The sequence below is a fragment of the Streptomyces sp. NPDC001507 genome, from assembly GCF_042894765.1.
GTDB lineage: Bacteria > Actinomycetota > Actinomycetes > Streptomycetales > Streptomycetaceae > Streptomyces.
Window position 1 is genome coordinate 1 of sequence record NZ_JBIAVV010000015.1, and the last position, 113,187, is coordinate 113,187.

General features: G+C 71.7%; 99 protein-coding genes, 1 tRNA gene and 3 pseudogenes (1 of these 103 only partly in view). 47 read left to right on the top strand and 56 right to left on the bottom strand.

Features of this window, described 5'->3' with window-relative positions; genetic code table 11:
• Positions 1-109: pseudogene (locus ACFY0K_RS39560) on the bottom strand (esterase); the annotation flags it as partial.
• A 572-nt stretch (positions 110-681) separates the two neighbouring features.
• Here ACFY0K_RS39560 and ACFY0K_RS39565 point away from each other — a divergent pair.
• Complete coding sequence (locus ACFY0K_RS39565; protein ID WP_390643920.1) at positions 682-1,179, top strand: winged helix-turn-helix domain-containing protein; 498 nt, start codon at positions 682-684, stop codon at positions 1,177-1,179.
• Positions 1,180-1,327: 148 nt separating this feature from the next.
• Complete coding sequence (locus ACFY0K_RS39570; protein WP_390643921.1) at positions 1,328-1,975, top strand: response regulator transcription factor; 648 nt, start codon at positions 1,328-1,330, stop codon at positions 1,973-1,975.
• 143 nt (positions 1,976-2,118) lie between these two features.
• Here ACFY0K_RS39570 and ACFY0K_RS39575 read toward each other — a convergent pair whose 3' ends face one another.
• The 5 genes from ACFY0K_RS39575 to ACFY0K_RS39595 all read right to left on the bottom strand — a co-directional run bounded on the left by ACFY0K_RS39575 (position 2,119) and on the right by ACFY0K_RS39595 (position 7,188).
• Positions 2,119-3,549 carry an amidase gene (locus ACFY0K_RS39575; protein WP_390643922.1) on the bottom strand — a complete coding sequence of 477 codons (1,431 nt, stop codon included), beginning with the start codon at positions 3,547-3,549 and terminating at the stop codon, positions 2,119-2,121.
• 4 nt (positions 3,550-3,553) lie between these two features.
• Positions 3,554-4,498, bottom strand: a complete 945-nt coding sequence (locus tag ACFY0K_RS39580; RefSeq protein ID WP_390643923.1) for a HesA/MoeB/ThiF family protein — start codon at positions 4,496-4,498, stop codon at positions 3,554-3,556.
• A complete protein-coding gene (locus ACFY0K_RS39585; protein WP_390643924.1) occupies positions 4,499-5,419 on the bottom strand; it encodes a hypothetical protein in 921 nt (306 codons plus the stop codon).
• Entirely contained in the window at positions 5,416-6,627 is a 1,212-nt protein-coding gene (locus ACFY0K_RS39590) for an acyl-CoA dehydrogenase family protein (protein WP_390643925.1), read from the bottom strand. The genes ACFY0K_RS39585 and ACFY0K_RS39590 overlap by 4 nt, the downstream gene beginning before the upstream one ends.
• 168 nt (positions 6,628-6,795) lie before the next feature.
• Entirely contained in the window at positions 6,796-7,188 is a 393-nt protein-coding gene (locus ACFY0K_RS39595; protein WP_390643926.1) for an SCP2 sterol-binding domain-containing protein, read from the bottom strand.
• A 261-nt stretch (positions 7,189-7,449) separates the two neighbouring features.
• On the opposite strand from ACFY0K_RS39595, the gene ACFY0K_RS39600 reads away from it, so the two are divergent.
• The 7 genes from ACFY0K_RS39600 (at position 7,450) to ACFY0K_RS39630 (ending at position 15,725) form a co-directional block, all read left to right on the top strand.
• A complete protein-coding gene (locus ACFY0K_RS39600; protein ID WP_390643927.1) occupies positions 7,450-7,842 on the top strand; it encodes a BlaI/MecI/CopY family transcriptional regulator in 393 nt (130 codons plus the stop codon).
• 154 nt (positions 7,843-7,996) lie between these two features.
• The gene (locus tag ACFY0K_RS39605) at positions 7,997-9,619 is read left to right on the top strand and encodes an MFS transporter (RefSeq protein WP_390643928.1); all 1,623 of its coding nucleotides are present in this window, start codon (positions 7,997-7,999) and stop codon (positions 9,617-9,619) included.
• A 551-nt stretch (positions 9,620-10,170) separates the two neighbouring features.
• Entirely contained in the window at positions 10,171-12,039 is a 1,869-nt protein-coding gene (locus tag ACFY0K_RS39610) for an amidohydrolase (RefSeq protein WP_390644116.1), read from the top strand.
• Between the two features lie 112 nt (positions 12,040-12,151).
• Positions 12,152-12,814, top strand: coding sequence for a hydrolase (locus ACFY0K_RS39615; RefSeq protein ID WP_390643929.1), 663 nt, complete (start codon positions 12,152-12,154; stop codon positions 12,812-12,814).
• 49 nt (positions 12,815-12,863) lie between these two features.
• On the top strand, positions 12,864-13,394 hold the full coding sequence (locus ACFY0K_RS39620) for a DoxX family protein (RefSeq protein ID WP_390643930.1): 531 nt from the start codon (positions 12,864-12,866) through the stop codon (positions 13,392-13,394).
• Positions 13,375-14,115, top strand: coding sequence for a YoaK family protein (locus tag ACFY0K_RS39625; protein WP_390643931.1), 741 nt, complete (start codon positions 13,375-13,377; stop codon positions 14,113-14,115). The genes ACFY0K_RS39620 and ACFY0K_RS39625 overlap by 20 nt, the downstream gene beginning before the upstream one ends.
• Complete coding sequence (locus ACFY0K_RS39630; protein WP_390643932.1) at positions 14,112-15,725, top strand: MFS transporter; 1,614 nt, start codon at positions 14,112-14,114, stop codon at positions 15,723-15,725. Before ACFY0K_RS39625 ends, ACFY0K_RS39630 begins: the two co-directional genes overlap by 4 nt.
• 4 nt (positions 15,726-15,729) lie before the next feature.
• On the opposite strand, the gene ACFY0K_RS39635 is transcribed toward ACFY0K_RS39630, so the two are convergent.
• Together ACFY0K_RS39635 and ACFY0K_RS39640 are read right to left on the bottom strand one after the other, a co-directional pair.
• Positions 15,730-17,472 (bottom strand): pyruvate dehydrogenase, encoded by a 1,743-nt coding sequence (locus tag ACFY0K_RS39635; RefSeq protein ID WP_390643933.1) that lies wholly within the window; start codon positions 17,470-17,472, stop codon positions 15,730-15,732.
• 116 nt (positions 17,473-17,588) lie between these two features.
• A complete protein-coding gene (locus ACFY0K_RS39640; RefSeq protein ID WP_390643934.1) occupies positions 17,589-17,933 on the bottom strand; it encodes a GNAT family N-acetyltransferase in 345 nt (114 codons plus the stop codon).
• Between the two features lie 176 nt (positions 17,934-18,109).
• Between ACFY0K_RS39640 and ACFY0K_RS39645 the strand changes: the two genes are divergently transcribed.
• Positions 18,110-19,336 (top strand): MFS transporter, encoded by a 1,227-nt coding sequence (locus tag ACFY0K_RS39645; RefSeq protein ID WP_390644117.1) that lies wholly within the window; start codon positions 18,110-18,112, stop codon positions 19,334-19,336.
• Here the strand turns inward: ACFY0K_RS39645 and ACFY0K_RS39650 are convergent.
• On the bottom strand, positions 19,328-20,689 hold the full coding sequence (locus ACFY0K_RS39650) for a dihydrolipoyl dehydrogenase family protein (protein ID WP_390643935.1): 1,362 nt from the start codon (positions 20,687-20,689) through the stop codon (positions 19,328-19,330). The genes ACFY0K_RS39645 and ACFY0K_RS39650 overlap by 9 nt on opposite strands.
• A 211-nt stretch (positions 20,690-20,900) precedes the next feature.
• On the opposite strand from ACFY0K_RS39650, the gene ACFY0K_RS39655 reads away from it, so the two are divergent.
• From ACFY0K_RS39655 to ACFY0K_RS39665, 3 genes are all read left to right on the top strand, one after another.
• On the top strand, positions 20,901-21,488 hold the full coding sequence (locus ACFY0K_RS39655; protein WP_382725120.1) for a Dps family protein: 588 nt from the start codon (positions 20,901-20,903) through the stop codon (positions 21,486-21,488).
• 88 nt (positions 21,489-21,576) lie between these two features.
• Positions 21,577-22,446: a LysR family transcriptional regulator gene (locus ACFY0K_RS39660; protein WP_390643936.1), complete on the top strand. Its 870-nt coding sequence runs from the start codon at positions 21,577-21,579 to the stop codon at positions 22,444-22,446.
• 185 nt (positions 22,447-22,631) lie between these two features.
• Positions 22,632-23,129, top strand: a complete 498-nt coding sequence (locus ACFY0K_RS39665; protein ID WP_390643937.1) for a MaoC family dehydratase — start codon at positions 22,632-22,634, stop codon at positions 23,127-23,129.
• A gap of 62 nt (positions 23,130-23,191) precedes the next feature.
• On the opposite strand, the gene ACFY0K_RS39670 is transcribed toward ACFY0K_RS39665, so the two are convergent.
• The 10 genes from ACFY0K_RS39670 to ACFY0K_RS39715 all read right to left on the bottom strand — a co-directional run bounded on the left by ACFY0K_RS39670 (position 23,192) and on the right by ACFY0K_RS39715 (position 36,386).
• Positions 23,192-23,656: a DUF5709 domain-containing protein gene (locus ACFY0K_RS39670; RefSeq protein ID WP_390643938.1), complete on the bottom strand. Its 465-nt coding sequence runs from the start codon at positions 23,654-23,656 to the stop codon at positions 23,192-23,194.
• The gene (locus ACFY0K_RS39675; protein WP_390643939.1) at positions 23,653-25,149 is read right to left on the bottom strand and encodes an ATP-binding cassette domain-containing protein; all 1,497 of its coding nucleotides are present in this window, start codon (positions 25,147-25,149) and stop codon (positions 23,653-23,655) included. Before ACFY0K_RS39675 ends, ACFY0K_RS39670 begins: the two co-directional genes overlap by 4 nt.
• Positions 25,146-26,867: an ATP-binding cassette domain-containing protein gene (locus tag ACFY0K_RS39680; protein ID WP_390643940.1), complete on the bottom strand. Its 1,722-nt coding sequence runs from the start codon at positions 26,865-26,867 to the stop codon at positions 25,146-25,148. The genes ACFY0K_RS39675 and ACFY0K_RS39680 overlap by 4 nt, the downstream gene beginning before the upstream one ends.
• Positions 26,864-28,162, bottom strand: coding sequence for a cytochrome d ubiquinol oxidase subunit II (locus ACFY0K_RS39685; RefSeq protein WP_390643941.1), 1,299 nt, complete (start codon positions 28,160-28,162; stop codon positions 26,864-26,866). Before ACFY0K_RS39685 ends, ACFY0K_RS39680 begins: the two co-directional genes overlap by 4 nt.
• Entirely contained in the window at positions 28,155-29,516 is a 1,362-nt protein-coding gene (locus ACFY0K_RS39690; RefSeq protein ID WP_390643942.1) for a cytochrome ubiquinol oxidase subunit I, read from the bottom strand. The genes ACFY0K_RS39685 and ACFY0K_RS39690 overlap by 8 nt, the downstream gene beginning before the upstream one ends.
• A gap of 21 nt (positions 29,517-29,537) precedes the next feature.
• Positions 29,538-30,461 carry a glyoxalase gene (locus ACFY0K_RS39695; RefSeq protein ID WP_390643943.1) on the bottom strand — a complete coding sequence of 308 codons (924 nt, stop codon included), beginning with the start codon at positions 30,459-30,461 and terminating at the stop codon, positions 29,538-29,540.
• Positions 30,462-30,571: 110 nt separating this feature from the next.
• Positions 30,572-31,528: a helix-turn-helix domain-containing protein gene (locus ACFY0K_RS39700; RefSeq protein WP_390643944.1), complete on the bottom strand. Its 957-nt coding sequence runs from the start codon at positions 31,526-31,528 to the stop codon at positions 30,572-30,574.
• Positions 31,522-32,550: a helix-turn-helix domain-containing protein gene (locus ACFY0K_RS39705; protein ID WP_390643945.1), complete on the bottom strand. Its 1,029-nt coding sequence runs from the start codon at positions 32,548-32,550 to the stop codon at positions 31,522-31,524. Before ACFY0K_RS39705 ends, ACFY0K_RS39700 begins: the two co-directional genes overlap by 7 nt.
• A gap of 73 nt (positions 32,551-32,623) precedes the next feature.
• Positions 32,624-33,589, bottom strand: a complete 966-nt coding sequence (locus ACFY0K_RS39710; RefSeq protein ID WP_390643946.1) for an alpha/beta hydrolase — start codon at positions 33,587-33,589, stop codon at positions 32,624-32,626.
• Positions 33,590-33,620: 31 nt separating this feature from the next.
• Positions 33,621-36,386 (bottom strand): LuxR C-terminal-related transcriptional regulator, encoded by a 2,766-nt coding sequence (locus tag ACFY0K_RS39715; protein ID WP_390643947.1) that lies wholly within the window; start codon positions 36,384-36,386, stop codon positions 33,621-33,623.
• A gap of 202 nt (positions 36,387-36,588) precedes the next feature.
• On the opposite strand from ACFY0K_RS39715, the gene ACFY0K_RS39720 reads away from it, so the two are divergent.
• Complete coding sequence (locus ACFY0K_RS39720) at positions 36,589-39,360, top strand: ATP-binding protein (protein ID WP_390643948.1); 2,772 nt, start codon at positions 36,589-36,591, stop codon at positions 39,358-39,360.
• Position 39,361: 1 nt separating this feature from the next.
• Here the strand turns inward: ACFY0K_RS39720 and ACFY0K_RS39725 are convergent, their stop codons facing one another.
• Positions 39,362-40,606: a serine hydrolase domain-containing protein gene (locus ACFY0K_RS39725; RefSeq protein WP_390643949.1), complete on the bottom strand. Its 1,245-nt coding sequence runs from the start codon at positions 40,604-40,606 to the stop codon at positions 39,362-39,364.
• 243 nt (positions 40,607-40,849) lie between these two features.
• Between ACFY0K_RS39725 and ACFY0K_RS39730 the strand changes: the two genes are divergently transcribed.
• Positions 40,850-42,136 (top strand): prolyl oligopeptidase family serine peptidase, encoded by a 1,287-nt coding sequence (locus ACFY0K_RS39730; RefSeq protein WP_390643950.1) that lies wholly within the window; start codon positions 40,850-40,852, stop codon positions 42,134-42,136.
• Between the two features lie 101 nt (positions 42,137-42,237).
• Here the strand turns inward: ACFY0K_RS39730 and ACFY0K_RS39735 are convergent, their stop codons facing one another.
• On the bottom strand, positions 42,238-42,636 hold the full coding sequence (locus tag ACFY0K_RS39735; RefSeq protein WP_390643951.1) for a VOC family protein: 399 nt from the start codon (positions 42,634-42,636) through the stop codon (positions 42,238-42,240).
• A 53-nt stretch (positions 42,637-42,689) separates the two neighbouring features.
• Between ACFY0K_RS39735 and ACFY0K_RS39740 the strand changes: the two are divergent.
• A pseudogene (locus ACFY0K_RS39740) lies at positions 42,690-42,989 on the top strand (SDR family oxidoreductase); the annotation flags it as partial.
• 105 nt (positions 42,990-43,094) lie between these two features.
• Here the strand turns inward: ACFY0K_RS39740 and ACFY0K_RS39745 are convergent.
• Positions 43,095-43,493 (bottom strand): nuclear transport factor 2 family protein, encoded by a 399-nt coding sequence (locus tag ACFY0K_RS39745; RefSeq protein WP_390643952.1) that lies wholly within the window; start codon positions 43,491-43,493, stop codon positions 43,095-43,097.
• A gap of 220 nt (positions 43,494-43,713) precedes the next feature.
• On the opposite strand from ACFY0K_RS39745, the gene ACFY0K_RS39750 reads away from it, so the two are divergent.
• Entirely contained in the window at positions 43,714-44,367 is a 654-nt protein-coding gene (locus ACFY0K_RS39750) for a class I SAM-dependent methyltransferase (protein ID WP_390643953.1), read from the top strand.
• A gap of 41 nt (positions 44,368-44,408) precedes the next feature.
• Here ACFY0K_RS39750 and ACFY0K_RS39755 read toward each other — a convergent pair whose 3' ends face one another.
• The 10 genes and pseudogenes from ACFY0K_RS39755 to ACFY0K_RS39800 form a co-directional block, all read right to left on the bottom strand.
• Positions 44,409-46,730, bottom strand: coding sequence for a SpoIIE family protein phosphatase (locus tag ACFY0K_RS39755; RefSeq protein ID WP_390643954.1), 2,322 nt, complete (start codon positions 46,728-46,730; stop codon positions 44,409-44,411).
• 184 nt (positions 46,731-46,914) lie between these two features.
• Complete coding sequence (locus ACFY0K_RS39760; protein WP_390643955.1) at positions 46,915-47,754, bottom strand: SpoIIE family protein phosphatase; 840 nt, start codon at positions 47,752-47,754, stop codon at positions 46,915-46,917.
• Between the two features lie 85 nt (positions 47,755-47,839).
• Positions 47,840-49,573, bottom strand: a pseudogene (locus ACFY0K_RS39765) (PAS domain-containing protein); the annotation flags it as partial.
• Positions 49,574-49,689: 116 nt separating this feature from the next.
• Positions 49,690-50,586 (bottom strand): diacylglycerol/lipid kinase family protein, encoded by an 897-nt coding sequence (locus ACFY0K_RS39770; protein ID WP_390643956.1) that lies wholly within the window; start codon positions 50,584-50,586, stop codon positions 49,690-49,692.
• Positions 50,587-50,915: 329 nt separating this feature from the next.
• Positions 50,916-51,593 (bottom strand): HdeD family acid-resistance protein, encoded by a 678-nt coding sequence (locus ACFY0K_RS39775; protein ID WP_390643957.1) that lies wholly within the window; start codon positions 51,591-51,593, stop codon positions 50,916-50,918.
• A 201-nt stretch (positions 51,594-51,794) separates the two neighbouring features.
• Entirely contained in the window at positions 51,795-52,838 is a 1,044-nt protein-coding gene (locus ACFY0K_RS39780; protein WP_390643958.1) for an NAD(P)-dependent alcohol dehydrogenase, read from the bottom strand.
• Positions 52,839-52,863: 25 nt separating this feature from the next.
• A complete protein-coding gene (locus ACFY0K_RS39785; protein WP_390643959.1) occupies positions 52,864-54,144 on the bottom strand; it encodes a cytochrome P450 in 1,281 nt (426 codons plus the stop codon).
• Positions 54,145-54,206: 62 nt separating this feature from the next.
• Entirely contained in the window at positions 54,207-55,610 is a 1,404-nt protein-coding gene (locus ACFY0K_RS39790; protein ID WP_390643960.1) for an NAD(P)/FAD-dependent oxidoreductase, read from the bottom strand.
• Positions 55,607-55,825, bottom strand: a complete 219-nt coding sequence (locus ACFY0K_RS39795; RefSeq protein ID WP_390643961.1) for a ferredoxin — start codon at positions 55,823-55,825, stop codon at positions 55,607-55,609. The genes ACFY0K_RS39790 and ACFY0K_RS39795 overlap by 4 nt, the downstream gene beginning before the upstream one ends.
• Positions 55,826-56,494: 669 nt before the next feature.
• Positions 56,495-57,115 (bottom strand): TetR/AcrR family transcriptional regulator, encoded by a 621-nt coding sequence (locus ACFY0K_RS39800; RefSeq protein ID WP_390643962.1) that lies wholly within the window; start codon positions 57,113-57,115, stop codon positions 56,495-56,497.
• A 245-nt stretch (positions 57,116-57,360) separates the two neighbouring features.
• On the opposite strand from ACFY0K_RS39800, the gene ACFY0K_RS39805 reads away from it, so the two are divergent.
• The 3 genes from ACFY0K_RS39805 (at position 57,361) to ACFY0K_RS39815 (ending at position 62,553) form a co-directional block, all read left to right on the top strand.
• Positions 57,361-60,582 (top strand): bifunctional cytochrome P450/NADPH--P450 reductase, encoded by a 3,222-nt coding sequence (locus ACFY0K_RS39805; RefSeq protein ID WP_390643963.1) that lies wholly within the window; start codon positions 57,361-57,363, stop codon positions 60,580-60,582.
• A 160-nt stretch (positions 60,583-60,742) separates the two neighbouring features.
• The gene (locus ACFY0K_RS39810; RefSeq protein ID WP_390643964.1) at positions 60,743-61,789 is read left to right on the top strand and encodes a zinc-binding dehydrogenase; all 1,047 of its coding nucleotides are present in this window, start codon (positions 60,743-60,745) and stop codon (positions 61,787-61,789) included.
• Positions 61,790-61,902: 113 nt separating this feature from the next.
• Positions 61,903-62,553: a TetR/AcrR family transcriptional regulator gene (locus ACFY0K_RS39815; RefSeq protein ID WP_390643965.1), complete on the top strand. Its 651-nt coding sequence runs from the start codon at positions 61,903-61,905 to the stop codon at positions 62,551-62,553.
• Between the two features lie 45 nt (positions 62,554-62,598).
• Here ACFY0K_RS39815 and ACFY0K_RS39820 read toward each other — a convergent pair whose 3' ends face one another.
• Positions 62,599-63,234: a TetR family transcriptional regulator gene (locus ACFY0K_RS39820; RefSeq protein WP_351960134.1), complete on the bottom strand. Its 636-nt coding sequence runs from the start codon at positions 63,232-63,234 to the stop codon at positions 62,599-62,601.
• Positions 63,235-63,371: 137 nt separating this feature from the next.
• On the opposite strand from ACFY0K_RS39820, the gene ACFY0K_RS39825 reads away from it, so the two are divergent.
• The 7 genes from ACFY0K_RS39825 to ACFY0K_RS39855 all read left to right on the top strand — a co-directional run bounded on the left by ACFY0K_RS39825 (position 63,372) and on the right by ACFY0K_RS39855 (position 71,095).
• Positions 63,372-64,517 carry a VOC family protein gene (locus tag ACFY0K_RS39825; RefSeq protein ID WP_390643966.1) on the top strand — a complete coding sequence of 382 codons (1,146 nt, stop codon included), beginning with the start codon at positions 63,372-63,374 and terminating at the stop codon, positions 64,515-64,517.
• Positions 64,514-65,452, top strand: coding sequence for a fumarylacetoacetate hydrolase family protein (locus ACFY0K_RS39830; protein ID WP_390643967.1), 939 nt, complete (start codon positions 64,514-64,516; stop codon positions 65,450-65,452). Before ACFY0K_RS39825 ends, ACFY0K_RS39830 begins: the two co-directional genes overlap by 4 nt.
• Positions 65,449-67,062 (top strand): bifunctional 3-(3-hydroxy-phenyl)propionate/3-hydroxycinnamic acid hydroxylase, encoded by a 1,614-nt coding sequence (locus ACFY0K_RS39835; protein WP_390643968.1) that lies wholly within the window; start codon positions 65,449-65,451, stop codon positions 67,060-67,062. Before ACFY0K_RS39830 ends, ACFY0K_RS39835 begins: the two co-directional genes overlap by 4 nt.
• A 16-nt stretch (positions 67,063-67,078) precedes the next feature.
• Positions 67,079-69,139, top strand: a complete 2,061-nt coding sequence (locus tag ACFY0K_RS39840) for an acetoacetate--CoA ligase (protein WP_390643969.1) — start codon at positions 67,079-67,081, stop codon at positions 69,137-69,139.
• A gap of 107 nt (positions 69,140-69,246) precedes the next feature.
• The gene (locus tag ACFY0K_RS39845; RefSeq protein WP_390643970.1) at positions 69,247-69,948 is read left to right on the top strand and encodes a hypothetical protein; all 702 of its coding nucleotides are present in this window, start codon (positions 69,247-69,249) and stop codon (positions 69,946-69,948) included.
• Between the two features lie 251 nt (positions 69,949-70,199).
• On the top strand, positions 70,200-70,547 hold the full coding sequence (locus ACFY0K_RS39850; protein ID WP_390643971.1) for an STAS domain-containing protein: 348 nt from the start codon (positions 70,200-70,202) through the stop codon (positions 70,545-70,547).
• A gap of 98 nt (positions 70,548-70,645) precedes the next feature.
• A complete protein-coding gene (locus ACFY0K_RS39855; protein ID WP_390643972.1) occupies positions 70,646-71,095 on the top strand; it encodes an ATP-binding protein in 450 nt (149 codons plus the stop codon).
• Positions 71,096-71,164: 69 nt separating this feature from the next.
• On the opposite strand, the gene ACFY0K_RS39860 is transcribed toward ACFY0K_RS39855, so the two are convergent.
• The 3 genes from ACFY0K_RS39860 to ACFY0K_RS39870 are packed head-to-tail and all read right to left on the bottom strand — an operon-like array spanning position 71,165 to position 74,318.
• Positions 71,165-71,563 carry an STAS domain-containing protein gene (locus tag ACFY0K_RS39860; protein WP_390643973.1) on the bottom strand — a complete coding sequence of 133 codons (399 nt, stop codon included), beginning with the start codon at positions 71,561-71,563 and terminating at the stop codon, positions 71,165-71,167.
• Entirely contained in the window at positions 71,560-72,654 is a 1,095-nt protein-coding gene (locus tag ACFY0K_RS39865) for a B12-binding domain-containing protein (protein ID WP_390643974.1), read from the bottom strand. The genes ACFY0K_RS39860 and ACFY0K_RS39865 overlap by 4 nt, the downstream gene beginning before the upstream one ends.
• Positions 72,651-74,318, bottom strand: coding sequence for a PP2C family protein-serine/threonine phosphatase (locus tag ACFY0K_RS39870; protein WP_390643975.1), 1,668 nt, complete (start codon positions 74,316-74,318; stop codon positions 72,651-72,653). The genes ACFY0K_RS39865 and ACFY0K_RS39870 overlap by 4 nt, the downstream gene beginning before the upstream one ends.
• Positions 74,319-74,536: 218 nt before the next feature.
• Between ACFY0K_RS39870 and ACFY0K_RS39875 the strand changes: the two genes are divergently transcribed.
• Both ACFY0K_RS39875 and ACFY0K_RS39880 read left to right on the top strand, forming a co-directional pair.
• A complete protein-coding gene (locus ACFY0K_RS39875; RefSeq protein WP_390643976.1) occupies positions 74,537-74,872 on the top strand; it encodes an STAS domain-containing protein in 336 nt (111 codons plus the stop codon).
• A 135-nt stretch (positions 74,873-75,007) separates the two neighbouring features.
• Complete coding sequence (locus tag ACFY0K_RS39880; protein ID WP_390643977.1) at positions 75,008-75,871, top strand: YihY/virulence factor BrkB family protein; 864 nt, start codon at positions 75,008-75,010, stop codon at positions 75,869-75,871.
• Between the two features lie 48 nt (positions 75,872-75,919).
• Here ACFY0K_RS39880 and ACFY0K_RS39885 read toward each other — a convergent pair whose 3' ends face one another.
• Positions 75,920-77,131, bottom strand: coding sequence for a PP2C family protein-serine/threonine phosphatase (locus ACFY0K_RS39885; RefSeq protein ID WP_390643978.1), 1,212 nt, complete (start codon positions 77,129-77,131; stop codon positions 75,920-75,922).
• Positions 77,128-78,705: an ATP-binding protein gene (locus ACFY0K_RS39890; RefSeq protein ID WP_390643979.1), complete on the bottom strand. Its 1,578-nt coding sequence runs from the start codon at positions 78,703-78,705 to the stop codon at positions 77,128-77,130. Before ACFY0K_RS39890 ends, ACFY0K_RS39885 begins: the two co-directional genes overlap by 4 nt.
• A gap of 127 nt (positions 78,706-78,832) precedes the next feature.
• Between ACFY0K_RS39890 and ACFY0K_RS39895 the strand changes: the two genes are divergently transcribed.
• Both ACFY0K_RS39895 and ACFY0K_RS39900 read left to right on the top strand, forming a co-directional pair.
• Positions 78,833-79,201, top strand: a complete 369-nt coding sequence (locus ACFY0K_RS39895; RefSeq protein ID WP_390643980.1) for a hypothetical protein — start codon at positions 78,833-78,835, stop codon at positions 79,199-79,201.
• Positions 79,202-79,204: 3 nt separating this feature from the next.
• A complete protein-coding gene (locus ACFY0K_RS39900; protein WP_390643981.1) occupies positions 79,205-79,636 on the top strand; it encodes a response regulator in 432 nt (143 codons plus the stop codon).
• A 32-nt stretch (positions 79,637-79,668) separates the two neighbouring features.
• Here the strand turns inward: ACFY0K_RS39900 and ACFY0K_RS39905 are convergent, their stop codons facing one another.
• The 3 genes from ACFY0K_RS39905 to ACFY0K_RS39915 all read right to left on the bottom strand — a co-directional run bounded on the left by ACFY0K_RS39905 (position 79,669) and on the right by ACFY0K_RS39915 (position 84,337).
• On the bottom strand, positions 79,669-79,968 hold the full coding sequence (locus tag ACFY0K_RS39905) for an STAS domain-containing protein (RefSeq protein ID WP_390643982.1): 300 nt from the start codon (positions 79,966-79,968) through the stop codon (positions 79,669-79,671).
• The gene (locus ACFY0K_RS39910) at positions 79,965-84,083 is read right to left on the bottom strand and encodes a SpoIIE family protein phosphatase (RefSeq protein WP_390644118.1); all 4,119 of its coding nucleotides are present in this window, start codon (positions 84,081-84,083) and stop codon (positions 79,965-79,967) included. The genes ACFY0K_RS39905 and ACFY0K_RS39910 overlap by 4 nt, the downstream gene beginning before the upstream one ends.
• Before the next feature lie 89 nt (positions 84,084-84,172).
• Complete coding sequence (locus ACFY0K_RS39915; RefSeq protein WP_390643983.1) at positions 84,173-84,337, bottom strand: hypothetical protein; 165 nt, start codon at positions 84,335-84,337, stop codon at positions 84,173-84,175.
• 73 nt (positions 84,338-84,410) lie between these two features.
• Here ACFY0K_RS39915 and dps point away from each other — a divergent pair, with 73 nt between their 5' ends.
• Entirely contained in the window at positions 84,411-84,974 is a 564-nt protein-coding gene (dps, locus tag ACFY0K_RS39920) for a DNA starvation/stationary phase protection protein Dps (RefSeq protein ID WP_390643984.1), read from the top strand.
• A 196-nt stretch (positions 84,975-85,170) separates the two neighbouring features.
• Here the strand turns inward: dps and ACFY0K_RS39925 are convergent, their stop codons facing one another.
• Both ACFY0K_RS39925 and ACFY0K_RS39930 read right to left on the bottom strand, forming a co-directional pair.
• Positions 85,171-86,514 (bottom strand): PP2C family protein-serine/threonine phosphatase, encoded by a 1,344-nt coding sequence (locus ACFY0K_RS39925; protein ID WP_390643985.1) that lies wholly within the window; start codon positions 86,512-86,514, stop codon positions 85,171-85,173.
• A gap of 317 nt (positions 86,515-86,831) precedes the next feature.
• Positions 86,832-87,770, bottom strand: coding sequence for an alpha/beta fold hydrolase (locus ACFY0K_RS39930; RefSeq protein WP_390643986.1), 939 nt, complete (start codon positions 87,768-87,770; stop codon positions 86,832-86,834).
• 275 nt (positions 87,771-88,045) lie between these two features.
• Here ACFY0K_RS39930 and ACFY0K_RS39935 point away from each other — a divergent pair, with 275 nt between their 5' ends.
• The 3 genes from ACFY0K_RS39935 to ACFY0K_RS39945 all read left to right on the top strand — a co-directional run bounded on the left by ACFY0K_RS39935 (position 88,046) and on the right by ACFY0K_RS39945 (position 90,387).
• Entirely contained in the window at positions 88,046-88,636 is a 591-nt protein-coding gene (locus ACFY0K_RS39935) for a TetR/AcrR family transcriptional regulator (protein ID WP_390643987.1), read from the top strand.
• Positions 88,637-88,955: 319 nt separating this feature from the next.
• On the top strand, positions 88,956-89,972 hold the full coding sequence (locus ACFY0K_RS39940) for an SDR family NAD(P)-dependent oxidoreductase (protein WP_390643988.1): 1,017 nt from the start codon (positions 88,956-88,958) through the stop codon (positions 89,970-89,972).
• Between the two features lie 136 nt (positions 89,973-90,108).
• Positions 90,109-90,387, top strand: coding sequence for a GlsB/YeaQ/YmgE family stress response membrane protein (locus ACFY0K_RS39945; RefSeq protein ID WP_046731373.1), 279 nt, complete (start codon positions 90,109-90,111; stop codon positions 90,385-90,387).
• A 190-nt stretch (positions 90,388-90,577) separates the two neighbouring features.
• Here the strand turns inward: ACFY0K_RS39945 and ACFY0K_RS39950 are convergent, their stop codons facing one another.
• Positions 90,578-90,991: an ATP-binding protein gene (locus ACFY0K_RS39950; protein ID WP_390643989.1), complete on the bottom strand. Its 414-nt coding sequence runs from the start codon at positions 90,989-90,991 to the stop codon at positions 90,578-90,580.
• Positions 90,992-91,198: 207 nt separating this feature from the next.
• Here ACFY0K_RS39950 and ACFY0K_RS39955 point away from each other — a divergent pair, with 207 nt between their 5' ends.
• Positions 91,199-91,633: an STAS domain-containing protein gene (locus ACFY0K_RS39955; RefSeq protein ID WP_390643990.1), complete on the top strand. Its 435-nt coding sequence runs from the start codon at positions 91,199-91,201 to the stop codon at positions 91,631-91,633.
• A gap of 4 nt (positions 91,634-91,637) precedes the next feature.
• On the opposite strand, the gene ACFY0K_RS39960 is transcribed toward ACFY0K_RS39955, so the two are convergent.
• Positions 91,638-92,480 (bottom strand): RNA polymerase sigma factor SigF, encoded by an 843-nt coding sequence (locus tag ACFY0K_RS39960; protein WP_390643991.1) that lies wholly within the window; start codon positions 92,478-92,480, stop codon positions 91,638-91,640.
• A gap of 298 nt (positions 92,481-92,778) precedes the next feature.
• On the opposite strand from ACFY0K_RS39960, the gene ACFY0K_RS39965 reads away from it, so the two are divergent.
• Together ACFY0K_RS39965 and ACFY0K_RS39970 are read left to right on the top strand one after the other, a co-directional pair.
• Positions 92,779-92,973 carry a hypothetical protein gene (locus ACFY0K_RS39965; RefSeq protein ID WP_390643992.1) on the top strand — a complete coding sequence of 65 codons (195 nt, stop codon included), beginning with the start codon at positions 92,779-92,781 and terminating at the stop codon, positions 92,971-92,973.
• Positions 92,970-94,247, top strand: coding sequence for an MFS transporter (locus ACFY0K_RS39970; protein ID WP_390643993.1), 1,278 nt, complete (start codon positions 92,970-92,972; stop codon positions 94,245-94,247). The genes ACFY0K_RS39965 and ACFY0K_RS39970 overlap by 4 nt, the downstream gene beginning before the upstream one ends.
• 309 nt (positions 94,248-94,556) lie before the next feature.
• Here ACFY0K_RS39970 and ACFY0K_RS39975 read toward each other — a convergent pair whose 3' ends face one another.
• From ACFY0K_RS39975 to ACFY0K_RS39985, 3 genes are all read right to left on the bottom strand, one after another.
• On the bottom strand, positions 94,557-94,898 hold the full coding sequence (locus tag ACFY0K_RS39975; protein WP_390643994.1) for an ANTAR domain-containing protein: 342 nt from the start codon (positions 94,896-94,898) through the stop codon (positions 94,557-94,559).
• 168 nt (positions 94,899-95,066) lie between these two features.
• Positions 95,067-95,501 (bottom strand): DUF2267 domain-containing protein, encoded by a 435-nt coding sequence (locus ACFY0K_RS39980; protein WP_390643995.1) that lies wholly within the window; start codon positions 95,499-95,501, stop codon positions 95,067-95,069.
• 322 nt (positions 95,502-95,823) lie between these two features.
• A complete protein-coding gene (locus tag ACFY0K_RS39985) occupies positions 95,824-96,261 on the bottom strand; it encodes an Hsp20/alpha crystallin family protein (protein ID WP_390643996.1) in 438 nt (145 codons plus the stop codon).
• A gap of 127 nt (positions 96,262-96,388) precedes the next feature.
• On the opposite strand from ACFY0K_RS39985, the gene ACFY0K_RS39990 reads away from it, so the two are divergent.
• Complete coding sequence (locus ACFY0K_RS39990; RefSeq protein ID WP_390643997.1) at positions 96,389-97,021, top strand: type III effector protein; 633 nt, start codon at positions 96,389-96,391, stop codon at positions 97,019-97,021.
• A 527-nt stretch (positions 97,022-97,548) separates the two neighbouring features.
• Here the strand turns inward: ACFY0K_RS39990 and ACFY0K_RS39995 are convergent.
• On the bottom strand, positions 97,549-97,719 hold the full coding sequence (locus ACFY0K_RS39995; protein ID WP_093498613.1) for a hydrophobic protein: 171 nt from the start codon (positions 97,717-97,719) through the stop codon (positions 97,549-97,551).
• Positions 97,720-97,818: 99 nt separating this feature from the next.
• Positions 97,819-98,721 carry a helix-turn-helix transcriptional regulator gene (locus ACFY0K_RS40000; protein ID WP_390643998.1) on the bottom strand — a complete coding sequence of 301 codons (903 nt, stop codon included), beginning with the start codon at positions 98,719-98,721 and terminating at the stop codon, positions 97,819-97,821.
• A gap of 222 nt (positions 98,722-98,943) precedes the next feature.
• On the opposite strand from ACFY0K_RS40000, the gene ACFY0K_RS40005 reads away from it, so the two are divergent.
• The 4 genes from ACFY0K_RS40005 (at position 98,944) to ACFY0K_RS40020 (ending at position 101,127) form a co-directional block, all read left to right on the top strand.
• Positions 98,944-99,204 (top strand): carboxymuconolactone decarboxylase family protein, encoded by a 261-nt coding sequence (locus ACFY0K_RS40005; protein WP_390643999.1) that lies wholly within the window; start codon positions 98,944-98,946, stop codon positions 99,202-99,204.
• 97 nt (positions 99,205-99,301) lie between these two features.
• Positions 99,302-99,709: a cupin domain-containing protein gene (locus ACFY0K_RS40010; RefSeq protein ID WP_390644000.1), complete on the top strand. Its 408-nt coding sequence runs from the start codon at positions 99,302-99,304 to the stop codon at positions 99,707-99,709.
• 88 nt (positions 99,710-99,797) lie between these two features.
• Positions 99,798-100,820, top strand: coding sequence for a zinc-dependent alcohol dehydrogenase family protein (locus tag ACFY0K_RS40015; RefSeq protein WP_390644001.1), 1,023 nt, complete (start codon positions 99,798-99,800; stop codon positions 100,818-100,820).
• A 229-nt stretch (positions 100,821-101,049) separates the two neighbouring features.
• Positions 101,050-101,127, top strand: a tRNA-Met gene (locus ACFY0K_RS40020).
• A 147-nt stretch (positions 101,128-101,274) separates the two neighbouring features.
• Here the strand turns inward: ACFY0K_RS40020 and ACFY0K_RS40025 are convergent.
• A complete protein-coding gene (locus tag ACFY0K_RS40025; protein ID WP_390644002.1) occupies positions 101,275-102,090 on the bottom strand; it encodes an SAM-dependent methyltransferase in 816 nt (271 codons plus the stop codon).
• A gap of 368 nt (positions 102,091-102,458) precedes the next feature.
• The gene (locus tag ACFY0K_RS40030) at positions 102,459-102,803 is read right to left on the bottom strand and encodes a MerR family transcriptional regulator (protein WP_390644003.1); all 345 of its coding nucleotides are present in this window, start codon (positions 102,801-102,803) and stop codon (positions 102,459-102,461) included.
• A 1,497-nt stretch (positions 102,804-104,300) separates the two neighbouring features.
• Between ACFY0K_RS40030 and ACFY0K_RS40035 the strand changes: the two genes are divergently transcribed.
• A complete protein-coding gene (locus ACFY0K_RS40035; RefSeq protein WP_351960172.1) occupies positions 104,301-104,657 on the top strand; it encodes a hypothetical protein in 357 nt (118 codons plus the stop codon).
• A 492-nt stretch (positions 104,658-105,149) separates the two neighbouring features.
• Here the strand turns inward: ACFY0K_RS40035 and ACFY0K_RS40040 are convergent, their stop codons facing one another.
• Both ACFY0K_RS40040 and ACFY0K_RS40045 read right to left on the bottom strand, forming a co-directional pair.
• The gene (locus tag ACFY0K_RS40040) at positions 105,150-105,353 is read right to left on the bottom strand and encodes a cold-shock protein (protein ID WP_004986771.1); all 204 of its coding nucleotides are present in this window, start codon (positions 105,351-105,353) and stop codon (positions 105,150-105,152) included.
• A gap of 613 nt (positions 105,354-105,966) precedes the next feature.
• Positions 105,967-106,812 carry a helix-turn-helix domain-containing protein gene (locus ACFY0K_RS40045; RefSeq protein WP_390644004.1) on the bottom strand — a complete coding sequence of 282 codons (846 nt, stop codon included), beginning with the start codon at positions 106,810-106,812 and terminating at the stop codon, positions 105,967-105,969.
• A gap of 93 nt (positions 106,813-106,905) precedes the next feature.
• Here ACFY0K_RS40045 and ACFY0K_RS40050 point away from each other — a divergent pair, with 93 nt between their 5' ends.
• Complete coding sequence (locus ACFY0K_RS40050; RefSeq protein ID WP_390644005.1) at positions 106,906-107,682, top strand: alpha/beta fold hydrolase; 777 nt, start codon at positions 106,906-106,908, stop codon at positions 107,680-107,682.
• Positions 107,683-108,337: 655 nt separating this feature from the next.
• Here the strand turns inward: ACFY0K_RS40050 and ACFY0K_RS40055 are convergent.
• Both ACFY0K_RS40055 and ACFY0K_RS40060 read right to left on the bottom strand, forming a co-directional pair.
• Positions 108,338-109,666, bottom strand: coding sequence for a class I SAM-dependent RNA methyltransferase (locus ACFY0K_RS40055; RefSeq protein ID WP_390644006.1), 1,329 nt, complete (start codon positions 109,664-109,666; stop codon positions 108,338-108,340).
• Positions 109,667-109,817: 151 nt separating this feature from the next.
• Positions 109,818-111,863 (bottom strand): APC family permease, encoded by a 2,046-nt coding sequence (locus tag ACFY0K_RS40060; protein ID WP_382729579.1) that lies wholly within the window; start codon positions 111,861-111,863, stop codon positions 109,818-109,820.
• A 363-nt stretch (positions 111,864-112,226) separates the two neighbouring features.
• On the opposite strand from ACFY0K_RS40060, the gene ACFY0K_RS40065 reads away from it, so the two are divergent.
• Complete coding sequence (locus ACFY0K_RS40065) at positions 112,227-112,898, top strand: TrkA family potassium uptake protein (protein WP_293992737.1); 672 nt, start codon at positions 112,227-112,229, stop codon at positions 112,896-112,898.
• A protein-coding gene (locus tag ACFY0K_RS40070) for a TrkA family potassium uptake protein (protein WP_351491936.1) crosses the window boundary here: on the top strand, positions 112,898-113,187 show its 5' end (the start). 382 nt of this gene lie beyond the right edge of the window; 290 of the gene's 672 nt are visible here — the first part of the coding sequence; it begins with the start codon at positions 112,898-112,900; its stop codon lies beyond the right edge, outside the window. The genes ACFY0K_RS40065 and ACFY0K_RS40070 overlap by 1 nt, the downstream gene beginning before the upstream one ends.

Sequence of the window (113,187 nt, forward strand, 5' to 3'; positions counted from 1 at the left end):
CCTCGGCGGGAGCGAGGTCGAAGAGGTAGGGCGGGTTGGCGGTGGCCTCGACGAAGGCCTGGGCGGCGGGTTCGAGAACCGGAGTGACGGGCGTGAAGGCTTCGGACATGCGAGTCTCCTGGGATTGCGTGTGGCACACCGGACGTTCCGGCGCCGCCGCGGTTCACGGTAGGAGCGGTGTCCGCCGGGCAGTTGCCCCCGAGCGCACGCCCATCCACCCCGCAGCGCACGCACGGACCGCTCCCGGCCCGCGCCTCTGCCGCGGAAGGCGCTTATGTTCGCCCGGGCAATGGCCGGCGAAACACCGTCCGCCGAGCACAGCACGCATTAGCAGCGCACGGTTTCCCCGACGAAAATATTTCCCGTCGCGCCGCTTTGACTTTCACTCAGCAGCACGTCAGGCGCCGGACCGGCATACGGCACGACCACACCGCACCGGCCTGCACGATGGTGCAAGATTTTTTCACTCCCGCCTCGGCATGATTGGCACTCCGGCCGGGCAGGACAGGGAGGCGATAACCTTCAAATGGAAATTCCCGTACCCTCCGACGAATAGACAACCGCTCCATTACCGAGGAATGCGCGACAATTAACCTCATCGCCATCCGAAGTTCATTGACAGTGAGGTTCCGGAGTCAATTCCAGCCCCGCGGCACGATAGGAATGGGCACATTGGAAGACATGAAGAGGCCGGATGTGAAAATCGTCCGCTGGCCGGCCGAGTCGGGCAAACTGACACGTTTCCGCATGCAGGGGCTGCCCTGCCTCATCGTGGTGGCGCGGGGCGCACAGGTACCGGAACTGACGGGCACCCACGAGGACTGGGTACGACACCCTGCGGAAACATGGGAACTGCAGGCGAGGGTGGCATCCTTACGCAACAAGGCCATGTCCCGCAGCACCGCTCCCGTGGTGGACGAGGACGGGCTGCTGCGCTACGGAAGTGAGATCCTGCCGCTCACGGTGTCCGAGGCGGAAGTGTTCCGCGGACTCCTGCACCGCCGGCCGGGCATCGCCAGCAGGACCGAACTCGCGGAACGGCTCCTGTACGCCAACCGCTCGGCCAGCCAGAACGCCCTCGATCTGCACATCATGCGGCTCAGGCGAAAAGTGCATTCCATAGGGCTGACCATAGAGACAGTACGGGGGCGCGGTTTCCTGCTGAAGGCCCGCGCCTGAACAGCGGTCCCAGGAATCCGGTGCGCCTGATGACAGGCCCCAGCGGAAGACGCACTCAGCGCCATTCATCGTGGCGGAATCCGGAATTTCCGCGACGCCAAAAGGAGGACGCTCCTGTGACGCCAGGTGCCGGAAGCGGGCGGCCGCGATGAGCGACAGCACGGACGTCCCGATCTTCGTTGCCCTGAGGGCGAGTGAGCCACTGCTCGAACACGCCGTCAGGGCGTATCTCGAGTCCTGTCCGCACTTCAAGCTCGTACCCAAGGAGGTACTGCCCGGTGCTGACGTGTCCGTCCTGCTGGTGGACATGATGGACGACGACTGGCTGAAGGTGCTCAGGCACGACGCCCAGCGCACCGCCGATGTGCCCGTGCCCCTTGTGGTGATGGCCGATCAGATCACCGAGACACAGCTCATGCTGGCCGTCGAGTACGGGCTGACCCGGTTCGTCCACCGGAGCAGTTCGAGCCTGGAGGAACTGGTGGAGGCGATCGTCGAGGCGAGCGCCGGGAACTGCCATGTCCCGGATGATCTCGTGAGCCATCTCATCAGCGAACTCGGGCGGCTGAAGCGGCGGCAAAACGTGACAACGTCAGCCCGTGAGACGGGTACGTCGGTGCGGGAGACGGAGGTGCTGCGCATGTTGGCCGAGGGCATGAACAGCGTCGAGATAGCCCAGGCCATGAGCTACTCCGAGCGTACCGTCAAAGGGGTGATCCAGGACGTGATGAAGCGCTGGAAGGTCCGGAACCGCACAGAGGCCGTGGCCTACGCGATCAGGGCGGGCATCATCTGAACCGCGGCACCGGAGCGGCCGCCCGGCCCGCCTGGTGGGCGAGGCCGGACGGCGCGGGGCCGACGAGCGTCTTGTGGAGCGCCCGGCCGGCCTTGGCTGCTCGCACCGCCGGGTGGGCGACATCGAGCGGTCCGGAGGCGACGTCAGTGCGTCGTTGACGTCGTGGACGTGGTGCCGGGCCGGTGCAGCTGGGCGGCGAGAGAGACCAGGAGCGCCTCGTCCGCGTAGCGGCCGCCCAGCAGCACGCCGATCGGCAGCCCCTCCGCGTTCCGGGTCAGCGGGACCGTGATCGAGGGCATGCCGGTGAGGTTGTAGACCGTGGTGTACGGCATGAACGCGGTCATCCGGGCGAACTCGGCCGCAGGGTCCTCGTCGTTGCGCAACTCCCCGATGAGCGCCGGTGGTTCGGCCAGTGCCGGGGACAGGATCACGTCGTAGGCGGCGAAGAGCAGGTCGGTGAGCATCTGCCCGAGACCCCGGAAGGTGGAAAGCGCCGTGGCGTACTCCCGCGCCGACACCCCGGCCGCGGTCCGCCGGAGCCAGGCCGTGAAGGGCATCAGTTCGCCCTCGCGCCCGGGCTCCACCTCGTACGAGGCCGCCTCCACCGACCAGACCCGGGTGAACGCCGCCACGATGTCCGGGTCGGGGGGCATCTCCACGGCCTCGACCTCATGGCCGAGCGCGGCGAGGGCCGCCGTGGCGCTGTCGAGGGCGGCCGCGCAGTCGGGGTGCAGCACCGCGTCGGGCACCATCGGGTCCCTCAGCACCACGCACCGCAGCGGCCGGGGGTCACGGCGGGCGTGCTCGAGCAGCGTCACGCCGTCCGGATGCGGCGGCGCGGTGTACACGTCGCCCGGCATCCGTCCCGCCATCACGTCGACCAGCGCCGCCGCGTCGGCCACCGTACGGGCCAGGGCGCCGTGCACCGAGAGGCCGGTCACGTCGGGGCGCAGCGGACCGTTGCTGATCCGGCCCCGGCTCGGCTTCAGTCCCACCAGGCCGCAGACGGAGGACGGGATACGGACCGAGCCGCCGGCGTCGGTGCCGTGCGCGAGCGGGGCGAGGCCGGCCGCGACGGCCGCCGCCGCGCCCCCGCTGGAGCCGCCGGGCGAGTGCCCGGGACTCAGCGGATGACGGGTCGGCGGCCCGAGGCGGTTCTCGGTGTAGCAGGGCAGCCCGAACTCGGCGGTGTTGGTCTTGCCGAGCATGACCGTGCCGGCCTCCCGCAGCCGGGTGACGACATGGTCGTCGGCGTCGCTGACATGGTCCGCGAACACCGCCGAGCCCCAGGTGCAGCGGACGTCCTCGACCTGGGCGAGGTCCTTGACCGGGACCGGCACACCGTGCAGCACGCTCAGCCGGGTGCCGTCCCGGCGTGCCGCCACGGCCTCCCGCTCGGCCCGCCGCGCCTGGGACCGGGCGAGTTCCGCCGTGACGGTGAGGTAGGCGCCCAGTTCGCCGTCCAGTTCGGCGATCCGGCCGAGGTAGTGGTCGGCCAGCTCCACGGGCGACAGCTCGCCCCGGGCGACGGCGCCCGCTTGCGCGAGCGCCGTCATCTCATGCAGGTCGGACATCGCGTCAGGCCCCCTTGGCGCCACGGGCCAGCCTGAGCAGACCCGGCGCCAGGGCGGCCAGCGCGGCGGCCCTGCGCACCCGGGTGAGCAGCTGCTGCCCGGGCGAGCGGACCTGCTGGTGCACGTCGATGAAGACCTCCGGGCGGACGGTCTCCCCGGCGAGCAGCTTCACCACCATGTGGGAGGTGAGCGCGCCGAACATCATGGCGACATAGGTGACCTGGGGGAAACTGTAGTCCGGCCGTCCCAGGTTGGCCCGGACCTCGACGAGCATCTCCACCGGCACGTAGCGCAGCGGCACGGCCCGCAGCAGCAGCTGCCAGGAGGTGAGTCGGTCCAGGTCGGCCTCGGCGATGGCGCCGTCGAACGGCTCCCTGACGTGCCGGTAGTCGTAGCAGCGAACGTACTGGGCGCCGGCGATGTCCCAGCCCGTGACGAGCGGCAGCCGTCGCTCGGCGGCGAGCCGGTGGAGCAGGTGCTTGGCCCGCCAGCCGTCCATGGTGGTCACGTCGACGCCGTCCACGATGACGTCGCACTCCTCGACCAGCGTCCGCGCCGTGTCCTCGGTGACGCCCTCCGGGAAGACCTTGACCCTGGCGTACGGGTTGATGGCCGCCACCCGCTCACCGGCGACCGTGGCCTTGTTGCGGTCGACGTCGGTGACCGCCGCGCTCTGCCGGTTGAGGTTGTTCACCTCGTACGTGCCCGGGTCGGCCAGCACGAAGGAGAGCACCCCCAGCCGGGCGAGCGGCTCGACGGCGGCCCCGCCGATCGACCCGCAGCCGGCGACGAGCACGGTCGAGCCGCGCAGCACGGCCTGCTCGGCGGGGCCGACCACTCCCCTGTTGCGGGTGGTCAGTTCGGCGTAGAAGTCCGCCGCCTCGGGGATCGTGCCGGCCCGTCCCGCCGCCTCGGCCGCTTCGGCCGCTTCGGCCTCGAGTCCGCTCATCTACGACGCCTCCTTCATCCGTCGTGCTCCCGACCGGCGGGCGGTCATGGCCGCCACCAGCTGCGGGAGGGTCATCGCGTCCGGGCCGCCGGCCAGGTAGCCGTCGATGAGGGCCACATAGTCGGCGAGGTCGTCGTGGACCGGTGCCACGAAGGGCACGGCGTTGACGTCCTGCTGGTAGATCGGGGCCATGAGGTCCGTCTCGGGCAGCCGGGGCGAGGTGCCCCGCAGGACCTGGAGCGGGAAGCCCATGAGCCGGAAGTGCCGGACCGCCACCTTCTCCTTGGCGTCGCCGAGCAGGACACGCATCCGGTTCGCGGACGCGGCCTCGGCGACGACCGTGCCGAGGCTCGCCAGCAGCCGCCAGGAGACCCGTTCGGTCCGGGGCTCGGGCGGCAGGTCGAGGTTGCGCAGGAACCGCTTGATCTCGAAAGCCTGGTGGGTGCCCAGGCCGTCACCGGCGAACTGGCCGAGCAGGTCGATCCCGTGGGCCACCTCGGTGGAGAACCGGCGGCGGCCGGGGTCGTCCAGCGGCCGGGAGACCTGGTCCTGGGAGCAGCCCAGGCTGATGTAGCCGTCGATCCGGCCGGTGCGGGTGCACAGGCTGACGGTGTGGATGTTCTGCACCCCTTCCGGGTGCCGGACCGTCTCCCGGAAGACCGCGCGCTCGTACATGAGGCTCGGGGACATCCAGCCCAGCCTCAGGTACTGCACGAGCCGGAAGCCCATGATCCCGTTGAGGTAGCGCACCGGGAGCTGGTCGTCCGTGACGCTGAGAGTGATCAGCTCGTCCACCGGGTCGTGGGCGACGTGGAGCGGTTCGCCGACGATGTGCTCGGGCAGGCCCCGGTAGTCCAGGGAGGAGTGGAGGCGGCAGATGTCCGAGACGTACCGTTCCCGTGCCTGTACCTGGTCCGTCACGTCCGGTCCTCGTCGTAGAGGCTCTCGGTGACGGCGAGGGCGAGCACCTCCGGCGTGCCCTCGTAGATCCGCGCCCCGTAGGCGTCGCGCAGCCGCTTCTCCATGCCGAACGAGCGGACGTACCCGCGGGCACCCGTGAGCGACATGGCGAGGTCGGCGACGTCGATCGCGACCCGGTCGGCGAAGAGCTTGGCGGCGGCCGGCTCGTACTGCGGGGCGGGCAGTTCGTTGTCCACCTTGTGGGCGGCCTTCAGGTACAGCAGCCGGGCCGCGTCGATCTTCGCGGCCATCTCGGCGAGCTTGGCCGCGGTGAACTGGTGCTCGCGCAGCGGCCGTCCGCCCTGGACCCGGGTGTCGCACCACTCCAGCGCCTGCTCGAAGGCGCCCCGGGCGACACCGACCGAGATGCCGGCGACGGAGGCGCGGGCCATGTTGGACTGCGCCATGTTGATGGCCATGCCGTCGCCCTCCTCGCCGATCATGTTCTCGGCGGGGATCCGGACGTCGCGGAACTCCAGTTCGCTGCCCAGGCAGAGCCGGTAGCCCATCTTGTCGGCCACCGGTCCGCGGACCACGCCGGGCAGGTCGAGCGGGACCATGAAGGAGGTCAGGCCGGTGGCGCCGGGTTCGCCCTCCATGTTGGCGAACACCGAGGCGAACGTGGCGACCTGAGCGTTGGTGATGAAGCGCTTCTTGCCGTTGAGGACGTAGTGGTCGCCGTCACGGCGGGCGGTCATCACGTCGCGGGCGTGGACGGCGTTGGCGGGGATGATGAGGTCGCAGCCCGCCTCCTCCTCGGTGACCGCGTTGCAGGCGAGGACCGGGGAGTCCCCGGAGAACATGGGCAGGAAGCGGGCCTGGAGCCGCGGGTCGCCGGAGAGCAGCACCGGGCACTGGCCGAGCATGGCGGCACCGAAGATCAGGGCGGTGCCGGCGCAGACGGACGCCACCTCCTCCAGGGCGACCGCGCAGCCGATCATGCCGAGTCCGAGACCGCCGTAGTCCTTGGGCACGGCGACCCGGGTGAGGCCGAGGGCGTGGCCCTGGGCCACCATGTCCCAGTCGAAGTCGTCGGCGGGGGCCGCGTCGAGGTCGGTCACGCGGGGCGCGACGACCTCGCGGGCGAATTCCCGTACCTGGAGGCGGAGTTTCTCCACCTCGCCGGGAAGGACGTCGAAATTGAGCTCGATCGCGTCGTGGTTCGTCATGTCTCTCCGAAACTCCGAAATCCCGAAACCCGGAAGGAAATACCCGGGGGTACGTACCAGGGGAACACCGAAGCGCCACGGCCCGCGGCCCTGGGGCCGTGCGGCTCTTCGGGTGATGCGGTTTTTCGCTCCTGCCGCCCCGCGGTCGTGCGGACCGTCAGCGGGTCGTCAGACCGGAAGTCCCTCTTTGGCGGCCAGCTCCGGGTAGCGGTCGAAGGCGGGCCGCAGGATCGGGACGAGCTCCAGCACCCGGGCGACCTTGCCGCGGATGCGCACCCGGCCGGTGGCGATGGCGGTCGGCATCATGAGCTTGCCGAGCCACAGCTGGTGGGCGGTGTCGCTGGACATCTTGATCCGAATCGTGGCCTCTTCGGGGGCCTCGGCCCCGAGCCGCAGCGCGTCCGCGGAGACGTGCACGACGCATTCCGGGTTGGCCTGCGTGATCAGAATGGACATGTCGCCGGCGCGCAGCTGCGAAGTGAACTGCTCGTCCTTGAGCAGGATCTCGAAGAGGGTGCCGAACACCCGCTCGGCGGCCTCGGTCGACTCGAATACGGCCATGATTTCCTCTCCCGAAACAATGCCCTGCGGTGGTTCACCGCAAGGGCGTTGACCGCATCCTAGGAATTCTGGACAACTGCCCGGGGCGTATCGACAGGGCGGTAAAAGGGAGCGGAAGGACGCCTGAAAGAAAGTTGTCCTGTCATTTCGCGGACCAGCACCTCAACGGCCGTTCCCGGCTGCCGGGTTGCGGTGGACTCCCGGCCCGGGGCCTCCGGCCACTGCTGGGCGTCGGGCGCGCGGGTGTCGTAGATTGGGTGAATGGCAGGCGACCGTTCCCGTCCCTCCCAGGAGTGTCTCGTCTTCGGCCCGCTGGAGAATGAGATCATGGAGGTGCTCTGGCAGGCTCGCGGACCGATGACGGTCCGCGAGGTACTCGGCACGCTCAACACCGGCCGCTCGACGCCGCTGGCGTACACCACGGTCATGACCGTGCTGAGCCGTCTCACCGAGAAGGGCGCGGCCGATCGAGCCAAGGCGGGCCGGGGGTACGCGTACTGTCCCGTCGTCACGGACGAGGCGGCGATGGCCGTCCGCGAGGTCATCCGCGACTTCGGGGTGAGCGCGGTGGGCCACTTCCTCGACGAGATCCGAAGCGTCCCCGATCTGCGCGAACGCTTCGAGAAGCTGATGCAGGAGGGCCCCGGCCGCTGAGCCGGCCGTCCCGGCCGCGTCACGTCAACGCGCCGTCTTTCAGAACCACTTCACGTGCCCCGGCCTCTTCAGTGCCGCGAACTACTATGCTGGCGTAGTAGATTCAGGGGCGACGCCGAGCGGTGCGTCATGCCCCTTCGAGCAGGAGGTGCGCATGAACGCGGCATTGCCCGCAGGGGGTCCGGTACCCCGCCGTGGACTGATCATGACGGTCCTCGGCTGCTGTTTCCTGATGGTGATGATGGACAACACCATCCTGAACGTCGCCCTCCAGACGATCCAGGAGGACGTCGGCGCCACCAACGCCGAACTCCAGTGGGCGCTCGACTCCTACATCCTGTTCTACGCGGCCCTCATGTTCTCCTCGGGCATCCTCGCGGACGCCTTCGGCCGTCGCCGGGTGCTGGTGATCGGGCTGGTCGCCTTCGCCGTGGCCTCCGCGCTGGCCGGCTTCGCCGACAGCGCCCAGGAACTCATCTTCTGGCGTGCGGTGATGGGTGTGGCGGGCTCGGTCGTGCCACCGGCCACACTCGCGGTGATCAACGACATCTTCGCCCCGGAGGAGCGTGGCAAGGCGATCGGCATCTGGTCGGCGCTGGGCGGCACGTCCATCGCCTTCGGCCCGATCGCCGGCGGCTTCCTCCTCGAACACTTCTGGTGGGGCTCGGTCTTCCTGATCAACGTGCCCATCGCCGCCGTCTGCGCCGTGCTCCTCCTGCTCGTCCTCGCCGAGTCCCGGGCCGCGAACCGGCCACGGATCGACATCGTCGGCGTCCTGCTGTCCGTCGCGGGCATCGGCGCCCTGGTCTACGGCGTGATCCGGGGCGGTGAGACGAACCGGTGGACCAGCGCCGAGGTACTGGGCACGCTGGCCGGCGGAGTGCTCCTGCTCGCGCTGCTCGTCGTGTTCGAGAGCCGGACCACCGCGCCGGCGCTGGACGTGAAGCTGTTCCGGAACAAGAACTTCGCCGCCGGCACCGCGAGTCTCGCCCTGTCCTTCTTCGCCCTGACCGGCGGCACCTTCCTGATGGTCTTCTACGTCCAGGCCATCCGCGGTCACAGTCCGCTCGGGCTGGGCGTCATCCTGCTCCCGGTGGCCGTGGGCGCCGTGGTCTCGGGCGTCCTGAGCAACCCGATGGCCATGCGGTTCGGCCCGAAGGCCGTGGTGACGACGGGACTTGTGCTGCTCGCCCTCTCCTTCACCGGCCAGGCGGGCATCGGCGCCGACACGGCGATGTGGTGGTACGAGATCCTGCTGGGCGTCTCCGGCTTCGGCCTCGGCCTGGTCATGGGGACGACGACCACCACCACGATGGCCGTGGTCGCACCGGACCAGGCCGCCATCGGCGCGGGCGTCAACAACACACTGCGGCAGATCGGAGCGGCACTCGGCGTGGCCGTCCTCGGTTCGGTGCTGTCCGTCCAGTACCGCAACGAACTGGGCTCGGCCGTCGACGTGCTCCCGGCGCCCGTACGGGACGCCGCCTCGGAGTCCCTGGGCGGCACCGCGGCCGCGGTCCGCGAACTCCAGAGCTCCGGCACACTGCCCGCCGACGCCCGGCAGCAGCTCCCCGGCCTGCTCGCCAAGGCGCAGGACGCGTATCTCTCGGCCATGCATGTGAGCTTCGCGGTGGGCGCGGGGGCGCTGGTGGTGGCCGCGGTGGTGGCGCTGGTGTGGCTGCCCGCGCGCATCGGGCCCGCCAAGGAGAGGGGCGCGGAGAGGGAGGCAGCGGCGCGGCGGGACGCGACGGACACCTCCGTCGAACCGGCGCGCTAGGCGCTTCGGGCACCACGGGCCTCGGAGAGACCGGCGAGTCACCGTGGGCGGTGCGGCCCGTTGCCGGGTGCTGCACCGTCGAGGCTGGTCGCGCAGTTCCTCCCCCGGCCTTCGGCCGGGGGTACCCCCAGCGCCCCTTCGAGGGCGCTGGGGCGCCGCCGCGGCCGCGACGGAGTCCCCCGGGTTCTCGGTTTCACTCGAACCCGGGGGACTCCGTCGTTTCGCCCGAAGCCGGGGGACTCCGTCGTGGCGGAGCCGCACACGGACACATCGCCGTGCCCGAGGCTCCGCACCGGCCGGCTCGCGGAGGGCACGGAGCCGCTGACCTGCCCGGCGGTGATCTTCGGTGCACAGGATGCGGGCGGTGCCGGCGAGGCGTGGACGGCCGTGCGCTGCGGGGCCGGTGCGAGTGCGCGCACGGGACACACCGCGGCCGGGAGCGGACCTAGCGTGACGGCTCGGTGGTCACGCTTCGCCTCTGATTCGACGGTGGACACGGACCCCGGCATCGCAATTCCCATCCCGGAAGGTGTCCCGCAAGCGTGTCCTCCATGCCGGTCGGCGGTCTGGTTCCCCAGGCCGTCGACGATCCCGCGGAGCTCGTCGTCCGCAACGCGAAAATCCACACCGGTGACCCGAGCCGTCCGCATGCGGGCGCGATCGCCGTCCGGGACGGCGTGGTCGCGGTCGTCGGCGACGACAGGGACGTGGCCCCGCACATCGGCCCGGCCACCAAGGTCGTGGACGCGCTCGGGCGGCGGGTGATCCCGGGCCTCAACGACGCCCACCTGCACGTGATCCGCGGCGGCCTCAACTACGTGCTGGAGCTGCGCTGGGACGGGGTGCCCACGCTGCGCCAGGGCCTGGCGATGCTCCGCGAGCAGGCCGCCCGGACCCCGAAGGGCCAGTGGGTGCGGGTGGTGGGCGGCTGGTCGGCGGAGCAGTTCGCGGAACGGCGGCTGCCGACCGTCGCCGAGCTGAACGCGGCCGCCCCGGACACCCCGGTCTTCGTGCTGCACCTGTACCAGTCGGCGGTCCTCAACCGGGCGGCGCTGAAGGCCGCCGGTTTCGACAAGGACACCCCCGACCCGCGGGGCGGCCAGATCGTGCGCGGCCGGGACGGGGAGCCGACGGGCATGCTGCTGGCCGCGCCCAGCGCCCTCGTCCTCTACTCGACGCTGGCCAAGGCGCCGGTGCTGGACGAGGCGCACCGGAAGTCCTCGACCCGGCATTTCCTGCGCGAGCTGAACCGGTTCGGTCTGACGTCGGCGATCGACGCCGCCGGCGGCTTCCAGAGCTTCCCCGAGAACTACAGCACGGTCATCGAGCTGGCCGAGGCCGGTGAGCTGTCGCTGCGGATCGCCTACCACCTCTTCCCGCAGACCGCGGGCCAGGAGGTGGCCGACCTCACCCGCTGGATCGAGATGGCGGACTACGGCGACGGCGACGAGTGGCTGCGTCTCAACGGCGCGGGCGAGAACCTCACCTGGGCGGCAGCCGACTTCGAGAACTTCAGCCAGCCGCGCCCCGAACACGAGGGCTATGAGCAGGAGTTCGAGAAGGCGGTGCGTCTTCTCATGGAGAACGGCTGGGGGTTCCGGCTGCACGCCACGTACGACGAGACGATCCGCCGGGATCTCGCGGTCTTCGAGAAGCTGGCCGCCGAGGGTCTCTTCCCGGCCGGGAACCGGTGGTTGTTCGACCACGCGGAGACTGTGTCGGCCGAGAGCCTGGACCGCGTGGCCGCGCTCGGCGGGGCGATGTCCGTGCAGAACCGGCTGTCCTTCCAGGGCGAGGCCTTCCTGCGCCGCTACGGCCCCGGTGCCGCGGCCGACGCCCCGCCGATCCGGGAGATGCTGGACCGCGGGCTGACCGTGGCCGCCGGCACCGACGCCACCCGGGTCTCCACCTACAACCCGTGGGTCGCCCTGCACTGGCTGATCAGCGGCCGCAACGTCGGCGGCCTCGTGCTCCGTCCCCCGTCCAACCGGGTCGACCGGCAGACCGCCCTGCGCATGTTCACCCTGGCCGGCGCCGAGCTGACGGGCGAGGAGGAGGTCAAGGGCGTCCTGCGCCCGGGCTGCTACGCGGACCTCGCGATCCTCTCCGACGACTTCTTCACCGTGCCCGAACCGGAGATCGCCCGCATCGAGTCGCTGCTCACGGTCACCGGCGGCCGGATCGTCTACGCCGCCGGCGATTACGAGGGCCTCGACGAGGAGCTGCCGCCCGTCGCCCCCGACTGGAGCCCGGTGGCGCACTTCGGCGGCTACCAGCCCACGGGCGTACGCCAGGCCCACGCCCTGACCGAGGCAGCAGCAGAGTCCGGCCTCCACCGCGAGTGGCGAATACGCCGCGGCCTACTACAGGAAACCGACGGCCCCTTCCCGACAGACCCCTGCTTCGGAGCGCCCCTTTAGGGGCGCGAGGAACTGCGCGACCAGCCCACACACACCCGCGCCCGTCCGACACCCCTTCCCGCCACCCCACTGGGCACTTTCACCCCCGTGACCACAAAGGAAAGGCACCCAAATGCCCGACACCACCACCGTCACCGCCACCCCCGGCCCCGACCTCCTCACCCCCGACAACTGCGCGGTCCTGTTCGTGGACCACCAGCCGCAGATGTTCTTCGGCACCGGCAGCGGCGACCGCACCGCAATCGTCAACTCCACCCTGGGCCTCGCCAAGGCCGCCAATGCGTTCGGCGTACCGGTCGTGCTGAGCACGGTCGCCGCCGAGTCGTTCTCCGGCCCGATCATGCCGCAGCTCGCGGACGTCTTCCCGGACCAGAAGATCATCGACCGCTCCACGATGAACGCCTGGGAGGACGAGGCGTTCGTCGAGGCCGTCAAGGCGACCGGCCGCAAGAAGCTCGTCATAGCCGGTCTGTGGACCGAGGTGTGCGTGGTCCTGCCGGCGCTCTCCGCGATCGCCCAGGGGTACGAGGTCTACGTGGTCGCCGACGCGTCCGGCGGTGTCACCCCGCAGGCCCACGAGCACGCCGTGCAGCGCATGGTCCAGGCCGGCGCCGCGCCGGTCACCTGGGTCCAGGTGCTCCTGGAGCTCCAGCGCGACTGGGCCCGTACCGAGACGTACGAGGCGGTCACGGATGTGGTGAAGGAGCACGGCGGTGCCTACGGCCTCGGCCTGGTCTACGCCCAGTCCATGATCGGCGCGCACGCGGCCGGCTGACCGGGCGTCACTCACCAAGTCACGAACAGGCGGGAACGGGCAGGAAGACATGGATGATGCTGGGCTGCTGATCCTCCGGCTGCTGGCGGGGCTCCTCATCGCCGGCCACGGAGTGCAGAAGGTGAGCTTCCACCTCGGAGGCAAGGGCTTGGCGGGCGGGACGGAGGAGTTCCGGCACGACGGCTTCCGCGGCGGCCTGCTCACCGCGGTCGTCGCGGGCGGCAGCCAGATCGGCGCCGGCCTGTTCCTGGCCGCCGGGCTGCTCACCCCGCTGGCCGCGATGGCCGCGATGGGCGTGATGACGGTCGCCGGGACGGTCAAGTGGCCCAAGGGCCTGTGGGTGCAGAACGACGGGTACGAGTATCCCCTGGTCCTCGTCGTCATCTCGGTGGCCCTGTCCCTCACCGGGCCCGGCCGGTGGTCCGTCGACCACGCACTGGGCCTCACCCCGTGGCCGCTGTGGCTCGTCGTCGCGGCGATCGTGACCGGCCCCACGAGCGGCCTGCTCACCCGTGCGGTGCTGCATCGCACCCCTACCGTCGCAGTGGAAGGAGCATCCCGTGCGCAGGCTGCTGACTGACGCGCTCCACACCCTGGTACCGCCCCGGGACGACCGGCACGGCCCGCTGCCTCCCCTGCTGCTGACGCTGACGGTGGTCACCGGGCTGGTGGACGCGGTGAGTTACCTGTCCCTCGGGCACGTCTTCGTCGCCAACATGACCGGCAACGTGGTGTTCCTCGGCTTCGCGCTGGCGGGCGCCGCGAACCTGTCCGCGCTCGCCTCGGTCGTCGCGCTGGCCGCGTTCCTGGCCGGGGCGCTGGCCGGCGGGCGGCTGGGCACCCGGTTCGCCGCCCACCGCGGGAACCTGCTGAAGACGGCGACGGCCGTGCAGAGCGTGCTGGTCGCCGCCACGGTGGTGGCCGCCGCGGTCGGCGGCGGCCGGGTCGGCACCGGGGTGCAGTACACGCTGATCGTGTTCCTCGGGCTCGCCATGGGCCTGCAGAACGCGGTCGCCCGGCGCCTCGGCGTCCCCGACATGACCACGACCGTGCTGACGCTGACCCTGACGGGCCTGGCCGCGGACTCCGGTCCGGCGGGCGGTGCCGCACCCCGGCCCGGCCGGCGGGTCCTGTCCGTCCTGGCCATGCTGCTCGGCGCGCTCGTGGGAACCGCGCTCCTGCTCCACGGCCATCTGGTGCTCACCCTGGGCCTCGCCCTGCTGCTCCTGTTCGTCACCTCCCTGACGACGCACCGCCTGGCCGGCGGCGACCCCGCCTGGACCCGGTCGGGAGCGGCATGACGACCGACACGGCCGCCGAGTCGCCGTGGGCGCCCCTCGCGGCCCGGGTGTTCCGGGCGCTGTGGATCGCCCAGCTGGTCTCCAACGTCGGCAGCTGGATGCAGACGGTCGGCGCCCAGTGGCTGCTGGTCGGGGACAGCGCCGCGCTGGTGACCCTCGTACAGACCGCGTCCAGCCTGCCCGTCGTCCTGCTCGCGCTGCCCTCCGGGGTGGTCGCCGACCGGTTCGACCGGCGGGCGGTGCTGGTGACCGCGCAGTTCGCGATGCTCGCGGTGTCCGGGGCGCTGGCGGTGCTCGCGTTCCTGGACGCGCTGTCGCCGACTGCCCTGCTGCTCCTGACCTTCCTGCTGGGCTGCGGCACCGCGCTGATGGGCCCGGCCTGGCAGGCGATCCAGCCGGAGCTGGTGGAGCGGGAGCGGCTCGGTCAGGCGGCGGCGCTGGGCGCGGTGAACATGAACCTGGCCCGTGCCGTCGGTCCGGCGCTCGGCGGCGCGGTGGTCGCGGCGGCGGGCGCGGGCTGGGTCTTCGCCTTCAACGCGGCGTCCTACCTGGGCATCGCGGCCGTCCTGCTGCTGTGGCGGCGCCCGGCCGCGGCCGCCGTCCCGCCCGCCGGGAACGAAGGGCTGCTGGCTGCCCTGTACGCCGGCCGCCGCTACGTCTGGAACGCGCCCGGCGTCCGCCGGATCCTGCTGCGCACGCTCCTGTTCATCCCGGGCGGCGCCGCCCTGTGGGCCCTGCTGCCGCTGACCGCCAGCCGCTCCCTGGGCCTCGGTTCGGGCGGTTACGGACTGCTCCTCGGGGCGGTGGGCGGCGGCGCGGTCGGCGGCGCCTTCCTCCTCCCCCGGGCCCGTCGCCTGCTCGGCGCCAACGGCACCCTCGCGGCCGGCGCCCTGGTGTTCGCCGCGGTGCTCGCGGTGCTGGCCGTGGTCCACGTGCCGTGGCTGGTCGCGCTCGCCCTGCTGCCCGCGGGCCTCGCCTGGATCGCCGTACTCTCCACGCTCAACGCGGCTGTGCAGACCCGGCTGCCGGGCTGGGTCAGGGCCCGCGGCCTCGCCGTGTACCTCCTGGTCTTCCAGGGCGGGCAGGCGCTGGCGGCGCCCCTGTGGGGTGCGGTGGCCGACTGGCTCGGGCTGAGCGCCTGCCTGCTGCTCGCCGGCGGCGCGATGCTGCTGAGCGCGGCCAGCGTCCGGCGATGGCCGCTGCGGGACGCCGAGGGCATCGACCCGGCGCCCTCCGACCACTGGCCGGCGCCTCCCCTGGTGTTCGAACCCGGGGAGGCCGACGGCCCGGTCCTGGTCTCCGTCGCCTACCGGGTCCCGGCGGAGCGGCGGGCCGATTTCACGGACCGGATGCACCGGGTGGCCCGTTCCCGGCGCCGTACCGGGGCCCTGTCCTGGGGCCTCTACCAGGACGGCCACGACCCGGAGCGCTTCGTCGAGAACTACCTGGTCTCCTCCTGGGCGGAGCACCAGGCCCAGCACCACGTGCGGCTGACGGCCACCGACCGCCGGTTCGAGAAGGAGGCCCGCGCGCTGCTCACCCCGGGCACCGCGCCCGAGGTGACCCATGCGTTCGACACCTCGGGCGGACCGGCGGTGCTGCCGGGCTGATCCCTCAGGGGCGGGGGATGTTGCGGAGGTTGGCCCGCGCGAGGTGGGCCATGCGGCCGACTCCGCCGCTCAGCACCGTCCGGCTCGCGGAGAGCGCGAAGCCGCTGATCTGCTCGGCGGTGATCTTCGGCGGGACGGCCAGGGCGGCGGGGTCGGTGACGACGTCGACGAGCGCGGGCCCGTCATGGGCGAAGGCCTCGCGGAGTGCGCCGCGCACGTCGGCGGGCTTCTCGACCCGGATGCCCCGCGCTCCGGCGGCGGTGGCGATGGCCGCGTAGTCGGTGTGCGGGTAGCTCGTGGCGTGCGGGGGCAGGCCGTCGACCATCATCTCCAGGTCGACCATGCCGAGCGAGGAGTTGTTGAAGACGACGACCTTCACCGGCAGTCCGTACTGCACGAGGGTGAGGAAGTCGCCCATCAGCATGGAGAATCCGCCGTCGCCGGAGAGCGAGACGACCTGCCGGCCGCGGTCCAGGAACTGGGCGCCGATCGCCTGCGGCAGCGCGTTGGCCATCGAGCCGTGCACGAACGAGCCGAGAATGCGGCGGCGGCCGTTCGGCGTCAGGTAACGCGCCGCCCACACACAGCACATGCCGGTGTCCACGGTGAACACGGCGTCGTCGGCGGCCTCTTCGTCGAGGACCGCGGCCACGTACTCGGGGTGGATCGGGGTCTGCTTCTCGACGTCGCGGGTGTAGGCGTTCACGGCGCCTTCGAGGGCGTGGGCGTGCCGCTCCAGCATCCGGTCGAGGAACCGGCGCGAGGTCTTCTCCCGCACCGCGGGCGTCAGGCACCGCAGGGTCTCGCCCACGTCGCCCCAGACCGCGAGGTCGAGCTGGGTGCGGCGGCCGAGCCGCTCAGGCTGGACGTCGACCTGGACCGTGCGGACATGGCGGGGCAGGAACTCGGTGTACGGGAAGTCCGTGCCGAGGAGGACCAGCAGGTCGGCCTCGTGCATCGCCTCGTGGGCGGCGCCGTAGCCGAGCAGTCCGCTCATACCGACGTCGTAGGGGTTGTCGTACTGGATGTGCTCCTTGCCGCGCAGCGCGTGCCCGACCGGGGCCTTGACCTTCTCCGCGAAGGCCATCACCTCGGCGTGGGAGCCGGCGACGCCCCGGCCGCAGAAGACCGTCACGCGTTCCGCGGCGTCCACGAGCTCGGTGAGCCGGGCGAGTTCGCGGTCGCCCGGGCGGATGGCGGGCAGGTCCAGGGGCAGGGTGAGTTCGGGGGCCGCGTCCGGGGTGGCCTCGGCGGCGGTGTCGCCGGAGAGGGCCACGACCGAGACGCCGCGGCGGCCGACGGCGTGCTGGATCGCCGTCTGGACCACGCGGGGCATCTGGTGCGGGGAGGAGATCAGCTCCGAGTAGTGGCTGCACTCGGCGAACAGCCGGTCGGGGTGGGTCTCCTGGAAGTAGCCGGTGCCGATCTGCCCGCTGGGTATCTGGGCGGCGAGCGCGAGCACCGGCGCCATCGAGCGGTGGGCGTCGTAGAGGCCGTTGATCAGGTGCAGGTTGCCGGGGCCGCAGGAGCCGGCGCAGGCGGCGAGGCGGCCGGTGAGCTGGGCCTCCGCGCCGGCCGCGAACGCCGCGACCTCCTCGTGGCGGACCTGGATCCACTCCACCGCGTCATGCCGTCTGACCGCGTCGACGACCGGGTTCAGACTGTCCCCGACCACCCCGTAGATACGGCGCACGCCCGCGCGCGCCAGGAGGTCGACGTACTGTTCCGCGATGGTCTGCCTGGCCATGCCACTCCTTCGCCGTCGGCGGCACGGCGGGGGCCGCCGCGCCGCCGGTCACGGTAACGGCCCGGAGCGAACCGGAGTTGACCATCAGCGCACCGGATCGTCTCCGGCAGCGCATGTCACGGCCGGTCGAGCTCGCCGCGCAGCCAGTGCAGTACGTCGGGGGTCACCGGGTCGGCGAGGTCGGCGAATTCCTCGTGCCTCTGGAGGAACTTGGCCACGTACTTGCACACCGGGACGACGCGTTTCCCGCCGGCCCGGACGTCGGTGAGCGCCTCCTCGACCAGCCGGCCAGCCAGGCCCTGTCCCGCGAAGGTGTCGTCGACCTCGGTGTGGTAGAAGACCCGCTGGTCACCGTGGTCGCGGTAGGCGGTGAGGCCGGCGCGCCCGCCGTCGACCAGGATCTCGTAGCGATGGTGTGCGTCGTCGTGCACGACGACCGGGGCGGCCGGGGGCCGGCTCATCGGGTTCCTTTCGGTGGGGTGTGACGATACCGGTGGGAAGGGGACGGCGACGGCGATCTCCCGTCGAGATGACTGACATCCCGAACCATCGCCGGGACAGGGGAAGCATGACGGGTCCCGGAGCGCTTGTGCATGACGAGAGCAACACCTCCGGTGAGGAAGGTCCCGTGTCCCAGATGTCGTCGTCCGAAATACGCTCCCCGCGCCGGGAGGCCGCCGCCGACGCCGCCCACGGGGTGCCCGGCTGGCTGATCGCGCTGTTCGCCGTCGCCTCCGGCATGACGGTCGCGAACCTGTACTACGCCCAGCCCCTGCTGTCCGAGCTGCGCGGCGTCTTCCACATCAGCGAGGCCACCGCCGGTCTGCTGATCACGCTCACCCAGGTCGGCTACGTGATCGGCATGATCTTCCTGGTGCCGCTCGGCGACCGGCTGGAGAAGCGGAGCCTGATCACCGCGCTCCTGACGGTCACCACGCTCGCCCTGGTGGCGGCCGGTCTCGCGACCGGGTTCCCGATGCTGCTGGTCGCCTCGCTGGTCAGCGGGGCCACCTCCGTGGTGGCGCAGATCCTCGTCCCGTTCGCCGCGAGCCTGGCGCCCGACCACGCCCGGGGCCGGGTGGTGGGCCGGGTGATGAGCGGCCTGCTCACCGGCATCCTGCTGTCGCGGACGCTCAGCAGCCTGGTCTCCAGTGTGGCCGGCTGGCGGGTCGTCTACCTCGGCTCGGCCGTCCTGATGGCCCTGCTGGGCGTGGCCCTGCGGCTGGCCCTCCCCCAGCACGCGCCGACCACCTCCCAGCCGTACCGCCACGTGCTGCGCTCCACGGCGGCGCTGGTGCGCACGCACCCGGCGCTGGTGCGCCGGGGCCTCTACCAGGCCGCGATGTTCGGTGCCTTCAGCGCTTTCTGGACCACCGTCTCCTACGTCCTGACCGGGCCCGGCTTCCGCTACTCGGCCGTCGGGGTCGGGGTGTTCGCGCTGGTCGGTGCGGCCGGTGCGGCCGTCGCCCCGTTCGCCGGGCACTGGGCCGACCGCGGGCTGACCCGCCGGATGACCGGTGCCGCGTTCGGCCTCGCCGCGGTGGCCTTCGCGATCGCCGGGTTCGGACAGCACAGCGTCGTCCTGATCGGGCTCGCGGCCGTCGCCCTCGACATGGCCGTGCAGACCAGCCTGATCCTCGGCCAGCACACCGTCTACCAACTCGATCCCCTCGCCCGGGCGCGCCTGAACAGCGCCTTCATCGCGATCTTCTTCATCGGCGGCGCCCTCGGCTCCCAGCTCGGCTCGATCGCCTACCGGTCCGGCGGCTGGAGCGCGGTCAGCGTGTTCGGGGCCGTCCTGCCGGTGCTGGGCCTGCTGTACTGGCTCACCGAACGCCGGACCGGCGCGGTGCGCTCAGCGTAGGGCGCCGAGGGCCGCTTCCATCGCGCGGTGGAAGGTCGGGTACGTGTAGATCATGTGGCGCAGCCGCTCGACCGGGACCTCGGCGTGGACGGCGACGTTGAGCCCGTACAGCAGCTCGCCGCCGGCCGGTCCCGCCGAGGTCGCGCCGACCAGGACACCCCGGTCGGCGTCCTCGACCAGCTTGAGGAAACCCTCGCCTCCCGGCCCGTGGATCCAGCCGCGGGTCGAGGAGGCGTTCGGCAGTACGGCGGTCCGCACCCGCAGCCCCCCGTCGCGGGCCTGCCGCTCGGTCAGCCCCACGGCCGCGATCTCGGGGTCGGTGAAGGTGACCCGGGGCAGCGCCCGGTAGTCGGCGTCGGGGCCGGGCCTGCCGAGGATGTCCTGGACGGCGATCTGCGCCTGGTACATGGACACGTGGGTGAAGGCGCCCCGGCCGGTGATGTCGCCGACCGCCCACAGACCGTCCGCGGCCCGCATCTGCCCGTCGGTGGGGACGGCGCGGGCGGTGGGGTCGAGCCCGGCCTCCTCGACGCCCAGTCCGGCGAGGTCGCTGTACCGTCCGGTGGCCACGAGCAGCCGCTCGGCCCGGCGCGGCTCGGCCTCGCCCTCCAGCCACACGGTGAACGCGTTGCCGTCATGAACGACCCGGCCGGCCCGCGCTCCCGTGAGGACGGTCACCCCGTCGGCGCGCAAGGCCTCGGCGGCGAGCTCTCCCGCCTCCGGTTCCTCCTGGGCCAGCAGCCGCGCCTGCCCCTCGACGACGGTGACCCGGCAGCCGAACCGGGCGAAGACCTGGGCGACCTCGGCGCCGATCGCGCCGCCGCCCAGCACCAGCATCGACGCCGGTAGCTCCTTGGCGGACATGGCGTCGCGGTTGGTCCAGTAGGGCGTGCCCGCGAGACCCGGCACCGGGGGTATGCGGGGACGGCTGCCGGTGGCCAGCACGACACCCCGGCGGGCCTCGAACTCCCGTCCGTCGACGGTCACCCGGCGCGGCCCCGTGAGCCGGCCCCGGCCGCGGACCAGGCGACCGCCCTTGGCCGCGAGCCGGTCGGCGGCGACCCTGTCGTTCCAGTCGTCGGTTGCCTCGTGCCGGATCCGCCCGGCGACCGGCCCCCAGTCCGCGGCCACCTCGGCCCGCCCGGCCAGGGCGGACACGCGCCGGGCCTCGGCAAGGGCGTTCCCGGCCCGGATCATCATCTTGCTGGGCACGCACCCCCAGTACGGGCACTCGCCGCCGACCAGCTCCGCCTCGACGCCGACCACGTCGAGTCCCGCCTCGGCGAGTGTGCCCGCCAGGTACTCCCCGCCCGGTCCGAGGCCGACGACGACCACGTCCACCTGCTCGTTCATGTGCCCCTCGCTCCCTACGACTGCCGGTCTCCGACGGTAGGGCGCCGCGGCCGCCGGTCCGCGTCCGTGCGTGCACGGCGGCCGGTCCCTGAGCGCACCGGGTGCGCTCAGGGGTGGCGGTCCGGGCGCTCCGGGGCAACGCCTCCCCCGCCGCCGCGCCTAGCGTCGCTCGTGTATCCAGCCGCACCGGACATCCGCCAGGAGGCGCACCGTGACCACCAGCTCCGAGCCCGGGAAGACCCTGCAGCACAGTCAGCCGTGGCTGCACCAGAAGGGCGAGGTCATCCAGGAGTTCGGGACCGTCAAGCAGTTCCCGCTCGGCCTCTCGTACGAGGCGCGCATGTACTCCTGCCAGCGCCTGAACCGGGTCCTGGCGGACACGCAGATCCTGTACGGCCTCTACAAGAAGCACCACTGGCTGCTGCGCGGCGCGACCTTCTACCAGCTGCACCTGCTGCTGGACAAGCACGCGGGCGAACAGCTGGCCCTCGTGGACACGCTCGCCGAGCGGGTGCAGACCCTGGGCGGGGTCGCGGTGGGCGACCCGCGGCACGTCGCCGAGATCACCTCCGTCCCGCGTCCGCCGGACGGCGTCGAGGAGGTCCCGGCGATGCTCTCGCGGCTTCTGGCGGCCCACGAGACGATCCTGGTCGACGCGCACGACGCGGCCGCCCGGGCCGCCGGTTCGGGCGACGACGGCACCAACGACCTGCTGGTCTCGCAGGTGATCCGCACCGGGGAGCTGCAGGCCTGGTTCCTGGCGGAACACCTGGTCGACACTCCCCTGGTCCGCGCCTGAGAGAGCCCGGGAGCAGCGGAGGCCTGCCTAGGATGCGGCGGAGATCCCCGCCGTACCGAGGCGGGCGCCGTGCCACCGGGAGCGGATCATGGACCTGCGGCAGATGGAAGTCGTGGTCGCCGTGGCGGACGCGGGCGGGTTCACGGCGGCCGCGCGGCGGCTGCACGTGGTCCAGTCCGCCGTCTCCGGCACGGTCCGCGCCCTGGAGCGCGAGCTGGGCACCCCGCTGTTCACCCGGACCACGCACCGCGTCGGGCTCACCCCGGCCGGCGAGGCGTTCGTCCCGGCGGCCCGGCAGGCCCTGCGCGCCGCCGAGCTGGCCCGCGAGGCGGTCGACGCGGCGAAGGGCGAGCTGCGCGGCCGGGTGACGGTCGGCACCATGCAGGGGGTCTGGGCGAACCTGCACCACGCGCTGACCGCGCTGCGGGCCGAACATCCGCGGGTGGTGGTCCAGTTGCGGCAGGCGGCGGTCACCGACATCCGGCAGGCGCTGCGCGAGGGCACGGTGGACCTGGCGGTGGTGGCGCTGGACCGCCAGCAGCAGCGCGGTCTGGTGACCAGGCTGCTGGCCCGCGAGGAGATGGTCCTGGTGGCCTCGCCCCGCCGCAGTCTCACCACGAACGGCGCCGAGGGCACGGTTCACCTGGCCGACATCGCCGAGCTGCCGCAGGTGGAGTTCACCCCCGGCTGGGCGATCCGGGACGCGGCCGACCGCGCGTTCCGGGCGGCTGGCGTCGAACGCGCCACGACCTTCGAGGTCAACGACATCGTGGCCGCCTCCGAACTGGTCCGGGCCGACCTCGGCGTCTGCATCATGCCACCGACCATCGCCCACCGTTTCCCGGACCTGACCACCTACCGGTTCGCCCGGCACGCGCCGAGCTGGAAGGTGATGGTGGTACGGCCACCGGGCGAGCCCCCGGCGGCCGTCGCGGCGCTGCTGCGCCACATCACCTGACCGAGCCCCACGGCCGAACCGCGGACCGGGCAGCCGCCGTTCGCCCTGGCGCTCTGCGGCGCGACGCCGTGCGCCACGTGGCATCTGCCCGGGGCGGTGGGTGCCTACGGTCGGGGCCGCGCGGCTTCGCGGCGTCCCCGACGCCGCCCGTCGTCCCGCTGACCCGACCCGATCGAGGACATCCCATGAGCTCCCCCCAGGCACCTTCCAGCGAGACCGCGTTCGACCCCGAGCGGTTCCTCGTCGTCCCCGCCCGGACCTTCGACGACCTGGTCGTCGGCGAGGTGTTCCGCGCCCCCGGCCGGACTCTGACCGACGCCCACGCGGCGGCGTTCCAGACCGTGTCCGCCGACAACCACCCGGTCCACTACGACGCCGAGTGGGCCCGGCGGCACGGCCACAGTGCCCCCGTGGTGCACGGCCTGCAGGTCCTCGCCTTCACCGCACCGGGCGCGACCCTGTTCCCGCACGTCATCGGTGAGGTGTTCGTCAGGTTCACGGAGCTGTCCTGCACCTTCACCGGCGAGGTCCACTCGGGCGACACCCTCTATCCCGCCCTGACCGTCACCGCGCTCGAACCCGCCGGGGACGGCACCGGGGTCGTCACCACGGCGGCCACCGTCCACAACCAGCGGGGCGAACTCGTCCTGTCCGGGCAGCACAAGTACCTGCTGCGCCGGTAGGGCCCCGGAACAGGCGTGGGCGCGGGGACGGAAACCGTCCCCGCGCCCACGTGCAGGTCGCCTCAGAAGTCCTCGGAGTCGGGGATCACGTGCATCGCGGCCTCCTCCGCCGACGCCCCGGCGCCGTCCAGGCCCCGGTCGGAGGCGAACAGGTCGGAGTCGGTGACCTCGTGCGCGCCCTCGTCGGGTGCGAGGAGCCGTCCGGCGCGGTCGTCGCCGACCTCGTCGTCGAGGAGTTCACCGTCCGTGTCCCAGGCGTCGCCGAGGTCGTCGCCGTCCGGGACACCGAGGTCCGGCACCTCCTCGGCGAGGCGCTCGTCCAGGGTCTCCCCGCGCTGCCCCTCCGCCGCCGTCACCCCGGTGTGCTCGACGGCCCAGGGCCGCTCCGGCGGCGAGTAGCCCTCGTCCAGGGCCTCCTCGCCGGCCCGGTAGTCCAGGGTGTCCGAGGCGTCCAGCAGACCGGCGTCGTCCTGCACCTCCGAACCGTCCGGCTGGTAGACCTCGTCACCCATCGCCTCGTCGGTCATACGCGCTCCATCGTCACTCGGGCCGTCAGTTCGATCCGGCCGTCAACCGGAAAGGGTAGGAGGTCGTGGTCGCGGTCGGGCAGCGCGATCACGAAAGCGGCGGCCGGAAGGGCCGCGCGGACGGCGCCCAGGACCCGGCGGGCGGTGGCCCGGTCGAGTCCCGCGGTCGGCTCGTCCAGCAGCAGGACCGGCGGATCCCGCAGCACGGCCCGCGCGAGGGCGAGCCGACGGCGCTGGCCCTGGGAGAGCCGGCCGCCGTTCGGGCCCACCGGGAGGTCCGGCGGGATGTCGTCCAGGGCGACCAGGGCCAGCACCTCGGCGAGCCGTTCCGGGTCCGCGTCCGGGTCGGCCAGCCGCAGGTTCTCGGCGACGGTCGCGTCGGCGAGCCAGTCCTCGGCCTCGACGAGGGTCAGCTCCCGCGGGGTCGCGCGGCCCGCCAGACGGCCCAGAAGCGTGGTCTTTCCGCTGCCGTTGGGGCCGGTCACCAGGGTGGTGGTGCCCGGCTCGGTCTCGAAGGCCGCGGCTGTCCCGTCGGCATCCGGGGCGGGCACGGCGTCCAGCGGGGCCAGCCGCCGGGCCGCGGCACCCGCCCGGCCGTACGCCGGCAGGATCCTCGGCAGCTGCTCGACGAGCTCGAATCCGGCGGCGACCAGCAGGACCTCACCGATCGCGGCGGACACGGACTGCGCCGTCGCCGCGAGGTCCAGGGCGAGGACCAGGACGAGGCACTGGCCGAGCGCGCCCAGCAGACGGAGCGCCGACTGCCCCGTGCGCAGGACCCGTCGGGTGTCCTCGTCGGCACGGTGGGCCCGCTCCAGCGCCGCCGCGATCCGGGCCCTGGCCGGTGTCACGGCGTCCAGGCAGATCAGTTCGGGCAACGCGTCCCGAGCGCCGAGGAGTTCGGTCCGTACGACCGCCTGTTCGCGCGCCGACCGCCGTACCGCGTCCTGCGCGCGCCGGTGTGTGGCCACGGCGGTCACGGCGGCGAGCAGGAACACGAGGAGTTCCGCCGCGCCCAGCCGGGCATCGGCGTGCCACAGCAGCCCGGTCACGACCGCCGCCGTCACCGCGGTGCTCGCCAGCGGGGCGAGGACGTCGGCGGGGAGCGCGCCGACGGTCGTGACGTCGTCCGTGAGGCGGCTCAGCAGGGCCCCGTCCCGCAGGGCGCGCAGCCGCCGCGCCGGCAGGGCCGCGGCGCCGCGCACCAGCCGGGCCCGGAGCGCCACCGTGGCGTCGAGCAGGACCCGGTGGCTGACCAGGCGCTCCGCGTAGCGCAGCCCGGTGCGGGAGAGGGCGAGAACGCGGACGGCGCCGGACGGGTACAGCCACGACCAGGTGGTGTCGGCCCGTACCGTGACCAGGGCGCAGGCCGTGAGGAACCAGCCGGACACGCCGAGCAGGGTCGCGGCGGACAGTTCGGCCGCCGCGGCGAGGAGCAGTCCGCACAGCAGGTCTCGCCGTCGGACCGCCCTTCTCAGCAGTCGCAGGGTCATACCAACCTTCCCTGGTCCAGGGTGAGCACGCGGTCCCCGAGGGGGAGCAGGACCGGACTGTGGGTGGCCAGCAGGACGGTCCGGTGCCGGGCCAGGCGGCTCAGCGCGTCCGCGACGGCCGCCTCGGCACCGGGGTCGAGATGAGCCGTCGGTTCGTCCAGGAAGAGCAGCGGCGCGTCCCGCAACAGGGCGCGTACGAAGACCAGTTGCTGCGCCTGGCCGGAGGAGAGCCCGAAGCCGCGGTCGCCGACGGGGGTGTCGAGTCCGTCGGGCAGTGCGGTGAGCAGGCCGGCAAAGCCCAACTCCGTGAAAGCGGCCACGAGTTCCGGGTCATCGGCGGCCGGGCGGGCGAGCCGGAGGTTCTCACGGACGGTCCCGGGGAGCAGGAAACCCGGCTGGCCGACCCAGGCCACGTGCGCGGGAGCCGCCGGGTCGGGCCCGTGCAGGGCACTGCCCAGGTCGGGCACCAGCAGGCCCGCGGCAACGGACAGCAGTGTGGACTTCCCGGCGCCGCTGGGGCCGGTCAGCACGACGAACTCTCCGGCCCGGACGTCGAGTTCGACCCGGTCCAGCGCGGGCCGCGCCCGTCCGGCATGGACCACGGACACCTCGCACAGGCGGACGGGCAGCGGCGCGGCACCGCGGGCGGCCGGCCGGCGCCGGGAGTCGGGGACCGCACCCCGCATGGCCCCGGCGATCAGGTCGGCCGCGGCCGCCGCCTGGGCGCGGGCGTGGTAGCCGCGGGCCAGTTCGCGGGCGGGCGCGAAGTAGGCGGGGGTGAGGGTGAGGACGAACAGGGCGGTGGCCAGGCTCATGTGGTCGGGTACGCCGGGCAGCCGCAGGTAGTCCAGGAGCACCAGGCCGCAGTAGGTGGCGACGACCGCGAGGGTGCCCGTGACGAGCAGCTCCACCCAGGCGGTGGAGAGGAACGCCACCCGCAGCACGAGGGTGGTGCGGCGGGCGAGTTCCTCGTCGTCCCGGCGCAGGGCCCGCGCCGCCTCCTCCTGCGCGCCGAGCCCGACCAGGGTGGGCAGTCCGCGCAGCTGGTCGAGGAGCCGGGCGTGCAGGGTGCGGACGGCACCGAGCTGGGCCTGTACGGCCGCCTTCGTGCCCATCCCGACGACCTTGAGGTTGGCCGGCAGCAGTGGGGTGGCCAGCACCAGCAGGAGGGCCACGAACCAGCTGCGCAGGGCGATGGCGGCGAGGACGGCACCGCTGCCGATCAGCATGGCGCGGCGGGCCGGGACGTAGTCGGTGAGCCAGTCGTCGAGGCGGGCCACCTCGGCGTCGAGGGCCTCGGCGTAGGCGACATCGGCCAGTCCGCCGCGCGGCGCCCGCCCCGGCAGGGCCGCACGCAGGACGCGGGCGCGCAGCGCGGACCGGACCCGGGCGGCGCCCGTCGCCGCCGCTCGGTCGGCCGCGGCCAGCAGCGCGGCGCGCAGCGCCAGGCCGCCGGCCACGACCCCAGCGGCCGGTGCGACGGCCGCCGGGGCGGTGTGCAGGTGCTGGGCGGCGAGCCCCCGCCCGGCGGCCCAGCCGAGGCCGGCCGCCCAGGTGACGGTGCCGAGCTGGGCGAGGCCGCGCAGGGTGCCCGCCCGGCGCAGCTCCGGTTCGCCGATCCGCGCCCAGGCCCGCAGCCGGCGCGTCGAGGCCCGCTCGCCGGTGCCGTGGCCGTCCTCGTCGGCGAGCGCCGCCACCAGGGCCGCGGTGTCGCTCACGGGCGCTCGCCGCCGGGCAGGGCGCCCGGCAGGTCACCGGGAGGACGGCCGGGCAGGTCGTACTCCCCCAGCCGCCCGGCCCGGCGGTCGCCGAGGATCCAGGCGACGAGCGCGGTACCGGACAGCAGGGCGACGCCGAGCGGATCGACCCACGTGGACTCGCCGCCGAAGATGTCCTGGGAGACCGCCGCCAGCAGGACGCCGAGCAGGGTCAGCAGTGTCCGGCGGACGAGGACGACGACCCTGGACTCGGGCCGGGGCGGGAAGGGCTCGGCCGTTCCGTCGTCCGGCAGGGCCGCGGCCGGCGCCTGCCGCGCGGGCTCCCGGAACTTCCCCCGGAAGACCCACCAGGCGTAGATGTTGTAGGCCAGTACGAACGGCATGCACAGCCCGACCCCGACCACCAGGAACACCTGCGAGCCGTGCGGGCTGGACGCCTCGTGCAGGGTCAGGGACGGCGGTACGACGACCGGTACGGTCGCCGCCACCAGCGCCAGCAGTCCCGCGGCCTCGGCGCCCAGCACCGCCGCGAACGGCCGCCAGTCCGGCCGCCGTCCGAAGCCGTACCAGGCGACCGCGCCGCAGCCCGCGGCGGCGGCCGCGGCGAGCCAGAAGAGCGTGGCGCGCAGGGGCTGTTCGAAGTGGAAGTGCTGCGGGTCGGCCACCTCCAGGCCGAAGCCGAGGAACAGCGCGGCCACGACGGTCGCGCCGAGCAGCGGACGGCCGAGCCGCCCCGCCCACGCATGCGCCGTGCCCTCCGTCTTGTCCTGGAGCCAGGCGGCGCCCGCCAGCAGGTACACGCAGACCAGGCCGAGGGCGCACAGCACGCTGTAGGGGGTGAGCCAGGCGAGCGCGTCGCCGGTGAAGTGGCCGTCTCGCTGCGGGAGTCCGGACAGGACCGCGCCGATCACCAGGCCCTGGCAGAGGGTCACGGCGAGGGAGGCCCCGCCGAAGAGGAGTCCCCAGCCGTGCCGGTAGGTGCCGGACGCGCTCTGGAACTCCAGGCCCATGCCGCGCAGGATCACCGCGAAGAGCATGGCGATCAGCGGCGGGTACACCCCGGGCAGGACGGTCGCGTACGCCCCGGGCAGCCCGGCCCACAGGGTCACGCCGGCCAGGATGAGCCAGCTCTCGTTGGCGTCCCAGGCGGTGGCGATGAGTTCGTTGTACTCGCGGCGGCGCCGCTCGTCGCGGTCGAGGAGGCTCAGCATGCCGACGCCGAGGTCGTAGCCGTCCAGGACGACGTAGGCCCCGAGCGAGAGCAGGACCAGGGCGTAGGTCAGGTACTCAGGCAACGGAGGCCTCCGGAGCGGGGGTGCGCAGGTCCGTGACCGGTTCCGGACCGGCCTTGACGGTGCGGACGATGTAGCGGATCCAGATGGTGAGCAGGGTCGCGTAGAGGAGGACGAACCCGGTGAGGCTGAGGGCCGCCTCGGTGAGGCTCAGGTGGGAGACGGCTTCGGCGGTGCGCAGCTTGCCGTAGACCACCCAGGGCTGGCGGCCGGTCTCGGCGGTGATCCAGCCGCCGGTGATGGCGATGACCCCGGCGGGGGTCATCCACACCAGCCAGCGCAGGAAGCGCGGCGAGCTGAACAGGCGGCCGCGCAGGCGCAGCACGAGCCCGGCGAAGGCGGTGGCGAACATGGCGAGGGCGGTGAAGTACATGGCCCGGAAGCCGTAGAAGGCGCTCCACATGTTGGGGCGTTCGTCGGGCGGGGTCTGCAGCAGCCCCGGCACCTTGGCCTGGCCGGTCAGGTCGTGGCCGATGACGGCGCCGAGGTGGGGTATCTCGATGCGGAAGTCGTTCTTCCCCTTGTCGGTGTCGGGGATGACGACGAGGTTGTAGCCGTTGTTGTCGGTCTTCCAGTTGCCCTCGAACGCCTGGAGCTTGGCGGGCTGGTGGCCGCCCATGAAGACGGCGGTGGCGTCACCGACGTACAGCTGGACGGGCATCAGGATCGAGAGGACGCCCAGGACCACGGACAGGGTGCGGCGGGCGAACGGCAGCGCGGACGCCCGGCGTTTGACCAGGTACCAGGCGCTGATGCCGGCGACGAACCAGGAGGCGGAGATCAGGACGGCGATCAGCATGTGCGGGAAGCGGTAGCTGAAGGCCGGGTTGAGGAGCACCTGCCACCAGTCGGTGACGTGGAACTGCCCGTCCGCCTCGGTGTAGCCGGCCGGGTCCTGCATCCAGCTGTTGGCGGAGAGGATCCAGGTGGTGGAGAGCAGGGTGCCCGCGGCGACCATCCAGGAGGCCAGCGCCATGGTGCGGGGCTTCACCCGCCCGTCGCCGTACAGCATGATCCCGATGAAACCGGCCTCCAGGAAGAAGGCGGTGATCACCTCCATGCCGATGGTGACGCCGATGACCGGTCCGACGGCGTGGGCGTAGATGCCCCAGTTGAGGCCGAACTCGAAGGTCATCACGGTGCCGGCGACCACGCCGAGGCCGAAGCCGACGGCGAAGATCTTCTTCCAGAAGCGGAAGATCTGCAGGTAGAGCGGGTTGCCGGTGCGGACGTACACGGTGTACGCGACCGCGAGCAGCAGGGACAGCCCGACGGTGAGCGCCGGGAACGTCATGTGGAAGATCGCCGTGATCGCGAACTGCCAGCGCGACAGCTCCACGACGGAGGACGAGGCCATGAGGGGTCTCCAGGGATTCGGTCAGCGGGTGCTGCTGCCCTGGTGCAGTTCGGCGACGTAACCGCCGGGGAACTGCACCATCGCGGTGTCACGGCCCTTGCCGTCGTACGGGCCCCACAGGACCCGCGCGCCCGCCGCCTCGGCCTTGTGCAGGGTGGCCGTGAGGTCCTCGACCGCGTAGCCGGTGGTCTCCCGTCCGAACGGGTAGGGCAGATGGCCGTCGGTGACGCTGACGACCGTGTTGCCGAACGGGGAGGTGAGGGCGATCCGGCGGTAGGCCTTCCCGGGCAGGCCGAGGTCGCCGCCGTCCGCCGTACGGTCGTCGGCGACGATCCGGCCGCCGGTGAACCGCAGGTAGGAGCGGAGGAAGGCGGACGCCGAGTCCGGCGTGAGGTAGACGCGGTTGTCGGGCACGGACTTCAGGGCCGGGTACGACGGGGCCTTGGTGTGCCAGTAGAGCTGGGCGTTGATCCCGCCCGGGAACTGGACGACCGCGTCCTTCCCGATCGGGTCGTCGAACGGCGCCACGACGACGTTCGCGCCGCTCTGCCGGGCCAGCCGGACGCCCCGGTCGAAGTCGCTCATGAGCCAGCCGGTGCGTTCGCTGCCGAACGGGTACGGCACCGGGGTCCTGAAGTCGAATACGGACAGGGTGCCGACGGGCGAGAGCACCAGTTCCGACTCGGTCTCGCTGGGGGTCGGGGTGACGTCCGTGACGACCTTCGTGGTGTGGGTGCCGCCGAAGGTGGCCACCCAGCTGTCGACGAACGCGTCCTCCTGGCCGGGGGTGACGTACACGTGGGTGGTGTCGTACTGGGGGCCGACCGCGGTGGTCGAGGCCCGGACCGCGGTGCCGCTCCGGGCCGAGGACGGGGCACCGGACCCCACCACGCTCAGCGCCACCAGCAGCGCGGGGAGAGTCCATGCCATCGCTTTGCGCTTCATGCGTGTTTCCTTTCTGCCGAAACCCGGTGCTCCGGACGGTAGGCGGGGAGGACGGGGGCGACCGTTCCGAGAGCGCCCGGGGTGCGGTCCCTCAGGGAACAGCCGCGGTGTCAGTCCGCCTGGACCGCGCCCGCCGCCCGCCGCCACTGCGCCGGCGACATCCCGTACCTCTCGCGGAACGCCCGGCTGAAGTGGGAGGGGCTGGTGAAGCCCCAGCGGGCGGCCACCGCGGCGATCGACCGGTGGGCGGCGCCGGGCAGGGCCAGCTCCGCGTGGGCCGCTTCGAGGCGGCGGGCCCGGATCCAGGCACCCACGGTGGTGCCCTGGCGCTGGAAGAGCCGGTGCAGGTAGCGCAGGGAGATGGCGTGCTGGTCGGCGATGTCCTGCGGGGCGAGTCCGGGTTCGCCGAGCCGGTCCCGGACGGACGCGGTGATCCGCTCCCACAGGGCCGATTCGGGCGGCCCGCCGATCCGCTCCAGGGCCACGGTCGCGAGGATCTCCACGACGGTCCGGGCGAGTTGCTCGCGCCGGGCCGCGGTCACCCGGGTGACCTCGTCGACGAGTCCGTCGAGCAGCGGCAGCAGCAGGGCCGCCGCGCCCCCTTCGGCCTCGTCCACCGTCGTGGCCGTCAGGGCGTGCAGCTGCCGTTCCTCCAGGCGCAGCAGGGCGCGGGGCACCATGAGGATCCGGGCCCGCTGCGGCTCGGGGAGCACGATCCGGAACGGCCGCCGCGCGTCGTGGAAGGCCAGGCCGCCGGGGTGGAGTTCGGCCGTGCGGCCGTCCTGGAGCAGCAGGGCGGTACCGGCCAGCTGGCGGCGGACCAGGACGTGGGTGCGGGGATCGGCGGCGGCCGTACGGGCGCCGCGCAGGATCGTGCCGGGGCCGAAGTCCTCGGTGGCGATCTGGAGGGCGCCGAGCCGTTCGGCGGCCAGTTCGCCGGTCCACGGGCGATCCCGGTCGACGGTGACCTCGACGTCCACGAAGGTCCGGGACAGGACGCGCTGCCAGGCGTCGAGGCGGTCGCCGGGGGCCAGGTCACGGGTGGTGCAGGACACGGCCGTCAGCACGGCGGGCCGTCCGTCCGCACCAGGTCCAGCCAGTCCGTCGGGGACAGCCCGAAGGAGCTGCGGAAGGCCTTGCCGAACCCGGCCGCGCTGGTGAACCCCCAGCGCCGGGCGACCTGGCCCAGGCTGACCGAACCCGCCGGGCGCGCGGCGAGTTCCCGGCGGCACTCGCGCAGCCGCTGGTCGCGGATCCACTGGCAGACGGTGGTGCCCTCGGCCTGGAAGAGCCGGTGCAGGTAGCGCACCGAGATGCCGTGCACGCGGGCGATGACGGCCGGGGTCAGCGTGGGGTCCGACAGGTGCCAGCGGATGTACGTCCTGATGCGCAGCAGCAGCACGCCGTCTGCGCCGGGCAGGTCGTCGGGGTCCGCCCCGAGCCGGTCCGCCGCCGTGGCCGCCACCAGGTCGACGACGCTCTCGGCCAGCCTCTCGGCCGTCGGCGTCGAGTACGAGGCCGAGGTGTCCGCCAGCCGTTCCAGCAGCGGCCCGAGCAGCGCGGGGAGTCCCTCGCGCGGATGGATCGCGCGGCCGGTGAGCTGTCGTACGTCGGCCTCCGCGAGCTCCAGCAGCGGACGCGGCACTGCGAAGATCTTGAGCCGGAAGCGGTCCGGGAAGGTGGTGCGGAACGGGCGCAGGGTCTCGAAGAAGGCGAGGTCGCCGGAGCGCAACTCGGTGGTGCGGCCGTCCTGTTCGACCCGGGCGCGGCCGGTGCTCTGGACGGCCACGAAGATCTCCCGGCCGTCGCCGCGGGCGATGAAGCGCGGCGCCCGGTGGACCCGGCCGGGGTCGGCCTCCACCGTGGTGATCCGCAGGTCCCCGAGGCGGTCGGTGCGCAGGGTGGCGTCGTAGGTGCCGCCCTCGGTGGCGATGTCCATCCCCACCAGGGTGTCGAACACGGCGTCGTGCCAGTACTCCAGGCTCTCCTCCGGGGGAACCGAGCGCGTGGTGAGCACTCTGCCCCGTTCACTCGTCGCGCCGGTCGGAAGCCGGCGTCTCTCCTCGCTGGAGCCGATCGCGGTTGCCATGCCGTCAGCCTCGCCGGGCGACCGGTACCGGCGCATCAGTCGGCCGACTGGTCGTCGCCCGGTGCGGGGTCCGTCACCGCAGACGGGCACGCAGAAAGGCACAACCGGTCAGCAACGCCGCCCGGGTGGGCGCGCTGCCGGCGAGGGCGTGCAGCGCCACGAAGTCGTGGATGGTCCCGAGGAACCGCACGGACAGGGCGTCGACGCCCGCCGCGGACAGCCGGCGTGCGTACTGCTCGCCCTCGTCCCGGGCCACGTCCGCCTCCGCGGTGACGACCAGGGCCGGCGGCAGCCCGGCCAGTTCGTCCGGGCGCGCCCGCAGCGGAGCGGCGGTGGGCTCGCGCCGGTGCGCCGGGTTGGGGACGTACCGCTGCCAGTAGGCGCGCAGCGCGCGGCGGGTGAGCAGGTAGCCGGTGGCGAACCGGTGCTGCGAGGGGCTGTCGCAGCGGTCGTCGGTGAGCGGGTAGTAGAGCAGCTGCGCGCTGATCCGCGGCCCGTGCCTGGTCTTCGCCAGCATGGTCACGGCGGCCGCCAGCGTGGCACCCGCGCAGTCGCCGGCCACCGCCAGCCGGCCGGGGTCCAGTGCGAGCGCGTCGGCCTGGGTGGCCGCCCAGGTCAGCAGGGCGTAGCACTCCTCCAGCGCCACCGGGTAGCGGGCCTCGGGGGCGCGGCTGTACTCGGGGACGAGGGCGCACACACCGGCGCCGGTGACGAGTTCGCTGATGAGCCGGGCGTGGGTCTGGGCGTCGCCGAGCGCCCACCGGCCGCCGTGCAGGTACAGCAGAGCCGGGAGCGGGCCCCGGGCCCCGGCCGGGCGTACGGTCCAGAAGCCGAGCAGCCGCGCCGGGCCGACGGGCGCCACGTGGAAGACCGCGTCCACGGCGAAGTCCTCGAACCGGTCGGCCTGGGTCTCCCGCAGCGCCTGCCGTGCCGCGTCCGGGCCGAGGTCGTCGAGGGCGGGCGGCACGGCGGCGGCGGTGACCAGGCGCTGCACCACGGGGTCGAGGACGACGGCGGTCCCCGGTCCTGCGGATGTCATGGGCGTTCCTCCGGACGGCCCTCGGGTGCCCTCACCGGCCCTGTACCAGGTCACGGAGCTGATGGCGGCTGCTGATGCCGAGCTTGGGATACACGTTGTACAGGTGCGAGCCGACGGTACGCGGCGACAGGAAGAGCCGCTCGCCGATCTCACGGTTCGACAGGCCGCGCGCGGCCAGCTGGGCGATCTGCCGCTGCTGTGCGGTCAGTTGCTCCAGCAGACCCGCGTCCGCGGGGGCGGGGGCCGCGCCGCTCGCGCGCAGTTCGCTGCCGGCGGCGGCCGCGAGGGCGCCGGCGCCGAGGCGTTCGGCGGTCTCCAGGACCGTGGTCAGCTGCTGGCGCGCCTCCAGGGTACGACGGCAACGGCGCAGCCAGATCGCGTAGTTGAGGCGGACGTGGGCGCACTCCCAGGGCCAGCGGTTCGCCCCGTGGTTGACGAGCGCGAGCTGGAAGTGCTGCTCGGTCTCGCAGTCCCGGCCGACCAGGGCGGTGGCGTGGTGCAGGAGCAGCGTCATCCTGGTGCTCGGGCGGTCCCCCTGCTCGGCCCTGACCCGTTCCAGGACCGGCAGTGCCTCCGCCGACCGTCCGGTGCGCTGGGCGCTGACGGCGAGTTCGGCGACGGCCCGCGCGGACAGGAAGGGGTGCAGGGACGAGCCGTCGGCGGTGAACAGGCCCCTGAACTGGCGCCAGGCGTCCTCCATGTCGCCGCGCGTGACGGAGGCGAGTCCGCGGGCGCGCAGCAGCCGGGCATGGGTGGCCCGGTTCTCGTCCAGGCAGACGGCCCGCCACACGGAGGGGGTGAACCAGGGCTCCGGCGGGAGGCTGCCACGCAGCGCCCGTACGGTCAGCGCCTGGGTCTCCAGGTCGGCCCGCAGGCGCGGCAGGCGCAGCACCGCGGCCTCCGTGAGGGCGTCCTCGACCACGCTCCCGGCCTCGGCGAGCCGCCCGGTGGCCAGCAGGGTGTCCACCAGCGGGAGCACCGACCAGCCGCGCAGCCCGAAGGCGCGGGCGCCGCGCAGCCGCTCGTCGGCCGTCCGCGACTGTCCCAGGTCCACGTCCGCCTCGTCGGCCTGGTGGGCGACGGCGGCGAGGACCGTGTGCGCGGCCGGGGCGTCGGGCGGCGCACTGTGCGTCGCGCCGCGGCTCGCCGGTGCGCCGGTGGCGGAGCGCGGCCGGGCGACCGCGGTGACCAGCGCGGCCATGGCCTGCCGGGTGTGCGGGGTGTCCAGCCGGGCCAGCGGCCCGGTCGTCGCGGGGCGCCACCGCCCTGATGCCCGGGCCCGCCGGGCCCGGTCGAGCAGCGCGGGCAGGGCCGCCGTGTGCTCCGGCAGCCCGGACTGGGCGGCGATGCCCGCCGCCAGCCCGGCGAGGGCGAGCGCGAGGGACCGGTCGACGGCGGGAAAGTGCTCCGAGGCGTCGGCCAGCAGCTCGAAGGCCTCGCGCTGGGCCGACTCGTGGGAGAGCGCGGAGGCCAGCGCGCCGGCCGCGGCGCAGCCGAACTCCGGCCCGGCCCCTTCCTGGACGAGCCGTTCGTACAGCTCGCGGACCCAGCCGGGGTCGCCCGCCACGTGGGCCGCGGTCAGGGCCTCGGCCAGCCGGCGGGCGCGTTCCGGCGCCCGTGGGCTGAGCCGGGCCGCCTGTTCCAGGGCGCGGGCGGCCTCCACCGCGTCCCCGCGTCGCCAGGCGGAGACCTCCAGGGAGGCGGCGACGAACGCGTTGGCGCCCACGGTGGCGGCGGCCAGGTGCCAAGCCCTGACCTCGGGTTGCGCGGCGACCCTGGCGAGCTGCCGGTGAGCCTGCTGACGCTCTCCGGCCGGGCGCAGGACGTAGGCGGCCGAGCGGGCCAGCGGATGCCCGAAGTCGAACCGGTCCTCGGCCAGCGCGATCAGCCCGGCCGCCTCCGCAGGCGCCCACACCGCCAGGTCTCCGGTGCCGAGGGCCGCCATGACCGCGGCAACGGTCCCGCCGGGGCCCGCGGCCGCCGCGTACAGCAGGGCCCGTCGGGTCTCGGCGGGCAGCGCGTCGACCCGTGCGCCGAAGACGTGCGTGTGCCGCACCGAGGTGGCGGGTCCCGGCGCACCGCGGCCCAGTTCCACGAGGGCCAGCGGGTTGCCCTCGGCCTCGGCGAGGATCTCCAGCCGGTGCCGGCCGTTGGGCGCCGCCGGCTGCCGGTCGAGCAGGGCCGCGGCCGACATGGCGTCGAGCGGGCCCAGCCACAGGCGTTCGGTGCCGGGCGGCGGAGCGGGCAGGGCCGCCTCGTGGCGTGCGGCGAGCAGCACCGTCAGCGCGCGGCCGGCCAGCTGCCGGACCGCGGCGAACAGCGCCTCCGGGAAGGCGCGGCCGCACAGGTCGGCGTCGTCCACGCACACCAGCACCGGACCGGCACCGGCGAGCCGGTCCAGCAGGGCGGTCAGCGCCGCGTGCAGCTCGGCCTCGTCCGCCGCCGGATCGTCCGCGTGCGGTACGGCCGTCAGCAGCCGTTGCCGAGCGGCGGGCAGCGCGGTCAGTTCGTCGCGCACGGACGGCGTCAGCAACTGGTGCAGGCAGGCGTGCGCGTGCCGCGGGTCCTCGGCCCAGCCCTGCGCGGCCAGCACCAGCACGCCCTCGGCGGTGGCCCGGTCCCGGACCTGCCGGAGCAGTGCCGTTCGCCCGGACCCCTCCGCGCCGAGGAGCAGCAGGGTCTGCGGCGTGCCGGGCTCGCGCGTCGCGCACCGCAGGATCCGCGCGGTCTCACCGTCCCGGCCCAGTACGGCGCTCTCGTCGCCGGTCGTGGACCGCTGGGGTGGGTGGACCGTCATGCACGTACTCCCCGGATGGTGCGCGTTCTCCCTGGCCGGAGCCATCGTCGCGGAGAGCGGGCAGGCGCGCTTCTGTCACCTGACCAGTCATCGGCGTCCGCGTCCGGCCGGTGCGCGCGAGCCCGTGGTTCCCGCCCTGCCGCCGGCCGCTGGCAGGATTGCCGTACCAGCGCCTCGGCGACCTCGATGACAAGGACGGTTCATGCACGCCGGTACCGACCACCCCTTTGACCAGGACATCCTGGGCCGGGCCGCCGAGCTGGGCCGTATCGACCGGCTGCTGGAGGCGGTGGACGGCGGCGGCTCGCAGGTGCTGGTGCTGACCGGGGAGCCGGGGGCGGGCAAGAGCACCCTCGTGGACCGGGCGGCCGAGCGGGGCCGGGACCGGGGCCTCGGGATCCTGCGGGTACGCGGCAGCGAGGGCGAGGCGGGTCTCGGTCTGTCGGGCGTGCACCAGCTGCTGCATCCGCTGCTGCCCGGCGAGGGTCTGCCCGCGGCGCACCGGGAGGTGCTGGACCGCGCCTTCGGGCCGGAGGCGGCGGAGTACCAGCTGAAACTCGATCAGCTGTCCCTGTGCGTCGGCGTGCTCGGGCTCATCACCGAGGCCGCCGCGCGCCGGCCGCTGCTCCTGCTGGTGGACGACGCCCAGTGGCTGGACCTCGGCTCGGTGGACGTCCTGGCCTTCCTCGCCCGGCGGCTGGAGGGCAGGCCGGTGGTGCTGCTGCTCGCCGCCCGCGAGAACGGCGTACCGGCCCGCTTCGACCGGGCCTTCCCGCAGATCACGCTGGGCCCGCTGAGCCGTTCCGCGGCCGGGCAGTTGCTGGACGCGCAGCCGGATCCGCCGCGCGGCAAGGCACGGGCCGAGATCCTCCGGCAGGCGGGCGGCAACCCGCTGGCCCTGATCGAGCTGCCCCGCGCGCTGGCCCGGGGCCGGACCGGGGACACGGGGGCCGGCGGGGCCGGGGGCGCCACGCTGCCGCTCACCGCGCGCCTGGAGAACCTGTTCGCCGCCGACCTGCCCGGCCTGCCCGAGCCCACCCGGGCGGCCCTGCTCCTGGTGGCCGCGGCCGGCCCGGCCCGGCTGACGGACCTCATGCGGGCCGCCCCCGGGCTGGACGTCGTGGCGGCGCTGGACCCCGCGGAGCGGGCCGGGCTGGTGCGGGTGGCGGACGGCGCGGTGCTGCCGCGGCACCCGCTGGTGCGCTCGGCCGTCTACCACGCGGCCTCCTTCCAGGAGCGCCGGCAGGCCCATCTCGCCCTCGCCGCCGCGCTGGCCGGGGAGCCGGACCGCCGGGCCTGGCAGCTGGCCGCCGCGGCGACGGGCCAGGACGCGGAGGTCGCCGACGCCCTGGCGGAGACCGCCGAGCGGGCCCGGGGCCGGGGCGGCTACGCGGCGGCCGCGACCGCGCTGGAACGCGCCGCGGAGCTGACCCCGGCGCCCGACCTGCGGGCCCGGCGCCTGCTGGCGGCCGCGCAGGCGGCGATGTTCGCCGGTCATCCGCAGTGGGTCGGCGAGCTGAGCGGCCGGGTCGGCGGGCTGACCGGGGATCCGCGACTGCGTGCCGAGGCCTCGCTGCTGGGCGGCTGGGCCCTCGGGGTGACCCTCCGTCACGAGGACGCGCTGGCACTTCTGTTGGGGGTCGCCGAGGCCACCGCCGCCTCGGCTCCGGACCTGGCACTCGGCGCGCTGAGCACCGCCGCCACCTCCGTCTACAACTCCGGCGCGCCCCGTCATCGCGCCGAACTGGAGCGGATCAGCAACCTGATCGACGGGGACGACGACCCGGCCGGCCGCCTCTGGACCCTGGCGGTCGTCGACCCCGTTCACGAACGGCCGCTGCTGGCACGGCACCTGGCGGCGGGGCTGACCGCCCTGGCGCGGGAGGAGTCGCTCGGCAACCTCACGGCGCTGGGCGGCGCGACCTGGATCCTGGACGAGACCGAGCAGGCCGTCCGCGTCCTCGGACTGACCATGGACCTCCTGCGGCGGGCCGGCAGCGCGGGCACCAACGCGACCGTGACCCAGGCGCTCGCCCTCGCCCTGTTCGAGAACGGCTCGTGGGCGGCGGCCGAGGACGCGGCGCACGAGGCGTTCTGGATGGCGACGGAGGCGGGGGCGGACAACGTGACCGTGGGCTCCGGCCTCCTGCGGGCCACCCTGCGCGCGCTCCGGGGCGACCCCGCGGCCGCCAGGTCCGAGGCGGCGCTGGCCGTACGGGGGGTGGACCTGCGCAGGTCGCTCAGTCTTCAGGTCCGCCACCGGCACGCCATGGGCATGGCGGCGTTCGCCGCCGGCGACCACGCGGACGCCTACGAGCAGTTGCGGGCGACCTTCACCCGGGACTTCCGGCCGGCCCCCGTCCACTACCACGCCTCGCTCTACTACCTGGGCGACCTGGCGGCCGCGGCGGTGCGCGCGGGGCGGGCGGACGACGCGCGCACGGTGGCCGACGCCGTGCGGCAGGACCTGAAACCCGACCCGTCCCCGCGGCTGGCCGCCGTACTGCACCGGGCCACCGCCCTGCTGACCGACACCGACGACGCCGAACAGCACTTCCGCGCCGCCCTCGACGACCCGGCCACCGACTGCTGGCCGTTCGAGAAGGCCCTCGCCCATCTCGACTTCGGTGAGTGGCTGCGCCGGCGCCGGCGCAGCGCCGAGGGCCGCCCGCACCTGAGCGCGGCCCTGGAGTGCTTCCAGCGCCTGGACGCCCGCCCGTGGACCGAGCGCGCGACGGCGGAGCTCCGGGCGGCCGGCGCGGCGACCGGCCCTGCCCCCGTCGGTGAACTCACCCCGCAGGAACGCCAGATCGCCGAACTGGCCGCCCAGGGCCTGACCAACCGCGACATCGCGGCCCGCCTCTACCTCTCCCCCCGTACGGTCGGCTACCACCTGCACAAGATCTTCCCCAAGCTCGGCATCACGGCCAGGGCCCAGCTCCGGGACGCCCTCACGCAGGAGGACCAGGGCTGACCTACCGCTTCCGGGAACCCGCGGAGGGCCGGTCGCACAGGGCGTCGTCGATGAGTGCGCCCGTGGCGCGGTTGAGGACGGCGAGGTCCGGGGGCGCGGTCGTGGTGGTGAGGGAGACGGTCACCGCGCGCCTGCCGTCGGCGCTCACCGCGGGGCGGGTGTTGACGCCCGCCCCGTCGCCCTCGTGGGTGTAGTAGTAACCGCCGCAGGAGAGCGGGATCCTGCGCAGCCCGAGGCCGTAGGTGCCCGCGGGCACCTCGGCGACGTCCTCCGGGTCGTCGGTCCGCTCGACGGTCTGCCGCATCTCGCGCCACTGCCCGGCGGGGAGCAGCCGGCCACCGGCCAGGGCGCGGAAGAAGGTGTTCAGGTCGGCGGCGGTGCTCACCACGCCGGAGTCGGCGGTGTGCTGGAAGCTGTGCTCGGTGACGTCGAGGCGCCCGCCGTCCGCGGTGGTCAGGTACGCACGCACGTAGGGCTCCGGCAGATACGGGTCGAGTCCGGGGACGGAGGTGTTCCGCAGTCCCAGCTTCGCGATCACCCGGTGCGCGACCAGGTCCTGCCAGCTCGCGCCGCCGGCCTTCTCGGCGATCATTCCGGCGACCAGGTAGTTGGTGTTGGAGTACGCCCACCGGGTGGCCCCGCCGGGCCGCGGCACGAACAGCGGCCGGTGCCTCATCGCCACCGCCACCAGGTCGGCGGCCGGGGTGGTGTCGTAGCGGTCCTCGTCGAAGTGGTTGATCAGCCGGTCCTGGATCTCGGGGTCGTCGACGTAGTCGTACAGGCCGCTGGTCTGGCGGAGCAGGTCGCGGACGGTGATGCGGCTGCCGTCGTTGCCGTTGCCGTCGACCACCCCCGGCAGCCAGTGCTCGACGGTGTCGTCCAGCGACAACCGCTTCTCCGCGGCGAGTTGGAGGACCACGGTGGCCGTGAACGTCTTCGTCGTGCTCGCGACGCGGAAGTGCGCGTTCCACGGGACCGGTTGCGAGGAGCCGGCGGCCCGGGTGCCGATGCGCGCCATGAGCGGCGGCCCGTCCGCCCGGTCGACCCTGGCGAGCACGTTCACGTCTCCTCCCCCGGCCTGCCGTACGGCCGCGAGGTCCTGCCGGAGGGCGGCCACGCCGTAGGGGTGCGGCGCGGCCGGGTGGTGTCCGGCGGATCGGGCGGTCGCGGTCATGGGTGAGGCCAGGGCGAGCAGCGCTGCGGCGGGCAGGGCGGCCGCGGCCCTCTTCGACGACGGCATCTGCATGTTCGAATCCCCCGTTGCTTCTGGTGTCCCGGTCGGTGACGACCACCAGCCAACCGGAACGGGGAGCGCGGGGGGATGGGACCTCCCACCGGATGAGGGGTGTACGTAACCCCCCTGCCGAGCAGGGGCACCGAACCGGAGAAAGCTTCTCCACTTCATGCTACGGTGAGCGCACGGCGAAACGGAGATTCAATCTCCGTATCATTCGCCATTCGAGATCGCCGACCGGCGGGAGAAGGCACGATGCATGGACACGATGTGACCGCGGACCACGGCCGGGGAGAGCGGCGGCGGCCACGGCGCCCGGGGCGGACCGCCGCCCTGGCGGTGGTCGCCCTCATGGCCGGAGCCGGTCTGGCCGGCTGCGGGAACGACGGCTCCTCGGCCGCCTCGTCCCCCACGCCGGCATCGGCTTCGGCCTCCGCCTGCCCGACATCCACGTCCTCCGCGGCGGGAGCGGGAGCGGGCCAGGGCGGCGGCACGACGTCGGGACAGCCGGGGGGCGGTACCACGAAACTCGTCCAGGCAACGACGATCAAGAAGACCGACAACAGCACCAGCACGGTCATCGACCCGGCCGGCCCGGCGATCACCTGTGACACGTCGGCGGTCACCACCACCGACGACATCACCTACTCCTCACCCACCACGCACGGCGTCAGGACCGACCTGAAGCTGGACATCCAGGTGCCGAAGACCTCGGGCAAGAAGCCCCTGGTCGTCTATGTCACCGGCGGCGGCTGGGTGCTGGCGGACCGCACCGGCAACCTGGACCAGCGCACGTACGTCGCCGACCAGGGCTACGTGGTCGCCAGTGTCCAGTACCGCACCACGACCGGCGGCGCCACCTACAAGGACGCCCTCGCCGACGTGAAGTCCGCCATCCGGTACCTGCGGGCAAACGCCGACACCTATGGCATCGACACCGACCGCGTCTTCGTGTGGGGCCAGTCGGCGGGCGGATACCTGGCCGCCATGACCGGCGTCACCAGCGGCGACAAGGCGTACGACGTCGGCGACCACCTCGACCGGAGCAGCGCGGTACAGGGTGTCGTGGACGAGTTCGGCCCCGCCGACCTCTCCCGGCTGGCCGCCGACTACGACCAGGCCGCCAAGGACTTCAACTACGCCGCGGGCAACGCCGCCGCGCAGTGGGTCTACGGCCCCGGAACCACCAGGTCCGTCGCGCAGTACACCGGCCAGGTGGCCGCCGCCGACCCGGCCACCCACATCACCTCCGCGACACCGCCCTTCCTCCTGATGCACGGCACGGCCGACCCGTTGGTCTCCCCCAGCCAGACGCTGAACCTCTTCACCGCCCTCAGGAAGAAGGGCGTCGACGCCGAACGCGTGGTGCTCACCGGAGCCGGCCACGGGGACCTCAGCGTCGCGGGCCTCACCGGTTCCTCGCCGGGCGCCGCGTCCAGCACCTCGCCGGGCGCCTCCGCACCCGACAGCGCCTCGAAGCCCTGGTCCACCGAGAAGACGATGAGCCGCATCACCGGCTTCCTGCCAGGCCACAGCTCCTGACCCTCGCGCCAACCCGACGCCCTCGGCTCGGACGTCACGCGTCGTGCCCCTCCTTAGGGCCTTGTACCTCAGGGCTCTCCCGCGAGCGGCTGTGCGTGGCGTCAGCGTGCGAACTTTTCGATGGCCGCCGGGGTGACGGGGGTGAAGAAGTTGACGAGGTTGCCGTCGGGGTCACGGAAGAGCAGCGCACGGTTGCCCCAGGGCATCGTGGTGGGCTTGGTGACGAAGTCGGTGACGAAGCCGGTCAGTCTGTCGTAGACGCTGTCCACGTCGTCGACGAGGAACTCGGTGATCACGCTGTGGTTGTCCGCCGGGCGGGCAGAACCCGGGGCGAACAGCGGGACGGTGCGGGTGCTGCCGATCGCGAGGGTGGCGCCCGCGGTCTTGAGTTCGGCGAAGTCTTCGTTGGCCCACGTCGCCTGCGCCCCTGTGGCGCGCTCGTAGAACTCGACGAGGCGCGCTACGTCGCCGGTGATGATGCGGATCGAGATGAAATCCATGGGAATCTCCTTGGGCTGCGCCGGGGTGGATACGTCGCAGGTTAGAAGAGATAGTGGACAGAATTGGTCCTGTATTCGCCCCAGGTTGCGAACGTTGCGCGGCCAAGGCGGGGCTGCTCTCCTACACGCGTGGGCTGACCTACGAGCTGAAGAACCGGGGCATCCGCGTCAACGGGCTGAGCCCGGGTCCGACCGTCACCAACGCGTTCGCCCCCCTCGGCCTCGAACGCCAGGCCGCCCTCTACGAGGATCTCCGGCGGACCGTGCCTCTCCACCGCCTGGGAACCGCCACGGAGTTGGCGAAGGCGGCCGTGTACCTCGCCTCGGATGAGTCTGCTTACACCGCGGGCACGATGCTGCGGGTTCGCGGTGCGCCTGCTGAACGCCACCGACGGGCTCGCCCCTGCCTCACCCAGGCCTGGGACGGATCCGCCGCCTACAGCCGTCGGTGCGTGGCGTCACATCACCGCGTCTGTCTCCAGCGGCCCGGCGGTGATGCGCAGTGTCCGGATGCGAACCGGTTCTTCCTGGTCGAGGTAGAAGATGTGCATGAACGGGGCGCGCACCACCTGGTCCGGTTGGGACTTCCTGGCCATGGTCGCTTCGCCGCGCAGCAGGCGCACTCCGTCGCCCGCGGTCCAGAACTCCACGACCTCGTGGCTGATGTTCAGTGGCGCGTCGATCTTGACGAAGAATTCCTTGATGGCCTCGACGCCGTGGATGTGCGCGGTGCCGAAGAACATGTCCGTGTCCTCGGTCAGGGGCGCGAAGCCCTCAGCGAACTCCAGGGTGTCGATGGCGTCCATGAACTTCAGGACCCAGCCGGGCACGGCCGTCGCTTGTGCTGTGTCTGCCATGGTGATGTTCTCCTGATCAGGCTGCGGCGGGCGGGGCGGCGAGGTGGGCCGTGTGCTGGAGCACACGGAAGGTGCTCCCCTCGATGGTGGTCTCGAATTGAAAGTAGTCGGAACAGCCCCGTACGGGTGATCCGCCGGGCACGCTGCCCAGCCCGCGGGGCGGCCCGTCGCCAGTCAAGTGGTTGAGGCTTCCGCCGTACCCCGCAGGGAGGCACCCTCGATGTCCGGCTTCGACAGCCAGGTTCCCTACTGGGATGCCGCGGCGGCCACGAAGACGTTCACCCACCCGCTCCATGTGCCCTGGCTCGACGGGCTCGGCAGGCACGCGGCGATCCTCGACTACGGATGCGGCTACGGCCGCGTCGTGGAGGAGCTCGCACAGCTCGGCTTCGACGGCCTCACGGGCGCCGACATCTCGCCGGAGATGATCAAGCGGGCCCGCCGCCTGCATCCCTCCATGCGCTTCGCGGCCCTGGAGGCACCACCGCACTCGCCCTACCCGGACGCGGGCTTCGACGCGGTCCTGCTCTTCGCCGTCCTGACCTGCGTCCCCGGCGACGAAGCCCAACGCCGGTTGATCGCCGAGCTGAACCGTGTCCTGAAGCCCGGCGGGATCCTCTACATCAGCGACCTGCTGCTGCAGGACGACGAACGCAACCGCGCCCGCTACCGCCGCTGTGCCCATCAGCACGGCGCCTACGGCGTGTTCCAAACCGCCGACGGCGCCATCTGCCGCCATCACTCCCGCGAGTGGCTCACCACCCTGCTGGCCGGGTTCGAGCCCCTCGCCACCCGGACCATCACGGTGGCCACCATGAACGGGCATGAATCAACGGCAATCCAGATACTCACCCGCAAGCCCACCGCGGCATGAGCGGTCCGCAACGGCCCACGTGTGATGGCCGCAGGGCGTGATCAGTGAGCGGGCGCGATGGGCTGTTCGGACCAGATGGTCTTGTGGTTCTGGCCGTGGCGGCAGCCCCAGCGCTCGGCGAGCTGGGCGACGAGGAACAGGCCGCGTCCACCCTCGTCGGTGGTGCGTGCGCGGCGCAGACGGGGCCCGGCGCTGCTGGAGTCGGTGACCTCGCAGACCAGAACGTGGTGGCGGATCAGCCGCAGCTCGGCCGGCGGACGACCGTAGCGGATCGCGTTGGTGACCAGTTCGCTGACGATGAGTTCGGTGGGAAAGAGAAGGTCGTCCAACCCCCACGCGGTGAGTTGGCGGGCCGCCCATGCCCGCGCGCCCGAGACGGCGGCCGGATCAGCCGGTATCTGCCGGCGAGCGGTGTCCTTGGCCGGTACGGCGCGGGTACGTGCAAGCAGCAGGGTCGCGTCGTCACGCGGCGCCTCGTCCACCAGCTTGGCGAGGATGGCCCTGCCGGTTACGTCCAGAGCGCGGTCCGGACGGCAGGAGGTGGCGAGCGCATCGGTCAGCAGCTGAAGCCCGTCGCCGCGGTCGTGCGCGCCTTGGTGGACCAGGCCGTCGGTGTAGAGCGCGAGGACGCTGCCCGGTTCGAGGTCGATGGTGGTTGTCTCGTACGGCATGCCGCAGACCGCGAGGGGTGGCCCCGGCATGATGTCGACGCCTTCGGCCCGTCCGTCGGGCCGTACGAGCACGGGCGGCGGGTGCCCGGCACTGGCCATGGCGCAGCGTCGTGTGACCGGGTCGTAGACCGCGTACAGGCAGGTGGCGCCCATGACGTCGTGGTCGCCTGGCGGTGCCTCCGCCGCGAGGCGCTGAACCAGGTCGGCGATCCGGGTGAGCAACTCGTCCGGCTCCAGTTCCAGGTCGGCGAGGGTCTGGATGGCGGCGCGCAGACGGCCCATGGTGGCACTGGCGGGGATACCGTGGCCGATCACGTCTCCGGCGACGAGGGCCAGGCGGAGCGAGGGCAGCGGTATGGCGTCGTACCAGTCACCCCTGGTGCCGGCTCCACGGCCTGTGGGCAGGTAGGTGCCGGCGGTCTCGGCTGCCGGCGTGTCGGTCGTGGCCGGCGGAAGGAGTCTTTGCTGCAGGGCCATGGCCGCTCTGTGCTCGCGCATGTGGCGGCGGGCGTTGTCGATGGCGAGTGCTCCCCGTGAGGCGATCTGCCTCATGAGGTCGACCTCGTCGGCGGTGAACGGTTCGGACGGGCCGGTGCGCCAGACCACGATCGCGCCGAGGGTGAGACCGCGGGCGTGCAGCGGTGCCACCATCACCGCGCGGGTGTCGTGCGGGAGGAGTTGCCCGGCCGGCTGCGGGCCCCCGAGCAGGGTGATGAAGTCGTCCCGGCTGTAGACGACCGTCTCGCCGTGCTGGAAGCGGCGCAGCAGGGGGTGGTCGGTCAGGGGTGGGACGGGGTTGCCGCGCCGGATACCGGGCGGCCAGACCGCGGTGGCCGGCGCCAGGGCCGCGTTGCTCAGATGCAGGTCTCCTCCGCCCAGCCGTGCGACGGGTTCGTCACCGTCGAGGACCGCCTGCGCGAGGTCTACCGCGGCGCAGTCCCCGAAGGCCGGCAGGAGGACGTCCGCGAGCTCCTGCGCGGTCCGCACGACGTCCAGGGAGCCTCCCACGCGTTCGGCGACCTCACGGGAAAGGTCCAGCTGCCGACGGGCACGCAGTTGGTCGGTGTCGTCCGTGTAGAGGGCTGCGACCCCCGCGGGACGTCCTCGGGCGTCCTGCAGTCGGAACGCGGACAGCGACAGCGCGTGTCGTGGTACCGGATGGTGCCGCCAACTCACGTGCATGTTCCTGCCGAGCACCGGGACGCCTGTTTCGAGGACGTGGCGCAGGACCGCCTCGATGCTCTCGGCGTCCTCGGCGCGCAGCACGTCGGCCAGCCGGGTTCCCGGCTGCACGGGACGGCCTTCGAGCGCGTTCGGCGTGGCGTTCGTCTGCACGGTGGTGAGCTCCGTGTCGTGCAGAGCGAGCGTGATCCGGTTCTGTGCGTACAGGGCGCGCAGGAGCGCAGCGCCGTGCTGGTGGTCGACGAGGTGAGGGACGGGGGTCGCGAGCACGAGGAAGTCCGCCGAGCCGCTCACCCGCGTGGTCCGGAACGCGACGTCGATCGTGGTGCCGCACCGGTGACGCAGCCGTACCCGGCCGGTCGCCGGCACCTGTGCGGCCGCGAGCGGGTCGTGCGGTGGATCGGCCACGAGCTCCTGCACGGGGCGGCCGTGGACCTCGTCGGCGCAGAACCCGGTCAGCTCCTGTGCCGTGCCGGTCCACCCCACCACGGTGCCTCGAGCGTCGAGCACGGCTGCGGCCGGACCGTCGAAGGCGGGCGGTCGGCCGCACTGGCCGGCGCCGCAGATACTCATCCCCCCTCGGGAGGTGGCTGCCGGGCAGGCGTCTTCCATATGTGATACGTCCATGTATTCCGGTTCCAATACGAGGGTCCGCGGCTATGGGCGAGGGGGATCCTGGTGCGGCTGCCGGCGCTCAGAGAGCGCCGGCTGCGGATGGCAGGTCCTGTTCGGCCCAGACGACCTTGCCGTCCGCTGCCGAGCGGGAGCCCCACCTGCGCGACAGCCGCGCGACCAGGTAGAGGCCACGGCCGCGCTCGTCGAGCGTGCGGGGATGGCGTGGGCGTGGCTGCCCGGTGCTGGTGTCGGAGACTTCGCATGTCAGCACCCGGTGCTGGATGAGCCGTAGGCGGCTCGGGCCGTCTCCGTGGCGGATCGCGTTGGCGACCAGTTCGCTGACGATCGACTCCACGGGCGTCACGAGCGGCTCCAGCCCCCACTCTCTGAGCTGACGGGCGGCCAGGCGCCGGGCTGTCGGGACGGTGACGAGTTCCTTCGGCAGGTCCCAGGAGGCGACCTGGACGGGTTGCAGTGCGCGCGTGCGCGCAAGGAGCAAGGTGACGTCGTCGGCCGCTGTCTGAGTCGGCAAGGTCCTCATCGCCCGCGAGCACAGGTCCTCCAGGGAGGCACCGGGCTGTGCCAGGGCGGCACCCAGGCGCCGCAGGCCGACGTCGATGTCCTCGTCGCGGGACTCCACCAGACCGTCGGAGAAGAAGGCGAGGACACTTCCCTCGGCCAGTTCCAGTTCCACGGACTCGAACGGCACGAGGCCGAGACCGAGTCCGAGCGGGGCTCCCGCGGGCAGGTCGGGAACGGTGACCTTGCCCTGCGCGTCGACGATCAGGGGCGGGGGATGCCCGGCCCGCGCCATCGTGCACCGTCGGGTGACCGGGTCGTAGACGGCGTACAGACAGGTGGCACCCACTACTGCGGGCACCGGGTCGGAAACGTCGGCGTCGTCGTCGTTCAGTCGCACGACCGTGTCGTCGAGGTGCGCCAGCAGTTCGTCGGGGGGGCAGGTCGAGGTCCGCGAGCGTGCGCACGGCGGTGCGCAGCCTGCCCATGGTCGCCGCGGCATTGATGCCGTGTCCCACCACGTCGCCGACGACGAGCGCGACCCGGGCGCCGGACAGTTCGATCACGTCGAACCAGTCACCCCCCACGCCGTGGTCCATGTCGGCCGGCACATAACGCGAGGCGACCTCGACGGCAGCACCGCCCCGCACCCCATGAGGGAGCAGGTCGCGTTGCAGAGTGAGGGCGGCGGTGCGCTCGCGCGCGTACTGCAGCGCGTTGTCCAGGCACAGCGCGGCCCGGGTGACCAGTTCCTCGGCGAGGAGCAGGTCGTCCTCCTGGAACGGCGTCTGTTCCAGAGAGCGGCCGAACAGCGCCAGTCCCAGGACGCAGCGCCGCGCGCGGATGGGGACGACCATCAGGGAGTGGACGCCGCTGTCGCGTACCTTCTGCGCCCGCACCGGATCGTGGTCGACCCAGGGGCCCGCACGGGTGTCCAGCACCGGCTCCAGGTACGACCGGCCCGTGCGAATGGCGGCGGCGAACGGAGACTCCGGGTGGGGGTGGACCACCTCTTCGCGCACCCACGGCAACTCCAGGAGACCCAGGTCGACGGAGGCCAGACCGGCGCGGCGCAGCAGCTGCGGGCGGCCGCTGGTCGGACCGGTCCGTGCCGACGGCTCGACGATGAACGGAACCGACTCCACCAGATCGACGAGGGCGTGGTCGGCCAGCAGGGGCACCGCGAGCTCTGCCAGTTCCTGCCCGGTCCTCATCACGTCGAGGGTGCTTCCGATGTGCGTGCCGGCCTCGCTGAGGATGGCGAGGCGCTCCCGCGCCCGCCGGTTCCCGGTGACGTCCACGGTCATGGAGCACACGCCCAGTGGCGTGCCGTCAGCGCCCTGGAGGCAGAAGAACGAGGCCGAGAACGCGTGCTCACGGGGCCGGTCCGCAGACGGCCACGCACGGTACTCGTGCACCGTGGTGGTGCCGCTCTCCAGAACCTGCCGCATCACCACTTCGAGCGCTTCGGCCTCGACGGCGGGCAGCGAGCCCTTCAGACCGCGCCCGAAGCGTCGGTGACGAGGAACGCCGTCGTGACGCTCCATGGCGTCGTTCACCCACACACAGCGCAACTGCGGGTCATAGACGACGATGCCGATCGGCGCACGGGCAAGGAGCGACTCCCTCACCGGTCCGCTGCTGGTTGCCCCCGAGGACAGGGAGCCTATGTCGGTCACGGACACCAGCCACCGGGTGCCGGCGTCCTGCCCCCGCAGCAGCGAGACCCGCAGCGTCATCCGGAGCGTGTGGCCGTCGCGGTGGCGTATCGCCGCGGTGCCGGACCAGCCACCCCGCGCACGGCACTGCTCGGCGAACGCCGAAGCCCTCCGGGCGTCCTCGGGAGGCGGCAGCACGTGTGCGGCGGACCGGCCCACCACCTCCCCGGCCGGGTAGCCGACGAGCTGCTGGGCGGCATGCGTCCACCCCACCACGGTGCCCTCGGCATCGAGCATCGCTATCGCGGCGTCGGGCATCTCGCGGGGGCTCACCTGCTCGGCGAGGAGGGTGTGATCAGTGTCGGTCATCGCGGTCCGTCCCATCGGTGCGGAGGTAGGAGACATCGGCGCTTCGGCCGTGCGGCCCTGTGTGCAGCCGTGGTGAACGGCGATGTCCCGGTGAGCGGCACACGGTGCGGTATGTGTCAGGATTAGAGCGATATGTCCACTTCTGATGAAATCATCAGATGTAATGGCTTGGACGTCAAGACCCTCATACATGACTAAATAATCAGAACCGCTGACTGCAGTTCACGGGGCTTCGGCGGTCGGCGAGACGGGCGCCGAGCGGTCCGGGGGGAACTCGGTGTGGCGGCCGGGAACGGCTCGCCCGAGGCTCAGACCCCCCGCCGGACGGTCCGGCCCGGCGGTCGTCCGGCGGGCCCGGCGCCGCGACCACGTCGGGGGACCCACACCCGCAGTGCCCGAGGACTGATGCGGCACCGCACGGGAGTAGGCAGGCCGACGGCTTCGCCGTCCAGCCCGGCGGGGAGGGCCGGGACGTCGGCGTGGACGACGACGTCGTCGGGCGTGGCGAGGCGGGTGAAGCCGTGCGGTTGCCCGCTGCGCAGCCTCGTGGCCGTCTCGGCGGGTGTCTCCGCCCTGACGGCCAGTACTCCCAGGAGACCCGAGTCGAGGCGCGCCCGTCTGCCCGGCCCGGCCGGGTCGTCCACTTGGTAGGGGTTGTTGCTCACCAGCACGGCATCCGGCCCGTCAACGGTGAGCAGCCCGGTGCGGACCACCAGCTCGGGGCCCTCGTGGCGGGCCAGGAACTCCGGAAGGATGCGCACCGCCGTGCCGAGCTTGTCGTCCCGATAAGCCGGGTCCTGCACCAGGGCGGCATAGGCACCGAACGAGACGTTGTTGACGAACGCCCGCTCGCCTGCGTATCCCAGATCCACCCACAGCTCGACGCCGTCCGTGAGGGCCTCCAGCGCGGCCGAAGGGTCCTCACGGTCCAGGCCGAGATCCATGGCGAAGTGGTTGCGGGTACCCGCCGGAATGACCAGAAAGGGCAGAGCGCTGTCCGCGGCCACCTCGGCGACGAGCGCCTGTGTACCGTCTCCGCCGGCCACGCCCAGCAGATCCGCACCCTCGTCCACCGCGCGTCGGGCGATCGTCGCCAGGTCCTGGGTCAGGGAATGATCGATCAGGAACACCTGGGCTCCGAGCGCGCGGGCGCGTTCCGCGATCCCGAACCGGCTCGCCTTCCCTCCCCCCGAACGTGGATTCACGATCAGAAAGGGCCGCCGCGCGCCGGTCGTCGGCCGCGGCGCGTTCTCGCTCACGGCGCGCGCCCGGAAGCCGCATGCACCAGCCGAGCGCATCTCACCGGCGACAGCGGGCCTGCCGCGTTCACGGCCGCCGCCGAGGGCTCCGTCCCCCACCTGGCCGACGGTCCCGCGATTGCGCCGGCGGTCACCGCCACCATGACACTTCCTTCGACAGTTACGGCCTACGGCCTACGGCCTCCGCTTGCGGCTCGGCCTGGGGATCCGCACCTTGGGACACGGCGGTGCCAGGCACGAGCCACGCAAGCGCGCTCACGATCCGGCTCCGCCGGTCAGTGCTGAGGGTGCGGACGAGCGTGGAACAGGGAACGCCGCTGGGGGACCGCGCCGGCAGCCAGATGGCCGATCTCGACGCGTGTCCTGATGGCACGGACGACTTCGGTCAGGCCGACGACGATGGCCATGACGCCCACCACGAGCGTGAGGGTCGCGACGGAGGCGAACGGCATGACGATCATCACGATGCCGGCCATGGTGCCGATGATGCCGAAGGCCACGTGCCAGCCGCGCGCCGGCATCGTCTCGTCGGAGGCCGCCGCGACCGTCTCCAAGGTGCCCCGAAGCAGCCAGCTGAAGCCGATCCACAGGGCGAGCAGAAAGATCGACTCCAGGGGGCCCCGGAAGCAGACCAGTCCCAACAGGACGGAGGCCGCGCCGGTGATGAAGTGGAGTACGCGAAGATGCCGGGCGACGTGGGTGCCGAAGGCTGCGGCGAGTTGGAAGACACCGGTGGCCAGCAGGTAGACACCGAAGAGAATGCCGACGACGCGCAGCGTCTCGCCCGGCCAGACCAGGGCGATCACGCCCAGGGCGACGGTGGCGAGGCCCATGGTGAGCAGGATCTGCCAGCCCGCGTTCGCCAGGGCGGCGATGCCTTCGGCCGCTGGACCCTCTCGTGGCTCGGTGCCACGTGGCGGAACGGAACCGGTGGAATCCGAAGGAGATGTCATGGCACCTACCTCCTTCTGTGAGCAGCGTGGTCACGTCACTACATGTCCATCGTCACCCGATCGGCCGCATGTCGCTCGCCGGAGAGGACAGGGAGCCGTGGCGCTGAGGTGTTCCGGGAGCCGAGGTGCGTCTCCGCAGGACCGCACGTTGCCGGTGGTCCAGGCCCCGTCGTGGTGGTCCGTTCGGGTTGACGACGGCATTCACGCATGAGGGGTGATGACGGCGCGTCCTTGGATCCTGCCGTCGTGCAGGAGCTGGTATGCCTCGTTGGCGCGTTGCAGGGGGAAGTGCTCGACCAGCATCCTGATTTTGCCCTGCTGGGCGAGGGTGATCACTTCCATCAGTTCGGTGAGGGAGCCCCAGTAGGGGGAGGCGACCGAGCACTCGTGCGGGGGGCTGGAGAAGTCGACGGGCAGGGCTCCGCCGCCGAGGCCGACGATGGTCAGGTGGCCGAGCACCCTGGCCACCTGCGCAGCCATCCGCAGGGTCGGGTCCGCGCCGACCATGTCCAGCACGAGCTGGGCGCCCTGCCGCGCCGTCATGTCCTGGATGCGGGTGATCGCCTCGTCGCCCGAGAGCAGGGCCTCGTCGGCGCCCATGCGCTTGGCGGTCTCCAGCTTGCCGGCGTCGGTGTCCACGGCGACGACGGTGGTCGCCGCGCTGAGCGCGCGCAGGATCTGGATGGTCATCTGGCCCAGGCCGCCCGCCCCGATCACGACGGCGGTCGAGCCAGGTCCCAGCAGGTGCAGCGACCGTTTGACGGCGTGATAGCTGGTCAGTCCGGCGTCGCTGAGCGGGGCGGCCTGGCGGGGATCGAGGGCGCCGAGCGGAATCAGGTAGCGTGCCGCCGGGACCAGCAGGTACTCGGCCATGCCGCCGTCGTGACCACCGCCCAGGCCCGGTCCCTGACCACGGAGGTTCTGGCAGTAGTTCTCCTGGCCCTGACGGCAGTTGGCGCAGCTGCCGCAGCCCCAGGAGCCGTAGACGATCACCGGGTCTCCAGGCTGGACTCCGCTGACGCCCGGCCCCAGCCGTTCCACCCATCCCGCGTTCTCATGGCCGAGCGTGAAGGGCGGGTTCGAAAAGCCGGGCAGCGGTGCGGGGGACTGCATGATGTGCAGATCGGAGTGGCAGGCACCGGCACCCGCGACCTTGAGCAGGATCTGCCCCGGTCCGGGCTCGGGTACCGGCACCTCGCGCAGCTCGGGCGGCTGCCGCCAGTCGACGAGTTGAAAAGCTCGCACAGCGATCCCCTCAGGCACGCACTGGTCAGTCGCGGATGCCGTCGACGTCGACGAGGACGTGGCGCGGGCCGCGGAAGATCTGGTTGTGCCGGTACGGCGGCGGGTCCTCGACCAGCCGGGGGTTCTGCACCCGGCGGACGAACTCGCCCACCGCGACCTGGACCTCGAGCCGCGCGAGCGGAGCGCCGAAGCAGAAGTGGATGCCCTGACTGAACCCGAGGTGCTGGTTGTCGCGACGCTCGAGATCGAGTTCGTCGGGGTCGGCGAACCGCTCCGGGTCGCGGTTCGCCGAGCCGTAGGCCAGGAAGATCGGCGCCCCCTTCGGGATGGTGGTGCCGGCGATGTCGATGTCCTCCACGGCGGATCGGGTGTGCCAGAACTGGACCGACGACTCGAAGCGCAGCAGTTCCTCCACCGCGGGCACGATCAGCTCGGGCCTGCGGCGCAGCTTTTCCAGCGCGTCGGGGTGCCGCAGCAGGGTGAGCACGCTGTGGGCGATGAGATTGACCGTGGTTTCGTGTCCCGCGAAGATCAGGAGCAGGGCGTTGCTCGTGAGGACGCCCTTGGACATCGGTCCTTCCGGGCTGTCGTCGTGCACCATGGCCGAGAGCATGCCGGGGCCGGGCTCCCGCGCGTACCGGTCGAGCAGATCGGCTGCGAACTGCCCGAATTCCTGCACGGCCCGCCGTCCCCCGGCCTGTCGGCTCTGGATCTCCTCGGAGCCGGCCTCGGGACCGAAGTCCAGGGCGTCCAGGGCCGTTTCGACCCAGTGGTGGAAGCGCGGCTCGTCCTCCAGCGGCACGCCCAGCACCTTGCAGATCACCGTGACCGGCAGGGGGTAGGCGAAGTCGTCGACGGCGTCGATCCGGTTCTTGCCCCTCATGTCGTCCAGCAGTCCGTCGACGATGCGGCGGATGTCGGGCTGCAGGTCGGTGATCAGGTGAGGCGCGTGGGGCGGGCCGACGAAGTGCGGCATCATCAGCCGGCGGTCCCGGTCGTGCTCGGGGGGATCACAGGTGATGATGTTCGGCTCGGTCAGCACCGCCCTGATCGGTTCGGCCGCCGGATCCGCCGAGCCCTCCGCCGAGCCCTCTTCCAAGGCCGCGGCCGGGCCGGGACGCTTGCGCGGGTCCGAACTGACCCGGGGGTCGTGCAGCAGCGCGACGATCTCCCGGTAGGTGCTGACGACATAGGTGCCGTCCGGCTGCCGCGCGACCGGTTCCTTGCGCAGTTCCTCGTAGAAGGGGTACGGATCGGCGCGGTTGGCATAACGGAGGGCCTGCTGCCAGGGGGTTTCCTCGACCACGAGGCTCCCCTCCTTCTTCCTGTCGGTGCTGTCAGCCCGCGCACGTGACCCGGCGGGCCGGGTCAGTGGTGCCGCGGCCGGAACTCGGCCGTGCGCTCGCTCGGGGCGTGGCCGGTCAGAACGACGTCCGGGATCGCCGTCGGGACCCTCGGGTCCGGGAACTCCGCCGGCACCGGCTTCGTGTCGGGCGGCTGGTCCCAGCCGGGCGGCGGAGGCGGGAACGGACCGGACCGTTCGATCAGCTTCCCGTAGTACTCCAGCCACTTGCCGTGATCGAAGGTCACGGCCGCGACGATGCGCCCCCGGTGACCGTAGGCCGCGGCGAAGCGGCGATCGGCGACGGACCCCTGCGTGATGACGATCTCGTCACCGAAAGGCGGCACACCGACGGACTTGATGTTGACGCCGAACTGACCGGACCAGAAGCCGGGCAGCAGCAGATGCGGGTGGTAGTGGGGCTCCAGGTTGACCATGTTGTGGGCCGCGACCTCGGCGCCCAGCACGGCGTTGTCCCAGTGCTCCATCGCCAGGAACTGGTACTCGTACAGCACATGCGGCGCGCGTGCCACGTCGCCGGCCACGAAGACGCTGTCGGTGACCACGCCGTTGATGTCGAAGGCACGGCCGCCCGCGTCGCACCCGACGCCCCAGAAACCGGCGGCCAGCCCCGAGCCCGCCAGCCATTCCACGTTGCGGATCGACCCGAGCGAGGCCACCACCACGTCGGCGTCGACGACGGCGCCGTCGGACAGCCGCGCACGCCGCACATGCCCTCCGGAGTCACCTTCCAGCGCCGACACGCCCAGGCCGCAGCGCAAATCCACGCCGTGATCGCGCTGCATCTGCGCGGCGATCTCCCCGATGACCCCGCCGAGCGCACCGACCAGCGGCGCCGCACCCCGCTCGACGACGGTCACCGGGATGCCCAGCTCGCGGCAGACGGAGGCCACTTCCGAGCCGATGAACCCGGCGCCGATGACCAGGACCCGCGACGGCGACTCGGCCAGCGCCTTCTGCAGCCGGGCGGCGTCGTCCCGGGAGCGAATCGTGCAGACGCCCTCCAGGGCGGCCTCGTCCGGGTTCGGCCACTGTCGCGCGCGGGTGCCCGTGGCGATCAGCAACCGGTCGTACGGGACCTGCTCGCCGTCGGCCAGGCGCACCTGCTTGGTGACCCGGTCCAGCCCGGTGGCGGCCACCCCGAGCCGCCAGTCCGCATCCACTTCTCGCATGCGGGGCAGCTTGGTGTGGTCGGCCGGCACCCAGCCTTTGAGTACCTGCTTGGACAGCGGGGGACGGTCGTAGGGCTCGTACGGCTCGTCCCCGATGATGGTCAGAGAACCGGTGAAGCCCTCCTCGCGCAGCGCCTCCGCGGCCCGCAGCCCGGCCAGTGAAGCACCCACGATGACGATCCGGCCGCCGGCCCGGAACTCGCGCACCAGCTCCGCGACCGTCGCCCGCAGCGTCATGACGTCTCGCCCCCCTCGGCCCCGTCCAGCCGATCGATCGCGATCGCCTGCACCGGGCACGCCGCAGCCGCCCGCTCGACCTGAAGGCGCCTCCCGTCGTCGGGGTTCGGCTCATAGGTCAGCGCCTCCTGACCGTTCAACCTGAAGACCTCGTGCGCCAGATACACGCACTGCGCATATCCCTGGCAGCGATTCAGGTCCACGACGATGCGCATGGGCAGACTCCTTCCGTTCTGCCTCCCGCCCACGGCGGCCATCGACCCGGGCAGGCCGTTCGGCCCTGTTCGCTGCGCCGCGGACTTTACGGTGACGCCCGCTCGGCCGTGCGCGGCACAGCCGGCAGAGCGCGATACGTCGACGGCGTCGGCATCAGGGTGGGCCCTGGTCGCCCCTGCCCTAAGAGAATGGTCATCCCGCCTTCCGGCGATCGCAAACCCGCCACTGCGAGCAAGCCGCCTCAGGGCGTATCCAGTGCCGCAAGATCCGCGCTGGTCACCTCGGGTGGGCTGCACGGCGCCGGTGGCACCGCTTCTGCCGCACCCAGGTGCACGGCCGGCACCCGGGACCACGACACCGACTCACCCCGGCACGACTGCGACGGTCTCTTCTGCCGTGACGGCCACTTCCGGGAGGGCTAGGGACACCGGGGCAGGGACCACGACGACCTGAGCCGCGACGACCGGTGAGACGGGCGACGGTCGAGGCCCGTGGGACCGATGCCGTTCCCCTCGGCCCGATTCCGCCGGTGGCAGGGACGAACGCGGTGACCGACGGCCGACGTCCCCGGCGGCCGGCCGACCGCCACTCGTCGTGCGATGTGCCGGTACCGCCCGGCACCCGCGACCCGTCGTACCGCCTCGGCCCCCACCGCCCCGGCCGCGGACTCAACGGCGGCCGGCGGCGAGTCGGCCCTCCAGTCCCGTGATGAGTGTGTCGATCACCAGCCGGAACATGTGGTCCCGATCAGGACCTGACCGGTCCGCGTCTGCGTCCGTGGCCTCGTCCGCGTCGGCAGCGGCACCGGGCGGCTCGAGGCTGGCCCACTGCTGGAGCGAGCCGTTGAGTTCGGCGGCGAGGACGCCGATGACGACGGCGACGATGAGAGCGGCCGTCTCCGAAACCTCCGGGTGCGGCACCCCGGCAGCGGCCACGATGGCGGTGAGCGCGGTCCAGAACGGGTCGTCGGGCTGGATGAAGTCCGGCTGGTGGCTGAACGAGTAGGCCAGCAGCTCGGGGTGACGGTGCGCCAGGGTCCGGAAGTCCGTGGCGAGCAGGCGCATGCGCTCCTGCCAAGGGGCGTTCTCGAGTGTCACGGTGCGGAACTGGGATCCGACCATTCTCGTCACGCCGCGCAGCACGGCTTCCTTGTTGGGCACGTGGTGGTAGAGCGACATCGGGTTCGCGTCGAGCTCGGCGGCGAGTTTGCGCATGGTGAGCGCCTCGACGCCGTCCGCGTCGACGAGCCGCAGGGCGGCAGCGTAGATCCCGGCCTCGGTCAGAGGCACGTCTCTCTTCCTGGTTCCCCGTGGGGGACGCCTCACCGGTTTTTCCATACCACGTACGGTACCAGTTTCGTACGCCGTATGGAAATGACTTGAATCACGGCACCGGCCTGCACGTCACGGGGTTGCGCCAGATTTCCATACGCCGTACGGTTCTAATTCCATACGACGTATGTTTCTGTCCGGCGCCATGGCATCGACCTGCGCAGCGCGCCCTTGCCCATCCCCTCCACGCAGAGGAGCCAGCCATGACCACGCACTCCGCGAACGACCTTCGCCCCATCCGGTCCCCGCGCGGGATCCCCCTGCTCGGCCACACACCGCAGATCCCCGACACCAACCCGGTGGAGTACTTCAACGAACTGTCCAAGCAGTTCCCCGAGGGCATCTACGGCATGGACATCGCCGGCATCGAGCAGGTCTTCGTCTACGACCCGGACCTGGTGGCCGAGGTGTGCGACGAGACGCGGTTCTTCAAGCAGATCGAGAAGACGCCGCTGAGCCACGTGCGGGACTTCACGGGGGCGGGCCTGTTCACGGCGCACCAGCACGAAGAGGAATGGGCCATGGCCCACCGGATCCTGCTGCCGGCCTTCAGCCAGCGGGCCATGAGGAACTACTTCGGGCAGATGCTGGAGATCGCCCAGAACCTGGTCGGCAAGTGGGAATGCCGGGAGGGCCGGCCGGTCAACATCACCGACGACTACACCCGGCTCACCCTCGACACCATCGCCCTGTCGGGGTTCGGCTACCGGTTCGACTCCTTCGCCGAGGAAGAACTGCACCCGTTCCTCAACGCGCTGCTGGGTGCGCTGGTGGAGTCGCTTCGGCGCTCGCAGGAGCTGCCGGTGATGACGAAGCTCCGCAAGGCGGACGACAGGAAGTACCGCGACAACATCCGGCTGATGCAGAACCTGGTCGAGACCGTGATCAAGGAGCGCCGCGAGGGGAAGGGCACCGGTGAGGAGGACCTGCTGGGCCTGATGCTGGAGGCCACCGACCCGGAGACCGGCATGCTGCTGGCGGACGACAACGTCCGCGACCAGGTGGTGACGTTCCTGATCGCCGGTCACGAGACCACCAGCGGCCTGCTGTCGTTCGCGACGTACTCGCTGATGCGCAACCCCCATGTGCTGGCCCAGGCGTACGCCGAGGTCGACCGGCTGATGCCCGGCGACACGATCCCGGACTACGACACGATCATGCAGCTGGACGTGATCCCGCGGATCCTGGAGGAGACCCTGCGCCTGTGGGCTCCCATCCCGATGATCTCCAAGGCGCCTCTCGACGACACCGTCATCGGCGACCGGTACGCGCTGCGGAAGGGCACCAGGGCCAACCTCCTCATGGGCGCTCTGCACTCCCACCCCAAGGCGTGGGAACGGCCGGAGGAGTTCGACATCGACCGGTGGCTGCCGGAGAACCGCGCCGCGCAGCACCCGCACGCCTACAAGCCGTTCGGCAACGGTGTGCGTGCCTGCATCGGCCGGCAGTTCGCGCTCACCGAGGCCCGCCTGGCGCTTGCGCTGGTGCTGCAGAAGTTCCGGTTCGCCGACACCGGCGACTACAAGATGGACGTACGGGAGGCGCTGACGCGCAAGCCCGGCAACTTCGAGCTGATCGTCCGCCGTCGTCAGGAGCACCAGCGGACCGTCTTCGGCGCCGCGGACCTGCAGACCGGCGACACGCGGGCGCAGACAGCGGTCAGCGGTGTCGGTGTGGACCTCACCGTCGCCTACGGCTCCAGCCTCGGCTCCTGCGAGGACCTGGCGCGCGCCCTCGCCGACCGCGGTGAGCGCTCCGGGTTCGGCACGACGCTGGTGAGCCTGGACGAGCTGGGCGACAACCTGCCCACCGAGGGCCTGCTCGTCGTCGTGGCCGCCAGCTACAACGGCAAGGCCCCGGACAACGCGCAGCGCTTCGACGACCTGCTGGCCGCCGGGCTGCCGGACGGTTCGCTGTCGAACGTGCGGTTCGCGCTGCTGGGCGCAGGCAACACCCAGTGGGTGGCCACCTACCAGGCCTTCCCCAAGCGGATCGAGGAAGGTCTGCTGGCCGCCGGCGCCACCCCCATCGTCGAGCGCGGCACCGCGGACGCCGCCGGTGACTTCGACGGCATGGCCACGCGGTGGACGGACAACCTGTGGGCCACTCTGGCCGAGGAGTACGCCGCCGACACCTCCCGGGCGAGCGGCCCGCGCTACCAGGTCCAGCTGCTCACCGAGTCCGACGTGCGCCCCGCCATCGTCTCCGAGCAGGCGTACCCGCTCACCGTGGTCGCCAACGAAGAGCTCGTGGCCGACGCGACCGGCCTGTGGGACTTCGCCATCGAGCCACCGCGCCCGTCCGCGAAGTCCGTCACCTTCGAGCTGCCCGACGGCGTCACCTACGACACCGGCAACCACCTGGCCGTCTTCGCCAGGAACGAGCCCGCCCTGGTGAACCGCGCGCTGAGGCGACTCGGCGTCGACCACGACCAGGTGCTCCGGCTCGACCAGCCCGCCGGCGGCCGCACCCACCTGCCGGTCGGCACCCCGGTCACCGCCGGCATCCTGCTCACCGACTTCCTGGAACTGCAGGACGTGGCGACCCGCTCCCAGATCCAGGCCCTGGCCGAGCACACCCAGTGCCCGTGGACCCGGCCGCAGCTCCAGGCGTACACCGCGGACACGCAGGAGGCCGAGGAGCGCTACAGCAAGGAGATCCTCGGCAAGCGGGTCTCGGTGCTGGGCCTGCTGGAGCGCTTCGAGGCGGTCGAGCTGCCGCTGGCGGACTTCCTGGAGATGACGGGCCCGATCCGCCCGCGTTTCTACTCCATCTCCTCCGCCCCGTCGGCCAACCCGCGCCATGTGCGCCTGACCGTCGGCCTGCTGGAGGGCCCGGCGCTGTCCGGTGACGGCCAGTACCGCGGCACCTGCTCCTCCTACATCGCGGCCCTGGAACCCGGAGACGTCGTGTACGGCTACGTCCGCGTCCCCTCCCCGACGTTCGCCCCGCCCGCCGACCCCGCCACGCCGCTGATCCTCATCGGCCCCGGCACCGGCATCGCGCCGCTGCGCGGCTTCCTGGAGGAGCGGGCCTGGCAGCACGGGCACGGCACGCAGGTCGGCCTGTCGCAGGTCTTCGTCGGCTGCCGCCACCCGGAGCACGACTACTTCTACCGCCAGGAGATGCAGGACTGGGAGCGGGCCGGGATCGCCCAGGTGCACACCGCCTTCTCCGCGGTGACCGGCCACCCGGCGCGCTTCGTGCAGAACGCGATCGCCCGGGCGGCGGACACGGTGTGGCAGGCCCTCGAGGACGGCGCGTACGTCTACGTCTGCGGCGACGGCCGCCGCATGGCACCCGCCGTCCGCGAGGCACTCGCCGCCATCCACCGCCAGAAGACCGGCAGCGACGACGAGGCCGCCCAGCGGTGGCTCGCCCAGCTGGAGGCGGACGAGCGCTACCAGCAGGACGTCTTCGCCTGACCGTCGCACGCCGCCGAGGCGTGTGCCCCCCAGCCGCCGGGAGGCGTGCGGCACCCCCGCTGCCGGCCGTACGCCTCCCGGCCACCACCAGCCATCCGGACACCACATGGCACCCGCCCCACAGCCGGCGGCCGGTGCCGCTCACCGAAAGCAGATCCTCATGGACACCATGCTCGCCGGACGCTTCCACCTGGACAGCAAGAAGTTCGCCGTGGAAGAGGTCCCCGTCCCGGTACCCGGCCCGGGCGAGGTCCTCATCGAGGTGAAGGCCGCGGGCGTCTGCCTGTCGGACGTCCACCTGATCGACGGCTCCCTCGTCCCCCTGTTCGCCGCCTCCGACACGGTCACCGTCGGCCACGAGGTCTCCGGTGTGGTCCACACGCTCGGCCCCGCCCTCAAGCGCGGCCTGCCCGTCGGCACCCGCGTCACCCTGGAGGCCGGCAAGACCTGCGGCAGGTGCGCCGGATGCGTGCGCCACCGTCCCTGCAGCCGGATGCTGACCGCCGGAATCGACTACGACGGCGGCTGGGCCGAGTACGTCGTCGCCCGCGAGGACACCCTCGTCCCCATCCCGGACAGCCTGCCCTTCGACCAGGCCGCGATCATCCCCGACGCGGTCTCCACCCCCTACGCCGCCGTCGTCGGCACCGCCGGTGTTCGTCCCGCCCAGTCCGTCGGTGTGTGGGGCGTGGGGGGAGTCGGCGCGCACAACGTGCGCCTCGCCCGGCTGGTCGGTGCCGCACCGATCATCGCCGTCGATCCGCTGCCGAGCGCCCGCGAGCGCGCCCTCGCCTTCGGCGCGGACTTCGCCCTGGACCCGGCCGCCCCCGACTTCGCCGACCAGGTCCGCGCGGCCACCGACGGTCGGGGGCTGGACTTCGCCTTCGACTGCGCCGGCGTGCCGGCCGTCCGTGAGCAGGCCGCCTCCGTGCTCGGTCCGGGCGGCTCCCTCATCCTGGTGGGAATCACGCCCAGGCCGCTCACCATCACCGAGGGCCTGACCTTCAACTACCTGCAGAAGCAGGTGCGCGGCCACTACGGCGGCTCTCCCGAGTCCGTCGCGGAGCTGGTGCGGCTGAGCGCGGCCGGCCGCCTCGACCTGGCCCCGTCCATCACGGACCACATCCCGCTCATCGACGCGGCCGACGCGGTCAGCCGTCTCGAGAACAAGATCGGCGACCCGATCCGCCTCATCCTCGTCCCCTGACGCCCGTCAGCAGGACCACGGACCACCCAGGGCGGGGGTGACCGGGCGCCGGTGCGTGAGGGTGCACCGGCGCCCACGGCTTTTCCGCAGCCCTGACTCGTGGAGACGGAACCATGCAGACGACCGATCCCCCGGGCCGCGCTCCGCGGCGCAGCGACGCCCGGTCGAACCGTCGGCGCATTCTCGCGGCCGCGCGGCAGAAACTGCGGGACGACCCCGACGCGAGTCTCGACAGCATCGCCCTGGCGGCCGGCATCGCACGACGTACCTTCTACGGACACTTCTCCAACCGGCGAGCACTGATCGCCGAGTTGACGCAGGAAGCAGCCCAGGCGCTGCAAGAGGCGTTCGCCGCGACCCGTGTCCCAGGTACTGATCCACTGGAGACGATGACGCGGATGGCCCTGGCGGCATGGGCGGTCGGCGACCAGTACCGCATGCTCATCTCACTGGGGCGACGCCACCTGGGAGAGGAGACGATCCGCGCCACCCTGGCACCGGCCCGCGCGGAGGCCGTCGCGGCCATTCGGCGGGGCCAGCACGAAGGCGTGTTCGCCGGCCATGTCCCCGCACCTGTCCTCACCCAGGCGCTGGAGGCGCTGATGCTGGCCCTCGCCGCGGAGAACACCGTCTCCACGTGGGCGGATCCCACGGGTGAGGCTGCGGCGACCGCGTTCCTCGTCGCCGCCGGCGTAGCACCACAGATCGCGTCGCGCCGGGTTCGAAGCGTGTTGCGTGAGCACGTTGTTGCCGTGCCGCGGTGACGACGTGACCGGAGCGCTGCCGGGGCCGTGGACCTGGGTCCGCGCTCAGACGATGTCGGGCAGCGGGCGCCGGGTGACCTCGTGCGCATCGTCCGGGGCAAGGCCCAGCATGCGCAGGACCATCGCGGCCAGGTCGGCGGCGGCCTCGTCGCCGTCGAGGTCGGGGCGGGCCAGCCGCAGCGCCACCAGGGACAGCAGGGTCCCGCCCAGAGCGGACAGCGCCGTGGTCGGGTCGGTGCCGGTGAAGCGGCCCGAGGCGATGCCGCGTTCCAGATCACGAAGCGCTCGCGGGGACAGGCCACGCTCGGAGTGGATGTGGGCCAGGCCGCGGTCGCGCAGGATCCGCATGAGCTCGGGGTGGGAGTCCGCCATCCGGGCGGCGAGCCGGAAACCCGCGGCGACGAGCTCGGCGGGGTCGTCGATGCCTTCCACCAGCTCGTCGATCACCTGGCCGAACTCCTCCAGGGCGTCTGTCACCGCGGCGTCGAACAGCTCCGCCTTGGACTCGAAGTGATTGTAGAACGAGCCGAAGCCGACGTCCGCGCGCTCGGCGATGGCCTGGATGCTGGCGCTGGTGTCCCCGGTCTCCGCGAGAATCTGCCGGGCCGCACGGACCAGCGCCTGACGGGTCTCGGCGCGGCGCCGTTCGAAGCGGTTCCTGGGCGGGGCTGACGTCGGCATACGACGAGTTTAACAACCGTGCCGATGACTGCCACATCACTGATGATTCCATCACTTCTTTGGTCCGCCTCTATTGACGATGAGAGTCGGCAAAGTTGATGATTTCCTCATTACGGCAATGTTGCTTGGAGGACACCATGTCCCACACCCCTGTTGACAGGGCCGATCTCCAGACGCCCCACCGAGATCTCCACAGCGAGCTGGGCGGCCTGCGAGGTGAGCACCCCGGACGCGCGCGGAACCCCGTCATCAAGGTGGCGGACCTGGCCTGGCTGGAGTTCGAGAAGCCGGACCTCGACCGGGCCGAGGTGTTCGCTCGCGACTTCGGATTCGCCGTCGCCGCCCGCACCGAGCGGGAACTGTGGCTGCGCGGCACGTTCGCCGGCGACCCCTGCATGGTCATCCGCCATGGGCCGGCGTCCCGCTTCCTCGGGCCGGCGTTCCGCGCGGCGGAGCGCGCCGATCTCGACCGGCTCGCCCGCGCGACGGGCAGCGACGTCCGGGACGCCGACGCACCCGGCGGCGGACAGGCGGTCACCCTGCTCGATCCCTCCGGCTTCCCGGTCCGGGTCGTGCACGGCGCCGAACAGCTGCCCGCCCTGCCGGGGCAGCAGCCGCTGATCCTCAACACCGGCACCGGGGGCCGCCGTACGAACACCGCCCAGCGCCCGCCCCGCGAGCCGTCCCGTATCCAGCGGCTCGGGCACGTGGTGCTGGAGACGCGCGTGTTCATGCGGGCCCTGGACTGGTACCTGGACACCCTCGGGATGATCGTGTCCGACTTCCTGTTCCTGGACGGGCAGCGCGGGCGCGGGCCGACCATGGCGTTCATCCGCTGCGACCAGGGCAGCAGGCCGGTGGACCACCACACCCTCGCCCTGCACCTGGGGCCCGGCACCGGGTACGTCCACTCCGCCTACCAGGTCACCGACCTCGACGCGATCGCCGCCGGCGGCGAGTACCTGGCCGAGCGCGGCTACCGGCGCAGCTGGGGAATCGGCCGGCACATCCAGGGCAGCCAGCTCTTCGACTACTGGCGCGACCCCGACCGCTTCATGCTGGAGCACTTCGCCGACGGCGACCTGTTCTCCTGCGACCTCGAACCCGGCTGGGCGCCGATGTCGGCGAGCGGCCTCGCGCAGTGGGGGCCGCCCGTCACCCGCGACTTCCTGGGCGCGAGCCCCTCCCCCGCCAAGCTCCGTGAGGTCCTGACCGCCCTTCGCGGCGACAACGAACTCGACCCCGCACGCCTGCTGGGCCTGATGAAAGCGATGAGCTCATGAGCACCAACGTTCTGCACACCCCCGAGGGCTGGTGGGCCGTCCGCGACGAGCGCGCCGTCCGCATCGAGACCAAGGCGGTCACCACCGCCGAACTGATCGCCGACCGCGACGCGGTCCGCGACGCCGCCGCCTGCGACGACAGCGGCACGCCCGTCGCCGACCTGGTGGCACTGCCCCCGGTCACCACCCCTTGCCGGGTGGTGGCACAGATGGTCAACTACCGCAGCCACGCCAAGGATTCGGGCTTCAGCGGCGACATCCCGCCGACCTTCTTCCGCAAGGCGTCGGGCTCGGTCAGCGGTCCGCACGAGCCGATCGTCCGCCCCGCGCACGTGAACTTCCTCGACTACGAGGTGGAACTCGGCCTCGTCATGGGTGCGCGGCTGCCGGTGGGCACCGTCGTCGAGGAGGCGGACCTGCCGTCATACGTCGCCGGGCTCGTCCTGACCAACGACGTCAGCGCCCGCGACGTACAGCTGACCAAGACCCAGTTCTACGAGAGCAAGTCCTACCCGACCTTCACCCCGACCGGTCCCCATCTGGCCCTGCTGGAGCCGGAGGACTTCACCCACCTGCCGAACCTGCGGCTTCGGCTGTCGGTCAACGGGGTGCCGCGCCAGGACCGCACCCTCGCCGACATGATCGTACGACCGGCGCAGGCACTCACCCTGCTCGCCCGCTTCCAGACCCTCGACCCGGGCGACCTGCTGCTCACCGGAACCCCCGGCGGCACCGCCCTGAAGGCCCCGCCCAAGCCCGTCGAGAAGATCGCCGCCCTGCTGCCGCCCGCACTGAAGTGGAAGGCGTTCTTCAGGGGCCAGGCCAAGAACCCCCGCTACCTGCGCCACGGTGACCTCGTCACCGCCACGATCGCCACCCCCGACGGGCGGATCGACCTGGGCGAGCAGCGCACGGCCGTGACGGACGCGAGGTGAGCGCCCCATCCCGGAGGCCTGTGGTCATCATCGGCGCGGGACCCGTGGGAGTCACGGCCGCGCTCCTGCTCGCCCGGTACGGCGTGCGCAGCCTGCTCCTCGAACGCCACAGGGAGGTCTACCCCCTGCCGCGTGCCGTCGTCGTGGACGACGAGATCCGGCGGATCCTGCAGAGCGTCGGGGTCCACGAGGAGTTCGCCGCCCTCGCCCGGCCGGCGCCCGGGTTGCGGCTGCTGGACGCCCGGCGGCGCGTGATCGCCGAGTTCCCGCGGTCCCTGCACGGACACCACGGCTTCCCGCAGACCAGCATGTTCGACCAGCCGGAACTCGAACGGCTGCTGCGCGAAGCCCTGGCCCGCCGCCCCGAGTGCGAGCTGTGGGGCGGAGTGGAGGTGGTGTCCGTCACCCAGGGCGGCGACGCGTCGCCCGCTGCCGCGGGCCCGGTGCGGGTGACCTTCCGCCGCGAGGGCGGCGACGAGGAGGAACATCTGTGGGCCGACGCGGTCCTCGGCTGCGACGGCGCCGGCAGCCTCACCCGCGACGCCATCGGCGCCGTATGGGAGGACCTGCACTTCGAGGAGAGCTGGCGGGTCGTCGACGTGCGCACCAGCCTCCAGGTGCGCACCTGGGAAGGCGCCGAGCAGATCTGCTCCCCCACCCGCCCGGCCACCTTCATGCGCGTCGGCGAGGACCGCTACCGCTGGGAGTTCCGGCAGGCCGGGGGCGAGTCCCTGGACGGCCCGGAAGCGCTGGAGCAACTGCGCGAGCTGGTCGCCCCCTGGGTCGACCTGCCCTCCGACGCCCAGGGGGGCGACGACTTCGAGGTGATCCGGCAGGCTCGGTACACCTTCCGGGCCCGCCTCGCCGACCGGTGGCGCCGGGGACGCGTCTTCCTGCTGGGCGACGCCGCACACCTCACGCCGCCCTTCATCGGGCAGGGCCTGTGCGCGGGCCTGCGCGACGCCCACAACCTCGCGTGGAAACTCGCCCGCGTCCTTCGGCAGGGTGCGGACGACCGGCTGCTGGACACCTACCAGCGGGAGCGCAAGCCGCACGCCCGTCACGTGATCCGTTTGGCGGTCGCCGTCGGCTGGGCCATGACCGGGGGACAGGACCGGGGCGCGGCCATCCGCCGGGCCGTGGTGGGCGCGGCCTGCCGCATCCCCGGCGTGACCGCGGCGGTGAGCCGCGACCTCAGTCCCGCGCTGACCGCGAACCCGCTGGTACGACGCCGCCCCCGGCTGACCGGCCGTTCACTGGCCGGCACCTTCTGCCCGCAGCCCTGGGTGCGGTACGACGGCAGGCGACAGCGCCTCGACGACATCCTCGGGCACTCCTTCGCGGTACTGACCGGCGTGCCGCCCACGGCTCGCATGACGGGCGTGGCCACGGCCCTGGGCGCCGCCGTGCTCCATGTCGACGACCTGGACGACGACGGCACCCTGGCCGCCTGGCTGGCACGCGGCCGGGCCGACGCCGCCCTGCTGCGCCCCGACCACGTCGTACTGGACACCGTCCCCGCCGGTACCGGCACCTTCACCGACGCCACCGCCTGGGCTCCCCTGCTGCACACGGCCCGCCGCCCCGCCGAGGCCCCGACCGCACCCTGACGAGGAACGCCACACCATGACCATCCCGCACGCCACGCCCATCCCGGCGCCCTTCCTTCCGCCCGACCCGCAAGCGGCCGCCGGCAGCCGCATCGCGGACTTCGCCCGCTGGGCCGCCCGGCACCAGGGGGCTGACACGATCCAGGACCCCACCGACTACCAGGCCCTGCACCGCTGGTCCGTCACGGACCTGGAAGGGTTCTGGGCCGCGGTGTGGGAGTACTTCGACATCGACGCCACCGCTCCGTACGAGCGAGTGCTGGCCGAGGAGACCATGCCCGGCGCCCGCTGGTTCCCCGGCGCCACCCTCAACTACGCCCACCACGCACTGCGCAGCCTGCACCCGGACGCACCCGCGATCACCGCGCTGGACGAGACCGGAGCCGGCTACGAGATCACGGGCCGGCAGCTGCGCGCCCAGGTCGCCTCGGTCGCGGCCACCCTGCGCGACCTGGGCGTCGGACCGGGCGACCGGGTGGTCGGCTACCTGCCCAACACCCCCCACGCCGTCATCGCCTTCCTCGCCACGGCCGGCCTGGGCGCCGTGTGGTCGGTGTGCGGCCAGGACTACGCACCCAGGGCCGCCGCCGACCGCTTCGCCCAGCTCGAACCCGTGGTGCTCATCACGGCGGACGGGTACCTCTTCAACGGCACCCGCCACGACCGCCGCACAGCCGCTCTCGAACTGGCCGACGCCCTCCCCACCCTGAAGGCCACGGTTCTCGTGGACCACCTGGGCCTTGCGTGGTCCGCGCCCCGGCCCGCGGGTCCGACGGTTGCCTGGGAGGAGGCGGCCGGCCGCACCGAGCACCTCGGGATCACGCCGGTGCCGTTCGACCACCCGCTGTGGATCGTGTTCTCCTCCGGCACCACCGGCCTGCCCAAAGGCATCGTCCACGGCCACGGCGGCGTCCTGCTCGAACACCTCAAGACACTCGGCCTGCACACGGACCTCGGCCCCGGCGACCGCCTGCTGTGGTACACCACCACGCACTGGATGATGTGGAACCTGGTCGTCTCCACCCTGCTGACCGGCGCCGCCACCTGCACCTACGACGGCAGCCCCGCGCCGGTCGCGCGCCCGGACGTCCTGTGGGAGCTGGCGGCCCGGCACAAGGTCACCGTCTTCGGCACCAGTCCCCAGTACCTGCTGGCCATGGCCAAGCTGGGCATCGAACCCGCCGGGCACGACCTCTCCGCCATCCGCGCCATCGGCTGCACCGGCTCCACCCTGCCCGCCTCCGCCTACCCGTGGGTCCGCGACCACGTCGGCGAGGACGTGCAGCTCGCTTCCACCAGCGGCGGGACCGACGTGGTCTCCGCCTTCGCCGGCAGTGCCCCCACCACCCCCGTCTGGGCAGGCGAGCTGTCCGCGCCCAACCTCGGGGTGGCACTGGCGGCGTACGACGGCGCGGGACGACCGGTCGTCGATCAGGTCGGCGAACTGGTCGTCACCCGCCCGATGCCCTCCATGCCGCTGCGTTTCTGGAACGACCCCGACGGCAGCCGTTACCGCGACGCCTACTTCACCGCCTACCCCGGCGCGTGGCGCCACGGCGACTGGATCACGATCACGGGTCACGGCTCGGTGATCGTCCATGGCCGCTCCGACGCCACCCTCAACCGCAACGGCGTACGCCTGGGCAGTGCCGACATCCACGACGTCGTCGAACGCCTCCCCGAGATCACCGAGGCCCTCGTCATCGGCGCGGAGGAGCCCGACGGCGGCTACTGGATGCCCCTGTTCGTCGTCCCCGCGCCCGGTGTCACGCTGGACGACGCCCTGCGCGAGAAGATCAGCGACGCGATCCGGACCGGCGCCTCTCCCCGCCACGTCCCCGACGAGATCCTCGCCGTACCTGCCATCCCGCACACCAGAACCGGCAAGAAGCTCGAGGTCCCGGTCAAGCGCCTGCTCCAGGGCGCGCCCGCCGAGCAGGTCCTCCATCCCTCGGCGGTCGACAACCCGGACCTCGTCGCCTACTTCGCCGGCTTGGGAGCCGAACGCCGCCAGGCCCGTCACCCGCACGCCGTCAAGACCGTCAAGACCGGCAAGACCGGCAAGGACGCCTCATGAGCCTCTCCCCCGCCCTTGCCTGTCCGGCCGCCCACGCACCCACCGGTGCCGGCTCATGAGCGGCGCTCCTGTGCGCGAGCCCATGCCGGGGCTGGCAGACTGAATCTGTGGATCCGTTGATGACTGCGGCCGATCAGGCCGCGTCCTCATCACTCACAGGCGCCGGCGTGGTGTCGGTCTGCGCATTGGTCTTCACTGTCGCGTCGTTCTGGTGGCTCAACGCCAGGCAAGGACGTCTGAAGACGTGGGAACCCCATGCCTTCGCAGCGATCATCCACTCTTCCACGGCCCGCCTGCGGCTCCCGCTCGTCCTGCACAACACCGGCCCCAAGCCGATAGTCGTACAGGACCTTCTCCTGACCTTCCCCGACGAACCCGCTTCTCACCTGCCGCTGCTGTGGGTGTGCTCACCGTCCCGCCTCCAGCCCGGACCGGACGAGGACGCGAAGCTGCCGGCCGGCTTCGTCGTGCCCGGCAGAGAGGCGCAACAACTCTTCATCGAGTTCGAGGCACCGTTTTCCGGTTTCATGCCGGAAGCGCGTGACTACCAGGTCCAGTTGCAGGCGAGGGTGGGCCACCGCAAGGGGTGGCGCCGCCTGCTGACGTTCACGCTGCGGGCCGCCAACATCACCGATCCGGATCGCTACACCGTCTACAACAACGCACCGATCGAGCTGACGAAGGAAGACCGGAAAAGGGCGGATGCCGCGCTCCTCGAACTGCTGGGAGGACAAGGGGACGACTCCGCCCCGGGCGACGGGAAACCGCGCTCTTCGAACGACGATGACGACGCCGGCACGAACCGCTGACGCAGCACCCGTGATCGGGCCTCGGCGGCATCGAGGCGAGGGCGCCGGAGCGCCGGGGCCCACGCCCGAGCGGCCGTCTCACCTCGCCTGTCTCCGTTGCGGCGGCAGGTGTCGGCGGCAGGTGTCAACGACGAAGGCCGCCAACGGAGTACCCCTCGTGTGTGGAGGGAAAGCAGGTGTGACAAGGCTTACTGCCGGCCCGCCACCGACGCGGCTGGTGGGCTCTCGCCCGACGGTGTGAGGATGTCGTCATGCATGCAGCCCCCGAGCAGAAGGTGCACCTCACCCGCCATGATCAGGTCTTCGTGATCACGGTGCGCGGTGAGACGGACCACGAGGACACAGAGGAGTTCGAGGCGGCCTGGGATGCGGCCGATCAAGCCGCACTGCCCACCACGGCGATCGACCTGTCCCAGGTCACCTTCGCCGACAGCATGCTCCTCAACGCTCTTCTGGACGCCAGGCGCCGACACGTGTCCGGCGGCCGGCAACTCGTTCTCCTCGGCCCCCTTCCCGCAACGGTCAGCCGGCTGCTGACCCTCAGCGGGGCGATCAGCCACTTCACGATCGCTGACACGGGCTCCTCCCTCACCGGCTGAGGCCGGCGTTCATGAAGGAGACGCCAGCGGGTAGGCGGTCTGACGCGCCGACCGCAGGAAGTAATGAAGAGGCACGGCACAACCACGGGATCACGGTTATGGTCACCCCGCTCAGCAAGGAGTCGTCGGACCGCCCGGTGCCCCCGGCGCCGTGGCGGTACAGCTCGGTCTGGGACCGCACCGAAGGCCTGATCGCAGATGCCCGGCACGCCGTGCGCACACTGCTGGCCCAGGCAGGGCACCGCCCCGACCAGCGGTCGAGCCAGGACGCCCAGCTCGTCGTCAGCGAGCTGGTCACCAACGCCGTCCGTCACGCACCCGGCCCGGGCGCTCTCCTGCTGGAGGTCACGCCCGACGGAGCCGAACTGCGGATAACAGTGCGCGACAGCTTCCCTGACCCGCCGCGTCTGCGGTCACCCGATCCCCGGCGCGTCGGCGGACACGGCCTCCGCTTGATCACACGGCTCTGCGACCGGCTGTACACCGTCTATCCGGGTACCGGCAAACAGGTCGTCGCGCACCTCCGCCTGTACCGGTCAGGGGACTGACCGCTCCCGGACCGCCTCAGCGTCCGGCACGAGAACGGCGATGACGCTCGTCGACCATGATCGTGCCGGTCAGGTGGCTCCCGCACCGGTGTAACCGTCGTCCTCCCGCTGCCCGTGCGGGTCCGCGCTGCTTGTCCGCGCGGTGAGGTGGTCCAGCACGTTGGTGAGGTGGAGCATGCGGTCCAGGAAGTCCGGCCGGCGGTCCAGGTGCAGAGTCGCGCCGACGGCGGCGGTCCGGCGGTGGATCATCAGCAGGGCGGACAGGCCCGTGGAGTCGATCCAGGTCAGGTCGCGGAAGTCCAGACGTACGTCGCTGAGCCCGACGGACTCGGCTGTGAGGTGCTGGGCGACCATGTCGACCAGGCCGTCGCTCGTGTCGTAGTCGAGCTCGCCGCCCACCCACACGGTCAGGGTGGTGGACTCGCGGAAGACGGTGACGGTGAATTCGGGGGAAGGCATATCGGTCATACGTGGATGTCGGGGTCGGGGTCGGGGACAGGACGGGTGGGGTCACCGCACAGGGCGGCTCTGCCCGAGCGGAGCAGGTCGACGGTGCGGGGGAACTCGCGCAGCTGGTCGGCAAGGGCCTCGAGGCCGGTCACCACGGAGTGGGCGGGCACGTGCCTGGCTTCGAGGACGTCGGCCGTCCAGCTGAGAAACTCGGTGAAGACGTCGGGGTCGTCGACGTAGAGGGCGGTGGCCAGGAAGTCGATGATGTGGGCGATGTCCTCGGCGGTGCGCTCGCGCTGCGCGTCGGTGTACGCGCCCATGGCCGGGAAGCGGCTTTCGAGGTCGGCCAGGGTCTGCTTGACGAGCCGCGGGCGGGACATGACGACCATCGTGTATTCCTGGTCGGCCAAGTGCGGCAGATCGTCCGCCACCTGACGGATCGTGGCCGGCCCGGGCCGCTCGAGGCGCGCTTGCAGCACGGCGGCCGCCCCGCGGGCGTCGGCCGCCCACTGGTCGGCGCCCAGGGCCCGGGCGTGGCGGCCGTCCCTGCCGAACGCGCGGCCGCCGGCGAGGACGGGGACGCCTATGGCCTGACAGGCGGTGATGGCAGCGTGGGCGGCCGGCAGGTGGGTGGGGATGGAGCCGGACAGCAGGACGGCATCGGGGTCGGTGCGGTGCAGGTGCGCCACCAGATGCGGCGTGGGGGTCTGGGCGCCGAGGTAGTCGACCTGCCAGCCGCGCAGGACGAGGACCTCGGTGACGAGCCGGGCGGGGAAGGCGTGCCATTCACCGTCGATGCAGCTGACCGTCACCCGGCCCTTGCGGGGAGTGCGGGGTTCGCGCGTCGGCCGACGGTGCGCGAGCGAGGCGACGATCCGCTCGTTGATGGCGGTGGCGGCGTGCTCCTGAGCCACGGTGATGCGGTCGGCAGCCCATTCGAGGCCGACCTTTTCCTGGACGGGCGCGATCACGTCCAGCAGCAGCCTCTCCTCGTCCACGCCGTCGGCCGCTGCCTGGTGGACGAGGCCGGCGGCTCTGTGTTCGTCGCCGTCGGCGACTGCCTGCCACAGCCGGTCCGACAGCTGTGCCGTCGCGTCCGAGGGGCTCACGTGTTCCTCCTGCTGCTGCGCGCGCCCGTTCCGTTGAGGACGGTCAAGGGACCTGTCCGGGGGACGCTGACGGCGACAGCGGCCATGTCGTCGTGACGGCCTCCGCCGATCCACTGGGAGGCCAGCATCTGCACCCGTTCCACCACCGCTTCCGCCGGCAGACCCGCGCATTCGGACAGCGCCCGCCGCAAGCGGTGCTCGCCGAAGAACTCGTCGCCCAGCGGGCCGCCGCGGGCTTCGGTGATGCCGTCGGTGTAGAGGAAGCAGGTCTCTCCCGGCGCCAGTGTCGTCTCCACCGTGTGGGCCGTGACCGCCGGCAGGGCACCGACCAGGCTGCCGTGCGTGGCTGCCTCTTCCACCGTGCCGTCGGCGCGAACGATCAGCGGGGGCAGATGTCCGGCGCTGGTCAGCCGGGCCACGGCGCGGGTGCCGCGGCGGCGGACGGAGGCGAGCACCAGGGTGGCGAAGCGGGTGTGGTGGGAGGTGAGCAGGGCGCCGTTGAGCAGGTTGAGCACCCGCTGGTGGTCGTCGGTGAGCGGGAGCAGCGCGTGCAGCGTGTTCCGGATCTTGCCGGTCAGCACCGCCGCGTCCAGCCCCTTGCCCGCGACGTCTCCGAGGACGACGAAGGTGTCCTGGGACGGGTCGGCGCCCGGGTGGACGTCGTAGAAGTCCCCGCCGACGCGCTCGTGGTCCTTCGCGGCACGGTAGCCGCCGGCGTAGTCCACCCCGTGCACGCTGCTCAGCCGAGGGGGCAGCAGTTCACGCATCAGGGTGGCGGTCACGGTGGCCTGTTCGCCGTAGAGGCGGGCGGCGGACAGGGCGGCGCCGGCGCGGGCGGCGAAGAGGCGCGCGAAGACCTCCTCCCCGTCGGTGAAGCACTGCTCGACGCTGGAGCGCAGCAGGACCAGGGCTCCGGCGGGCACCCCGTGGCCGGGGAGCGGAGCGACGATCACGGATCCCACGGGTCCGGCGAACCCGTCCGGGACGACCCAGTCGGGCAGGTCGGCGGGGTCTATCCAGCGGGCCGGTACGGGCGGGAAGCCCTGGAGCGCCTCGGCCAGCCCCGGCACACCGGCGACATCGACCTGCCGCGTGACCTGGCCGGCGGTGCCGCCCCGGTTGGCGTAGGTCAACGGATACCGGCGCCCCTGCGGCGGAGCGACGAGGACGGCGGCGTCGGCGAGGTGTTCCGCGGCCAGGGACGCGGCCACCTCCATGCAGCGGGACACGTTCAGGGTGGACAGCAGTGTGCTGGAGACGTCCGAGAGGATCTCCGTCCGCGTCCGCGCGTCGCTCAGCGCGGTCTCGGCGAGGCGTCGGTCGGTGTCGTCGACCAGCCACCACACCACCTGTCCGGCGCCGGCAGCGGTGGGATGCGCTTCGTAGTGGCGCCCCTTGATCGGTCCGCTCAGCGGACCGGCGGAGCTGTCGCGCGGTGCGCCGCTGATGCGCTGGTGAGCGCCGGCGAGCCAGGCCGGGACGTGCTCGCGCAACCGGTCGCCGCTCGCCGCTCCGGGGAGAAGTGCCCGGGCCGACGCATTGATCTCGACGATGCCGCCGTGCCTGTCGACGACAAGAACGGGGTACGGGGCCTCAGTCCACGTCGCACCGACCAGGTGGCCGGCGTCGGGCGGACGGGCGGAGATACCGGGGGAAGCAGTCACAAACGGAGGCACGCACGGCGCGTACCTCACCACCTTCCTGTCCTGGGAAACAGATGTCTTCCGGCAACAGTCCCGTATCGGGCCCGAGGTTGCAAGCAGGCCAGGCGGCAGCGGCGTTCGCCCGGCGTCGGGACCACTAACCTGGTGAACGGGGCCACGAAACGTCGCTGACGGGTTCGGCGGCCGACATTCCACCGAGGGAACCGGAGGTGACGGCGGTGCTGCGTGTTACCGAGCGGGCCGGAGACCGAGTCGTCGCAGAGCTGCCCGAAGACGTGGATCTCCACAGCACGCCCGGCCTGCGGGCGTTGGGCGACCGCATGATCGACGAAGGCTGCCGGCACCTGACACTTGACTGCTCCCGCACCCTCTACCTGGACTCCACCGGCATCAGCGCGATCGTCGCCTGGTACCAGCGCCTGGACGCCGTCGGCGGCTCACTGGCGCTGTCGGAGGTCAACGAGCACCTGTACTCCCTGCTGACCCGTCTGGGACTGCACACCGCCATCACCATCACTCCTGGCACGGCCGCCAGCGACAAGCAGGGGTCCTGAAGGCTTCCGGCGCACCGGATGCCGGGCCTCGCGGGGCGGGCCGTCGCCGCACACATGCCGCACGACAGAGCGGGTAGCGGGTCCTGGGGCCCACCCAGCACCCGGGGTCGAGCAGCAGAAGGTGAGGGTCCGCCCATGGACGGCACGGACGGTCGCACGGCCCGCTGGTGGGCAGCACTGCGCCGGACACCCGTGGCCGTCTGGAACGACGACGTCATGGACTGGGCCGCCGCCCTGACGTACTACGCGGTCCTGGCGCTGTTCCCGGTTCTGCTGGTGATCCTCTCGATCGTGGGTCTGACCGTTCCCACGGCCAAGCCGGAGGTCATCGACCGGATGTCGCAGGCCGCGCCGGTGGCCTCCCGTGCTCTGCTGCGCAGCTCCCTGCGGCAGATGGCCGGACAGTCGTCGGCGGCATGGACGCTGATCTTCCTCGGCGGGACCGGAGCGCTGTGGTCGGGATCCAGCTATCTGGCCGTCTTCCGCCGGGCGCTGCACGCCATGCACCGGGTCAGTGCGAACCGGCCGGTCTGGCGGACCGCTCCGCGCATCGTCGCCACGGCACTCGTTCTGATCGGCCTGCTCCTCACGTCCGTCCTCGCGCTGTTCCTCACCGGCGCTCTGACCCGCCGCCTGAGCAGGGCGCTGCACCTGGGTACCGGTCCGCAGGCCGCCTGGGACGCTCTGAGGTGGCCCGTCATGGCCGCGGTCGCCGTCGTCCTGGTGCTGGTCCTGTATCGCTCGGGCCCCGAGCCCTCCCGCCCGGTCGGGAAGATGGCGCCCGGCGGGACGTTGGCGGTGGTCCTCCTGCTGGCCGTCTCGCTCGCATTCGCCGTCTACACCTCTCATGTCGGTACGTATCACCGTCTGTACGGGTCGCTGGCCGGCGTCGTCGTCTTCCTGATCTGGCTGTGGCTGTCCAACCTGGCCCTTCTGATCGGCGCTCAGTTCAACGCGGAACTGGCGAAACGAAGTACCGGCCCCGCTTGTCCGGAGTGAGGCCGCCGGGTCCCCGGTCCGCGCGGTCGGCCATGGGCCGGGGCACGGCTACGACCAGGTACGCCCGACGCCGGCGGTACGGCCGGACGCCCCCGTCTTCCAGTCCAGGCGGAGCACGGCGAGGTCGTCGGTGTGGCGGTCCGCGTTGAGCGCCCGGGTGCGGGCGACGAGTTCGTCGAGGTGGGTACCGGGATCGGGCGCGCGCAGGGTGTCGATGATGCGCACCAGGCCGTCCACGCCGAGCCTGGCGCCGGTGGCGTCGGCGAAGCCCTCGATGAGGCCGTCGGTGTAGGCGATGAGCGCGCCCTCGGCGGGCAGGGCCAGTGTGGTGGCGGGCCAGTGGCCCAGTCCGGGTGCGATACCGAGTGCGATGCCGTGGGCGGCGCTGACCTGGCGGGTGCCGTCGGGGGCGGTCATGAGGGGTTCGTGATGCCCGGCCAGGTGCAGGGTGAGCGTGGCGGCCGCCGGGTCCAGGGTGATCAGGGCGCAGGTGGTGAACAGGTCACTGCCCGCGCGCTCGGCGATGTGTATCTGTTCCAGCAGGTGGAGCAGTTCCTGGTCGCGGTGGCCGCCGAGGGTGAGTGCGCGCCAGGCGATGCGGAGGCAGACGCCGAGGGCGGCGGCATCGGGGCCGTGGCCGCTGACGTCGCCGACGACGGCGTGAACCTGGCCGTCGTCGGTCTGGACGACGTCGAGGAAGTCGCCCCCCAGCAACGCCTGGGCCCGCCCGGGGTAGTAGCGGCTGGAGACGGTGACAGCGCCGGTGGACAGCAGTGGTTCGGGCAGCAGCCCGCGTTCCAGGCGTGCGTTCTCCTCCGCGCGCAGGCGGCCGATCTGCAGGGCGGCGTTGGCGCGTTCGGCCTGCTTGCGCTGGACGGCGTAGCGGACGGCCCGCTGCATCAGTTCCGCGTCGACCTTGCCCTTGACCAGGTAGTCCTGGGCGCCGGCGGCCAGGGCGTCGACGCCCGTGCGGGCCTCGTCCAGTCCGGTCAGCACGATGATGGCGGCGTGTGTGTCCGACTGGATCGCGTGCACCGTCTCCACCCCCGCGGCGTCCGGCAGGTGGAGATCGAGCAGGACGCAGTCCACGGGCCCCGATTCCAGCGCCCGGCGCGCGTCGGCGGCCGTGCGGCACCGTGTCACGGAGTGCGGCAGGTCGGTGTCGTGGAGGAGTTCCTCGACCAGGAGGGCGTCCCCGTCGTCGTCCTCCACCAGAAGCAGGGCGTACTGCTCGTCGTGGCCTGCGGCTGGAGCGGTCACGGCTGCGTCTCTCTGTCCGGGGCCGCCGTGGCGGCCGCGAGGGCGGGGAGGGTGAGGACGACGCGGGTGCCGAGCCGGTAGTCCGGGTCGATCCTGATCGTGCCGCCGTGGAATTCCACGATCTTCTTGCACATCGCGAGGCCGATTCCGGTACCCGGGTAGGCGTCCTTGGTGTGCAGCCGCTGGAAGAGGACGAAGACCTTCTCCCGGAACTCCGGCGCGATGCCGATGCCGTTGTCGGTCACCGTGAACTCCCACACCCCCTCGTCGCACACGGCGCCGACGTGGATCCGCGGCGGCCGGTCGGGACTGCGGAACTTGACCGCGTTGGACAGCAGGTTCTGCCACAGCATGCCCAGCTGGGTCCGGTCGCCGACGACGGTGGGCAGGGGGTCGTGGGTGACGGCCGCACCGGTCTCCTCGACGCTCACGCTGAGGTCGTCCAGCGCCCTGGCGAACACGTCGTCCAGGTCCACGGTCTGCTGCTCGTTGTGCACGCGGCCGACCCGGGAGAAGGCAAGCAGGTCGTTGATGAGGATCTGCATGCGGTTGGCACCGTCGACGGCGAAGGCGATGTACTGGTCGGCCTTCGCGTCCAGCTGTCCGCCGTAGCGCCGTTGCAGCAGCTGGGTGAAGCTGGACACCTTGCGCAGGGGCTCCTGCAGGTCGTGGGAGGCGACGTAGGCGAACTGCTCCAGCTCGGTGTTCGACCGCTTCAGGTCCTCGGCCTGCTCGTCCAGCAGCCTGCGGGCCCCTTCGCTGAAGCGCAGCTCCTCCACCAGCCGCAGGCGCATGGAGTCCACGTCGGCAGCCAGTCGGCGCAGGTCGGCGGGGCCGGTACCGACAAGGGAACGGTCGAAACGGCCCTGCGCGACATCGCGCGCGGCCGAGCCCAGCCGGCCGAGCGGGCCGGTGACGCCCCGGCGCAGGGCCTCGAAGACGAGCACCGCGACCAGGACGATGACCACGCCGATGACGGAGAACACCCAGTTCCGCAGGTTCACCGCCTCCCGCAGCTCACGCGTCGCCGCAACCCGATCGTCCTGGAGGCGAGCCTGCTGGCGTGCCATCGCCCGCCGCAGTGCGTCGAAGTCCGCCTTGCCCTCGTCGGCCCGCGCTTCGGCGATCTTCGCGGCCTGCGCGGGGGGAGCCGCCGCGACGGGCCTGCCTATGCGTTTCTGCCAGGCGTCGGCGTCTCTCTCGACCTCGGCCAGGTCGGCGAGCGCCTGAGTGTCGCCGCTGAGCACGGGCCGCAGGAGCTTGAGTGCCGTCTGTTCGTCGGCCACGCCCTGGGTGTAGGGCTGAAGGAAGTCCCGCCGGCCTGACACGCCGTAGCCGCGGATGCCGGTCTCCTGGTTGACCAGAGCCGATTCGAGACGGATGGAGGCGACCAGTGCCGGGGTGCGCCGGTCGACCAGCGAAGCCGTGATCTGCGACGTGCGCCACATGGCCCAGCCGCCCAGGGACCCCAGCACCGCCAGGACGACGAGCGCGCCGGTCACCCCCACGCGCAGCCAGCGGCGGGTCGTCCAACCGGCGAACGCGCCCGGGGAATCCGACGGCTTGCTTCTCATCGTTGTGGCTTCTCTCCTTCGACCGGCCGTCCTCGGCCACGGTGCGGTGGCGGGCGGCAAGCACACTGTACCCGCGAGTCGACAACGTATGTTGTCCGGTGCTGTGCTTGGGCAGTAGGGTGGCGCCATGCCTGATCCGTCTCCCGCTCCCCGCCGCCCGGGCGACGATACGGCCGCGCTCGTGGCCCGGCTGGTGGACGAAGTCACCCGGCGCCTTGCACCGGAGAGCGCCCACCCGCCGGCCGACCTCGCCGACAGTGCCCGCGAGTCCCGCAGATACGCTCTGCTGCGCCTGCGGGTCCTCACGGACGTCAAGCAGGCGGTCCGGCACCTGGAGGACCAGGCCGCGCATGCCGCCGCCGAGAGCGGAGCCGGGTACCCCGAGATCGGCCAGGCGGTCAGCATGAGCCGGCAGGGAGCAAGGCGCCGCTGGCCAGGTCTGCTCACCAACGGCACAACCCACCCGACCCCTCACCCCCCACACCGGAGCACCTGAATCATGGCTGCCGCCGCAACCCGCCCCTACGACGTCCTGCTGGTCGAGGACGACATCGCCGACGCGATGCTCATCCAGGACGCCCTCACCGAACGCGGTGCCCGCAACCTCACCCAGGTCTCCGACGGCGTCGAGGCGCTCGACTACCTGCGCAACCCGGACAACGCGCGCCCCGACCTCATCGTGCTCGACCTGAACATGCCGCGCATGAACGGGCGCGAGTTCCTCGCCGTGGTCAAGGAGGACGCCGAACTCCGCACCATCCCGGTCGTCGTCCTGACCACGTCCGCCGCCCCCGACGACGTCACCGGCGCCTACCACCACCACGCCAACGCCTACGTCACCAAGCCCGTCAACCTCGAGGAGTTCGAGGCGGCCGTCCGCAGCATCGACGCCTTCTACCTCGACATCGCCGTCAAGCCGCCCAGGAAGTAGCACTCGGTCCCGGTCGCGTCGGCTGGTGCTCCTCAGTCGTCGGGGCCGGGGCGGTGCACCGTGACCAGATCGGCCAGGCCCGAGACGGTGAGCACTGGCTCCAGCAGCGCAGTGACGACGAGTTGCAGCCGTTCGGCGTGGGCGAAGAGCACGCTCAGTCCGGCGCTGTCGAGATATTCCACCGCGGTCAGGTCCAGGACGAGCGGACCCGGCTTGCCGACGAGGGCGTCGTCCAGGGAGCCGGCGTTGCTCATGTCGATCTCGCCGCTGACGGTGAGACAGGCGGTACCGTCCGGGTGCCGCCCGGAGGTCAGGGTGAGCGGGGTGGTCATCGGGCGATCCTCATCTGCATGTCGACGGTGGTGCCGGAGGGGCCGGGGGTGATGGTGACGTGCTGCATCATGGCGCGCATGAGGGCCACGCCGCGGCCGCGGTGGGCGTTCTCCTCGGGTTGGGGGACCTTCCACAGGCCGCTGTCGGCGACCGTCAGCCGCACGTCGTCCACGCGTGCTTCGGCGCGGAGCCGCACGGCCTCACCGGGGTTGTGCCGATGGCCGTGTTCGATGGCGTTGGCGCACGCCTCCCCCGCGGCGACCAGGACGTTCTGCACGGTGTTCGGAGGAAGATCGCACCGCGCGAGCCAGTTGCGCAACGCCTTGCGGACCGGCGCCAGTTGAGCCGACTCAGCGGGGAAGGACATCTCCAGCGGCGCCGGATGCCGGTAGAGCAGCAGCGCCACGTCGTCGTCGTAACCGCCGGCCGGTGCGAGCCGTGACATCACCTCGGTGGCCAGGTCGTCGACGGGCATGGCGCGACCGTTCTGCACGGCTTCGCCGGCCTGCTCGATCCCGGCGCTGAGCGGGCGTCTGCGGCGTTCCACGAGTCCGTCGGTGTACAGCAGCAGCGTGGCCCGCGCGGGCAGGGTGTACGCCGCCTCCGGGCGTTTTCTGCCCGGCCGCACGGCCAGGGGCAGGGAACGCCCCTCGTCCAGCAGCCGGGTGGCGCCGTCGGGGTGTGCGACGATGCCCGGCGGGTGTCCGGCGCTGGAGTATGTCAGCTCGCCCGTGCCCGGATCGAGGACCCCGCAGAAGACGGTGGTGCACAGGGCCCCTGGAACACTCGCGGCGAACTGGTCGAGGGCCATCAGCGTCCGGGACGGGCTGGGGTCCTGCAGCATCAGCGCGCGACAGGCGCTGCGCAACTGCCCCATGACGCTGGCCGCCTCCAGGCCCCGCCCGACGCAGTCGCCGACGACGATGCCGATCCGCCCGTCAGCGAGCGCCACGGTGTCGTACCAGTCGCCTCCCACCTCCAGCGGGCGGGTCGCGGGCTCGTAGCGCACGGCGAATCCGGCGGGGAGCCGGGCCGGTCCCAGGATGGCGCGTTGCAGGGCGATCGCGGTCCGGCGGTGCTGGTCGATCTGGTGCGCCCGTACCAGTCCCTGGGTGAGGTGCCCGGCCAGCAGCGAGAGCAGGAACCGGTCCTCGGGGGTGAAGGGCCGGTGTTCGCCCAGATCGATCCACAGGGCCAGGGGACCGTCCGGGTGCTCCAACAGGATCCCGGCACCGCTGTCCCCGGCGACCGGCGTCAGCGGTGCCTGGCGGCGCAGTGCCACGAGCGCGTCCCGGCGCTCGGCGGGCAGGTCCGCCCACCTCGGGTCCGCCTCCGTGGCCGTGAGCACCGGTACGTCGCCGCGCTCGAACAGGGCGGCCACCACGCTCCGCGCGCGCCACAGGGTCCTCAGTTCGGCGAGGGCGCCCGACAGCGCCTCGGGCATACTGGCGGCTCGGGAGAGCGTCGTGCTCAGCGCGGCCAGTGCCGTCTCGCGCCGGACCGCGTAGTGCTCCGCGGTGACGTCACGGAAGGTGCCGACGGTGACCCGGCGCCCGGTGTCGGGGTCCTGGGCCTTGTTGTAGGTGACGGTCACCCACAGGCGGTGACCGTCGCGATGGGTCACAGGAACGGTATGGGAGCCCTGGTCCCGAGCCAGCAGACCGGCGAAGGCGTCCCTGACCCGACGGTGCGCCTCGGGGTCGGTGGCGGCGTCCGGCCACCACGGCTGCGACGGCGTGTACGGCAACTCCTCGGGGCCGTAGCCGAGGATGTCGGTGAAGGCGGTGTTGATCTCCACGACGGCGCCGGACTCGTCGCAGACGAAGAACGCCTCCTGGAGGGAGTCGATGAGCGCTGTCCGCCACCGGACGTGATGGCCGCGCAGCCGGGCCAGTTCGACGTTCGCGCGCACCCGGGCCAGAAGCTCCGCGGCGGCGAAGGGCTTGACCAGGTAGTCGTCGGCACCTGCCCGCAACCCCTCGATCGACGCCTCCTGCCCGGCCCGGGCCGACAGCAGCAGCACCGGCACCGAGGCGGTACGCGGGTCACCGCGCAGCCTCGCCACCAGCTCAAGCCCGTCCAGCCGGGGCATCATCACGTCACTGACCACAAGGTCGTGCATGTCCCGGCGGACGGAGCGGAGGGCTTCCACCCCGTCGGTGACGGTGGTGACCTCGTAACCCGCCTGAACGAGGACGCGGGCGAGGTACTCGCGCATGTCGGCGTTGTCGTCCGCCACCAGCACCCGGGCCCCGGCTGCGGATCCGGAGCCGGTCGCGACGGCGTCCGCCTCGGGCTGCACTCCCGAGCTGCCGCCCGCGGTGCCGGTCCCGCTTTCCGGAAGCCAGCGCAGCGCCTCCTGGACGTACGGGTCGGCGGTGGCCGAGGCCGACGTGCCGCCCGCTTCGGACACCACCGCCTCCGGGGGCAGATGGGCGTTCCCGAGCGGCAGCCGGACGGTGAAGGTGGTGCCTTCTCCTTCCCGGCCGGCGGCCGTGATGGTTCCGCCGTGCAGACCGACGAGCTCCCGCACCAGGGCGAGCCCGATGCCGCTGCCCTCGTTGGAGCGGGAGCGGGCGTTCTCGATGCGGTGGAAACGCTCGAACAGCCGGTGCGTCTCCGGCTCCGGGACACCGATACCGGTGTCGGTGACGGTGACCACGGCATCCGTGCCGCCCCGGCGCACGCGGACACGGACCGAACCGGCGAAGGTGAACTTCAGCGCGTTGCTCAGCAGATTGAGCACCACCTTCTCCCACATGCCGCGGTCGACGTACACCGGTTCCGCCAGGGGCGGGCAGTCCACGTCGAAGGAGAGCCCGGCCTTCTCCATCGCCGAGCGGAAGACGCTGGCCAGCTCCGCGGTGACCTCTGCCAGGTCCACCGGTTCGTAGCGGGCCTGCATGCGGCCGGCCTCGATGCGGGAGAAGTCCAGCAGTGTGTTGACCAGCTTGCCCAGGCGCAGACCGTTGCGGTGGACGACGTCGAGTTCCTGCCGTACGTGCTCCTCGGCGCCGGCGAGCCGGGTCCGCAGTTCCTCGACGGGTCCCATGATCAGGGTCAGCGGGGTCCGGAACTCGTGGCTGATGTTGGAGAAGAAGACGGTCTTGGCCCGGTCCAGTTCGGCCAGTTCCTCGGCCCGCCGCTGCTGCGCCTCGTAGCTCCGGGCGCTGCCGATGCCGGAGGCGATGTGCCCGGCGGTCAGCTCGACGAACCCACGGTAGCCCTCGTCCAGTACGCGGTAGCGGTTGAGGGCAGCCACCAGGAAGCCGTAGGGCACGCTGCCCTGCTGCAGCAGCGGGACCACGAGTGCCTCGACGGGCGGTTCGGGCCAGTCACCGGCAGGCAGGTCGGCGAGGGCGTCGCCTGCTAGTGGTACCAGGGCCGTCTCCCCCGCCGCCGGCGCCGCGACGGGCCACGTGCTGCCGGGGTCTTCGATCCGGAGGGCGGCCGGCGCGGCCGGATGGCCGGCGGGAATGCCGGTCGAGCCGGCCAGCCGTGCGGTGGATCCGTCGAAGAGGTACGTGAGGGTGAAGGGCAGATCCTTCCGGTTGCGGCCCAGTTGGCGGTCGGTGAAGGCCAGCACCTCCTGCTCGGTGCGGATCACGCTCGGGTCCGAGCCCAGCTCGCGCAAGGTGGCCATGCGCCGCTCGCCGATCACCCGGTCGGTGTCCTCGCTGACCACGCACAGCATGCCCACGACGGCGCCGGCGTCGTCGCGCAGCGGGCTGTAGGAGAAGGTGTGGTACGTCTCCTCGCTGTACCCGGAACGCTCGAGGAACAGCAGGAGGCCTTCGTCCCAGGTGGCCTCGCCGGTGGTGAGCACAGCTTCGATGCGCGGGCCGATGTCGTCCCAGATCTCCGCCCACACCTCGTTCGCGGGCCGTCCCAGGGCCCATGGGTACTTGCGGCCGAGCGTGTCACGCCGGTACGCGGCGTTGCAGAAGAAGGTCAGCTGCTCGCCCCAGGCCATCCACATGGGGAACCGGGAGGACAGCAGAATGCTGACGGCCGTCTGCAGGCTCTGCGGCCAGTTCCGAGGCGGGCCAAGGGGGGTGGCCGCCCAGTCCACCTCCGCCAGGTCCCGGCCCACCTCGTGGTCGGCGGCGAACACCTCGCCGTCTCCCACCGCCGGCTGCGGCCTGCGTCCGGCCGCCTGATCAGCATGCTCCACGCGGTACCCGTTCCCCTCATGCCGGCCCTTCACCGGGCCTCACCGTCGCCGAACGCGTACGCGAACCGCTTCTGACCACGCGCCAGTACCCCCCTGCCCGCGAAACCGCCGCCGACGCTGGCGCCGACGGCCGCACTCTCCGCCGTCGAGGACGGCGCGCCACGCGGAGCCGGATCGGCGCCTTCCGCTCCCATGTCTGAACTGGGCGGACCAGGGAAGCCGTGCTGGGGCAAGCCCCCCGTACTCCACCGAGAACCGAGGTGAACCATGGCGCAGGATCTGACCCCGAAGTACACGGTGCCCGGCATCGAGCGCGAGGCGGCAGGCCGGCTGATCGGACTGCTCCGGCTCCGCCTGCACGCCCTCAACGATCTGCACCTGACGCTCAAGCACGTGCACTGGAACGTGGTCGGGCCGCACTTCATCGCCGTGCACGAGATGATCGACCCGCAGGTGGACCGGGTCCGGGACATGGCCGACGACGTGGCGGAACGCATCGCCGCGCTCGGCGGCGTCGCGCAGGGGACACCAGGAGCCCTGGTCGACGAGCGCACCTGGGACGACTACTCCATCGGCCGCGCCGACGCGATCGCCCATCTCGGCGCGCTCGACCTCGTCTACACCGGAGTGATCGAGGCCGTCCGCGCCGCGATCAAGGAAGCGGGCGACATCGACACCGCCACCGAGGACCTGCTGATCGAGCAGCTGCGCGACCTGGAACAGTTCCAGTGGTTCGTGCGGGCCCACCTGGAGAGCGTGGGCGGCACACTCGCCACCGGACGGGCCCGGACCGAGAAGGAGGCCGCGGCCAAGGCTGCCGAGCTCGGCTGAGCGGACCCACCCGTACGCCTTGCGGCTGTTGGGGGAACTACCGCGGCGCCGTTGCGTCTGCAGTGCCCGGTCGTGACAGGCAGGGCCTGGTGTTCCTGCGCGTGACCGGCTGTGAAGCCGACGGGGCCGGCCGGGCTCCGCCTGCGCCGCAGGCACCGCACCACCGACCGTGCGTGAACCGCCCTTGGGGCTTGGTTCAGGAGGCTCGGCCCCCGGTGGCGTCCGGGAGGCGGATGGCCAACAGGGCGACGTCGTCGTCGTTGTCGTGGGGCCGGGCGCGGTGGAGCAGCTGGTCGGCGAAGGAGCCCAGGTCGCGGTGGGCCAGAGAGGCGGCGTGCCGGCGCAGGTTCTCCATCCCCTCGTCCAGTGGCTGTCTGCGGGATTCGATCAGGCCGTCCGTGTAGAAGACGAGTGTCGAAGCCGCGGGGAGAGTGACGCGGGCCTCGGAACGTGGCCGGGGCGAAGGCACGCCGAGGAGGAGTCCGTTGGCCTCGGTGAGGTAGCGCGTCAGGCCGTCACGGCCGACGAGCAGCGGCGGCGGGTGACCGGCGCTGCTCCACCGCAGCTGCCAGGCGCCGGCCGCGTCGACCGCCAGCCGGGCCAGGATCACGGTCGCCATGCGGACGTCCGTGATCTGCATCATGGCTTCGTTGAGATGCTCGACGATGCCGTGCGTCGGCCGGTCCTGCGACCAGGTGAACGCGCGGATCATGTTGCGCAGTTGCGCCATGCCCGCCGCCGCTTCGAGGTCGTGACCGACCACGTCACCGATGACGAGTGCGGTGTCACCGCCGGGAAGGTGGAACGCGTCGTACCAGTCGCCACCGACGTAGGAGGCATCCGGGGCGGAGAGATAACGGGCGGTCATGCCGACACCCGGCAGATGCGGCAGCTGGGGCAGCAGATAACGCTGCATGGTCTCGGCGACCTGGCGCTGGCGCTGGTAGTGGCGCGCGTTCTCCAGCGCCAGGCCGATGCGCCGGGCGATGTCCTCCAGCAGGGCCAGGTCGTGCGTGGTGAAAGCCACACCGTCGTCGGAGCGGCCGAGCGTGATCGCGCCCAGCACCTCCCATGGCCCCCGGATCGGGGCGATCACCGCGGTCTTGATCCCCGTCACCCGGAACAGCTTGCGCTGCTCGACGGCGATACCGCTGTCCGGTTCGGCCTCGTAGGTCTGCGGGCCGGCGAGGTTGGAGGCCACTCCTCGCAGGGCTCTGGACAGAGGCATGGGGGATGCGTCGGAAACCGGAGGCATCGGTCCCTGCAGGTCTGCACGCACGGTGAGGCCCTCGGTATCGGCATGGACCACCAGATACCGCGACACATCACCACTGTCCGTGATCAGGTCGATGACGGCCCAGTCCGCCAGACGAGGCAGCACCAGGGCGACCACCCGGTGCAGCGCCTCGTCCACGTCGTTGTTGGAGATGAGCTGGGCTGTGGTGTCGGCGAGCAGGGCCAGCCGTTCCAGCTCCGACAGGACCCGGCCGGGCCTCGGCGACGGGATCGGCCGCACCGGGTCGGCTATGGCATCGGTCATGACCGCTCCTTGTCGAGCCGTGCAACGCGGCGCAGAACGGGGCAGTCAGGGTCCCGCCAGCACGCTCACCCGCTGTGAGCGGACAACGTTCCCGGGCGGATGACGGCGAACACCCGGCTCCCTGCGATGCCGGGCGATGTGCTGCGGTCGGTGCGTGACGATATGAGAACTACCTGGTGAGCTGCTGTTTCCCCAACAACCGACCGAACAGCGGCAGCAAAAGGCCGCAGCGACATTTGTAGCACAGGCGTTCCTGTGACTACCGCGTCACGCAGCCGCGCCCGCCACGGCCTCAGTCCCTGCAGGGCTGAGCGGCGTCAGTCCGCGTCGGCGATGAAGCCGAGCAGCGCGGTGGCTACGGCTTCGGGTTGCTCGTCGGGGATGTAGTGACCGGCGTCGGGCACGACCACTCCGGTGATGTTGTCGGCCCATGGGCGCATGGAGGCTGCCATGTCCGGGATGGAGCCGTGACTGCTGGAGATTCCGAGGATGGGCACGGTGAGGCGCTGCCGGTTCAGGGCTTGGTGGTTCCTGCGCGCCGACTCGGCGGCGTCTCGGTAGTAGGCGAGGGAGGCGCGGAGGCCGCCGTCGGCGGCGAGGGCCGCTGCGTAGTGGTCGAGGTCGGTGTCGTCGAACACGTCAGGAGAGAGGGCCTTCGTTTTCAGGAACCAGCCGACATAGTCGCGTTCGCGGCCGGCGAGCAGGGTCTCGGGCAGGTCGGGCACGAGATGGAACGCGAAATGCCAGGTCTTCCACGCCCGGGCCGGGTCGGTGGGAATGGATTCCGGGAGGGTGACACCGGGGATTCCGGCGTCGAGCAGGGCGACCCCACGCAGCCGGCTCTCGTGGTTGAGGGCGAGCGAGAAGGCGACCCAGGCGCCGATGTCGTGGGCGGCCAGCCAGTAGGCCGACACTCCGAGTGCCTTTACGGCGGCATGGACGTGGGCGGCGACCGTGTGCGTGTCGTAGCTGCCCTGCGGGCGCTCGGAGTGGCCCTGGCCCGGCAGGTCGATCGCGATGACGCGGAACCGGTCGGCGAGACCGGGCATGACCTTTCGCCAGGCCTGCCAGGTCTGCGGGAACCCGGCGAGCAGGACGACAGCCGGGCCTGCCGGCCGGCCGCCTTCGACGGCATGGAGGCGGACGCCGTCCGCGTCGACCCAGCGGTGCGTGAACCCGTCCAGGCCGTGCAGCGGCAGGCCGCGAACGGGGTTGGCTTCGGAGACCTGACCGATGGGGGTCGCAGGCTCAGTCACGGGAATCCTCCATGGGTGACGGGTTTACCGGTTCGGTGCTGCGCACCAGGGCCACGCCCACGACGGCGATGGCGACGGCGTGAACAGTGAGGCCGTGGCGCATGGCGATCCCGGCAGCCGCCCAGGCGACCGGCAGGCCTGTCCCGGTGCTCCGCCGCAGGAGCCGCGGTCATGATCATGCCTGCGAACCTAGCACATCTTGAACTATTCAGTTCAAGATAGAATGGCGTGCAGCACAGCCCATGGACATGGACACACCGGCAAGGAAGTGCCACGTGGCAGGTAAGAAGCAGTTCGACATGGACGCGGCCCTCGACGCCGCGATGATCCAGTTCTGGCGCGCCGGCTACGCCGACACCTCGGTGGACGACCTGTCACGGGCAACCGGCCTGAACCGCAGCTCCATCTACTCCTCGCTCGGCGACAAGGACACGCTCTTCCTGCGCTGCCTGGATCGCTACGCCACGCGCTACGGCGACAAGTACGACGCCGCCCTGTCGTGTGCAGCCTCTGAACCCCTGGCGGCTGTTCGTGCGTTCTTCGACGTCACCCTCGAGCGCATCGCCGATCCCGAACTACCCGACGGATGCCTGATTGCCCAGTCGGCCATGGCGATTCCGGTGCTGAGCCCGGCCGTCGCGGCACACGCCAAGGAGGCGCTCGGCCTCCAGCGGCTGCGCCTGCGCACCGCGCTGCGGGCCGGGCGACTGACCGACCGGGACGCCGACGCCTTCGCCGAACACACGGCCGCCGTGAACCAGTCTCTCGCCGTCATGAGCAGAGCCGGGGCGAGTCCGGCGCAGCTGCTGGCCATAGTGGGCGTGACCGTTGGCGCGCTCTCGCAAGCGCTGCGCGCAACCGTTTAGAGGAGCAGGGGCCGGCCGGCTGACCGACGGGTTCCTCCGGGATGCCGGACCGCCGTCGAAGACGGAGCCCGGCTTGTTGCGCGCAGGTGGCCGGGCCCCGTGTTTTCCGTCATACCGAGCGGACACTCGCAGCAGGGGAAGGAAGGAAAAGGCACAAACCGGCAGACGTGCCGGCCCGAGAGATGAGCCGTCATGATCATGCAGGCGGGGAACCCGGCTGCGAGCCGCCCGAAGAGGGCCAGGTCAGGGCGCCGTGCGCAGGAACGGAACATCGCATGGGCGTGCGAGCAGCGCCCTGTGAGGACAGGGAGGCACTTCCATGCCGACACCACTGATATCCCGGAAGCCCGAATCCCTGCACGGCCTGTCCGCCGTGGTCACCGGCGGCTCCCGAGGTCTGGGCCTGCTCATCGCCGACGAGCTGATGGACCGCGGCTGCCACGTCACGCTCGTCGCGCGGGACGCTGCCGAACTGGAGCGGGCCGACGGGCTGCTCCGGCAGCGGCATCCGCAAGGCTCCGTCCGCACCCACGTGGCCGACGTGCGGGAGAAAGAGGCCCTCGCCGACCTTTTCCACCGGACGGCGGCGGCCGACGGGGGCGTGGACGTGGTCGTCGCCAACGCCGGCATCATCCAGGTCGCGCCTGCCGAGACCGCCGGCGCGGCCGGATTCGACGACGCGATGGGCACGGTCTTCCACGGCGCGCTCAACACCAGCCTCGAAGCACTCCCCTACCTGCGCGAGAGCCGGGCCGGCGGAAGGCTGGCCCTGATCGGCTCGGTGGGCGGTCTGCTCGCCGTGCCGCACCTGCTGCCGTACTCGTGCGCCAAAGCCGCCGTGGGAGCCCTGGCCGAAGGACTGTACGCGGAGGCGGCGCGCGACGGCGTTTCCGTGACCGCCGTACATCCGGGTCTGATGCGCACCGGCTCGCATCTGCACGCCGTGTTCGGCGGTGACCGACGACGCGAGTTCGCCTGGTTCTCCGCTCTCGCCGGCACCCCGCTGCTGTCGATGGACGCACGCCGCGCGGCCGACCGCATCGTCACGGCCATCCAGCGGCGCCGTCTCCGCCTCGTGCTCACCCCCGCCGCCCGCGTCGCCGACAAGGCCCACGGCCTCGCCCCGGCGCTCACCGCACGGCTCAGCCACGCGACGGCCGCGCTGCTGCCGGCCGCGGAGGACGAACCGGACCTGCGTCCCGGCATCGACGTCGAACCGGCAGCCCCGCGCACACTCGGGGAACGCCTGCGCTCCGTGGGCAGCGCGCTGAACGACCGCGCCGCCCGCGCCTACAACGAACGCCGCCACACCGCCGTTGAAGGACACCAGCACTGACCCCCACCGAAAACTCCGGCGCCACCCTCCCGATCAGGAACCGGCGGCGCCGGGACCCGGACGAGACGTTTGTTCGTATCCGATCGGAGCACACGATGAGCTGACCCAGCCCTTGTCGAGGAAACGGAGACGCACCATGGGAATCATCGCGTGGATCATCATCGGCCTGCTCGCCGGCGCCATCGCCAAGGCCTTGATGCCGGGCAAGGACCCCGGCGGCATCATCGTCACCATGCTCATCGGCATCGTCGGCGGTCTGCTCGGCGGCTGGCTCGGCAAGGTGATCTTCGGTGTCGACTCCATCGACGGGTTCTTCGACCTCTCCACCTGGATCGCCGCGATCGTCGGCTCCCTGATTCTGCTCGTCCTCTACCGCCTCGTCACCGGTAACCGGCACTCGCACCGCCACGCCTGAACCGCCGAAGGCACATGTCCACGCCGCTGACGGCTCCCGCCCCGGTCCGCCGGACGGGAGCCGTCAGCATGTACGGCGCACCAGGGCCGACGGGGCCGAGCGTAGGAGCGTCGGGCCGAGGGCTTCCTTCCGGGCGTCTGTCACCGGGCCCGCGCGCCGAGTGCAGATTCACGCACCCGCCAGGCAATCGTCAGGCCGACGGGCGGAGATCGATCCGGGCGGTGACCCGTTTGCCGGCCGCCTCCGGCAGAACGGTGAGCTCGGCCGCAACAGCCTTCACGATCTCCAGGCCGTGCCGGCCCACCCGGTACGGATCCGCCTGTTCGGCCACCGGTTTTTCTGGATGGCTGTCCCACACCTCCACCTCCACCGCAGCTTCCGCCCGGCGCAGCCGCAACAGAATGGGGCCGGGTGCGTACTTGCAGGCGTTGGTGACCAACTCGCTCACCACGAGCTGAGCCAGGTCCAGGATGCGCTCCGACACCGTCGAATCACCGCCGGCGGCTGCGAACCGGGTGAGAAAGACGGCAGTTCGGTGACGGGCCTCGGCGATGCAGGAAAGGTCTCCCGACAGTGCGATGGTCTCCTCGACCGCCGCAGACATCGGTCCCTGGCAACACTCGCACTCCGGGTCCCCGCCCATCCGTCCTGCCACTCCCGCCTCAGTCGTACGCCATCCTCCCGGGCGCCTGTCCCGCAGGCACAACGTGTACCTGTGGCAGGGCCATCCGGGGGTACTACCAGTACCATGCGTGAGCAGATCCTCGTCGAGGAAGTGCTACAGGGCGGCACCGACACATGCTGAGGGGCTGTGACGGACAACGACAACTGGCGCCTTTCGCTCACCTGCAGCCATACCGGTGGCGTCAGGGTGCTCACGGCCTGCGGCGAGATCGATCTCGACAGCGCTCCCCAGCTCCTGGATGCCCTGACCGCCGATGGCGCTGCCGCTCCGCTGACGGTGCTGGATCTCAGCGACGTCACCTTCATGGACTCCAGCGGCATCAATGCCCTCATCGCCGCTCATCACGCCGCACGGCGCCATGGCGGCCAACTGCGACTCGCGGCCCCGAGCCCCAACGTCGCCGAGATCTTCGGCATCGTCGGCCTCCCCGGGGTCATCCCCTGCCACCCCACCCTGCGCGACGCCCTGGACGCCTGCCCCCGACAGCCGGATGAACCGGACGCACGGGACGTGGCTGATGCCCGCCACAACCGCGGCGGGCATCAGAACGGCACTTCGTAGAGAGTCAGCTGGTCGTGAGCATGCCCTCACGCAGCCGGGCCAGGCACCGGGACAGCAGCCGGGAGACGTGCATCTGCGACACGCCCAGGCGCTCGCCGATCTGGGCCTGGGTGAGCTCCTCCACGAACCGCATGTGAAGGAGCTTGCGGTCACGCTCGTCGAGTTCGGCAATCATGGGGGCGAGGGCGTGGAAGTCCTCCACCAGTTCCAGCGCCGCGTCCTCGGTACCTATGAAGTCCTGCAGGGCGCTCTCACCGTCCTCGCTGCCGCTGATCGCGGCGTCCAGGGAGGAGGAGTTGTAACCGTTGGCGGCCAAGCGGGCCTCGACGACCTCCTCTTCGGACAGGCTCATCAGCTCCGCCAGTTCCTTGACCGTCGGGTCACGGTCGAGCCGGGTACGCAACTCCTCCGTGGCCTGGGCGAGCTGGACGCGGGCCTCCTGGAGCCGACGCGGCACATGCACGGCCCAGGTCGTGTCGCGGAAGAAGCGCTTGATCTCGCCGACGATGTAGGGGATGGCGAAGGACGTGAACTCCGCCTCCCTGGACAGCTCGAACCGGTCGATCGCCTTGATCAGGCCGATCATGCCCACCTGGACGATGTCCTCCATCTCCTCCGGCCCACGGCTACGGAACCGGCCGGCCGCGTAGCGGACCAGGGACATGTTCATCTCGATGAGCGTGTTGCGGGCGTAGCTGTACTCCGGCGTGCCCTCCTCCAGGACGGCCAGCTGTCGGAAGAACAGCTTCGACAGCTCGCGAGCGTCCTTGGGTGCCATCCGGGAAGGATCTGCGACCTCCGGCAACTCGGCCGTCCGCGTCTGTGCTGCCAGCGTGCTGGGTGCCATGCCGACTCTCCTCCCACGATCGATAAAACCACTGCCGGCCTGCCGGAATGGCCCGCCGACGGAGCGCGTACCCCGCCGTCTCGCGTTCACTCCTGCTGCCTGGGCGAACCAGCGGATCGAGCCGAGACGGCGCCGTGGACATCGCCAGGTTCACCTTCACAACAGACCTGACGGAGTCGGTAGTTGAGCGAAGCCAGGTCGTACGAGCCGAACGCCCTGCCGCGGGACTCGGTCAAAATCAGCGTGTGCCTGGACAGCGGGCCTGGGAACTCGCCTGGGTGTGGAGCGCCCAGGAAGCATGGTCAAGGCCGCCGGCCGCGGACTGTCCGGCCGGCCCAGGCCCATCGACGTACCGCCCGGCCGTCGGCAGGGCCGGTGGCGCGACTACCGGTGGATGGATCACACGGCCATGGCGAGCGCCGTCGTGTGGCTCCGCACCAAGGACAGCGAGCCCATGCTCCACCGGCGCCGGCAGCACGTCCTGCGCCCATGACGAACACGACGAACACCGCGCGCCGGACCGGTGCAGCGCCGGCCATCCCCGTGTACCTGACGGCGGCCGTCCTCGCCCGCACCGCTGACGAGGGCGCCCGGGTCGCGCTCGTCATGCTGGCCACCCAGCGTGCCGGCAGCCCCGCGCTCGGCGGCGCGCTGGTGGCGGCCCTGATGATTCCGCACGTGGCCGCCGCGCCCGTGGCCGGCGCTCTGGCCGACTCGGTACGGCGGCGCCGGCTCTTCCACGGCGGTGCCGTGACGCTCTACGGTGCCGCGCTCGCCGCCCTCGCCGTGCTGGTGGGCAGGGTCTACGACCTTGTAGCGCTGCTGCCGGCCGTGGCCGCCGGCTGTGTCGCCCCCCTGCTCACCGGCGGACTCACCAGCCTGCTGGGCGAATTGCTCAGCAAAGAGCAGCTGACCAGGGCGTTCAGCGCGGACGCCGTCTCCTACAACCTGGCGGGCATCTGCGGTCCCGCCGTGGCGGCGGCCCTGGGCACTGCGGTGGGTGCGGGCACCGCCCTCGCCACCCTGGGGGCCGGGGCGATGACGGGCGGAATGCTGCTGTTCTCGCTCCGGCTGCGCCCGCGGCCCGGCGGCCGGAAACCGGCGGGACGGCTGCGGCCGACCGAACTGCTGCAGGGAGCCGCCGAGTTGGCACGCAATCACCGACTGAGGTCGGTCACCTGGGCCAGCGGTGTCGGTCAGCTGGGCGTCGGAGCACTGCCCGTCGTGACCGTGCTGCTGGCCGCCAAGTACCACGCGTCCTGGGCGACCGGCGGTCTGATGACCGCGTTCGCCGCCGGCGCCCTGGCCGGCTCCCTGAGCTACGCGTACCGGCCGGTGGGCCAAAGGCACCCGGAGCACGTCGTCCTCTGGGGGCTGTTGATCACCGGTGTTCCACTGGCCATGGTGCCCCTGACCCGGCACGCCGTCCCGGCGGCCGTCCTGTTCGCCATGGCCGGTTTCTGTACCGGCCCGCTGTTCAGCGCGTTGCTGGCCAGCCGCGAACGGTACGCCCCGGCGGCCGTGCGCACCCAGATCTTCACCCTGGGTGCCGGGCTCAAGAGCACGTTCGCGGCCGCCGGTGCGGCCGCGGCCGGAGCCCTCAACGGGCTGGGGTCTGCCGCTCTGCTGCTGGGAACTGCCGCCTGCCAGGTCGTCGCCGCGGTGCTGGGCCTCGCCCTCCTGGCCGGCCACCGTCCGGCGCCGGCAGATCCGGAAACCGACCCGGCCCAAGCCCTCCCGCACGCTTCGGACCGCGGGGCTCCCTGACGCGTCCGCGCAACACCACGACCCCCGCGCACCACGACCCGAGTCACACCGTGCGCCTCCTCCTCGAAGCGGTCGCCGGCGCCGTCGGCCTCTGTGCCAACGCCCCCTGCCTCGCGGAAAGCTGCTCGGGGGCATGCCGTCAGCCGCCGACGTCGCCGCCCAGGTCACGACGACCGACGGCTCGGCGAAGCGCGCCCCGAAAGACGGAATCCTCTGCTGCGGAAACAGGACCGGCGCGGCACGCCCCGGCACGCCGATGGCCGGGCCCGTCCCGGTGACGCCGGCGAACGGACGTGCCCGTGTACGTGGTCAGGCGGACCCCGCCTCGGACAGAGCGGTCTCCAACGCCTGCCGGATGTCCTCGGACAGCTCCTGGGCGGCGGGCCAGGCGACGATCTGGTCCGCGACCTCCCGGAGTTTGATGTTCGTTTTCTGGGAGACCGTCCGCAACACTGCGAATCCCTGGTCGGGGTGAAGACCGCCAAGGGATATGACCACGCCGATGGCCTGGTCGATCACCGCATGCGAGACAACGGCTTCCTGAAGCTGGCCGATCTCCCGCTGCAACTGACCGATCTTCCGAGCGAGCTCTTCCGGCCCGGAGACGTCGGCGTCGAACGGTGCGAGGTCCTCCTGGTCGTGCTCCGTCATGTTCCTCTCCTGGCAGGCCGACCCGGGGACCTGGTGGCGCTGGTCAGCGGGTTCTCTCTTGCTTGATACGTCACGTCGTTCCTGCGGTGGGCCGGGAGGCCGAGCCAGGGCCCGGGGCGGACAGCGACGGCGGTCGTCGCTGTCCGCCCCGAGCACGCTCGGCACTGATCACGCGGCAGGGGTGAGTTCGGCGCGTCCGAACAACAGCGCGTAGCCGGAAGGGAGTTGGCGCAGGATGCGGGTGATCAGGTCGGGGCCTGCACAGGCAGCGACGGCGGCGAAGACGGATCCGGTGTCCCAGCGGGTGGTGGCCTGCGAGGCGCCGGTACGGGTGGCGAGGTCCTTGACGAACGCCCAGCCGGTGAGCGGCTGGGTGTCGGGGATCTGGGCGGTGAGGATGCGTGCGGCCTCGAAGGGCAGGCGGGCGGCCAGTTCGACGCGTTCGTCGCCGGTCAACTGGCGTCCCAGTCCTGCGAGGACCAGGCGGACGGCTTCCTCGGCCTTCTCGCGGGTGGGGTAGGCGCCGTCGTAGCGGACCTTCTCCAGCAGCTGCTCGTACGCCCTGTCGCAGGGCTGCGGGAACGGTGCGGGTCGGTCGGACATCACTGCGGTGGTTGCCTTTCTGTCACCGGGGTCGTGGTGGCCGTCGTGCGGTCACCGGTGGGTGGGTGGTCGGTTGGGCCTGGGGCGGCCCAAGAGCAGGTCGCAGCCGGAGGGGGCTGGAGCGGGATCTGGTTCGTGCACGGTGTGGGCCTCGTGCACGGTGCCGTACTCGCCGCGTTCCTTCACGCCGCCGAGGAACGCATCCCGTCGCACCGGTACGTCGGACGCCGGTCTCCCTCGGTCCCAGGAGGACGCGGAGGACGGGCAAGAGGGGCGAACAGGTACCCGTCCTCCGCCGCGTCAGAGCCCTCGCCGGTCCGGCTCAGCCGGAGATCTCCTTGCGGTCGGCCCCGGGCCCGACACCGACGGCGATCTTGCGGGGCTTGGCGCGCTCGGCGATCGGGATGCGCAGGGTGAGCACGCCCGCGTCGTAGTCGGCCTGGATGTGCTCGGTGTCCAGCGTGTCGGCGAGCACGATCTGGCGGGAGAAGACGCCCAGCGGCCGTTCCGACAGGTCCATCTGCACGTCGTCGGCCTTCGCCACGGGCCGGCGCTCGGCCTTGACGGTCAGCATGTTCCGTTCGACGTCGATGTCGATCGCGTCCGCGCTGACGCCGGGGATGTCGAAGGCCACCACGTACTGGTCACCCTCGCGATGGGCGTCCATCGGCATCGGGGACGGCCGCGACCAGGTGCCGGGGCCCATCAGCTGCTGCGCCAGCCGGTCCAGCTCACGGAAGGGGTCGGTGCGCATCAACATCGGAAAACACCTCCAGAAGGTTCGGGCAGTGACTGCCAATGCGCCTCACGGAAACTGTTGTAGCATGTCATCCAATGGATGACAAACATGGTGTCGTCCGAAGGACGACAACCCGAGGGAGGTGCCCATGAACACGGCCGACCAGTCGGCTTCACCCAGCGCCGACGCGCACAGCCCGGCGTCGTTCCTCGCCGCCGCGGCGGCTCTGGAGGCCATAGACCAAGCCCTGAGTACCGCCCAGCACGAGGACCTCCACGCTCCCGGCACTCCCGAGGTCGGCACGGACCAGGCCCTCGCCTCCCTCCTTCTGCTGCGGCAGGTACGCGAGCGGCTCGCCGGCTGGGAGACCGGCCTGATCGAGACCGCCCGCGACGCCGGAGCCAGCTGGGCCGACCTCGCCCACCCCCTCGGCGTAGCCAGCCGCCAGGCCGCCGAACGCCGCTACCTGCGCGGCCGTCCCGGCCCGGCCGGAACCACCGGCGAACAGCGCGTCCAGGCCACCCGCGAACGCCGCGCCGCCGAACGCACCACCGCCACCTGGGCCCGCCGCAACGCAGCCGACCTGCGCCGCATCGCCGGCCAGATCACCGCCCTCACCGACCTCCCGGACGCGGCTCGCCTCCCGCTCGGCAGGCTCCACGCGGCCCTCGCCCAGGACGACCCCGCCGAGCTCATCCGCCCCCTCGGCGACACGCGTCCCCACCTGACCGGCACCCACCCCGACCTCGCAGCCCAACTCGACACCCTCACACCTCCCTGACCTGCCCCGTCACTCCAGGCGTACCTGGGACCGGGCATTCCGGCCGGCCGAAGAGCCGAGCCCCTCGGCTCGTTCACCCTGTCGACGGTCTCGCGCCGGCGGGCCTGGCGGCGAAGCCGGTCACGGATGACGCCGACGTCCCCCGGTTGCGGCCCAGCGCGGGACGAAGCCGTCGTTCGTCCGCCAGGGCGCGAAGCCGGCAGATGCGGGGCGCCCATTGATGCCGCTGTCGACGCCGTGGCGGACGCCGTCGACGTTCTCCCGACGCGGCTGCTTCCGGGGATGCCGTGTGCTCCCGCGGACCGGGGAGTGTGGTCCCGCGGACCGGGGAGTGTGGTCCCGGGGACCGGGGACGGGACGCGTCGGGAGGTTGCGCGGGTTCCACGCGCTGGCGCCTCCTGTCCCCGGCACGGCGCCCCTACCCCGATATCCCGGCGTGACTCGTGGAGCCGCGACACGCGCGAAGGACGCGAAGGACCCGTCCGGGTGTCGAACGGGTCCTTCGGCAACATGCTGGGCCGCTCAGGTCACCATCGGTACCAGCGACCCCGGCCGCCCCCCGTGGTGGTGGACCTCATCACGAAGCCGAGGAGCCACACGACCAGCACGACCACCGCGACCCACCAGAGGACCTTCAGGGCGAAGCCCGCACCGAACAGAATGAGCGCCAGAAGCAGGACCAGAAGCAGGGGAACCATAATTATCAACCTCCTGCGCCCCGATTGCCCTGCGGTCATCCATTCATTCGCGGTTGTTGCCTTGTTTATGGAGGGGAACTCGGGGCACGCCCCTGGCACTTACCGGTTGCGGTCTGCCCCGTCGGTGCGGGCGGGGCCGCTGGTGGGCCCGGGGTGTTCGGTGGCGGCCCAGGTGGCGAGGAGTTGCAGGGCGTCGTGGTCGGGGGTGCCGGGGGCGGCGCTGTACGCGGTGAGGGTGAGGCCCGGTTGTGCCGGTAGTTCCATGGCGTCGAAGTCGAGGGCGAGGGTGCCGACGGCGGGGTGGTGGAAGGCTTTGCGGCCGGTGTGGTGGAGGCGGACGTTGTGTTTGGCCCACGCGGCGCGGAACTCCTCGCTGCGGGTGACGAGTTCGCCGATCAGCCCGGTCAGTTCGGTGTCGTGCGGGGCGCGGCCGGCCTCGGTGCGCAGTAGGGCGACGGTGGTGTTCACGGACTCTTCCCAGCGGGGGAAGAATGCGCGGCCGGCGGGGTGGAGGAACTGGGCGCGGGCGATGTTGCTGGTCCGGGCGGCGGGGTCGGGGAAGAGCGGGGCGTAGAGGGCGCGGCCGAGGCGGTTGGTGGCGAGGATGTCGAGGCGGCCGTTGCGGATGAAGGCCGGGGAGTCGGTCATGGACGCCAGGACGCGCAGGACGCTGTCCGGCAGCGGGCCGCGGGTGCGCTTGGCGCGGCGGGCCGGACGGTTGGCGGCGGCGCGGGCGAGGTCGAAGAGGTGGGCGCGTTCGGCGTCGTCGAGCTGGAGGGCGTTCGCGACGGCGTCGAGGACTTCCTCCGAGGCACCGGCGAGACGGCCGCGTTCGAGGCGGACGTAGTAGTCGATGCTGACGCCGGCGAGCAGGGCGACTTCCTCACGGCGCAGGCCGGGCACGCGCCGGTTGCCGCCGTAGGCGGGCAGCCCGCCCTGCCGCGGGGAGATCTTGGCGCGACGGGAGGCCAGGAACTCGCGGATGTCGCTCTCGGTGCTCATGCATCCCACGCTAGGCCGGACGGCGCAGACGTGGGGGGTCCTGTCAGTACCTGTAACCGCAGACCCTTCTCCACCTGGTTGACCTGCAGTTTCCTCGATATCGGCGGCCGTCGGCGCCGCCGGGAACCGGCTCGGACGCAGGTACGGCGGCTGCCGTGGGACCCGCGCCGACAGGCCGTGGAACCGGGCCGGTCCCCCCCGATCCTCAAGGAGTTGTCCCTGATGCCGAAGCAGTCCGCACCCCAGGAGCTGGCCTGGATCGCCCCGAAGCTGGTCGAGGTCACCGACGAGGTCCTCTTCGGTGACGTGTGGGAACGGCCCGGGCTGTCGCCGCGCGACCGCAGCCTGGTGACCGTGAGCGTGCTGGCCGCCCTGTACCGGAGCGAGCAGCTCGGCTACCACCTGGGCGTCGCCCTGGACAACGGGCTGAGGGTGGAGGAGCTGTCCGAGGCGATCACGCACCTGGCCTTCTACGCGGGCTGACCCAACGCCATGACCGCGATCACCCAGCTCAAGAAGATCGCCGACCAGCGCACAGCCCGGCCTGCCGTCTGACCGACCGCACCGAAGGAGAAGAGCGATGGAGATCGTCAAGCGGCCCGCGACCATGAAGCTGCCCGATGCCTGGTTCACCGGCGACGCGTGGGCGGACGTGATCTACCGGGGCGAGGGGGCTTCCCGGGCCAGGGCGAACATGGTCCGCTTCGCGCCCGGCGCCCGTACCGCATGGCACAGCCACGGCCTGGGCCAGGCCCTGTACATCGTCGAGGGCATCGCCCTGATCCAGTCCCGCGGCGGGCAGCTCGTCGAGGCTCACCCCGGCGAGGTCGTCTGGACCCCGGCTGGCGAGGAGCACTGGCACGGCGCCGCCCCCGACCGGTTCATGGCCCACATCGCCCTGTGGGAGACCGACGACGTCGACTGGCTCGACCACGTCACCGGCGCCGAGTACAGCGGCCCGCGCCTCCTGGCACGGGACCTCGCCTGAACCACTCCACCGATCACTGCACAGATCACTGCACCGAATCACCGCACCGAATCACTGAAGCGAATCACGCACCGAAGGAACAACCATCATGCTCGGAGCCGTCATCCACGCTCCCGGGGACGTCCGCGTCGAGGAGCGCGACGCCCCGAAGATCATCCACCCGACCGACGCGGTCATCCGCACCGTCGCCACCTGCGTGTGCGGCTCGGACCTGTGGGACTACCGCGGCATCAACCCGGTCACCGCCCCCACCCCGATGGGACACGAGTACGTCGGCGTCGTCGAGGAGGTCGGCGACCAGGTCACCCTCATCAAGCCCGGCGAGTTCGTCATCGGCTCGTTCTTCGCCTCGGACAACACCTGCGAGATCTGCCGGGCCGGTTACCAGTCCTCCTGCGTGCACCGCGAATACGTCGGTGCCGGCGGAGCCCAGGCCGAACGGCTGCGGGTCCCCTTCGCGGACGGCACCCTGGTCGCCACCCCCGACCCGCCCTCCGAGGACCTGATCCCGAGCCTGCTCGCCGCCTCCGACGTGCTCGGCACCGGCTGGTTCGGCTCGGTCGCCGCCGAGGCCGGCCCCGGCAGGACCGTCGCCGTGGTCGGCGACGGCGCGGTCGGCCTGCTCGCCGTCCTGGCCGCCCGGCAGCTGGGCGCGGAACGGATCATCGCGATGAGCCGCCACGAGGACCGGCAGAAACTCGCGGTGGAGTTCGGCGCGACCGACATCGTCACCGAACGCGGCGACGAGGGCGTGGCCAAGGTCAAGGAGCTCACCGGCGGGCTCGGCGCGCACTCGGTCGTCGAGGCGGTCGGCACCCAGGAGTCGATGATGCAGGCCATCCGCTCCACCCGCCCCGGCGGGCACGTCGGCCACGTCGGCGTCGCCCACGGCGTGCAGCTGCCCGGCGAGGAGCTGTTCTACTCCCACGTCCACCTGCACGGCGGCCCGGCCCCGGTCCGCCGCTTCCTGCCCCAGCTGATCGACCTCATCCTCAACCGGACCATCGACCCCGGCAAGGTCTTCGACCTCACCCTCCCCCTCGACCAGGCCGCCGACGCCTACAAGGCCATGGACGAACGCCGCGCCATCAAGGCCCTGCTCCGCCCCTGACCCGGCGACGCCACCGCGTTCTCCTTGCTCCGTCGTCAGCCTGCACCCAGCCGGAGTCCCAAGCCCTGGCCGGTTCCTGTCTCGGCAGCGAGGTACGCCTCGGGCAGATGGACATCCCCGGCCACGTCCTGCCGGCCGGAGGCCGTCCGCACCGAGGTGTCGATGCCCTCGAGTGAGCGGCATAAATCCCTGCCGGCGCCGCGCGGATGCCGTACGGTGGAGACACCGACGCGGGGTGGAGCAGCTCGGTAGCTCGCTGGGCTCATAACCCAGAGGTCGCGTGGTTCAAATCCCGCCCCCGCTACCAACATCCGGCCCCCGGCGACCTTTCGTCGCCGGGGGCCGGCGTCGTTCGGCAGCAGGGCTCCAGGTCGTACGCCGTCGCCAGACGTATCCGGGTGCCTTCGCACCACAACGTCGCCGGTGTGGACCAGCGCCAAGGCGAAGCGAGAGATCACGGCTTCAGCGCCACGGCTCCCAACTGGGGTACGACCGTGGGCTCTACGCCGGGCTCCGGCCGCCACCGCGAGCAGGACACAAGGCCGGGCTCCAGGAGCGTGAGCCCGTCGAAGTACTGGGCGACCTCCTCGCTGCTGCGAGCGGTGACCGGCGGTTTGGCATTGGCGTTCCAGAACTCCATCGCCTCGAGCTGGAGGTCGCCGCCGAGTTCGGGCTCCGTGGTGGGATGGGTCAGTACGAGGAAGCTGCCGGGGGACAGCGCCTCCACGAGCCGACGTGCGATGGCCCGCGCCTCGTCACCGTCAAGGACGAAGTTGAGGATGCCGAGCAGCATGAGTGCGGTGGGCTTGGTGAAGTCGAGTGTCCGTCCGGCGATGCGCAGAATGGTGTCCGGGTCGTGCACGTCGGCGTCGATGTAGTCGGTGGCGCCTTCCGGAGCACTGGCCAGCAGGGCACGGGCGTGCGCGAGCACGATGGGGTCATTGTCGACGTACACGATCCGTGACTCGGGGGCGATCCGCTGGGCGATCTCGTGGGTGTTCTCCAACGCCGGCAGGCCGGTGCCGATGTCGAGGAACTGACGGATGCCGTGCTCCTGTGCCAGACAGCGCACGGCGCGGCCGAGGAACGCCCGGTCGGCGCGCGCGATGTCGCGGATGACGGGGATCATTCCGGCGACGTGATCGCCTACCTGCTGGTCGACCTCGTAGTTGTCCTTGCCGCCCTGCCAGTAGTTCCACACGCGAGCGTTGTGCGCCGTCGCGGTGTCGAGTCGCTGCACTGCGGCGGTGGCGCTCTTGTTCTCGCTCACGTCTTCCTCTCCTCACACGCCCAAGGACCGCGTGAATCAGGGCACTTGCGGTCCCGGCTGCGCTACGGCACATCCGTGGGCGTCATTCTGCCGCACACCACCGCCGTCGCGTCCCGGAACAGGTGGGACGGAGAAAACCCGGGTCTACGGGCTCTGCTCGCGGCTGCCACCACTCGGGTCGGTCCGCCCCCGCCGGATGTATTGACGTGAGAGCCTCAGCCCTGCGCAAACCAGATCGGCCCGGGTCCGGCTTCGTGGGGCATCTCGTCGGGCAGCTGCACTTCAATGGCCAAGGACCCCGGCCGACGTGTCGGGGTCCTTGGTGTGGTGCTGGTCGGTCGGCGTAGGGGCCGCACCCGGCGTCCTTGTCAGGCTGGGGTTTCCGACTGCGACTGGCCGCCTTGGGCGCGCAGTTGCTCGTTGATGCGCTGAGCTTCTTCGAGCTGGTCCTCGAGGATGACGATGCGGCACGCGGCCTCTACGGCGGTGCCCTGGTCGACGAGTTCGCGGGCGCGGGCGGCGATGCGCAGCTGGTAGCGGGAGTAGCGGCGGTGGCCGCCTTCGGAGCGCAAGGGAGTGATCAGGCGGTGTTCGCCGAGGGCGCGGAGGAAGGCTGGGGTGGTGCCGAGCATCTCGGCGGCCCGGCCCATGGTGTAGGCGGGATAGTCGTCGTCGTCGAGGGAGTCGGCGGGCCGGGTACTGCGAGGGGGCATAGACCTCTTCTTTCGGGGATGCGTCGGGGGGCCCGGGTGCCGTACTGGCACCCGGGCCCCGAGCTTTCAACACCATCTACCGGCCGACTGTGTCGGCCTTCTTTTTCCGCAGGTTCCGCCTGGGAGGGCTGGGCTGCGGGGATCGCGGATGCGTGACCGGGGACCACCTTCCAATCCGGGGCCTTGCGGTACCCGGGCGGACTCGTTCCTCGCCCGGGCGATCCTGATGGCGTTCTGCTCCTTACCTTCGGCTACTCGGTCGTACTGCTGGATAACGCGGGTGCTGCTCGCGGCCCCTTCGGGCCGCGTCCTGCTTGACCTGCATGCACGGCAGTTCCTGTCTGCCGTGCCCACTTCGACTTCCTGGGTACAAGAGAAACGGTAGCCCTGTGAATGGCGAATGTCTACCTCAGACAAGACAGATTTCCTCCGTGGTTCAGGCGAGGAGTTCTGCCTTGAGTACACCTGCACGACTGCTGCACGGCTGTGTCGCGGTGCGGGCGCCCGGGAGACTCGGGCCGAAGGCGTGGAGCGGGCGGTGACAGTCACCGTCGCGGTGACCACCGTGACCCTCGCGGGGTGTCCCTCGCCGTGCGTGACCTTTCGGGATGAGCGTCCGTGAGCTGTTCGGGGAGCCGGTGGTGCGGTGCCGACGCGCCGCGGGCGGCCTGCTTCCGTCAAGCAGTAGGAGGACGAGACGGGCGGGCGAACCGCTCGCCCACAGCGGCCGCCAGGCGTCGGCAGTCCCCTGCGCCTCCGCAGCCCGCGGTTCCTGTGAAGCCTGCAGGACCGCCCATCCGGCTGACCGCACTCCCAGTGGTGCAGCCGCCAAGTGCCCGTGCGCCGCGTACGCAGACGGCAGGCCGTCCGAAACCGCAGGCCGCTTCCGCCCCCGACCCCAGGCCGTAGGCGCATTGCGCCTGCCGCTGTCCGCTGTATGACCGGCTCTCGTACCGGCCGCAGACTTCCGTCCACCCGCCCCCAGCGCGGCAGGGTGGTCCACTGGATGCACCGACTAGGCCATGGTGGGATGCACTCACTCCCGGCATGTCGCCCGCCAGTCCGGTCAACGACTCTCCCTCCGCCCCACGGCGACCATCGACCGGACATGCAGCCGCGGTCATGAAGCCATGGGGCGGTTTCTCAAGTGTCGCTGAGCGGCTGGGCCCAGCGGGGCCCGCCCATCACCCGCGATTTCCTGGGCGCCAACCCCTCCCCCGTCAAGCTCCGCGAGGTCATGACCGCCCTGCGCGACGGCAACGGACTCGCCCCCGCCCAGAGACCAAGGCGGTCACCACCGCCGAACTGCTCGCAGACCGGGCCGCCGTCCGGGATGCCGCCGCCTCCGGCGAGAGCGGCACGCCTGTCGCCGGCCTGGTGGCGCCGCGCTGCCCCCGGTCACCGTCTGGGCCTTCCGCGCCAAGTCCGTGAACGCTCTTCGCGCCCGCTGTCGCCGTCGCTCGGAGAGCTGGATGGCCGGTAAATATAATCTGCCGCATGTCGAAGCCTGACGAGCTGCTCGTTGATGTCGCCGCCCTGGTGGAGTCCGGGCAGAGCAACCAGATGTCCCTGACCGTGGTCACCGGTGGTGCTGTCATCACCGGTCGGCTGGCTCCCGAAGCAGTGTGGAGGCAGAGGGTGTCGGATGTGTTGGCGGATTCCGCCCGCTTGGGGGAGTTCTCGGCCGTCTTCGACACCCCCGCGAAGAAGGACGGGCCCCCCGCTCATCTGCACTTCCACGTCGCCCGGATCCTGCAGGGCACGGTCGGCATCCCGGAGACAGGCGGGATGTACCGCGTGGCGATCGCCGACGTCAGCGCCTGGACCATGGGTGACTTCAGCTATTCCGACTGAGCGCCCACTGCGGCGGGCCGGGCGGCCGTAAGCACCGGAACGGGCCGGCCCGCCGGAACGGCGTGGCGCAGGCGAGCCGAGGCGACTGCCGCCCTTCCCTGCGTCGGCCGCCCTCACGGACGCGGGCGGAGCGGCCGTTCGTACATTGCGGTTCATGTGGAGCCTTCCTTGATATGGCACATATCAAGGAATTCCCGCAAGCGATGAGCAGCACGGAATTGCAAGTGCGGGCCAGCGTCAAAGCAAATCCGGCTGACGGGAATCCGCGCGGGCGGAGACCCTTGAAATAGGTGACGCACGCAGGGGGACGTCGAATCCGGGCGTTGTCTGCGGTGCAGCTCTTCAGGATGCGCCCGCGTCTCCGAAGGAGGAGTAGCGTGCGGTGGGACGGGTTTTCCCGAGCCGTCCCACGGTGAAACCGCTCCGGGAAATGGGTACAGCCGGGGCCCGCACCCCAAGGATGCGGGCCCCGGCTGCAACTGTGCGTCAGCGTCAGGCCGGAACGATGTTCTCGGCCGTCGGGCCCTTCTGGCCCTGCGCGATGTCGAAGCTCACCTTCTGGCCTTCGAGCAGCTCACGGAAGCCTTGGGCGGCGATGTTCGAGTAGTGGGCGAACACGTCAGCGCCGCCGCCGTCCTGCTCGATGAAGCCGAATCCCTTTTCCGCGTTGAACCACTTCACGGTACCGGTGGCCATGTCATGTCTCCTTTGGGGCAGTACATCGGAATCCACACCGTGCGGACGCCGTGTCGCCGCGATGATTACCCCGCCCGGAAAATGACCGGAAATACAAAAGCGCTCCACCCGGCAGGAGCCGACTGGGGGCACTTGAAGTTTTGGGAACCACAACTGCAACGGAGATGGACAGTAGCACACCGCTACGGCCTGTGTCGGTCAAGTAATTCCTCTCCGCCCGTCGCGGCAAAAACTCTCACTGCATCGTCCCCCAAACCCTCACGGCATGGTCCGTCAAATTCTCACCTCAAGAGCACAGATATTGACTCACTCGCAGTGCAACGTTCCACAGGACGAGCAGAGTCGTCAGCCGCTACCTGAGCTCCCGGGCGCCATGACGTGTGCGGCCGTCCGGAAGATCGCCTCAACGCACGCGGCGGACGATCCGCCGCCACCCCACCGGCCGGCCGTCGCGGGTTTTCAGGCCTCGCGCTCGTCGGAGTGTCATCGCCGTGCACATGGCGACTCCCACCGCCGCTGGGGAGGCGAAGCGGGGTGCCCCTACGAGACCCTGACGGCGTCCTCCGATGCAGCGCCTCCCCCAGGGCTGGCCGCGGTCGGTGTGGGCACCTCCTCACTCGGCGGCCACCGTCGCCTGCCACGCGCCCGGGCGTTTGCCTGTGGCCTTGTGGAAGAACACCGAGAAGTTGGATGCGTCGGGGAAGCCGAGCATGTCGGCGCAGCGGGCGGCGGTGAGGCGGTCGTGTGCGAGGAGCCGTTTGGCTTCCAGGGTGATCCGTTCGACGATGTACGCCTTCGCGGTGCGGCCGGTGGCCTGCTGCACCGCTCGTGAGAGGGTGCGGGGCGCGTATCCCAGCGCACGGGCGTAGTAGCCGGCGTCGTGGTGTTGCCGGAAGTGCGCTTCGACGCTGGAGCGGAACAACCGGAACACCGGAGGGGTGAGCCGTGCTTCGGCGTGCGGTGGGTGCAGTCGGGTGATGAGCGCGGAGAGCAGGATTTCGGGAAGCTCCGTCCGGGAGTCATTGGGTGGGGCGGATGCTTCGAGGAGGAGATGGCTGCGCGCCGTGTCGACGAAGAGCCAGTCGGCGTCGGGGATGCTCCAGTGGGCGGCCGGGTCAGGGGAGGCGACCAGTTCTCGGGTCGCATGGGTGACCGGCGCGGTCGGCACGAACAGCACGAGGTGCCCTGCCACGTCGGCGATGTCGCCCCACCGGTGCACGGCGCCGGGTGGAATCCACACCGCGGAACGATCTTGGAGCGGGTGGCGGCGGAAATCGACGGTGACTGAGCCGGGTCCGGCGTCGATGACGGCAAGGACGTGGAAGTCGGCGCGCTGCGTGCCGCCGTCGTTCAGCTCGCGAAGACGGCCGAACGTCATCGTCTCGACCGAGGCGGCGCGGCGTCCCGCGGGCTGGTAGGTCATTTGCCGGATCAAACTCACGTGTCCAGTTTTCACCATCGGGCGACCAGTCAGGCCGATGCCCCGTCCGGGTGCAGAAGTTTCAATGAATGCACAGAGCGATCGCTCAGAGCATCGACCGGAAGAGCCATCATGAACACGACGCAGCAGACGCTACTGCCCACTTACGACCATCGACCGGGGACCGGACCGACTCTGGTGTTCCTGCACTATTGGGGCGGTTCCGCCCGCACCTGGGACCTCGTCGTCGACCACCTGGCGGGCCGTGACGTGCTCACGGTCGACTTCCGCGGGTGGAGCCGGTCGAGCGCTCTGCCCGGTCCCTACACGCTCGGTCAGCTCGCCGACGACACGCTCGCCGTGCTCGCGGATGCGGGGGTCACCGACTACGTCCTGGTGGGGCATTCGATGGGCGGCAAGGTCGCACAGCTGGTCGCGGCCACCCGGCCCGCCGGCCTGCGCGGCATGGTTCTCGTCGGCTCCGGCCCGGCGAAGCCTGCCGCACAGGTCACTCCCGAGTACCAGGAAGCCCTGTCGCACGCCTACGACTCCGCCGAGTCCGTGGCCGGGGCACGGGATCACGTCCTCACCGCGACCGAGCTGCCCGCGTCGGTCAAGGCGCAGATCGTGACCGACTCGCGGACCGTCACCGACGCCGCCCGCACCGAGTGGCCGCTGCACGGCATCGCGCAGGACATCACCGAACACACGCGCATGGTCAGCGTGCCCGTTCTCGTCGTCGCCGGAGAACACGACCAGGTGGAGCCCGTCGGCTTGCTCCGCGACAACCTGGTGCCCTACCTCTCCCACCCCGACTTCGTGGTGATCCACCACACCGGTCACCTGATCCCGCTGGAAGCCCCGGCCGACCTCGCCGACGCCATCACCGCATTCGCGCCGGCAGCCTGACCGTCCCCGCAGCCCGACGACGGGCTGCGCCCCTGATCACCCGCCCCACAGGGCCGGGACAGGCCCTGCCGCGCTGCACCGCACCCGACAGATTGCTTGTACGCCGGCCGCAAAGCGGCCGGCACCGCATCGTGGACGACCCGAGCCGGCCGCCCGGGGTTCCGGGGCAACGCGGTGATCGTGCACCGTGTCGAGCGGTGTGTCGCAACCGACGGGGCGCGGTGGCCCTTCGCCCTGCGCGTGGCGAGCTGACCTCCGGCCGCTTACCGCGCCGGCGGCGGAGACCGTCGCCCGGTCACTGGTCGCCTTGTGTGTCAGGGGCGGGTTTCCCAGATGGCGGCGATCGTGGGCGCAGTCCGGTCCTGGTCGGGTGATCGGCGTACCTGTATCTGCCCCGCGGACCCCCACAGCGCGTCCGGCTCGTCCGGCGGCAGCCTCACTGACCAGCCGTCAGAACGAGCGTCGATCGAGCGTCAAGACCACGTGCCCAGACGCGAGGCCGGGCCGTCCGAGCCGGATCAGCTGCCTTCGCATGACGGGTGGAACACCAGGTCAGCGGCGGCTGAGGAGGTTGCGGTGAGTCTCCACATCGTGCACCCACCGAAACAGGTCGATGCGACCTGCCCGGTTCCTGCGAGATCAGGAAAACCGCAGGTCAGATGGCCTTTGCTGCGGGCTCAAGAATCGCAACGCACTCCACGTGATGCGTCATCGGAAACAGATCGAACGCCCGCAGCGTCCGTACCCGGTACCCCCCGTCCCGGAAGTACGCCAGGTCGCGGGCGAGGGCCGCCGGGTCGCAGGCTACGTAGGCGATGCGGCGGGCGCCGAGGGACGACAGGTGGGCCACCGTCTGGCGGCCCGCGCCCGCGCGGGGCGGGTCGAGGACGATGAGGTCGACCTCCGTGATGCCGGTGCGCGGCAGGACCGACTCGACCTTGCCCTGCTCGACGCGGACCCGGGGGAAGTCGGCCAGGTTGTGGCGGGCGTCCTCCACCGCGCGCTTGCCGGACTCGATGCCGAGGACCGCGCCCTTCTCGCCGAGGCGGTCGGCGAGGGCGCCGGCGAAGAGGCCGACGCCGCAGTAGAGGTCCAGCGCCATCTCGCCCTTGCGCGGGAGGAGGCCCTGCATGACCGCTGTGACCAGGGTGTCCGCCGCCTTCGGGTGGACCTGCCAGAAGCCGCCGCTGCCGACCCGGTGGGTGCGGCCGTCGGCGCGTTCGCGGACGAAGGCGCGGCCGTGGACGCGGTGGATGCCGCCGTCGTGCTCGTCGACCCGCATGACCGAGACCGGGCGGTCGAGTTCGACGAGGGGGAGGCGGGCGCCCGGGCGCGGCTCCAGGATGACCATGCGGTCCTGGGAGCCGGTCGCGGCGATCGCCTCCACCGCGGCCATGCCCGACCAGTCACGCTCCTCGATGCCCAGCTCGCTGACGCCCGGCGCCGCGATCATGCAGTGCTCGATCGGCTCCACCTCGTGCGAGCGGTGCCGGCGCAGTCCGGCGTTGCCGTCGGCGTCGACGGCGTACTGCACGCGGGTCCGCCACTGCGGCACCTCGCCCGCCGGCAGCTTGTCGCCCTCGGCGGGCATCACCGTGCCGTCCCAGCCGGCCTCCTCGGGAGTGAGACCCGCGAGCCGCTGGAGCTGTTCGGCGATCACCTCGCCCTTGAGGCGGCGCTGGGCGCCCGGCTTTGCGTGCTGCCAGTCGCAGCCGCCGCAGCGTCCGGGGCCGGCGTAGGGGCAGGGGGCCGGCACCCGGTCCTTGGAGGCGTCCAGGATGTCCACCGCGTCCGCGCGCAGGAAGCGGGCGCCTTCCTCGCCCTCGGTCACCTTGGCCACGACCCGCTCGCCGGGCAGCGCGTGCCGGACGAACAGCACCTGGCCCTCGGCGGTCCTGGCGATGCAGTGCCCGCCGTGCGCGACCGGGCCGACCTCGACCTCGTACTCCGTCCCCACCAGCGACTTCTTCGGTTCTGCCTGCATGGCGGGGTGACTCCAGATCAAGGGGGAGGGAAACGGCCCGGGCGGGGGCCGACGACAGCCCACCAGTCTACGGGGTCGCCGGCACTCCCCGGTCCCGCCCGGCCTCCGCCGTGCCCTGCCCCGCCCGGCCTCCGCCGTGCCCCTGCCCCGCTCAGCCTCCGCTGTGCTCCTTGGGCCGGTGCTCCGCGGGACCGCGCCGGACCGCGCCGGGCGCGTTCCACTCCTGCCGCTTGCGGGCCCGGTTCCTGGCCGCCTCCGAGGACGCCAGCTGGTAGGGCACCGACGTCACCATCACGCCGGGCGTGAACAGCAGCCGGCCCTTGAGCCGCAGCGCGCTCTGGTTGTGCAGGATGTGCTCGTACCAGTGGCCGACGACGTACTCCGGGATGATCACGGAGACCGCGTCCCGCGGCGACTGGGCGCGCAGGCCCTTGACGTACTCGATGATCGGCCGGGTGATCTCGCGGTACGGCGAGTCGAGGACCTTCAGCGGTACGTCTATCCCGCGCCGCTCCCATTCCTCGCGCAGCGCCTTGGTCTCGGCCGGGTCGACGTTGACGGTGAGCGCCTCCAGGGTGTCCGAGCGCATCAGCTTGGCGTAGGCGAGGGCGCGGAGGGTCGGGCGGTGGATCTTCGAGATCAGCACCACCGAGTGGACCCGGGACGGTCGTACCAGGTCGTCGTCGGGCTCCTCGGGGGCCGAGATCTCCTCGGAGACGCGGTCGTAGTGCTTACGGATCGCGGTCATCGTGGCGTAGAAGATGCACATGCCGAGCAGCGCCACCCAGGCGCCGTGGGTGAACTTCGTGACCAGGACGACGACCAGCACCAGGCCGGTGAAGAAGGCACCGAACGCGTTGATCGCGCGGGAGCGGATCATGTGGCTGCGCTTGGCCGGGTCCTTCTCCACCGCCAGGTGGCGGTTCCAGTGCCGGACCATGCCGGTCTGGCTGAGCGTGAAGGAGACGAACACGCCGACGATGTACAGCTGGATCAGCCGGGTCGAGTCAGCGCCGTAGATGACCGTGAGGAGGGCGGCTGCACCGGCAAGCAGCACGATGCCGTTGGAGAAGGCGAGGCGGTCGCCGCGGGTGTGCAGCTGGCGCGGCAGGTAGCGGTCCTGGGCGAGGATCGAGCCGAGGAGCGGGAAACCGTTGTACGCGGTGTTCGCGGCCAGGAAGAGGACGAGGGCGGTGGCCGCGGCGAGCACGACGAACAGGAAGCTGCCCTTGCCGAAGACGGCCTCGGCGACCTGGGAGATCACCGGGTTCTGGACGTAGCCGGAGCCGATCGCGACGCCGTTGTGGAGCAGGTCGGTGGCCGGGTTCTCGGCCATGCGGACCTTGGTGACCATGGCCAGCGCGATGATCCCGCAGAACATGGTGACGGCCAGCAGGCCCATCATGGCCAGCGTGGTCGCCGCGTTCTTCGACTTCGGCTTGCGGAAGGCCGGGACGCCGTTGGAGATGGCCTCGACACCGGTGAGCGCGGCACAGCCGGAGGAGAAGGCCCGCAGGAGGAGGAAGACGAGGGCGAAGCCGGCCAGGCCCTGGTGTTCCGCCCTGATGTGGTAGTCCGCGGTCGGGGCGCGCATCGTGTCGCCGAGGACCAGCCCCCGGAACGCACCCCACGCGATCATGATGAAGACGCCGCCGACGAACACGTACGTCGGGATCGCGAAGAGCTTGCCGGACTCCTTCACGCCGCGCAGGTTCATCAGCGTCAGCAGCACGATCACGGTGACCGCGCAGAGCACCTTGTGCTCGACCACGAAGGGGACCGCGGAGCCGAGGTTCTCGATGCCGGAGGCGATGGAGACGGCGACGGTGAGGACGTAGTCGACGAGCAGCGCGCTCGCGACGGTCAGGCCCGCCTTGGGGCCGAGGTTGGTGGTGGCGACCTCGTAGTCGCCGCCGCCGCTCGGGTAGGCGTGCACGTTCTGCCGGTAGGAGGCGACCACCGTGAACATCAGCACGACGACCGCGACCGCGATCCAGGGGCTGAAGTGGTACGCCGACACGCCCGCGATGGACAGGACCAGCAGGACCTCCCCCGGCGCGTAGGCGACGGAGGACAGCGGGTCGGATGCGAAGACGGGGAGGGCGATGCGCTTCGGCAGGAGCGTTTCGCCCAGCCGGTCACTGCGCAGAGCGCGCCCGATCAGAATCCGTTTGGGCACGTCGGTCAGTTTGGACACGAGAGAGGATCGTAGGCCTTCCACCTGCCAGGTCTCCAGCCGCAGTACGGGATCTGCCTCCCGAGTGAAAAAGGTGACGGCTGGAACTGCGGATTCCGCAGCTTACGCCCGATCCGTGCCTAGATGGCAGATCCCGCCTGTCTTCGCACCTCGGAGGTCCCATGCCCGCGACCGCAGAGCTGATCGGCGCCACGGTCACCCTCCTCGGCCTCGGAATCCTCACCGCCTGGAGCGTGCGCAGCATCACTCGGCGATGAGCGCGGCACAGGGGTGCCCGGCCGGGACGGTGCGTGTGTAGCTTGGGCCTCGGTCTGAGAACCTGATGGGGCTGAGCAGTAACTTTTGAACACCGGAAGGACGGTCGTGCACATCGTCATCATGGGCTGCGGCAGAGTGGGTTCCGCTCTCGCCCAGACCCTGGAGCAACAGGGGCACACGGTCGCCGTGATCGACCAGGACCCCACCGCCTTCCGCAGGCTGGGCCCCGGATTCGGGGGCCGCAGGGTCACCGGAGTCGGCTTCGACCAGGACACCCTGCGCGAGGCGGGCATCGAGGAGGCCGGTGCCTTCGCCGCCGTCTCCAGCGGCGACAACTCGAACATCATCTCCGCGCGCGTAGCCCGCGAGATGTTCGGGGTGGAGAACGTCGCCGCCCGGATCTACGACCCCCGGCGCGCCGAGGTCTACCAGCGCCTCGGCATCCCGACCGTCGCCACGGTCCGCTGGACCGCCGACCAGATGCTGCGCCGGCTGCTGCCCTCGGGCGCCGAGCCGCTGTGGCGCGACCCCACCGGCGGGGTCCAGCTCGCCGAGGTGCACGCCTCCCCGAAGTGGGTGGGGCACAAGATCAGCAGGCTCCAGGAGGAGACCGGGGTCCGGGTCGCGTTCCTGACCCGGCTGGGCGAGGCGATGCTGCCGACCTCGCAGACGGTCCTCCAGGAGGGCGACCTGGTGCACGTGATGATGCGGACGGACGACGTCGACAAGGTCGAGGCCGCCTTCGCGGGGGGTCCGGAAGAGGAGGGCGGTCACTGATGAGGGTCGCCATTGCCGGGGCCGGTGCCGTCGGCCGCTCCATCGCGGGCGAGCTGCTGGAGAACGGCCACGAGGTGCTGCTGATCGACAAGGCCCCGACCGCCATCTCGGTGGAGCGGGTCCCGCAGGCGGAGTGGCTGCTGGCCGACGCCTGCGAGATCACCTCCCTCGACGAGGCGGCGCTGCAGCGCTGCAACGTCGTGATCGCCGCGACCGGCGACGACAAGGTGAACCTGGTCGTCTCGCTGCTCGCGAAGACGGAGTACGGCGTGCCGCGCGTCGTCGCACG

Bases quoted from the DNA above. Each gene is read 5' to 3' on its own strand.
- ACFY0K_RS39565 (WP_390643920.1), top strand. From the start codon at position 682: ATGAAGAGGCCGGATGTGAAAATCGTCCGCTGGCCGGCCGAGTCGGGC.
- ACFY0K_RS39570 (WP_390643921.1), top strand. From the start codon at position 1,328: ATGAGCGACAGCACGGACGTCCCGATCTTCGTTGCCCTGAGGGCGAGT.
- ACFY0K_RS39575 (WP_390643922.1), bottom strand. From the start codon at position 3,549: ATGTCCGACCTGCATGAGATGACGGCGCTCGCGCAAGCGGGCGCCGTC.
- ACFY0K_RS39580 (WP_390643923.1), bottom strand. From the start codon at position 4,498: ATGAGCGGACTCGAGGCCGAAGCGGCCGAAGCGGCCGAGGCGGCGGGA.
- ACFY0K_RS39590 (WP_390643925.1), bottom strand. From the start codon at position 6,627: ATGACGAACCACGACGCGATCGAGCTCAATTTCGACGTCCTTCCCGGC.
- ACFY0K_RS39595 (WP_390643926.1), bottom strand. From the start codon at position 7,188: ATGGCCGTATTCGAGTCGACCGAGGCCGCCGAGCGGGTGTTCGGCACC.
- ACFY0K_RS39600 (WP_390643927.1), top strand. From the start codon at position 7,450: ATGGCAGGCGACCGTTCCCGTCCCTCCCAGGAGTGTCTCGTCTTCGGC.
- ACFY0K_RS39605 (WP_390643928.1), top strand. From the start codon at position 7,997: ATGAACGCGGCATTGCCCGCAGGGGGTCCGGTACCCCGCCGTGGACTG.
- ACFY0K_RS39610 (WP_390644116.1), top strand. From the start codon at position 10,171: ATGCCGGTCGGCGGTCTGGTTCCCCAGGCCGTCGACGATCCCGCGGAG.
- ACFY0K_RS39615 (WP_390643929.1), top strand. From the start codon at position 12,152: ATGCCCGACACCACCACCGTCACCGCCACCCCCGGCCCCGACCTCCTC.
- ACFY0K_RS39620 (WP_390643930.1), top strand. From the start codon at position 12,864: ATGGATGATGCTGGGCTGCTGATCCTCCGGCTGCTGGCGGGGCTCCTC.
- ACFY0K_RS39630 (WP_390643932.1), top strand. From the start codon at position 14,112: ATGACGACCGACACGGCCGCCGAGTCGCCGTGGGCGCCCCTCGCGGCC.
- ACFY0K_RS39635 (WP_390643933.1), bottom strand. From the start codon at position 17,472: ATGGCCAGGCAGACCATCGCGGAACAGTACGTCGACCTCCTGGCGCGC.
- ACFY0K_RS39640 (WP_390643934.1), bottom strand. From the start codon at position 17,933: ATGAGCCGGCCCCCGGCCGCCCCGGTCGTCGTGCACGACGACGCACAC.
- ACFY0K_RS39645 (WP_390644117.1), top strand. From the start codon at position 18,110: ATGTCGTCGTCCGAAATACGCTCCCCGCGCCGGGAGGCCGCCGCCGAC.
- ACFY0K_RS39650 (WP_390643935.1), bottom strand. From the start codon at position 20,689: ATGAACGAGCAGGTGGACGTGGTCGTCGTCGGCCTCGGACCGGGCGGG.
- ACFY0K_RS39660 (WP_390643936.1), top strand. From the start codon at position 21,577: ATGGACCTGCGGCAGATGGAAGTCGTGGTCGCCGTGGCGGACGCGGGC.
- ACFY0K_RS39665 (WP_390643937.1), top strand. From the start codon at position 22,632: ATGAGCTCCCCCCAGGCACCTTCCAGCGAGACCGCGTTCGACCCCGAG.
- ACFY0K_RS39670 (WP_390643938.1), bottom strand. From the start codon at position 23,656: ATGACCGACGAGGCGATGGGTGACGAGGTCTACCAGCCGGACGGTTCG.
- ACFY0K_RS39675 (WP_390643939.1), bottom strand. From the start codon at position 25,149: ATGACCCTGCGACTGCTGAGAAGGGCGGTCCGACGGCGAGACCTGCTG.
- ACFY0K_RS39690 (WP_390643942.1), bottom strand. From the start codon at position 29,516: ATGGCCTCGTCCTCCGTCGTGGAGCTGTCGCGCTGGCAGTTCGCGATC.
- ACFY0K_RS39695 (WP_390643943.1), bottom strand. From the start codon at position 30,461: ATGAAGCGCAAAGCGATGGCATGGACTCTCCCCGCGCTGCTGGTGGCG.
- ACFY0K_RS39705 (WP_390643945.1), bottom strand. From the start codon at position 32,550: ATGGCAACCGCGATCGGCTCCAGCGAGGAGAGACGCCGGCTTCCGACC.
- ACFY0K_RS39710 (WP_390643946.1), bottom strand. From the start codon at position 33,589: ATGACATCCGCAGGACCGGGGACCGCCGTCGTCCTCGACCCCGTGGTG.
- ACFY0K_RS39715 (WP_390643947.1), bottom strand. From the start codon at position 36,386: ATGACGGTCCACCCACCCCAGCGGTCCACGACCGGCGACGAGAGCGCC.
- ACFY0K_RS39720 (WP_390643948.1), top strand. From the start codon at position 36,589: ATGCACGCCGGTACCGACCACCCCTTTGACCAGGACATCCTGGGCCGG.
- ACFY0K_RS39725 (WP_390643949.1), bottom strand. From the start codon at position 40,606: ATGCAGATGCCGTCGTCGAAGAGGGCCGCGGCCGCCCTGCCCGCCGCA.
- ACFY0K_RS39730 (WP_390643950.1), top strand. From the start codon at position 40,850: ATGCATGGACACGATGTGACCGCGGACCACGGCCGGGGAGAGCGGCGG.
- ACFY0K_RS39735 (WP_390643951.1), bottom strand. From the start codon at position 42,636: ATGGATTTCATCTCGATCCGCATCATCACCGGCGACGTAGCGCGCCTC.
- ACFY0K_RS39745 (WP_390643952.1), bottom strand. From the start codon at position 43,493: ATGGCAGACACAGCACAAGCGACGGCCGTGCCCGGCTGGGTCCTGAAG.
- ACFY0K_RS39750 (WP_390643953.1), top strand. From the start codon at position 43,714: ATGTCCGGCTTCGACAGCCAGGTTCCCTACTGGGATGCCGCGGCGGCC.
- ACFY0K_RS39775 (WP_390643957.1), bottom strand. From the start codon at position 51,593: ATGACATCTCCTTCGGATTCCACCGGTTCCGTTCCGCCACGTGGCACC.
- ACFY0K_RS39790 (WP_390643960.1), bottom strand. From the start codon at position 55,610: ATGACGCTGCGGGCGACGGTCGCGGAGCTGGTGCGCGAGTTCCGGGCC.
- ACFY0K_RS39795 (WP_390643961.1), bottom strand. From the start codon at position 55,825: ATGCGCATCGTCGTGGACCTGAATCGCTGCCAGGGATATGCGCAGTGC.
- ACFY0K_RS39805 (WP_390643963.1), top strand. From the start codon at position 57,361: ATGACCACGCACTCCGCGAACGACCTTCGCCCCATCCGGTCCCCGCGC.
- ACFY0K_RS39810 (WP_390643964.1), top strand. From the start codon at position 60,743: ATGGACACCATGCTCGCCGGACGCTTCCACCTGGACAGCAAGAAGTTC.
- ACFY0K_RS39815 (WP_390643965.1), top strand. From the start codon at position 61,903: ATGCAGACGACCGATCCCCCGGGCCGCGCTCCGCGGCGCAGCGACGCC.
- ACFY0K_RS39820 (WP_351960134.1), bottom strand. From the start codon at position 63,234: ATGCCGACGTCAGCCCCGCCCAGGAACCGCTTCGAACGGCGCCGCGCC.
- ACFY0K_RS39825 (WP_390643966.1), top strand. From the start codon at position 63,372: ATGTCCCACACCCCTGTTGACAGGGCCGATCTCCAGACGCCCCACCGA.
- ACFY0K_RS39830 (WP_390643967.1), top strand. From the start codon at position 64,514: ATGAGCACCAACGTTCTGCACACCCCCGAGGGCTGGTGGGCCGTCCGC.
- ACFY0K_RS39840 (WP_390643969.1), top strand. From the start codon at position 67,079: ATGACCATCCCGCACGCCACGCCCATCCCGGCGCCCTTCCTTCCGCCC.
- ACFY0K_RS39850 (WP_390643971.1), top strand. From the start codon at position 70,200: ATGCATGCAGCCCCCGAGCAGAAGGTGCACCTCACCCGCCATGATCAG.
- ACFY0K_RS39855 (WP_390643972.1), top strand. From the start codon at position 70,646: ATGGTCACCCCGCTCAGCAAGGAGTCGTCGGACCGCCCGGTGCCCCCG.
- ACFY0K_RS39860 (WP_390643973.1), bottom strand. From the start codon at position 71,563: ATGACCGATATGCCTTCCCCCGAATTCACCGTCACCGTCTTCCGCGAG.
- ACFY0K_RS39880 (WP_390643977.1), top strand. From the start codon at position 75,008: ATGGACGGCACGGACGGTCGCACGGCCCGCTGGTGGGCAGCACTGCGC.
- ACFY0K_RS39890 (WP_390643979.1), bottom strand. From the start codon at position 78,705: ATGAGAAGCAAGCCGTCGGATTCCCCGGGCGCGTTCGCCGGTTGGACG.
- ACFY0K_RS39895 (WP_390643980.1), top strand. From the start codon at position 78,833: ATGCCTGATCCGTCTCCCGCTCCCCGCCGCCCGGGCGACGATACGGCC.
- ACFY0K_RS39900 (WP_390643981.1), top strand. From the start codon at position 79,205: ATGGCTGCCGCCGCAACCCGCCCCTACGACGTCCTGCTGGTCGAGGAC.
- ACFY0K_RS39905 (WP_390643982.1), bottom strand. From the start codon at position 79,968: ATGACCACCCCGCTCACCCTGACCTCCGGGCGGCACCCGGACGGTACC.
- ACFY0K_RS39915 (WP_390643983.1), bottom strand. From the start codon at position 84,337: ATGGGAGCGGAAGGCGCCGATCCGGCTCCGCGTGGCGCGCCGTCCTCG.
- dps (WP_390643984.1), top strand. From the start codon at position 84,411: ATGGCGCAGGATCTGACCCCGAAGTACACGGTGCCCGGCATCGAGCGC.
- ACFY0K_RS39925 (WP_390643985.1), bottom strand. From the start codon at position 86,514: ATGACCGATGCCATAGCCGACCCGGTGCGGCCGATCCCGTCGCCGAGG.
- ACFY0K_RS39940 (WP_390643988.1), top strand. From the start codon at position 88,956: ATGCCGACACCACTGATATCCCGGAAGCCCGAATCCCTGCACGGCCTG.
- ACFY0K_RS39945 (WP_046731373.1), top strand. From the start codon at position 90,109: ATGGGAATCATCGCGTGGATCATCATCGGCCTGCTCGCCGGCGCCATC.
- ACFY0K_RS39950 (WP_390643989.1), bottom strand. From the start codon at position 90,991: ATGTCTGCGGCGGTCGAGGAGACCATCGCACTGTCGGGAGACCTTTCC.
- ACFY0K_RS39960 (WP_390643991.1), bottom strand. From the start codon at position 92,480: ATGGCACCCAGCACGCTGGCAGCACAGACGCGGACGGCCGAGTTGCCG.
- ACFY0K_RS39965 (WP_390643992.1), top strand. From the start codon at position 92,779: ATGGTCAAGGCCGCCGGCCGCGGACTGTCCGGCCGGCCCAGGCCCATC.
- ACFY0K_RS39970 (WP_390643993.1), top strand. From the start codon at position 92,970: ATGACGAACACGACGAACACCGCGCGCCGGACCGGTGCAGCGCCGGCC.
- ACFY0K_RS39975 (WP_390643994.1), bottom strand. From the start codon at position 94,898: ATGACGGAGCACGACCAGGAGGACCTCGCACCGTTCGACGCCGACGTC.
- ACFY0K_RS39980 (WP_390643995.1), bottom strand. From the start codon at position 95,501: ATGTCCGACCGACCCGCACCGTTCCCGCAGCCCTGCGACAGGGCGTAC.
- ACFY0K_RS39985 (WP_390643996.1), bottom strand. From the start codon at position 96,261: ATGTTGATGCGCACCGACCCCTTCCGTGAGCTGGACCGGCTGGCGCAG.
- ACFY0K_RS39990 (WP_390643997.1), top strand. From the start codon at position 96,389: ATGAACACGGCCGACCAGTCGGCTTCACCCAGCGCCGACGCGCACAGC.
- ACFY0K_RS39995 (WP_093498613.1), bottom strand. From the start codon at position 97,719: ATGGTTCCCCTGCTTCTGGTCCTGCTTCTGGCGCTCATTCTGTTCGGT.
- ACFY0K_RS40000 (WP_390643998.1), bottom strand. From the start codon at position 98,721: ATGAGCACCGAGAGCGACATCCGCGAGTTCCTGGCCTCCCGTCGCGCC.
- ACFY0K_RS40005 (WP_390643999.1), top strand. From the start codon at position 98,944: ATGCCGAAGCAGTCCGCACCCCAGGAGCTGGCCTGGATCGCCCCGAAG.
- ACFY0K_RS40010 (WP_390644000.1), top strand. From the start codon at position 99,302: ATGGAGATCGTCAAGCGGCCCGCGACCATGAAGCTGCCCGATGCCTGG.
- ACFY0K_RS40015 (WP_390644001.1), top strand. From the start codon at position 99,798: ATGCTCGGAGCCGTCATCCACGCTCCCGGGGACGTCCGCGTCGAGGAG.
- ACFY0K_RS40030 (WP_390644003.1), bottom strand. From the start codon at position 102,803: ATGCCCCCTCGCAGTACCCGGCCCGCCGACTCCCTCGACGACGACGAC.
- ACFY0K_RS40035 (WP_351960172.1), top strand. From the start codon at position 104,301: ATGTCGAAGCCTGACGAGCTGCTCGTTGATGTCGCCGCCCTGGTGGAG.
- ACFY0K_RS40040 (WP_004986771.1), bottom strand. From the start codon at position 105,353: ATGGCCACCGGTACCGTGAAGTGGTTCAACGCGGAAAAGGGATTCGGC.
- ACFY0K_RS40045 (WP_390644004.1), bottom strand. From the start codon at position 106,812: ATGGTGAAAACTGGACACGTGAGTTTGATCCGGCAAATGACCTACCAG.
- ACFY0K_RS40050 (WP_390644005.1), top strand. From the start codon at position 106,906: ATGAACACGACGCAGCAGACGCTACTGCCCACTTACGACCATCGACCG.
- ACFY0K_RS40055 (WP_390644006.1), bottom strand. From the start codon at position 109,666: ATGCAGGCAGAACCGAAGAAGTCGCTGGTGGGGACGGAGTACGAGGTC.